Origin of the sequence: Kitasatospora sp. NPDC101235 (assembly GCF_044767505.1) — a bacterium.
Taxonomy (GTDB): Bacteria; Actinomycetota; Actinomycetes; order Streptomycetales; family Streptomycetaceae; genus Kitasatospora.
The window spans coordinates 48,247-161,865 of the sequence record NZ_JBIWNZ010000004.1 but is presented as its reverse complement, the minus strand read 5'-3'; the positions used below and the strand labels follow the sequence as shown (position 1 = coordinate 161,865).

The following is a 113,619-nucleotide window of genomic DNA, read 5'->3' as shown; positions in this document are numbered from 1 at the left end:
GTCCTCGGGCCCGCCTCCTCCGGTGCGATCGGCACCGCGCGGGGCGCGGCTGGGATGTACGCCGCGGCGATCAGCGAGGTGGACGGCCGGGCACCGCTGCTGAAGCCGGAGACCATCGCCGAGTTCGCGCGGGTCCGGTACCGCGGAACCGACCTCGTCGCCGGGAACGAGGACGTCTTCGGTCTGGGCTTCGAGGAGCTGAGCGGCCGTTACCGCGCCCTGGGCCCGAACGCCTTCGGCCACAGCGGGGCCGCCGGCTCGCTCGCCCTCGCCGACCCGGACAGCGGCATCGCCTACGCGTACACCCGCCGCCGCTTCGGCCTGCCGTCGGGCTACGGCGCGGGCCCGGAGAACCACCGGCTGATCACCGCCGCGGTCCGGGCGGTCTGAGAGCATCGTGCGGGCCGGAGCGGCACCGCTCCGGCCCGCACGACGGGCAGCGGCAGCGGAAGCACCGACGGAACGAGGAGTGAGGAGCAGTCATGGTGGATCAGATCAAGGAACCGGTGCGCCTCCCGGTCACCTTCGACCGGCCCCTGAGCCTGTTCGCCTACGTCATCGCGCACGGCCAGGTCCTCTTCCGTGGTGAGCAGGACGTCGAGGCCGGGCGGCCGACCACCCTGGAGGTGCTCTTCAAGAACGTCGGCGCGCTCTCGGTCGGCATGTGGTACCGCACGCTGACGATCCGGACCGCCTCCCCGGCGGAGGAGGAACGGGCTCTGGCCGCCGATCCCGACGGCGGGCGCGACCGGCGCGTGTTCATCCTGGAGACGGAGTCCGGCGGTGTCGGCCATGTGGTGGCCGGCGCGCTGTACTGGGCGGAGAGTTCCGCGCCCGCCGACTACAGCAGCTTCCTGATCCCCGACCACGAGCTGCCGAAGATCCGCCTCGACGGGCCGGCCCCGGCCAGGCCGGCCGTCGTCCGCACTCCGCTGTACTACTGACCCGGAGGCCGGTGGCCGTCAGCCGCCACCGGGCCTTCCGCGACGGGCTCTACCGCTCGTACGCCACCTCGGGGAAGCGCGCCGACGGCCCGTCGAGCAGGTGGTCGTCCTGGCCGCGCAGCCAGCGGTCGAAGAAGGACGCCACGTAGGTGCGGGTGGCCAGTTCTGCGCGGCCGGGGCGGATGTCACCGACGTCCTTGCGCAGCTGCTCGGCGCTGAGCACGCCCTGGCGGGCGAGTTGCGGCAGCAGCGGTTGGGCGTCGGTGTACGAGCCGTGGCGGGAGCCGGTGAGGGTGAGGTCGGCGTGCCAGCCGGTGCTGTGCTGCCACAGGGCGTTCCAGCCGGGCTGGTTGCGGTAGCTGCCGGAGTCGTCGCTTCCGGTGCCCATCAGCAGGAACGGGCGGTCCAGGCCGTCCTCGGCGACGCTGGGCAGGAAGACGCCGGTGTGGCCGTCGGGGCCGGGGAAGTGCATCTGCCCGTCCATGTTGATGCCGGCCGTGATCCGCGGGTCGTCGTGCATGGTCTGGAGCGCGGTGAAGCCGCCCGCCGACTGGCCGACCATGCCGATCCTGCCGAGGTCGAGGGCTCCGGCCACCCCGGCGGGCAGGCCGGGCTGCCCGCCCAGCTCGGTGAGCCGGTCCAGGACGAAGCGGGTGTCGGCCACCCGGGTGTCCATCGCCTTGCGCAGCACCGCGCCGATGTCCAGGCCGGGCTGCCCGAGCATGCCGGGGAGCACCGAGGGGGCCAGGTCGCCGCCGGGGAAGGCGACCTCGGAGGCCTCGTAGGTGTGGTCGACGGTGACCACCACGTAGCCGCGCGACGCGAGGTCCTCGACCAGCGCCGTCCCCCAGGTGCGCGGGTCGCCGAGGCCGGGCGAGTACAGCACGACCGGGCGCGGGCCGCCGGGCAGCGCCGGGGCGTCCTTGCGGGCGTGGGTGCGGATGGCCGACCAGTCGGTGCGGCCGGGCTCGGTGCCGTAGTTGAGCAGGCCGACGCCGTCCGGGCCGTCGAAGTGCCGCCCGGCGGCGGGCTCCATGTACGGGGCGCGGTCGTCGCCGGCGGCCGGGTGGGAGGTCGGGTACCAGAGGCTGATCATCAGCTCGCGCCGCTGCCCGGGGTGCCACGGGTCCTCCCGGCCGGCGTCGGTGAGGTGCAGCGCGGTGGTCCCGATCGGGTACGGCCCGCTGGGCTCCGGCAGCCAGGCCCGCGCCTGCCGTCCGGGGCTGCCGTCCCCCGGCGCCGCCGCAACCGCTCCGGCCGCACCGATCGTGCCCACTGCCGTCGCCGCCGCCAGCAGGACCGCCGCCACGGCCCGTCCCGGAATTCCCATGATGTCCCTCCGTGTTCCGATCGATCGAACACGCAGGACACTACGGTCGGGGACGGGCCGCGGCCGTCATACCAGGGGGCCAACCAGCCCCTGAATACCCGGGTATCACTCCCCTACGGGTCAGCGCCGGTACTGCCGCAGTTCCCTCCGGGCCAGCGAGCGCTTGTGCACCTCGTCCGGGCCGTCGGCCAGCCGCAGGGTGCGGTTGCCGGCCCAGAGCTGGGCGAGCGGGGTGTCCTGGCTGACGCCGGCCGCGCCGTGCGCCTGGACGGCCTTGTCCAGGATCCACTCGACGGTGCGCGGAGTGGCGATCTTGATCGCCTGGATCTCGGTGTGCGCACCGCGGTTGCCGACGGTGTCCATCAGCCAGGCCGTCTTCAGCACCAGCAGCCGCAACTGCTCGATGCGGACGCGGGATTCGGCGATCCAGTCCTGCACCACGCCCTGCTCGGCCAGCGGCTTCCCGAACGCCACCCGCTCGTTGGCCCGGCGGCACATCAGCTCCAGCGCCCGCTCGGCGATGCCGATGGCGCGCATGCAGTGGTGGATGCGGCCGGGGCCGAGCCGGGCCTGGGCGATGGCGAAACCGGTGCCCTCCTCGCCGATCAGGTTCTCCACCGGGACGCGGACGTCCTCGAACAGCACCTCGGCGTGGCCGCCGTGGTCGGCGTCGTCGTAGCCGAAGACCGTCATGCCGCGCTTCACGGTCACGCCCGGGGTGTCGCGCGGGACGAGCACCATGCTCTGCTGCCGGTGCGGTTCGGCGGCCGGGTCGGTCTTGCCCATCACGATGAGGATCCGACAGGCGGGGTTCATCGCCCCGGTGATGTACCACTTGCGGCCGTTGATCACGTACTCGTCGCCGTCCCGCTCGATCCGGGTGGCGATGTTGGTGGCGTCCGAGGACGCGACCTCGGGCTCGGTCATCGCGAAGGCCGAGCGGATCTCGCCGTCCAGGAGCGGGCGCAGCCAGCGCTCGCGCTGCTCGGCGCTGCCGAACTGGGCGAGCAGCTCCATGTTGCCGGTGTCGGGCGCCGCGCAGTTGAGCGCGGGCGGGGCCAACTGGATGCTGCGGCCGGTGATTTCGGCGAGCGGGGCGTACTGGAGGTTGGTCAGGCCGGCGCCGAGCTCACCCGGGAGGAAGAGGTTCCACAGGTTCTGCTTGCGGGCCTCGGCCTGGAGGTCGGCGACGACCGGGGGGATGGCCCAGGGATCGCGGTCCCGGTCGGCGAGTTGGGCGGCGAGGACGGGCTCGGCGGGGTACACGTGCTCGTCCATGAAGGCGAGCAACTGCGCGCGGACCTCGTTCGTCCGGGCGTCGTAGGCGAAGTCCATCGGTGTTCAGCTCTCCTTGAGGGTGCTCAGGCCGTGCCGGGCGAGGATCGGCGCCATCTCACCGGCGCGCTCGAAGCCGGCGCCCAGGGTGCGGCCCTGCCGGAAGCGGAAGTGGATGCCCTCGGCGACGGCGGCGAGCTTGAACGAGGCGAAGGCGACGTACCAGTCGAGGTCCTCCGCCCGGCGGCCGGTCGCGTCGGCGTATCGGGAGACGATCTCGTCGGGCTTCGGGAAGCCGGGAGCGGTCATGGCGGAGGGGATGATGCCGCCGCCGACGCCGGCGAGTTCGGTGTACATCACCAGCAGGCCGACGTCGGTGAGCGGGTCGCCGAGGGTGGACATCTCCCAGTCCAGGACGGCGGCGATGGTGTCGCCCTCGTCGACCAGGACGTTGTCGAGTCGGTAGTCGCCGTGCACCAGCGCGGGTGCCGGGGACACGGGCAGCCGCCGGCCGAGCAGGTCGCGCAGCCGGTCCAGGTCCGGCAGGTCGCGGCTGCGGGAGGCGGCGAGTTGCTTGGACCAGCGGCGCAGCTGGCGCTCCAGGTAGCCGTCCGGATGCCCGAAGTCGGCGAGGCCGACGGCGGCGGGGTCGATGCGGTGCAGGCCGGCGAGGGTGTCGACCAGACGCTGCCCGAGTGCGCGCACCCGCTGCTCGCCGAGGGCGGCCAGTGGGGCGGCGTCCCGGTGCGCGGTGCCCTGGACGTACTCCATGAGGTACCAGGGCGCGCCGAGGGTGTCGGTGTCCGTGTCGAGCAGAAGGGTGCGGGGCACGGGAACGCCGGTGTCGCGCAGCGCGGTCATCACGCGGTACTCGCGGCCCATGTCGTGCGCGGTGGCGAGGACGTGTCCGAGCGGCGGGCGCCGGAGGACCCAGTGGGAGGCGTCGTCGCTCAGCGCGTACGTGAGGTTCGAGCGGCCGCCCTCGATGAGGTCGGCCCGCAGCGGCCCCTGGAGGACGCCGGGCAGCTCGCGCTCCAGGTGGGACCGGAGGCGGGCCAGGTCCAGGCCGGGCGGGTCTACGGGGGTCTCGGCCATCGGGCGGCTCCTCGGGGAAGCGGATCATTGACTAAGCGCTTGCTTAGCATTCAACCGCAGGAGGCCCCCTGTCAATGCCGCGAACCCCCGCGCCGCACGGCTCGGGGCTTCGTTCGGGGCATGTCGCGGGCGGAGACGACGGCGGCCGGTCAGGGCTGCGGTTCAGCTGAACCGCAGCCCTGACGTATCAGGCCGAACTGCTGGCCGAGCAACCTGAGTCAGGTGCCGTCGCGAGGGGTCCTTCTGCTGACAGCCGATCGACCGGCCAAAGGCTGTCCCGCTTCGGCAGAGGGCGGCATGGTGTCGACCATGACTCAGGGATTCAGCGGTGACGTCGCCGGTTACTACGCGAAGTACCGCCGCGGATATCCGCCAGAGGCCGTCGACGCACTGCAGGCGACGTTCGGACTTCAGGCCGACGATGCGGTGCTCGATCTCGGGTGCGGCACCGGTCAGCTCGCCCTGCCCCTGGCGCGTAGGGTGCGCGCGGTCATCGGCATGGACCCCGAGCCGGACATGCTCCGGCTCGCAGGAGAAGCAGCCGCGAGGCAAGGCATCGGCAACGCGACGTGGGTGCTGGGCGCCGACAGCGACGTCCCGGCCCTCGGAGCCCTGCTGGGGCAAAGGTCATTGGCGATGACGGTCATCGGCAACGCGCTCCACTGGATGCGGCACGACGAGCTCTTCCGTGCGCTCGTGCCGATGTTCCGGCCTGGCGGTGGAATCGCTGCCGTGGCCAACGGCACTCCCCTGTGGCTGCAGGACAGCACTTGGTCACGGGCGCTCCGCGCCTGCCTGGAAGGCCATTTCGGCACCAGCCTGGAGGCGTCGTGCGGCACCCGGCCCGAGGACCGGGACCGGTACGCGCAGGCGCTCGACGCCGCCGGCTTCGAACGGGTGCAGGAAATCGTGATCGAGTACAGCGATGAACTGAGCTTCGACCAGCTCATGGGCGGCATCTGTTCCGCGATCCCCGCGGACAAGCTGCCTGAGTCGAAGAACCGGCCGGCATTCGCCGAGTACGTTCAACAGTCCCTGCCCGCCGGTCAATCCTCTTTTACGGAACACGTCAAGGTCTCCGTACTCGCGGGCCGGGTCGGGTAGCCCGCCGTCGACGGGCAGCGTGACGCAGTGGCCCAGGGGCCGGGAACCGGCCCCCGCCGGAGGTCCGGCAGGTCCTCAGCGGAAATTGATCCACCCCGCAAGGATGGCAATGACGAGCAGGACGAACAGACAGCTGCAGCATCCTCCGTCGTCGCCGTCGACCGCGTTCCGGATCCGGTCCCGTTCGTCCTGACGCCCCCGCTCATAGGCCCGACGCTCTTCCCAGTCCATGACCAGCCCTCCCCCGTGTGGCACGCGGCAGCTGGTTCGGCTCTCACCATGACGCAGGGAAGGTCAGCCCAACAGCCGCTCTCGGCAAGCGAGTTGGCAATGTTTTTCCCATCGGCCCGGCGAATGGCACGCTCGGTTGCCATACCGTTACCCTGCCGGGCACCGCCTACCCTTCCGGGATGGCTGGAATGAGAATCACCGTGTGCCTGCCCGGCGCGGAGGCGACCAGGGTGGACGAGGCCGTCGCGGAGGCGATGAAGCCGTTCGCTTCGGACGGCGTGGGCGCCTTGGAACGGGACGTGTGGGACGGCTACCGGATCACCGCCGGCGGTGGCCTGCCCGTCCTGGCCGGCTACGAGGACGATCCGCGTCTGCTCGCCGGCCGGCCTTTCGACGACGGGACGCCGGACCAGCCCGACCCCGGCCGGTGCGCGGGCGGACCGCGCGAGCTGATCGACTTCCGCGAGCGGCAGCGCGCGGAGGCCGCCGAGCACGCCGGCCTGGTCTGGGACCGCTGGCAGGAGGTGGCCGCCGGCTTCCCGGCCGCGCACGCGGAAAGCGTGTTCTTCCTGCGCCACCTCGCCGCCGGCGGAACCCGCGCGTCGTACGAGGACTCACAGGAGGCCGTCGACTTCCGGCTGCAGCCGGCCGTTCGGGCCTGGGTGGAGGATGTCGCGCCAGCCCTCGAACGGCTCGACCTCGGCGCCCACTTCACCTTCGGCTGGGACCCGGCGCTCATCGGCGAGCGCAGCCGCCGGGAGTACGTCGAGAGTTACGCGTTCAGCCTGCTGTTCCCGCGCAACGTGCTCACCCTCGGCGGGTGGTGGTGGGACGACGACGAGAACGAGGAGCCCCTGCACGGCGCCTGCCACGGTCGCGCCGCGTGCACCCACAAGCCGGACGTCCCCGGCACGCGCCACGACGTCCTGACCTATCTCACAGGCCTGCCCGGGAACACCCTGTTGGTCAACGTGCGCTGCCACGTCTGATCCGGAGCAGAGCCGAACCGTCCAGGCCTACGCCAAAGTGCGCGCCGGGGCCCTCGGAGCGGATCAGGCGTTTCTACACCCTCGCTGCGGCCGAGGCCTTCCGCCGGAGCCTCCGTTCCACGCCAGCTGCCTTGTGACACAGGGGAGTTGCTCGGCAACCCCTCCCCCTCCGCAGCCGCACCGGCCCCGCCTCGACAGAGGTCGATCAAAAGTGTTCTGATGATCACATTCATCGATCATCTTCCGAACATCGCCTGATCGAACATCAGAGAAATGGGGTCCGGTGCGGACTGCTCGCGGCTCGGCCATCCTGCTGGCAATGGGGGTCCTCGGGGCCTCCGCCCTGGCGACGGGATGTTCCGGCACGCAGAGCAGACCCACGGCCACCACCGGCACCACCCCGGCCGGCCCCGCCCCGAGCACCACCACCGAGGCCCCTGCCCCGCCACCGCCCGTTCCCACCCCCACCTGGGACGGCCAGGTCAAGGTGCTCGGCGACGGGTCCACCTCCTATACCGGCCCGCAGCCCAAGCAGCCCACGCCCGAGAAGCTCAAGCCCGGCGAGAAGCCGCCGCAGTTCGTCGTCTTCTCCTGGGACGGCGCCCTGGAGGGCGACGAGCGCATGTTCTCCCGCTTCCGCAAGCTCGGCGTGGAGAACAACGCCCAGATGACCTTCTTCCTCTCCGGCCTCTACGTCCTCCCCAAGTCCAAGAGCACGCTCTACAAGCCGCCGCAGCACAAGCCCGGCGACGCCTCCATCGACTTCGCCACCGACCCCCACATCAAGGACACCCTGGAACAGCTGCGCCTGGCCTGGCTGGACGGCAACGAGATCGGCACCCACTTCAACGGGCACTTCTGCGGCGCCAAGGGCGGCGGCGACTGGAGCACCGAGGAGTGGAAGAGCGAGCTCGACCAGTCCGTCTCCTTCGTCACCAACTGGAAGACCAACACCGGCTTCAAGGATCTCCCGCCGCTCCCCTTCGACTACACCAAGGAGCTGGTCGGCGGCCGAGCCCCCTGCCTGGAGGGCCAGAAGAACCTGCTGGCGGCCGAGAAGGCGACGGGTTTCCGCTACGACGCCAGCTCCCCGGGCGAGTTCCAGGTCTGGCCGGTGAAGAAGGAGGGCATCTGGAACTTCCCGCTGCAGATGCTCCCCTACGCCGGCAGGTCGACCCAGAGCCTCTCGATGGACTTCAACTTCCTGGCCAACCAGTCCGGGAACACCACCAACGGCGACCCCAAGAAGTACGACACCTGGGAGAAGGAGACCCGCGACAGCTACCTGGCCGGCTTCGAACGCGTCTACAACGGCAGCCGCGCCCCGCTCTTCATCGGCAACCACTTCGAGTCCTGGAACGGCGGCATCTACATGCAGGCCATCGAGGACGTGATGAAGAACGTCTGCAAGCGGGAGGGCGTCCGCTGCGTCTCCTTCCGCCAGGTCGCCGACTGGCTCGACGCCCAGGACCCGAAGGTCCTCGACCAGCTCCGCCAACTCGACCCCGCCCAGCCGGCCGACTGGTCCCGCCTGGTCAAGTGACCGGGCGGGACCGCCGTGATCGCAGCCCTCCGCGGGCCCCGGAGGCCGTCCGGATCGGGGCGTGCCACCGGGGTCCGCGAGGCCGAGCCGGATGCACGGGCACACGGCCTGACATCGCTGGTTCCCCAGGAGGACCAAGGTGCTCAAGCACCGGATCTCCGGCCACGCACCGTTGTTTCCGCTTCACTCAAGTTGCTTCACGTGACACGGCGGGCCCTGTCAGGGTCGGTTGCCGGAAAGTTCATTCCTTGTGAGGAAGGGCGGATCCCTTGTTCAACCGACGTAACGGAAGCGTGATCGCCGTGGCGGCGATCACGGCGGCACTCGGTCTCGTGCCGGTCGGCACCGCTCAGGCTGCGTCCTGTCAATGGCAGAAGACGGCTTGGGAGCTGCCGTCCACCGCGACCAGCGGCACGCTGTACGCAAGCGACGGCGGCCGGTACGGGGTCGGCATCACCGGAACGCTGTCCACCAGCTGGCCTTACGGCTACAAGGAAAAGCGCGGGACGCTGTGGGACAACGGAAAGGTCGTGCTGCAGCTCCCCGCGGACGGCCCCCACGTGTCGGACGTCAACTCGGCCGGCCTGATCGCGGGCGACGACATCGTCAACAACAAGTTCACGGCCGTGACGGTGAGCCCCACCGGGACGACGACGGCGCTGCCGTCCAACCCGGCCTGGGGTGGCGCGTCGGCCAAGGTGATCAACAATGCCGGTGACATCGCCGGGACCGCCTCGGTGGGCACGAAGAACATCCTGGTGGTGTGGCCGGCGAGCGCACCGGGAACGTACCGCGAACTGTCTCTCCCCGCGACCGGCCTCCTCTTCGTCACCGACATCGACGAGCAGGGCCGGATCGTCGGGTACACCGACGCGGGTGGCTTCGTCACGGACACCAACGGTCAGTGGCACGCGCTCGCCGCGCGCGGCTCCGGCGCCGCGGCCACTCCGTCGGCGATCCGGGACGGGCGCGTCGTCGGCGACGTGACCAACAGCACGAGCTACGCCGCGGCCGAGTGGAACGATCAGGGTTCGCTGGTCCGGACCATCAGCAATGGCGCCATCGAGGCAACGGCCATCGGCGGTAACGGAACCGTGGGCGGCAGCGCGTACGTCGGGTCGACCGCACGGCCCGTCCTGTGGCGTAACGGCGTGGTCGCGGACTCGTTGTCCGCGGTCTCGGCCAACTTCTCGATCGACGCGATCAGCACCGACGAGAAGACCCTCATCGGGAACGACACCTCCCGACCCGCGCAGTACACCTGCTCCTGACGCACCTTGTCGGGTCGAACACACAGGTGACGGCAGGTGACGCAGCCGGCCGGCGCCGGTGAGCTCCAGCAGGATCGGACGCAGCCCCGGGTTCCCACCCGGGGCTGCGTTCCGTGGTACCCCGGCCCGGGTGCTCACCTCGGCGAGGGTGTCCGCGATCGGGACGCCGATGACCAGGACGGTCGGACGGGCCGAACAACTGGCGCTGCTGGAACGGTCCGAGGCCGAGGGGGGCAGCGCCCGGGAGACCCTCGAACTGCTCTGGGAGTGGCTGACCGAGCCCCGACACCGGGGCACGCTACGGCTGTTCTTCGAGGGGTACGTCCGCGCCTTCGGCCACTGTGAGCCATGGCTGGACTTCGGCAGCGCCTCCCTGGACGAGTGGCTGCCACCGCTGGAACGCGTCCTCGACGGCACCCGGGCGAACCCCACCGTGGTGCTCGCCGTCCTGCGCGGCCTGCTGCTGGACCTCCTCGCCGCCGACCCCGGCGAGTCCGGCGAGTCCGGCGACACCCGTGACACCGGCGACAACCCCGGCAAGGACGGCTCCCACGCCGATCGGGTCCACGCCGCCTGGTGCGCCTTCCTCGACGCCACCCTCGTCTGAGACCCCGACAACGGGCCCACGATGCGGGCCTGCGGAAGGCAGTCGACCGCGACGACACCGCTTGCACCGACCGGCACGGAGAGCGCCGCCGCGGGGGCCGTGGCCCACGGCCCCCGCGGCCGGTCGGCCTACCGTGCGCCCGTGGACTTCATGTACGTGGTCCAGATCCGGGTCGGCAGGGCGGCGTCCGAGGTGTCCGGGGCCGCGCCGCCCAGGCCTTCGAGGGAGAGCAACTTCATGTCCTTCAGGTCCGCACGGAAGACGGTGACCGCCGTCGACAGCTGCCCGTTGTAGCCGACGCACCACCCTGCCGTGCGGTCCGCGGTGGTGCCGGGTTTGGCCGCCAGGCCCGGCCCCGCCTCCGCCACGGACGTGGCGGCTCCGTCGCGGACCGAGCCCTTGAGCGCCGCGTCCACCTCGCCCGCGACCGCCGGGGTCAGTGCCTGGACGGCGGTCGGCAGGCTCAGCGGGAGCTGGACGCCGTTGCGGGAGATCGCGAGCACCGAGTACGGGTCGGTGTGGTTGCCGCCCGCCGCGAAGGCGGCGTACGCGTCGGCGGTGCGCAGGGCGCTGGGGGTGGAGTTCCCGACGCCGAGGGCCGGGACGAGTTCGCCCAGGCTGTTGGGGAGCAGGCCGAGGTCGGTGGCGGTCTTCTGCACCCGGTCCAGGCCCACGTCCATGCCGAGCTGCATCAGCGGCCCGTTGACGGACTGCTCGACCGCGTTCCGCAGGGTGATCGTGCCCCAGTTCCGCTTGCCGTCGTTGGCGGTCTTGACGATCTTTCCGTCCCGTCCCCAGTACGGCCCTTCCGGGGTCATCACGTTCACCCCGTCGTCGCCGTTGTAGGTGGTGGCGGGGGTCACCGGGGTGCGGGTGCCGCCCCGCTGGCGCTGCGCTCCCTGACTGAGCCCGGCGGCGTACACCACCGGCGTGAAGGCCGAACCGATCGGCACGGTCGAGGTGTTGGCGTTGTTGAAGCCCTGCTTCAGGTAGTCGGGACCGCCGTAGAGCGCGACGACCCGGCCGTCCGGGGCCACCGAGGCGGCGCCGACCTTCAGGAGCCTGTCGGCCTCCCGGTTGTCCGGGTCGATCCCCGCGGTGCCCTCCCGCACGGCGGCGGCCAGGGCGTCGACCTTCGGCTTCTCGAAGGTGGTGCGGATCTGGTGGCCGCCGAGGTCGAACTGGGCCGGGGTGATGTCGCTGTGGCTCTCCACGTAGGTGCGGGCCATGTCCACCAGGTACCCGATCTGGCCGCTCAGCCCTGCCGACTTCGGCTGCGGCTTGGGTTCGGGGAACACCGTGTACCGGGCGCGCTCGGCGGCGGACAGCTTGCCCACCTCCACCATCCGGTCCAGGATCCAGGACCAGCGCTCCTCTGCCCGTTCCCGGTTCGCCGCGCCGACCCCCGGGTCGTACTGCCCGGCACCCTTCAACAGGGCTGCCAGGAAGGCGCCTTCGCTCGGGTCGAGCTGGGAGACGTCCTTGCCGTAGTAGGCGGCCGCGGCGCGCTGGATGCCGTAGCTGCCGCGCCCGAACCAGCTGGTGTTCAGGTAGCCCGCCAGGATGTCCTGCTTGCTCATCCGGTCGTCCAGCTTGATCGCGATGACGATCTCGCTGAGTTTGCGGGACATGTCCTGGCGCTGGTTCAGGTAGATGTTCTTGACGTACTGCTGGGTGATGGTGGAACCGCCCTGGGTGTCACCGCCCGTGACCATCTGGACGACGGCACGGCCGATGCCGGTCACGGAGATGCCCGGGTCGGTGTAGAAGGTCTCGTTCTCGGCGGCCAGCACCGCCCACTGCACCGGCTCCGGAACCTGGCCGAGCGGCACCTCCTGCCGGTTGGTCGGGCCGATCCGCGCCATCTCGGTGCCGTCCGCCCAGTAGTAGACGTTGTTCTGCTGGGTGGCGAAGGAGTTGAGGTCCTCCGGGACGGCGGTGTTCACGTAGAACCAGACCAGCCAGCCCGTCAGCGCCGCCGCACCCGTCCCGGCCACCAGCAGCAGCTGCCGCCAGGACGGGAGCCAGCGGCGGACCCCGCGCCGCCCGCCGCGCGGGTAGTCGACCCTCAGGGACGGGCGCCGCCCTCGTAACGGCCTGCCGCGCGGTGGGAACCGCCACCGTCGGCGCCCGGACTTCTCCTCCTCGGCCCCGCCGTCTTGCTGCGCACGCACCGTCCGGTCTCCGATTCGCTCGTGGGACTGATCCTCCGTACACATAGACGCCCGAGGAACATCAGTACGTACGCCTGGTCATGGTGTGATCATGGTCATACTCCGGGCGACGGACGGACCACGGACGAACGACGGACGGACGACGAACGGCTCGGCAACCGGCTCGGCGGACGGCCGGCCGAGGGCCGCCGACCGGCCCGCGGCAGCGGGACCCGGCCCGCGGCAGCCCCCGCGGCCCGTCAGAATGGCGCCATGAGGATGATCCAGACCGCGCTCGGCGCGCTGCTGCTCCTGCTGGTCGTCGGCAGCATCCTGCGCACGCTGGTCGTTCCGCGCGGGCTCTACTCGGCGCTGGTGATGCGGCTCTGGCGGGTGCTGCGCGGGCTGCTGCGGCTGTCCGCCATGCCGGCCGGCGGCTACCACGCGCAGGACCGGGCGCTCACCTGGCTGGCGCCGCTGGTGCTGCTGGGCATGCTCGGGGTGTGGCTCGGCGGGATGCTGACCGCCTACACCCTGCTGCTGCACGGCACCTCCGACCTCAGCTGGTCGGTGTCCGTGCGCGAGGCCGGGTCCAGCCTGTTCACCCTCGGCTTCGCCAGCGGCGAGCGGCTCCAGCTCTCCGCGATCGACTTCATGGCCGCCGCCAGCGGCCCGCTGGTCATCGCCCTCCAGATCTCCTACCTGCCGACCCTCTACGCCGCCTACCAGCGCCGCGAGACCGAGGTGACGCTGCTCCAGTCCCGGGCCGGCGAGCCCGCCTGGGGCCCCGAGCTGCTGGCCCGCCAGTCCCTGGTGGACACCGAGACGGCGCTCCCCCAGCTCTACCGGGACTGGGAGCGGCTGGCCGCCGACATCGGCGAGAGCCACTCCAACTACCCGGTGCTGCTCTCCTTCCGCTCCCCCCAGCCCAACCGCAGCTGGGTGGTCGGGCTGATCGCCGTGATGGACGCCGCCGCCCTGCACCTGGCGCTCTGCCCGCGCTCGGCCCCGCCCGAGGCCCGGCTGGTGATCCGGGCCGGCTTCACCGCGATGCGTGACATCGCCCGCTCGCTGCGGATCCACTTCGACCCCGACCCGGACCCGGACCTTCCGATCCGGCTGACCTACGCCGAGTACCTGGGCGCCGTCGCGATGATCACCGCGGCCGGCTTCCCGCGCGAGCGCCCGGCCGAGGACGCCTGGGCGCACTTCCACGGCTGGCGGGTCAACTACGAGGCGCTGGCGTACGAACTGGCCCGCCGCAGCGACGCCGTCCCGGCGCTGTGGACCGGCCCGCGCGACTTCCGCGCCCCGGTCATCCCGCCGGCCCGCCCCACCGACCGCCGCCCGTCCTCGACCCTGCCGCCGCTGCCGCCGGGCACGCCCTGACGGACGGCTTCCCCCGACGGCGGCGGGTGCCGCATGATCGGACGGTGCGGTTGCCCGACGGCGTCGACGGCACGTGGGCCGAGCTCGCCGCCGGGCACGAGGAGGTCGCGCTCCGTCCCTACCGGCTCCGAGCCCTCCCCGGGCCCCGCCGGGTCATCTGCTCAGACCTCCACCGGTCCGCCGCTCGCCAGCGAGCGCTCAGCGCCGACCAGGATCTCCACCACCCGCAGCCCGAAGTCCGCCCCGCAGGGATGCGGCTCGCCGGAGGCCGCCGAGGCCTGGAGGGCGTCCAGTGCCCGGTGCAGCGCCGCGACCGGGCCCTCGCCGCGCTCGGGCAGCTGCACCACGCCGTGCTCGCCGCGCAGCTCCATGCCCGTCCCGCCCGCCGCGAGCGGCGCGGTCAGGCTGAGGACGAGCGTGCTGGAGGCGCCGCCCGCGTGCCGCACCACCAGGTGCACGGTGTCCAGCGGGCCGGCCACCGCCGTCACCTGCGTCGCGTCGCCCAGCACCGGCAGCAGCACGGACAGCGCGTGCGGGCCGACGTCCCACAGCGCGCCCTTCTCCAGGCGCCACGGCGAGGCCGCGTACGGGCTGGTGCTGCCGGGCGCGAACACCGAACCGAGCCAGTCCGAGCGCCCGGTGAACCAGCCGCCGAGCTGCGCCTGCCGCTCGATCCACGGGATCTGCGTACCGCCGAAGCGCACGGTGAAGAAGACCACCGAGGCGACCTTGTGCTCGCACACCGCCTCGGCCACCGCCTTGGCGTCCGGCACGGTCAGCGCGACCGGCTTGTCCAGCAGCAGGTGGCAGCCGGCCTCGGCGGCCCGCACCGCGAGACCCGCCTGCACGGTCGGGGGCAGCGCGATGGAGACCGCGTCCACCTCGGCCAGCAGCCGGTCGAGGTCCGCGTACCCGGGCACGCCGTGCGCGGCGCCCAGTGCCTCGGCCGCCTCCGGACGACGGCCCCAGACGCCGGTGAACTCCAGCCCGGGGTGCTCGGCCAGGACGGGCGCGTGCACCCGCTCCGCCCAGGGGCCGGTTCCCAGCAGTCCGATCCGCACGATGTGTCCGTTCCTTCGTGTTCCGTGTGTTCCGTCGCCGTCGCGGTGTTCTGTCGCGGTGTTCCGGCGAGTCCCGTGGTTCAGCCCTGGACGCGGGCCAGGGTGAAGCCGTCGTAGCCCTTGCTGCCGACCGTCTGCACCGACGTCGCGGTGACCCTCGGCTCGGCCGCGATCAGCTCGTGCAGCGCCCGGGTGGCGACCACCGCCGGGTCGGTGCTGGCCGCGTCCGCGACCGCGCCGCCGCGCACCACGTTGTCGACGATGATCAATGAGCCGGGCCGGGTCAGCTGGAGCGCCCGGCGGAAGTACTCCGGGTTGCTCGGCTTGTCGGCGTCGATGAAGACCAGGTCGAAGGGCTCCACGCCCTGCTCCACCAGCTCGGCCAGCGAGTCGGCGGCCCGGCCGACCCGTACCTCGGCGACCCCGGCCAGCCCGGCGGCCGCCAGGTTGCCCCGGGCGACCTCGGCGTGCCGGGGGTCCAGCTCCAGGGTGAGCAGGGTGCCGTCCGCCGGCAGCGCCCGGGCCAGCCAGATCGCGCTGTAGCCGCCGAGCGTGCCGACCTCCAGGATCCGCTTCGCGCCCTGGGTCAGCGCCAGCAGGTGCAGCAGCTTGCCCTGGTTGGGGGCCACCGCGATCTTCGGCAGCCCGGCCGCGTCGGCGGCGGCCGTAGCGGCCTCCAGCGCCGGATCGGGCCCGACCAGTTGCTCGGAGAAGTACGCGTCCACGGCATCCCAGGTCGGCTGCAAAGACATCGGGCCCTCCAGAGTGCAAGATCGGCAGGTACCCGGCCGATGCTACTCCGAGGGCCCGAGGGCACCACGACGGTCACCGTGGACGACCGATCGAGGGACCGGTCGGTCGAGCGGTCAGTCGGCGACCGGCTCCTTGGCAGCGGCGGCGGCCTTGGCCGCCTCCTCCGCCTCGATCTTGGCGTGCGTCTTGGCGGCACGGCGCTTCATGATCCAGGCCGAGAGCAGACCGATCACCAGGGCCGCGCCCAGGCCCGCCCAGGAGAACCGGGCCAGCCAGGGCTCGATGCTCTTGCCGACCTTGTAGACCAGCATCGTCGTACCGCCGGCCCAGACGATGCCGCCCAGCACGTTGGCGATCAGGAACTTCCAGTACGGCATCTTCAGCGCGCCGGCCAGCGGACCGGCGAAGATGCGCAGCAGGGCGATGAACCGGCCGAAGAAGACCGCCCACATGCCCCACTTGTGGAACGAGCGCTCGGCGGTGGCCAGGTGCGAGGGCCCGAAGTGCTTGGGGAACTTGCGTCCCAGCTTCTCGAAGAGCGGCTTGCCCCCCTTGCGCCCGATCGAGTACCCGATCGAGTCGCCGATGATGGCGCCGGCGATCGCGCAGGCCGCGACGCCCCACGGGCTCACCACACCCTTGACCGCCATCAGGGACGCCGTGACCAGGGCGATCTCGCCGGGCAAGGGAATGCCCAGCGATTCCAGCCCGATGATCAGACCGATCACGGCATACACCGCCGTGGGCGGAATCCCCTCGATCCAGGCGTCGATGTGCAAGGCCAGTCCCTCCGTGGCAGGACGGGACCGGCCGCGCTCCCCCTGGAGCGGCGTGCCGGTCCCGGCAGTTCGTCCGATGGCGGCACCCAGGCCGCTCCCCCGGAGCGAGCCTAACGTGCCGGGTGGCCTGTCCCCCCGGCCGATCACCGGTGGTTACGACGTACGCCCCCACACCATGGTTCCAGGTTGACCAGCGTTTCTCCAAGATTCGGCAAAGCGCGGTACGACCACCGCCTCGACCGCTTCGGCCGGGGCGCCGGGTTCCCGGGCCGGCGTCCCGGAGGAGGCGCGATCGCAGGCGTGGGACTTTCGGTGGCCCCGGCCTCCGGGCCGCCGTCGAGCCCGAACCCCCGGGCCCGTGGAAAGCCTCGCGGCGGTGCCGGGGTGTGCCTCATCACACGGTCAGTCCCGCAGATCACCGAGCCAGCGCAGGGCCCGCAGACCCGGCAGGAAGCAGTACTCGCCGCCGCGGGTGACGACGAACCGCGGCAGCGGGGGCAGGCGCCGGCGCACCGGCCGCCGGGGGACGGTGAAGCCGTCGCTGCCGTCGTGGGACCCGACGACGGGGTCCTTGGCACCGGCTGAGCCGAAGAACACGCTGTCGTTCATCCACTGGGACTGGACGAACTCGAACTGCCGCCCCGGGTGGGCTCCGATGAACGCGAACATCAGGCCCCGGTCCGCCCCGTCGTCCTCCAGCACGTCCGCGGGCAGCGGAGGGCCGTAGACGGCGCCGCGTCTGATCATGCGGTGCAGGCGCACCTCGCCCGCCACCGGGGCGTCGCGGGGGTTGGCCCGGCGGATGTGACAACCGCCAGGGGTGATGAACCCCACCGGATCCTCCCGTGCGTACAGGAAGGTGTTGCGCCGGCCGGGGTCCGCGCCGAGGGCGGGGTCGTCGTGCTGCGGGCTGAGTGCCAGCGGAGCTCCGCTGCGCCAGCGGCCCATGATCTTGGCTGCCAGCAGTTCCTCGTCCTCGGGACCGGTGGCGGCCTGGCGCAGGTAGCGGCGGAACGCGGCGACGTCCTGGTGGAGTTTGCGGAAGACCGCGTAGCTACCGTTGCGTCCCAGCGCCTCCGGCTGCGGGGTCCGGGTGCCGCCGAGCTCGTCCTGGTAGCCGAGCACGAACTCGCCGGCCTTCAGCGGCGCCTCCGACCGGTTCGACCCGGCGATGCCGCTGCCTTCGACGGCCGGGTGGCTGACGCCGTCACGGTATCCGAAGTGCTCGGTCTCGGTGGGCAGCGCGTAGCAGTCCTGCCGCCAGACCTCGGTCACCCCGGCGAGCCGGTCGTAGGCGAGGCGGGCCCGGTCGAGGGCCGCCGCCAGCTGCTCGGGGTCGGGTGCGACCGCGGTGAGCACCACATGGACGTCCGGGGTTCCCAGTGGCACCTCCCAGTGCTCGGGGCTGCTCTCGCCGTCATCACCCAGTGCTCCGGCACGGGCGGCCATTCCCTGCCGGAACTCCCACGCGAACGTCTCCAGCGATGAGCGCGGCACACCGAGGGCCTCCAGCCCGTGGCGGGTGACCGCGACGCTCACCCACGTCTCCCCCAGGGGGCTGACCGAGTCGCCGGCCGAGGTCACCGTCGCGCTCGCGCGCCGCATCAGCTCCCGCCCGTGCGTTCGGTCGTCGATGCGGAACACCAGATAGGTCGCCGCGTACGGGGTCGGCCGGGGGCTGAGCACTCCACGCTGGATGTCGTCGAGCTCCAGTGCGGCTCGCGGTTCGTTCACGGGAGCCACCTCCTCGCCGCTCTCTGCAGCGGCCTGCGGCTCTACTTGGTGACGAGGTTCCGCCAGAAGTTGCGCAGGCTCTCGTCGCCGCCGAACAAGGAACTGAAGATCGTGGAGTCGGCGAGCAGGATGTCGCCGGCCCGCTCACCTTCGGGGGGCATCCACAGGAACATGTTGAACGTGAGGTTGCCGGCTTCGGTGAACGGATGCGGCCTGGAGGTGTCGATCGGCTGCCTGGCCAGGACGTGAACGACGTCCGGCTCGTCCGTCGTCACGGCGTAGTGCGGCAGGTGCTGGTGGAAGTTGAAGTTGGCCACCCCTTCCAGCCATCCCTTGGGGTCCAGGTCCCTGGACGCGGAGAACGGGGCGATCCTGTTCTGCTCCCGCACGGCGGGCCGCAGCCCGTAGCGGTTCTCCACCGGCACGCCGAGTCCGTGCATCACACCCCGGAGGTATCCGGCGAAGCGCTGTTGCCGGGGCACCAGGGGATCGCCGTGGTGGTGGTACTCGATGTCCCGCACCGTCAGATCGTCCGACGCCCCCACGTCGTGGTGGGGCCCGAGGACCAGGCAGGCGCCCTCCCGGCCGAGGAACGCCCGCAGCGCCTCGACCTCCCCGGGCTCCGCCTCCTGGCCGGTGACCATGTGGTCCAGCCCGAAGACGAACAGGGTGTCGGTGTCGGCCAGTACCCGCTCGTCGAGCGGGGTGTGGAACCCGGCCTGGTCGACGCGCTGGTACACGGGGACGGGGTGTCCGGTGGCTTCCTCGACGAACTGCTGGAACGGCACCCAGGCCCAGAAGAACAACTCCAGCGATCCCGCGATGCCCTGCTGGAACCGCAGCGGGTCGGACCACTTCGGGTCCTCGTAGGCAGGCCAGGCCACCCGCCGCACCTCGGTCATCGTGGAGAACCGGTTGTCCAGCTCGGCCGCGTTCCTTCCCGCCTCGGCCGGATAACTCCACGAGACGTAGACACTCACCCGCCGCCGGCCGGGCGTGGGGGCGCGCGGAACGTGGTTCTGGTTGTAGGTGCGGGCGGTGGTGGCCTCGCTCATCGTGCCTCCCTCGGCAGTGGGCCATCGACGCGTCAACTCGCGCGCAGGCGGGCCGCGGGCTCTCACTGCAACTGGTCGAGCATCTCCGACAGGGCGTTCTTGATCCGTAGCGCCTTCTTGATCTCGTCGGCCGTGACGTAGGGGTACTCGCCGTACTCGATGAAGCTCGGGCAGTGGTGCGCACGCACGAACCTGACGAACGCCTCGGGGTTGGTTCTCCAGTCCTCGGGAAACCCTTCGAGGTTCTCGAAAGCCGTGCTCACCCCCGCCCTGCTGAACAGGGCGATGGCGTCCTCGGTGTACTTGTCGAAATCGGTGTCGAAGATCCCCTGGTACATGAACCGCGTGTCGTCGTCGAAGAGCACCCAGCGCAGGTAGTGCAGCTTCAGCGGCGCGAGAAGATGTGGATCGCTCTCCAGCGCCTCGGCCAGGGCGTACCCGTACTCCCGCATGGCCTCGGCCCGGCCCGGCTTCACCCTCGCGACGATCGTGAAGCCGTAACACGCGGGCGTCTTCGGGAAGACCGGGCCGTACTTCCCCTGTTCGAGCTGGTCGGTGTCCTTGGGGATGACAGCCGCCTGCGGCTTGATCTCCATGTCCGTTCCTCCCGCCGCCTGCCGGCCGGGCCGAATCCCCTACATCGTCGCACGCGGCGCCGCCGACCGCCTGCGAGCACCCGGCGTCGTGATCGGTACCGGGCACTGCGGGGACCCTGCCACCCGCCGGTGACAGGGTCGGGCATGGAGCCCCTGTCACCGGCCGGCTGGATCAGGAACCGGACGCGGCTCCGGGGATGACCACGTGCTCGGCCGTCACGCCTGTCCCCGGCGGTTGAACTCCGCGGCCGTGGAGTCGCCGGGGAACCGGGTCCGGAAGTCCAGGACTCCCACCCAGGCGGGGCGCACCGCGATCCGCGCCATCCGCACGCCCGGCCGGTCGACGGCCGCGACCTGGGCCGCGCCCTGTTCGTCACCGGCGTAGCGGCGCATGGTCAGCAGGTACTCCGGGACGATTCCGTCGACATCGGTCACCCGGGCACGACCACGGATCAGCAGCGCCTGCGGCGGGGTCCCCGCGGCGTCGATCGTGATCGCCACGTCGGGCCTGGCCCGCAGCGCCGCGATCTTCCGGGCGGGGAAGAACGTGGACAGCACCACATCGTGTCCTGTCCAGTGGAACAGCATCGGGAACACCCGTGGTGTGCCGTCGGCGGCCACGTATGCCACGCGCGCCAGCTCGGTCGACGCCAGCAAGGCCTGCGCGACGGTGTTGTCCAGGAGACGGACGTCTCCCTGCGGCAGGGCTGCCGGTTCCTCGGGGGTCAGTGTGTGCACGGTCAACTCCTTGTTCTCGACCGCGCCGGTCGCGGTCGTGCACTGTGAGACCACCGGAGCGCGGAAAAGGAATCGGAGCCGTCAGAGCAGGATCGCCGGCAGGCCGAACGCGCCGAAGACCCCGGGCCCGAACGCGACGATCTCGGTGATCTTCCCGTCCTCGACGCGCAGCACGTTGAGCACCTGCGGCTCGTAGGCCGGCTCTCCCGGCAGCCGGATGTAGCCGGCCATGGCCGGCTGCCGGTTCGCCACGACCGGCACACCCCGCCACTGCCCCCGATGCAGCGGCGATCCCGGTGCCAGGGCGTCCTCGACGAACGCGACGACGTCCGCCCGGCCGGCGAAGGAGTACGGCAACGGCGGCATGGACAGCCGTACGTCCTCGCTCAACAGGTCTGCGAACGCCGCCATGTCGGCCCGCTCGTGGGCGGCCATGAACCGTCGCAGCAGCTCGCGCTCCCGATCGGCAAGTGGTGTGGCCGTGGCCCGGACGGCGCGGCGTTCCGGCAGGTGCTCCCGCAGTACCGGGCGTGCCCGCTGCAGTGCGCTCTTCACCGCGGCCACGCTCGTCTCCAGCAGCGCGGCCGTTTCCGCCGCCGACCAGCCGAGCACGTCCCGCAGGATCAGCACCGCCCGCTGGCGGGGCGGCAGATGCTGGATGGCCACCACGAACGCCAACTCGATGGTCTCCCTGGCGACGGCCACCGCCTCCGGCTCCGCCTCCCGTGCGGCCACCGGCTCCGGCACCCGGTCCGGGTACGGCTGCAGCCACGACACCTCCGCCGGCCGACCGGCCTCTCCCGGCTTCGGCTGCCGCGGGTGCCGGTCGAGGAAGTCCAGGCACACGTTCGTCGCGATCCGGTACAACCACGCCCGGAACGTGGAGCGGCCCTGGAAACTCCCGCGATAGCGCCACGCCCGCAGCAACGCCTCCTGCACCAGGTCCTCGGCCTCGTCGTAGGAGCCCAGCATCCGGTAGCAGTACACCCGCAACTCCGGCCGGTACCGCTCGGCAAGCCCGCCGAACGCCGCCCCGTCCGCTGCCCGCACAGCGGCGGACACCTCGCTGTCCACACTCACCAGTCCGTCCGACACCAAGCTCCCAAGGCCCTGACAGTCACCGGCACCACTGGACAGCGAAGCCGGCAACCACCCCCGGAGACGCACCCTTTCATGCCGCTGAGACGATCGTCGGCCGGCAACCCGCCTCCGGCGGCGGTGCGGCTCGTCGTCTCGGGGGATGCCGCCTCCCCCGTGAGACCCTGGGAAACCGTCTACGACTGCTCGGGCCGCTCGGCGAATTCCAGAACGGTGACGGAGGGACGGCGGGTGGCCAGTGGCGGGGTGCTCAGTGCGAGTGGCAGCAGGGCGCCGACGAGCCCGCGTCCGCCGGTCGGCCGGACGTCCCGCACCGCCGCCACCGCCGGACCGGCGGTGCGGAGCTTGCCCCGTTCATCCGCGTCCATCGCCCACGGCATCGGCGGCACCTGGTAGCCGTGGGCACGCATCGTCCCTTTCAGGGTGAGTCGGCTGAACCAGCGCGGCACGGCGTCCAGCACGAGCGAGCCGCCCGGGAACCGCTCCGCGCAGCCTGCGATCAGGGATCTCACCCGGGCCGGCTGAAGATACATCAACAAGCCCTGAGCGGTGATCAGTACCTCACGGTTGCGGTCCACCTCGTCGGCCCACCCCAGTTCGGTGGCGTCGGCGGCCAGGTAGCGCTGGCGCGCGCCAGGCGGCAGCAGCCGCTCGCGCAGCGCCACCGACTCAGGCAGGTCCACAGTGAGCCACTGGGCGCGCCCGTTGTCGACCCGCCAGTACTGGGTCTCCAGGCCCTCCCCCAGGCAGACCACGGTGCCGCGCGGCTCCCGGGCGAGGAAGTCGGCCACCTCGCGGTCGAAGCAGGCCGCGCGCAGGGCCTGGAGCTGGGCCTGGGTGGCGCTGGTGCCGAACCGCTCCGCGAACGGGAAGTCGATCCGGTCCACCAGCTCGACCGCCTTCGGGTCCGGCAGCACGGTGTCCGGCCGCCGCGCCTCCAGCGCCCGGTGCCACAGCGTCCACAGCGCGGTCTCCGGCACCTGTCCCAGCTCCGGTCGTTCCCCGCCACCACTCATCGCTCGCTCCTTCGGACGTGGTCCCGTCGCGTTCCCGTCGCGTTCCCGTCGTGGGCATGAACCCGCCGATTCTGACACCCCGTCCGCACCTCCCGTTCCGCCGACGCGCCGACCGGCGCGAAGGGCGGCGGGAGCAACGCGGCGCGCGCCCGGCCGGCGGACTGGTCAGCCCAGCCGGTCCGACCAGTCCGCCAGCCGGGCGAAGTCGTCCGCCGTCAGACCGGCCCTCGGATCGACGTGGTGGAGGAGCGCCGGACCGCGGTGGTGGGCTTCGACCCAGGCGCGGTCCGCGTCCGTGATCAGGTCGTCGACCCAGGCGAACGGGCGGCCCTGCGCCCAGGCGACGATCTCCGGGGTCTTCCAGAACACGCCGCCCTCCGTCGTCCCCGCACGCTACTGGCAGGGCCGCGTGACGGCCCACCGGATTTCCGCGTCGGGGCCGCGGGGGCACGCCCCGTACCGGCGGGGCGGGCCAGCCCCGCCGGTACGGGGCCTCACCCGATGCTGAAGGCGCCGTCCGGCGGGGGCGGGGAGTCGGTGGCCTCCGCGTCGGTGACCGGGGCGGTCCTGCCGACCAGCGCCGCCAGGTCCTCCCCCTCGGTGAGCCGGGCCGGGAAGATGTCGCCCGCGAGCAGCCGGGTCAGCTCGGCCACCGGCAGCGGCGCCGTCGACCCCGCCAGCAGGATGTTGCCGTACCGCCGGCCGCGCAGCACCGGCGCCTCCGCCACCAGGCAGACGTACGGGAACACCGCCCGCACCGTCGCCGCCTGCGCCTTGGCGAAGGCCAGCGGCGGGCCGTCCGCCAGGTTCGCCGCGTAGCAGCCGCCGGGGCGCAGCGCGGTCGCCGCCAGCCGCAGGAACTCCACCGAGGTGAGGTGGGCGGGGGTGCGCGAGCCGTGGAAGACGTCGGCGATCACCAGGTCCTGCGAGCCGGGTGGGGTCTCGGCGAGGGCCGCCCGGGCGTCGCCGACGGTCGCGGTGATGTCCGCGCCGGGGCCCTGCCAGGGCAGCTGCTCGGCGACCAGCTCCAACAGCGGCCCGTCGACCTCCACCACCCGCTGCCGCGAACCGGGCCGGGTCGCGGCCAGGTAGCGGGGCAGGGTGAGCGCGCCGCCGCCGAGGTGCGACACGTCCAGCGGCCGCCCGGCGGGGGCGAGGGCGTCGGCGAGGTGGCCGAGGCGCCGGGTGTACTCGAACTCCAGGTGGGTCGGGTCGGCGAGGTCGACGTACGACTGCGGGGTGCCGTCCAGGGTGAGCAGCCAGCCGCCGTCCCGGTCGAGGTCGGGCATGAGCTTGGCGAAGCCCAGGTCGGTCCGCCGCCCGACCGGCACCGGCTCGTCGGTCACGCGCTCTCCCCCGCGGGTTGCGCGGCCACGGGCCGTACGTCCGCCGGACGCACGTCGAGGTGGGCCGCCAGCCAGTGGTCCAGCTCGGCGAACGCCTCGGTGCGGGCCGCCTCACGGGACAGCACCAGGTCGTGCATGCCGCCGTTGATCCGCACGACGGTGACGTGCCGGCCCAGCTGCGGCCCCTGTGCGGCGATGTCGTCGGCGCGCAGCACGGCGTCGGCGTGGTGCAGCGCGTTGTGCCACTTGGTGGTGGAGACGGAGCGGGTCGAGGCCATCAGCAGCACCGGCACGTCGATCCCCAGCCCGTGGCGCAGCCGCCGGTGGCCCTGGTGGATCGCCGCCAGCCACCCCGCGTACAGCGGGAAGCCCTCGGCGGGCTTGAGGGTGAGGTCGAAGTCCCACTCGCCCTTGTGGTCCTTGTGCAGGCTGTGGGTGTAGTGCGGGTTGAGCGAGGACGGCAGGATGCGGGTCGGCGCCAGCCGCCCGATCGCCGTCACGGCCGGCCCGCCGACCGTACGGACCGCCTGCCCGGCCGGCATCGACAGGAACGGGCTGTTCAGGAACAGCCCGTCCACCACCCCGCGCCCGGCCCGTCGCCCCGCCCACAGCGCCCCGACCAGTCCGCCGGTCGAGTGCCCGTTGAGCAGCAGCTGCCGGTGTCCGTCCAGCTCGCGGATGATCCGGACCGCCTCGTCGATCTCCTCGTCGTACTCGGCGAGGTCGCGGACGAAGTTCGGCGACTGGTGCGGGCGCAGGGAGCGCCCGTACTTGCGCAGGTCCAGCGCGTAGAAGGAGAACCCGAGCGCGGTGTAGTGGTCGGCGAGGTTGGTCTGGAAGAAGTAGTCGTTGTACCCGTGGATGTACAGCACGGCCCGCTCCGCCCCGGGCACCAGCCGACGGACGAGCGTCGCGCACACCGCCCCTTCGGCATCGGGCCGCAGCGTCAGCTCCGCCGCCTCGTAGGGGGCACCCAGGATGTCTTCACCGAACTCCATGGGGCTGACTGTACTGGCTCAGCCCTGCTCATCCGCGGCATCGCCGACCTGCTGGGATGTGATGATCGCAATGCTTTCGGAGAGCGCGTCGTCGGCCTCGGCGAAGGCACGCTCCGCCTGCTGTCGGGCCTCCTCGGCGTCCGCGTGCCGGCCGAGGTCGGTGAACACGGCTCCGAGCGCGGTCCAGGTGCTGCCCTCGCCGGTGCGGTCACCGAGTTCCTGACAGATGGCCAGGGACCGCCGGTGTGCCGCCAGGGATTCGTCCGTCCTCCCGGTGCGCCGGAGGGCGATGCCGAGGTTGCGCAGGCTCAGGCTCTCGCTCCGGCGGTCACCGGTCTCCCGCAGCAGGCGGCCGGCCCGTTCGTGGGCCTCCACCGCTTCGCCGGCCCGGCCCGCCCGCACGAGGGTGACGCCGAGGTCGCCCAGCACCACCGCTTCGCTGTGCCGGTCGCCGGTGCCCTGCCAAGCGGCCTGCGCCTGCCGATGGGCCTCGATCGCCTCCTCGTAGCGGCACTGGTTGCTGAGGATCTGGGCGACGAGGTCCCAGGACGTCCCCTCGCCCCGCCGGTCCCCCAGTTCCCGGAACACCGTGATCGTCTGCCGGAACGTCTCGTGGGCCTCGTCCGCCCGCCCCGCCTCGAACAGCAGGGCACCGAGGTGGGTGGACAGCTGGGCCTCCCGCCGTCGGTCGCCGAGGTCGTGCACGAGGGCGAGGGCGTGCCGGACCGCCTCGATGGCCTGCTGGGGCTGGTGCAGGCTCGCCAGGATCTCGGCGAGGTTCGCGTAGGTGGCGACCTCCCCCGGCCGGTCACCGAGCTCACGGAAGATCACGCCGGCGGTGCCGAGGGCCGCCATCGCCTCCTTGAAGCGGCGGGAATGGCTGTGCGCGTAGGCGAGGTTGTGCCACGCCACCGCCTCCTCGTACCTGTTCCCGAGGGCGAGGGCGGAGGCGAGCGCCACCTCCGTCACCGCGAGGGCGTCGTCGTTCCGGGACCGCCGGACCAGGTGGGCGACCAGCGACGCGGACAGACTCACGGCCACCACGGGAAGGCCCGTCTCCGCCGCCACGCGCACGGCCGCGACCAGGGTGGCCCGCTCGTGCTCCAGCCAGGCCAGGGCTTCGGTCTGGTCACGGAACCGGCCGGGGCCCGAACTTCCGGGGAGTGCCTTGAGGTCCGCGTCGGCGGCCTCGGCCGTCACCGCGTAGTACACCAGCAGGCGCCGCAGGGCGTCCTCGCCGGCCGCCGGGTGCCGATCGGCCCGTTCCAGGGCGTAGTCGCGCACCAGGTCGTGCAGGTACCAGCGGCCGCCGCCCGCCGACTGCTCGACCAGGGCACAGCCGGCGAGCCGAGCGAGCCGGGAGCGGACCTCACGCACCTTCGAGCCGGCCAGCGCGGCAGCGGCCTCGGTCGAGATGTCGGCGCCGGGGTTGAGGGCCAGGAGCCGGAAGAGCTCCGCCTGCGGCTCGGTGAGCCGCCGGTGCGAGCGGTCGAGCACGATCCGGATGCCGTCCTCGCCGTCGTCCAGGAGGTCGAGCCGGGCGGCGCGGTCGGCGAGGTCCGCGGCGAGCTCGTCCGGACGCAGGTGCGGGTCGAGGACGAGCTGGGCGGCGGCGAGCCGCAGGGCGAGCGGGAGGTGGCTGCACAGCTCCGCCATCCGCCGAGCGGACGCCGGGCCGGCCGTGATGCGGTCGTCGTCCGCGCGGGCGGCCCGGACGGCGGTGTCGAGGAGGGCCACGGCCGCCTCGGGGCCGAGGACGCCGAGGCGGTGGAGGCGCGCGCCGAGGCTGGGGAGGGTTTCGCGGGAGGTGACCAGCAGGCGGTGGCGGGCGGACGGGGGTTGGAGGAGGCGGACCTGCTCGGCGGCGGAGGCGTTGTCGGCGACGACCAGGACGCCTCCGTCGTACTGGTCCAGTCGGGCGCGGTAGAGGGTGGCCCGGTTCGAAGGGTCCGGAGGAATGTGCTCGGCGGGGACGCCGAGGGCCCGCAGGAGGGTGTCGAGGGCCTGCCCGGCCTCCACCGGCGTCTCGTCGTAGCCGCGGAGGTCGACGAACAGGGCCGCGGAGAAGTGGGCGGCGTCGAGCAGCGCGTGGCCGACGGCGACCGCCAGCGTCGTCTTGCCGATGCCGCCGAGGCCGGTGACCGTCACCGTTGACGGGCCGTCCGAGGTCAGCAGGGTCCGGAGCTCGGCGAGGTCCTGGTCGCGGCCGGTGAAGGCGGAGGTGAGAGGCGGGAGGCCGGCGATCGTGGGAGGCCGGGCGGTGACCGTCACGTGCGCCGTGTCCGCCTGGACGACCGGGCCGTGGAAGTTCCCCCCGCGAATGCTGTTGTGCACCGCGTCAGGGTAGCCGCCCGCGCCTCCCGACCGCTTCTCGTGCGCCTGCTGTGCGCCGGTGGTTGTGTGGAACGCTTTCCGGACAGACAAGGCGAGTTGGGGAGTTTGCATGCAACACGGGCACACCGATCCGTCGCTCTACCGTTCGGCCGCCGAGGCGATCGCCGCTCCGCCGGAGAAGCTGGCGTACGTGGCCGGGTTCGACCGCTCGGGCCGGCGGCCGGACGCGTTGCTGAGCGTCGACACCGATCCGGACTCGGCGAGCTACGGGAAGGTCCTGAACTTCGCCGAACTGCCCACGCTCGGCGACGAGTTGCACCACTTCGGCTGGAACGCCTGCTCCAGCGCCCTCGCCCACGCCTGCCACCGGGACCCGGAGCGGCGCTACCTGCTGCTCCCCGGGCTGCGCTCCTCCCGGCTGCACGTGCTGGACACCCACCCCGACCCGGTCCGCCCGCACCTGGTCAAGACCATCGAGGCCGAGGAGCTCGCCGCCAAGGCGGGCTACTCGCGCCCGCACACCCTGCACTGCGGCCCCGACGGCGTCTTCCTCTCCTGCCTCGGCAGCGGCGAGGGCAACGACGGCCCGGGCGGGGTGGCGCTGCTCGACCACACCACCTTCGAGGTGCTGCGCGCCTGGGAGACCGAGCGCGGCCCGCAGCACTTCGCCTACGACGTCTGGTGGCACCTGGGCACCAACGTGGGCATCACCAGCGAGTGGGGCAGCCCGTGGATGGTGGAGGACGGCGTGGTGCCGGACCTCCTGCTCGGGCGCAAGTACGGCCACGCGCTGCACTTCTGGGAGCTGGACTCCGGCCGCCACCTCCAGCGGGTGGACCTCGGTGACCAGTACCAGATGGTGCTGGAGCTGCGCCCGGCGCACGACCCGCAGGCGGAGTGGGGGTTCGCCGGGGTGGTCACCAACGTCGAGGACCTGTCCTCCTCGGTCTGGCTCTGGTACCGGGAGGGGCCGGCGTTCACCGCGCGCAAGGTGATCGAGATCCCCGCCGAGCCGGCCAAGGCCGAGGACCTGCCGCCCGCGCTGCAGCCGTTCGGGGCGGTGCCGCCGCTGGTCACCGACATCAACCTGTCGGTGGACGACCGCTGGCTGTACGTGTCCGCCTGGGGCACCGGCGAGCTGTTCCAGTACGACGTCTCGGACCCGTTCCACCCCCGCCTGGCCGGCTCCGTGCGGCTCGGCGGGATCGCCGCCCGCACCCCGCACCCGGCCGAGCCCGGCCGTCCGCTGAGCGGGGCGCCGCAGATGGTGGAGATCAGCCGGGACGGCCGGCGGATCTACCTCACCAACTCGCTCTACGGCGCCTGGGACGACCAGTTCTATCCGGACGGCATCGAGCCCTGGATGGTCAAGCTGGACGCCGACCCGGACGCCGGCGGGCTGAGCATCGACGAGCGCTTCTTCCCGCACGGCGCCGACTTCCGGGGCCTGCGCGTCCACCAGACCCACCTGGCGGGCGGCGACGCCTCCTCCGACTCCTACTGCTTCCGCTGAGCGGACGACCGCCGAACCGACGACCGTCCTGCCGGCATCACCGGAAGAGCGCCTGGTCGAACCGCACCTGCGCCGACGGCATCCCGGCCGCCGCCAGCCGGGTGCGGACGGAGCCGACCATGCCGACCGGCCCGGTGACGCAGGCCAGGTGCTCGCGCCAGTCTGCGGCCGTCGCCACGGTGTCGGCGAGCTCGCCGACGGTGACCGGGGTGACGGTCAACCACGGCTTGTGCAGGCCGAGTTCGGACAGCGCCTGCCAGTCGTAGAGGTCGGCGCGGTCCCGGGCGCCGACGAACAGGTGGACCCGGCGGCCGGTCGGCCGGTGGGCGGCCTGCTGCTCGACGATCGCCTTCATCGGGGCGAGGCCGGTGCCTCCCGCGACCAGCAGCAGGTCGCGGGCGTCACCGTCGGGCATCAGGCTGCCGCGCGGCGGGCCGAGGCGCAGCCGGTCGCCGACGGCGGTGTGCTCGACCAGGGCGGCACTGACCCCGCCGACGCCGGTACGGCGGACGTGGAACTCCAGCTCGTTGTCGGCGCGCGGGGCGCAGCCCATCGAGTACTGCCGCCAGGTGTGCGGCAGCGCCGGGTGCTCGACGGTGCCGTACTGCCCGGCCTGGTACGGGTACGGCTCGCCGGTGCGCACCCGCAGCACGGCGAGGTCGGGGCGGCGGCGCTCGTGGCCGGTCACCACGGCGTGCCAGTACGGGGGCTCGGTGAGCGCGGAGTCGGCGCCGGCCACCATCGAGCCGACGGCGAAGCGGAGCATCCGTACCCAGGCGCCCTCCAGCTCCTCGGTCCAGTGTTCGCCGGCCCGGTGCCGGACGGCCGCGCACAGGGCTTCCTCGAAGGCCTCGTAGTGCACCGGCCGGACGCCCAGTTTCCGGTGGTCGCGGCCGAGCTGGCGGAGAGTCTGCGCCAGCTCGTCCGGGCGGTCGAGGTGGTCGATCAGGTGGTGGAAGATCCGTTCCAGGTGGAGCTGCTGGAACTCCATCGAGGTGGGGAAGAGCGATCGCAGGAACGGGCGGCGGCCGAACATCACCGCGTACAGGTGGTCGATCAGTTCCGCGAGCGGGGAGATCAGGTCGAGGTCGCGCCGGATCAGGTGCTGGTCGGCGGCGCCGTCGTAGCCGCCGTCCTCGCCGTACGCGCCGTACCCGAAGTCGCCGCCGGCCGAGGAGGACGGGGCGAGGAGCTGGCGGCGCAGGCGCATGGCGTGGTGACGGGCGATGAGACGGTCGTACTCGGCGGTGGCGGTGCCGTTGGCAAGTTGCGTGCTGCTGCTGTTGTCCATGTCCTGCCCAGTCAACTGCCGGGGCGCCGATCGCGAGAAGGGCCGATCGCCCCGGGCGGACCCGGGACCTTCGACCCCTTGCGGTGGTGCGTGCGGACCGGAATGGTTTTCGGCCACCGTGGACGGCTACGGTGCAGGATGCTCCCGCGCTACGACGCAGGGGTGCCCCGCGCCCCGGTGCTCTCCCACCACCGGGACCCGGGGCACCGCCGTCAGACTCCCGCCCGGCGCGCCTCCCGGCGTTCCAGCCGCCGCTGCCGGCCCTGGCGCAGCGGCTGGTCGGGCAACCACCCGAAGGTGAGACAGGCGCCGACCACCCCGAGCAGCATCCCGACCAGGAAGCCGCCCAGGTTGGAGGTGACCCAGCTGGCCAGCGAGGCCAGCACGGCGAGGATGGAGTAGAACAGCCGCTGCGCCGGGTTGAACAGGATCAGCAGGCCGCACAGCATCATCACCGCCGGCACCAGGTACCCGGCCAGCCCCTGCATCCCGATGTGCAGGATGACGGGCAGCGGGGCCTTCAGCGTGAACAGGATCTCGGCGCCGCCGAGCGTCACCAGCAGCCCGCCCCAGAACGGTCGCCTGCCCCGCCAGTCGCGCTTGACCGGGCGTGCGGCGGGCTCGGCCACAGGGGCCGCCACGGCCTGGGCGGGCGCGGCCGCCGTCCCCTCGGCGACCACCCCCTCGGCCCGCGCCGCGGTGGCCTCGCCGGTGCCGGCCTGCTCCGGTACGGACTCCGTCATGCTCAGCAGCCCGTGGAGCTGAAGCTCAGCCGCAGGTTGGGCAGCTTGAACCCGACGGCGGTGCTCGCGTAGTTGTGCTGGTTCAGGTGGGTCAGCTTGACGGTGTCGGCCTGCTGGCCGAACACGCCGGGGCCGCCCTTGCCGATCGGGCCGGCCTTGGTGTAGGTGCTGGCGTCGCCGCCGATCTCGATGTTGGTGAACTCCGCGTCGCCGGAGAGCATGTCGGAGTCGGTGGTGAGGTTGCTGGCGGAGACGGGGGTGCCGCCGTCACCCGCGTGGATCACCAGGTTGATGCCGCCGAGGTCGACGCTCTGGCACAGGTTGGTGATCTCGGCCTTCTTGATCGCCGACACCGCGACCAGCACCTGACCGCCGGTGGAGCCCGCGTTGGGGCTGTCGGGGATCATCGAGTCCAGCGCGCCGAACTGCGCGAAGCCCTCGCCCTCCAGCTTGTCGGCGGTGATGGTGAACGGCATGCCGGAGATGGAGAACTGGGCGGCGAGCACGCCCTGGGCGGTGAGCGCCATCAGGACGCCTCCGGCCGCGACGGCCGGTACGGCCATCAGGGCGGTGCGCTTCAGCCGTACCCGGCCTCTTCTGGACGTGCTCGGCGTCTGCGGGGTCTCGGCCGCCGTGGCGGCGTCCTCGGACATGGCCATGTGTGCTCCCTGTGGGTGGATGGGTGTGCAGGCACTGGCACGTTGTCCTGGCGCGGACAGCGTTCCCCGGCCCGACCGGTCCGTCCGCCCCTCGGCAGCGGGGCGGGTCAGGTCGGAGCGCGGTAAGTAACTGGGAAGCTACTGCCCGGTATTGGCCCGGTCAATACAGGTGACGAAGGATCTTCACCAATCCGCGACCCGCTTCGGCCAGTCCCTCACCCCCAGCCGTTCGGCCGCTTCCGCCGGGCCGAGGAACGGCGACAGGCAGAACATGCTCAACACCGGCAGGAGATCCAGCAGTTGTTCGGTACGGCCGGAGTCGATCCGCCGGTAGATCGCGCTGTAGACGCCGCCCACCACGGCGTCCACCATCTCCTTCGACTCGACCCCGCCGGGCAGTTGGGGCACGTCGGCGAAGAACGCCCGGAACCTGGTGAGCAGTTGGGCTCGCTCACGGCGGCCGGCCGGGCCGACCGCCTCGATCTCGATCACCGCCATCGTGGCGAACGCCGGTGTTCCCGCGAGCAGTTGGAGCATCACGCCGAGCGCCTTCCGGACGCCCCGGCACCAGTCGGATTCGGCCGCGAAGGCCGCCCCCATCCGCTGGATCACCACGCCGGTGCCGTACCGGTGCGCAGCCAGGAAGGCGTCCTCCTTGCCGCTGAACAGCTCGTAGAAGACCGGCCTGGTCACGCCCGCCGCGCGGCAGATGTCGCTGATCGTGGCGTGCTGGTAGCCGCGCTCGGCGACGGTCCGCACCAGCCCGTCCAGCAGCCGCTCGCGCTGGGTCGCGGCGATCACGCCGGCGGGCAGCCGACGCGGGCCGGGCTTGATCGAGCGGGCCGGATCGCGGCCGGTCCGAGCACCCGGCAGCAGGACCACGTCGGCTCCGCGGAGGTACTTCCGATCCATCACCAACTCCTGTGTCCTGTATTGACATTGACGTAACGCCGGGTTTACAACACTGACAGGTTTCCAACCGGTGGACGAGCGAACTCCCACCGGCGGGACCTCCGGGGGCTCCGACGGGCCGGGGCGAACGCCCAGGCCACGGGGTCACGGCGGGGCAGGACCGCGACGGTGGCAGCCGTCGACGTGCCCCCACGGCACCGCACGTCCCCGACCGAACGCGCGGTTCCGCGGTGTTCCACGCCGCCGCCCGTACGCAAGGCCGTACCACCGCACCGCCGTACGTTCACCTCGCGTACGTCCGCACCGCCGTACCGCACGGACGGGCCCGTGGCGCCGGGCCCGCCCGCCCCTCGGCATGAGCCGAAGCCTCCGGTACGAAGCCCCCGGTACGCCATGCACCTCCCCCGTCGTGCACACCACCACACCCGCACGCGGGGATTCCCCCACCCGTCCACCGGACGGAGAGAGGTACCCTCATGCGCATCCGCCGCACCCTCGCCACCGCCGCCCTCGCCTCGCTCGCCCTCACCGGCGCGGCCGTGGCTCCCGCCCAGGCCGCCGGATCAGCAGTCCTGACCACCGGCAGCCCGACCGGCCCGGACGTCGCCGTCGGTGACGTGCTGAGCGCCAGCCTGGTCTCCGGCACCTACGCGACCTTCTACAACAGCGCCTCCGGGACGAGCGGCATCAAGTGTGCCTCCTCCTCCTTCTCGGCGACCGTCACCTCCAACCCGGCCGCGCCGGGCAGCGCCGTCGAGCGGCTCGACACCCAGACCTTCGGCTCCTGCACCTCCAACGTCCTCGGTGTCACGGGCGTCAAGAGCATCACCGTCACCAACCTGCCGTACACCAACACGGTCAGCGACGCCCCCGGCAACCCGGTCAAGCTCACCCCCGGCGCGGCCGGCGCGATGGGCACCACGGTGGTGCTCAACACCATCCTGGGCAGCATCAGCTGCAACTACCAGAACACCACCGGGATCAACGGCACCACCTCGAACACCGGCAACACCATCGGCTTCACCAGCCAGCCGTTCGCCCTGGCCTCCGGCCCGAGCCTGTGCTTCTCGACCGGTTACTTCAGCGCCACCTACGGCCAGGTCCTCGACATCACCGCCCCCGGCCAGCCGGTCCTCTTCGTCAACTGACGCCAGGGCCCGTCCGGCCCGTCGTGACGACGGCGGCGTACGGCACCTTCACCGGGGCCGTACGCCGCCGTACCGCTGTGACGCTGCGCCGCCGTGCCGCCGTGCCGCACCAACACCACCGCCCCACCCCCGAGACAGCGAAGTGACCGGCCGGTAGGGTGGCGCCGCACGGAGACGGCGAACCGGAACGGGGCGGGTTGATGAGCGACAACGGCACGGGCTTCTTCACCTCGGTGGCGGACGCCGCCGAGCAGCTGGCCGCCACCGGCTACCTGGCCTCCACCGCCGTGGCCACCACCGTCTTCCTCGCCGACCGGCTCGGCAAGCCGCTGCTGGTCGAGGGCCCCGCCGGGGTCGGCAAGACCGAACTCGCCAAGGCGGTGGCCGAGATCGGCCGCGCCCGGCTGGTCCGGCTCCAGTGCTACGAGGGCATCGACGAGGCCCGCGCCCTCTACGAGTGGAACCACGCCAAGCAACTGCTGCGGATCACCGCCGGCCGTGACGAGGGCTGGCAGGAGGCCCGCACCGACATCTTCGGCGAGGAGTTCCTGCTCACCCGCCCGCTGCTCACCGCGATCCGCGGCGAGGAGCCGACCGTGCTGCTGATCGACGAGATGGACAAGGCCGACGTCGAGGTGGAAGCGCTGCTGCTGGAGGTGCTCAGCGACTTCCAGGTCACCGTCCCCGAGCTGGGCACCATCACCGCGAGCCGCCGCCCCTTCGTCCTGCTCACCTCGAACGCCACCCGCGAGCTCTCCGAGGCGCTGCGCCGCCGCTGCCTCTTCCTCCACCTCGACTACCCCGAGGCCGAGCTGGAGCGCCGGATCGTCCGGCTCAAGGTGCCCGGCCTGGACGAGACGCTGGCCGAGTCGCTGGTCCGGGTCGTCGGCGCGCTGCGCGCGATGGAGCTGCGCAAGGCGCCCTCCGTCGCCGAGACCATCGACTGGGCCCGCACCCTGCTCGCCCTCGGCGCCGACACCCTGGACGAGACGGTCGTCCGGGACACCCTCGGGGTGATCCTCAAGCACCAGGACGACGTCCGCAGGGCCGCCGAGAAGCTCACCCTCGCATGACGACGCCCCACCGGACGGACACCGCCGCCCGCCTCACCGGACTGGTCCGCGCCCTGCGCGGACACGGCCTGCGGACCGGCCCCGCCGAGACGGTGGACGCCGCCGCCGTGCTGGACGTCCTCGGCTTCGCCGACCGCGAGCAGATGCGGGCCGGCCTCGCCGCCGCCCTGCTGCGCTCGGAGGGCCAGCGAACGGTCTTCGACGCCGCCTTCGACCTGTTCTTCCCGCTCGGCGTCGGCACCCCGGAGGCCGTCCGGGCCGACCCGCCGCCGGTCCCCGACGACCCCGAGCCGCCGCGCTTCGGCCGCCCCGACCCGCTGCGCGAGCAGCTGCGCGACCGCCTCGCCGCCGCGCTGGCCGCCGACGACCGCGCCGCCCAGGCCCGGCTGGCCGGCGAGGTGGTGGAGGCCTTCGGCCGGTACGGCGCCGGCGGCTCGCCCGGCTCCGACGGCTGGTCCGCCCAGCAGGCGCTCGGCCGGCTCGCCCCCGACACGCTGCTCGCCCGCGTCCTGGCCGCCCTGCGCGAGCGTCAGGACACCCAGGACCTCTCCGACCGGGTGCTCGCCGACGAGATCCGCCGCCGCATCCGGGACTTCCGCGCGATGGCCGCCGGCGAGGCCCGCCGTCGGGTCGCCGAGCTGCGCGGCCCCGAGCGGATCGCCGAACGCGCCGTCGCCCCCACCGCCGACCGGGTCGACTTCCTCTACGCCGGCCGTGACCAGCTCGCCGAACTGCGCCGCACCGTCCACCCGCTGGCCCGCAAGCTGGCCACCCGGCTGGCCGCCCGGCGCCGCCGCGCCGCCCGCGGCGAGATCGACCTGCGCCGCACCCTGCGCCGCTCGCTGACCACCGGCGGGGTGCCGCTGCGCCCCGCCTACCGGCTGCGCCGCCCGGCCCGCCCCGAGCTGGTGCTGCTGTGCGACGTCTCCGGCTCGGTGGCGGGCTTCGCCGACTTCACCATGCTGCTGGTGCAGGCGATGAGCGAACAGTTCAGCAAGGTCCGGGTGTTCGCCTTCGTCAACCGCACCGCCGAGGTGACCGGCCTGCTCCGCGGCGGCGACGACCCGGCGCGCCTGGCCGCCCGGATCCTCACCGGGGCCAAGGTGACGGGCTACCACGGCAACAGCGACTACGGCTCCGCGCTCGGGGAGTTCGCGGACCGCCACCTGGACGCCGTCGGCCCGCGCACCTGCGTGCTGGTCCTCGGCGACGCCAGGAACAACCAGCGCGACCCCAACCTGGACGCGCTGCGCCGGATCGCCGGCCGGGCCCGCCGGGTGTTCTGGCTCAACCCGGAGCAGCCCTCGCTCTGGCCGACCGGCGACTCCGCCGCACTCGCCTACGCGGGCGTGGTGGAGATGCACTCCTGCCGCAACGCCCGCCGCCTCGGCGAACTGATCACCCGCCTACTGCCCGTGTAGCCGGCCGGCCGGGCCCCGGGCGGGACCCGGCCGGCGCCGAGCGCCTACTTCTCCAGGTGCGCGAGGAAGTCCAGCAGCGCCTCGGTGACCTCGGCCGGGCGCTCCTGCTGCGTCCAGTGCCCGGTGTCCGGCAGTCGGACGTGCCGGTGCAGCTTGGGCACCAGGCTCAGCAGGTGGTCCAGCACCGGGCGCGGGACCATCGCGTTGACGAGGTCCTGCTCCCCCACGACGAACAGCGCGGGCACGTCGACCGTCACCCCGGTGAAGGCGGCCAGCAGTTCGGCGTTGCGGTCGAGGTTGCGGTACCAGTTGAGCCCGCCGGTGAAGGCCCGCTCGCCGCGCGGGGCGTAGTCGGCCTCGAAGGCGTCGAGGTCCTCCTCGGTGAGCCAGTCCGGCAGGCGCTCCGGCTCCGGGATGCCGTCCAGCAGGCCCTTGCCCTCGGGGACGATCCACAGCCGGGGCTTGCCGTCCGGCGACTTCCCGCAGAGGATGCGGCGCAGGCTGGCCCGGACGTCCGCGGCCAGCTCGGCGTCGGCCCGGCCGGGCTCCTGGAAGTAGACCTGGTAGAAGCCCTCGCCGAAGGCCGCCCGGGCGGCCTCCAGCGGCGGCGGGCCGCCCACCGGCAGCGGCGGCACGCTCAGCCCGGCCACCCCGCGCACCAGGTCCGGCCGCAGCGCCGCGGTGGCCCAGGCCACCGGCGCGCCCCAGTCGTGCCCGACCACCACCGCCCGCTCCTCACCGAGCGCGCCGATCAGCGCGGTCACGTCGCCGACCAGGTGCAGCAGGGTGTAGGCGTCCACCCGCTCGGGCTGCTCGCTGCGGGCGTACCCGCGCTGGTCCGGCGCGACGACCCGGTAGCCGGCCTCGGCGAGCGGCGCGATCTGGTGGCGCCAGGAGTACCAGCTCTCCGGGAAGCCGTGCAGCAGCAGGACCAGCGGCCCCTCGCCCTGTTCCGCGTAGTGCAGCCGTACGCCGTTGACCTCGACCTCGTGGTGCCTGATCGCGTCGTTCAACTCCCGCTCCCTGATCGGTCGGTCGGGCCGCTGCGGCCCCTGACCGAACCAACGACCCGGGGCCGGCGACAGTTTCCCGGAACCGCCCCCGGAAAGCGGCCGAGGCCGCCCCGGAAGTCCGGGACGGCCTCGGCCTCGGGCGAACTGGCGTGACGTCAGTTCACGGTGTAGCTGTACGGAATCGCCGCGAGCACCGAACCGGTGGTGTTCAGGACGTTGTTGGCGGTGGCCACGCCGGTCGGGCCGGACACCAGGTACAGCACGCCCTTGACGGTGCTGCCCTTCGGGCCGGTCGGCGTCAGCGTCACCTGGAGCGAGCCGGTGGCGCCGGGGGCGACGGTCACCGGGGTGGCGGCCGCGGCCGAGGCGTTCACCGAGGCGGCGTACGGGTCACCGGTGCTGGAGGTCAGCGCCGGGTCGAAGGCCTGGGTGTGCGCGGTGGCCGTGATGGTGGAGGTGCCGGCCGGCGCGCCGCCGTTGCCGAACGGGCCGATCTGCTGGACGAAGGTGCCCCAGGTGCCGGGGACGACCGGCTGCTCGGCGGTGCCGTTGTCGGTCACGACCGAGACGGTCGAGCCGTCCTGGGCCTTCTTCAGGTCGCCGAACAGGTCCGGCGAGCCGGCGGTGGCGCTCAGCTCGATCTGCGCCGGCGTCGAGGACGCCGCCACGGCCTTGAGCCGGTCGGTGCCCGGCGGCACCAGGAAGGACGGCACCGTGGAGCTGAGGCTCAGCGGCAGGCTGACGGTCGCCGAGGCGCCCTGCGGCACCAGCGGCAGGTCCACCCGGCGGTCCAGCCGGCCGTCGGCCGCGATCCGCTGGGTCGCGACGGTGTTGTTGGTGTAGTTCACCTGGACGGTGACCGGCTTGCCGGCCGCCAGCGCGGTGCGGGCGTCGTTCGGCAGACCGGCCGCGGTGGCCTGGTTCTGGTTGAACGCGACGGTGCCGGTGAAGTCCTGGGCGAGCTCCTGGCCACTGACCGGGCCGAGCACGTTCAGGACGAACCGCCAGCGGCCGGCGGCCGGGTTGACGGTGGTGGCCGAGACGCCGTTGCCGTTGCCGGTCAGGTTGCCCTGGACGTCGAACTGCCCGTTGCCCTCGATGTCGACCGGGGTGCCGTTCGGGCTGATCAGCGCGCCCTGCATGAGCAGCTTCGAGTCCTTGCCGACGGTCAGGCCGACCCGCAGGTCCTTCTGGCCCTTCGGGACGTCGAAGGCGTACGAGAAGCTCTGCGTCGGCGAGGCGCTGCGGCCGTTGCCGCCGGTGATGGTGCCGGTGAAGGTGCCCTTGCCCTGGTTGACCGGGACGAGGCTGCGCAGCACGACCGGGACGCTGGTGGTGTTGCCGTTGGAGCTGGAGACCAGGACGGCCTCGCTGGTGTCGCCGCTGGTGGCCGGGGTGGTGAGCTGGACCTTGAGGGTCTTGGTCTGGCCAGGCTTCAGGTCGGTGGTGCTCGGGCTCACGGCGCCGGCCGGCACCGCGCGCTGGGTGGCGGTGCCCAGCTGGACCGCGCCGCTGTAACCGGCCTTGCCGGCCGGGGTGTAGAGGATCGCGGTCCACTCGCCGGCCACCGGGTGCGGAACGTCCACCAGGCCGAAGTCGGCCGGGGTGGCGCCGCCCTGCGGACGGGTGTTGGTCTCGAAGCGGCCCGACGGGTCGAGCAGCGTCATGCGGACCACCGGGCCGTTGGAGACCGGGTTGGGCGCGCCCTGCCAGGCGATCGAGGCCGCGAGGCGGTCGGCGCCGGCCGGAACGGTGAACTTGACCTGCTTCTGCACCCAGTCCGCGCCGTTGGTCGCGTACTTGAAGGTGTCCTTGGAGGACGGGTCCAGCTGGACGGTCTGCCGGTTGCTCGACTGGGGGGCGAAGCTGCGGGTCGCGGCGCTCACCGTCTGGGTGCTGTCACTGGTGTTGGTGACGGACACGTCGGCGGTGTGGGTCGAGCCGGGGGCGCCGGCGATGTCGACCTGGCCGGTGTTGACCACGACGGTCTTCGCGCCGTCGGTGCCGTCCCCGTCGTCGTAGCCGCGGGCGGCCTCGACGGCGGCGCGGACGTTCAGCAGGCCGGCGCCCTGCTCCTCGGCCGGCACGCCGAGGTCGGTGGCGGTGCCGGTGAGGAACTTCTTCACCAGCGCCGGGGACGGCGAGTCGCCGCCGTGGGTGTCCCGGTAGGCCTGGATGACCAGGGCCGCGGCGCCGGTGACGAACGGGGCCGACTGGCTGGTGCCGCCGAACGGCTGGATCGGCGAGGGCTGGCCGTTGTAGCCCGTGCAGTCGGTGTACTTGCTCGTGTCGGGCGTGCACAGCGCCCAGTCCGACTCGCCCGGCGCGACCAGGTCGACCGTCCGGCCGGCCTGGGTGAAGCCGCCCGAGGAGAGCGCGGAGATGCGGTTGTCGCTCCAGGTCCTGTTGGAGAACCGGGAGGCCGCGTAACCGGTCTGCTGGTAGTTCTGGTTGTCGGTGGAGGCGCCGACCGCGATCACGTACGGGTCGGTGGCCGGGGTGCCGATCGTGCCGCTGATCCCGGCGTCACCGGTGGAGACGGCGACGGTGACACCGGCCTTGACGGCCTGCTCGTTGAAGAGCGAGATGGTGTCGTGCGCGCCGCTGTCCGGGGTGACGTTGCCGCCGAAGGACTCGTTCAGCACGTCCACGTGGGCGACCCGCACCGCGTAGTCGATCGACTGGAGGATCGAGGAGTTGGACATCATCTCGCCGCCGGCCTTCAGCGCGACCAGGTCGGCGTCCGGGGCGAGGCCGCGGATGCGGATGTTGCATCCGGCCGGGAGCGGGTGCGAGGAGTTGACGAACTTGGAGACGTCGTAGACCTGGCGGCCCTGGGCGATGACCGCCGAGGCGTCGCCGAAGGCCTCCGCCGCGCCGGTCGGCGCGTCCCAGCCGTCGCCCGCGAAGTCCTGGTAGTCGACCACGGCGTGCGAGCCGTCGGCCCGGATGAAGTCCGGGTTGTTCGGGTCGAGGCCGTCCGCGATGTAGGCGACCTTGACGCCCTTGCCGGTGGCCAGGTCCTCCACGCCGGGCTTGCCGTTGCCGGTGACGGCCCGGGTCGAGTACAGGCCCTCGGGCTCCAGCAGCGGCTTGCTCGGGTCGGAGGGACAGACCGTGTTGGTCGCGTTCTCCTCGGCGCCCTGACCGTTGCTGCCCGAAACGGCCTGCGGAGCGGCGTCGGCCTTGGGCGCCTTGGCGTCGGCGGCACCGGCGGCCTCCTTGGCCGCCTTCGCCTTGCCGGCCGCCGCCGGGGCGACCTGGACCTGGGCGTCCGCCACCACGGCGGAGACGGCCGGGTCCGCCTGGAGCTGGGCCCGCAGGGCGGGGCTGACCGTGGCCGAGAAGGCGTTGCCGACCACGAAACTCCTGATGTCGGTGCCGCCGCCCGCCTTGACCTTGTTCAGCAGCGGCGCCTGCGCGTCGGCGGCCTTCTGCTGCCGGGCGCCCAGGTGGCCGTGGTCGGCCGGGGCGTCCGCGATCTGGTCCTTCAGGATCACGATCACCGGCACCGGAGCCCCGTCCGCGGACGCCGCCTGGGCGTTCTTCGGGTCGGGGGCCGGGGCCGCGCCGGCGATGGTCCCGAGGCTCAGGACCATGGACGCGGCGGTGACCGTGACGGCGGCTGCTAGCTGGGTTTTCCGCCAGCCGATCATATAAATCCTCTCGTCAGATGGATAGCTGACGCATTCCAACGCACCCGAGAGGATCACGACAAGGGGGTAAATCCCCATCAGAAAGTAAAGTTGACCATCAATCAGTAAAATTCACGGAGGAAATCGGGCCGAATCCGCATCTTTCAACCGATCGGCCCTTACCGGAACCGGGCGGCCCGCCGCGGGAAGGACGATGGCGGACTCCCTTCCCGCGCCACCGCCCGACGAAACGGCCGCCCGGCTCCCGTCGAGGCGGCCGCCCGGCCCGGTCAGTACCCGGCCACCCGCTCCTGGGCGTCCGCCAGGTCCTCGGCGGTGGGCGCGTCGTCCTGGGTCAGCCGGTGGCGCCAGTAGCCGGTGAAGTCGATGTTCTCCTTCGGCACCCCCTGCCGCTCGACCAGGTGCCGACGGATCGTCCGGACCGCCCCCGCCTCCCCGGCCAGCCAGACGAAGGGCTCACCCCCCGGCAGCACGGCGTCCCGGAACGCCTCGGTCAGCACGGTGCCCGGGGCCGCGCCGTCGCGGTACAGCCACTCCACCTCCAGGTCGGCACGGCTCTCCAGGTCCTGACGTTCCGCCCGGTCCGCGACCTCGATCCACGCGTACACCCGCTCCCCCGCGGGCAGCGCCTCGACCAGGGTCGCGAGCGCCGGCAGCGCGGTCTCGTCGCCGGCCAGCAGCACCCAGTCGGCGGCCGCCGCGGCCTCGGCGAACGCGACCGGCGGGGCGTACAGCACGGAGGGGCCGACCATCCCGAGCCGGTCCCCCGGCGCGGCCCGCAGCGCCCAGGCCGCGGCCGGGCCGGTGTCGCCGTGCAGCACGAAGTCGATCTCGACCAGCCGGGTGCCGGGCCGCCGTCGGCGCAGGGTGAAGCTGCGCATCACCGGGCGCTCGGCCTCGGGGATCGCCTGGTAGGCCTGGTACCAGCCCATCGGGTCGCCCTGCCGGGCGGGCAGCACCGGCTCGCGCTGCCCGGGGCGTGGGAAGCAGAGCTTGAGCTGCTGGTCGGGGGCGGTGCCGACGGTGTCGGGCAGTTCCTCGGCGGCGAAGGTGATCCGGGCGGTGCGCGGCGTGATCCGCCGGACCTCGACAACCTCGACGAAGGTGACGGGCAATGTCATCGCGAAACCCCTTCGGTTGGTAACCTTACGGCATAAAGAGTTGCCGTCGGCACGACACTTTACGCCATAAGGAGACCTCGGATGACCGTCTACGCCGGGCAGGGAGACGCCCATCGCTCGCTCGCCCTGCTCTGGGGCGCGCCCGAGGAGCCGCGCGCCGGGCGCAGCGGCCCCAAGCCGGGCCTGAGTGCGGACGCGATCGTGTCCGCCGGAATCGCGGTGGCCGACGCCGAGGGCATGGCCGCGCTGTCGATGCGCGCCGTGGGCGAACGGCTCGGCCGCACCGCGATGGCGCTCTACACCTATGTGCCCGGAAAGGCCGAACTGCTCGACCTGATGCACGACCGGGCACTCGCCGAACTCCGTACCGAACCGCCCGGTGGACTCCAGGGGGCCGACGACTGGCGGGAAGCCGTCACCGCCTGGGCCGAGGAGCTGTACGCCTGCTACCTGCGCCACCCCTGGGTGCTCCAGGTCTCGCAGGCCCGCCCGGTGCTCGGCCCCGCCGAACTCGCCGCGATGGAGGCGCTGTTGCGCGCGCTGAGGCCGGCCGGCCTCCCGCCGCGGCGGCTGCGCGGGGCGGTCGCGGCGCTCTGGCAGTTCGTGCGCGGCCTCGCCGCCACCACCGCCGACGCACGCGGCGCGGCAGCCGCGACCGGGGTCACCGACGAGGACTGGTGGGCCACCCGTTCCGCCCGACTCGCCCAGCTGGCACCGGACTTCGCGGAACGCTTCCCCCTGCTCACCGCCCTGCAGAGCACGGGCGGCGGCGCCCCGCAGGACAGCCACCGGGAGGCCTTCCGCGCCGGGCTCGCCGTACTGCTCGACGGCATCGCGGCCGGGGAGCCTTCAGGCTGCTAACACCGCCGGGCGGCGGGGAGCGCCAGCAGGACGCCGAGCACCACCAGGGTGGCGTACCCGGCGATCTCGTGGCCCGCCGGCACCAGGACCCGGACGAACCCGAACAGCCGGAAGCCGTCGATCCAGGTGGACAGCAGGCCGGAGGCGCCACCGACGATCAACACGGAACCGAGGTAGCCGAGCAGGGTCTTCATGCCCCGAGCCTAGGAATCCGCCCCCGGCCGGACATCCGACTTTCGGCGCGGACCGCCGCCACCAAAGTCGTCCGCCGCGCATCCCCGCCCGTCCCGGGGCTCCGGACGGAGCAGCAGGCCCGGCGGCCCGGCCGCGGCCCGGGTACGTTCGCCGTGTGCAGCCCGAACGAGCGCAGCAGAAGCCACCTTCCGTCACCAGGGCCGCGGCCGGCGCCACCGTCTGTGCCGCCCTGGTACTCACCGTCGTCGCCCCGTCGGCCCTCGCCCAGGACTCCGGCCACGCCGTCGGCGGGGAGCGGCTCGGCCGCCCGGCCGTCCAGGTCGCGCCGCTGGCCGGGGCGCCGGCCCTGCCGTCCGGGCTGACCGGCCGCTCCTGGCTGATCGCCGACGCGGCCACCGGCGAGGTGCTCGCCGCCCGCGACCCCCACCTGCCGCTGCCCCCGGCCAGCACCCTCAAGATGCTGTTCGCGGACACCGTGCTGCCCAAGTTCGACCGGGCGCTGGAGCACAAGGTCACCACGGCCGAGCTCGCCGACCTCGGCGTCGGCAGCAGCCTGGTCGGCGTCAAGGAGGACCTGCCGTACCGGGTCGAGGACCTCTGGCGGGGCGTCTTCCTCAGCTCCGGCAACGACGCCGTCCACGTCCTCTCCCACATGAACGGCGGCATCCAGCGGACCGTCACCGAGATGCAGGAGCGCGCCCGGGCGCTCCAGGCCGGCGACACCAAGGTGCTCTCCCCCGACGGCTACGACATGGACGGCCAGGTCTCCTCCGCCTACGACCTCACCCTCTTCGCCCGGGCCGGGCTGCGCAACGCCGACTTCCGCAGCTACTGCGCCACCCGCACCGCGCGCTTCCCCGGCGGGCTGGACAAGCTCACCGGCCGGCGCACCAGTTTCGACATCGCCAACACCGACCGGCTGCTCGGCAAGTACCCGGGCCTGATCGGCGTGAAGAACGGCTACACCACCAACGCGGGCGCCACCTTCACCGGCGCCGCCGAACGCGGCGGCCGCACCCTGCTGGTGACGGTGATGCACCCCGAGTCGCAGGGCAAGGTCTACGACGAGGCCGCCAGCCTGCTCGACTGGGGCTTCGCCGCCACCGGGAAGGTCCAGCCGGTCGGCCGGCTGGTCGACGAGGCCCCCTCCCCCACCTCGGAGGCCGAGGCCGCCGAACAGCTGCCGCCCTGGTCCCGCCCGCCGCTGCCCGCCGGTCCCGGCACCGGCTCCGGTCTCGTCCCCGCCGCCTGGACCGTCGCCGTCCTCGGCACCGCCGTCGCCGTCTGGGCCACCGCCCACGTCGTCGCCCGCCGCCGCCGCACCGCAACCGCCCCGGCGCACGGCAGGGGCGGCGCGAGCGGCATCGGCGGCCGCGGCCGGCGGCACCTCGCCCGCCGCGCCCGCGTCCTGCTCCGCACCGCCCGGACCCGCGGGCCCCGGGCGCCGCGCTGAACCACGGCCCGGACCGCGACCGGGCGCCCTCTAGACTTCCGGCCATGACCACGCCCGACCCCTCCGCCGCGGACCGGCTCGCCCGGCTCGTCCAGCTCTCCGCCGGGAGCTACCTGCTCGTCACCACGTACAAGAAGGACGGCACCGCCGTGCCGACCCCGGTGTGGGTGGTGCGCGACGGGGAGGCGCTCGGCGTCTGGACCGTCACGGACTCCTGGAAGGTCAAGCGGATCCGCAACCGCGCCGACGTGCTGGTCGGCCCCTGCGACGTCAAGGGCCGCCCGACCGGCGAGCAGTACCCCGCCACCGCCGAGATCCTCGGTCCCGAGCGCACCTCCGCCTACCGCACCCTGCTGCGCCAGAAGTACGGTCTGCTCGGTGTGCTCACCCTGCTCGGCAGCCGGCTGCGCCGCGGCGAGCGCGGCACCGTCGGCATCCGGATCACCCTGACGGACTGACCACGGACGCCGGCGCCCCGGGCCGCGCGACGAGGCCGGGCTCGGCGGCCTCCGCTCCTGGCTCACCACCGGCTCCTGGGCGGGCCCGCGGCCGGGCAGCGGGCGGGATGGCAGGCTTGGTGGCCATGGAACAGAACGAGGCCGCACCGCTCCCCCTGCTGGTGGTCGACGGCGCGAACGTGGTCGGCTCCGTCCCGGACGGCTGGTGGCGGGACCGGCGGGGCGCCGCCGAGCGGCTGCGGGACGCGCTGGTCGCCGTCGCCGGGCAGGGCGTGCCGGACCGGCCGGGACCGCTGGAGGTGGTCCTGGTGGTGGAGGGTGCGGCCCGGGGCGTCGCCGGGCTCCCGCAGGTGCGGGTGGTCGAGGCGAGCGGCAGCGGGGACGACCGGATCGTGGAGGTCGTCCGGGCGGCCCGTGCCGAACACCCGGAGCGGGCCTGCCTGGTCGTCACCGCCGACCGCGAACTGCGAGCCCGGGTCGGCGCGCTGGGTGCCGCCGTGACCGGGCCGCGCAGTGTGCGGCCCTGATCCGTGATCGGCCCCGGGGCCGGCCGGCGGCGTGGCCGCCCTCCGGCAGCGGGACCTGCGCGAAGGGCGCGTCGCCGAGGCCGCCGAACCGGGCCGACGGCAGGTCGGTCATCGTCCGGACGCCGCCCGGTCGGGGCGAGACCCGCCATCCGCTTGTTCGCGCGGGATCTTCGCGCGGGAGTTCGGACCGTACGGGAACCAACCGCGGGGCCCGTCCGACTGCTGGGGCGTGAGTGCGAAATCGCCGGGTGTCCGGCCGTTGAGTGTGCTGGCGGGGTTCGTCCTGCTGCTGGTGGTGGTGTTCGTGGTGGCCTACGGGGTGGGGCGGCAGGTCGGGCCGGTGGCGCCCGGGTTGCGGCCGAGTGACGGGGGTGGGGCGTCGCCCGGGACGGGTGGGCACGACATGGGCGGGATGCGGTGAGCGCGGCCGCGGAGCCCGTGGTCGCCACCGACCTGGCGGTCGGCGGGATGACCTGCGCCGCCTGCGTGGGCCGGGTCGAGAAGCGGCTGGCCCGGATCGACGGGGTGACGGCCGGGGTGAACCTGGCGACCGGCCGGGCCCGGGTGCTGCATCCGGCCGGGGTGCCGGTCGCGGAGCTGGTGGCGGCGGTCGAGCGGGCGGGTTACACCGCCGAACCGCTGCCCGAGGGGGCGCCGCTCGGGATGACGGCGCAGGAGCCGGACGAGCGGTGGCGGCTGCTGGTCACCGCGCTGGCGGCCGTCCCGGTGCTGGTGCTGTCGATGGTGCCGTCGGCGCAGTTCACCGCCTGGCAGTGGGTCTGCTTCGCGCTCGCCGTGCCGGTGGTGACCTGGGGGTCGGCCGGTTTCCACCGCCGGGCCTGGCAGGGGCTGCGGCACGCGGCGGCGACCATGGACACCCTGGTCAGCCTGGGTGTGGTGGCCTCCTTCGGCTGGTCGGCGTACGCGCTGCTGTTCGGCGGGGCCGGCGATCCGGACATGCGGATGCCGTTCTCGCTGACCGCCGACGGCGGCGGCGCCGCGCACGTGTACCTGGAGGCGGCGGTCGGCGTGCCGCTGTTCGTGCTGGCCGGGCGGCTGCTGGAGGGCCGGGTGCGCCGGCGCAGCGGGTCCGCGCTGCGGGCGCTGGCCGAGCTGGGCGCCAAGCAGGTGTGCCTGCGGGAGGAGGGCGGCGAGGAGCGCCTGGTCCCGATCGAACTGCTGCTGCCCGGGCAGGAGTTCGTGGTACGGCCGGGCGAGCGGGTGGCCACCGACGGGGTGGTGGTCGAGGGCGGTTCGGCGCTCGACCTGAGCCTGCTGACCGGGGAGAGCGTGCCGGTCGAGGTCGGCCCCGGGGACCGGGTGGCGGGCGCGACGGTGAACGTCGGCGGTGCGCTGGTGGTCCGGGCCACGGCGGTCGGCGCGGACACCCAACTGGCCCGGATCACCGCACTGGTGGCGCAGGCCCAGGCCGGCAAGGCGCGGGCGCAGCGGTTGGCGGACGCGGTGGCCGGGGTGTTCGTGCCCTGCGTGCTGGCGGTCGCGGCGAGCGTGCTGGGCTTCTGGCTGGGCGCGGGCGCGGCCCCGCAGGCGGCGGTGACGGCAGCGGTCGCGGTGCTGGTGGTGGCCTGTCCGTGCGCGCTCGGGCTGGCGACGCCGACGGCACTGCTGGCGGCGACCGGGCGGGGCGCGGAGCTGGGCGTGCTGGTGCGCGGCCCGGAGGTGCTGGAGAGTCTGCGCCGGGTGGACACGGTGGTGATGGACAAGACCGGGACGCTGACCACCGGCCGGATGGAACTGGCCGCCGTGACCACCGCGGGCGGTCTCACCGAGGAGGAGGCGCTGCGGGCGGCCGGCGCGGTCGAGCACCGCTCCGAGCACCCGATCGGCCGGGCCGTCGCGGCGGCGGCCCGGGAGCGCTGCGGGCCTCCGCCGGCCGTGGACGGCTTCGCGGCCACCACCGGGGTCGGGGTGTCGGGGACGGTCGAGGGCCGGGTCGTCCGGGTGGCGCGGCCGGACGACGCCGTCCTGCCGCCGGCCCTGGCGGAGGCGGTCGCGCAGGCCGGGGAGGCGGGCCGCACGGCCGTCGTGGTCGAGCTGGACGGGCGGCCGGCGGCCGTCCTGGCGGTCGGCGACACGCTTCGCTCGGGCAGCTGGCGAGCAGTCCGCCGGCTGCGCGGGCTGGGCCTGGAGACCGTGCTGCTGACCGGGGACGGCCCCGGCGCGGCCCGGGCGGTGGCCGCCGAGCTGGGCATCGAGCGGGTGCACGCCTCGGCCTCCCCCGAGCACAAGGCCGAGGTGGTGGCCGAACTGCGCGCCGCCGGACGGACGGTGGCGGTGGTCGGCGACGGCGTCAACGACGCGGTGGCGCTGGCCTCGGCGGACCTCGGGGTGGCGCTGGCCTCCGGCAGCGACGCCGCGATCGGCGCGGCCGGGCTGACGCTGGTGCGCGGTGACATCGAGGCGGTGGTGGACGCCGTACGGCTGGCGCGGCAGACCCTGGCGACCATCCGGGCCAACCTGCTCTGGGCCTTCGGCTACAACCTGGTGCTGATCCCGCTGGCGGCGGTCGGGCTGCTCAACCCGATGCTGGCGGCGGTGGCGATGTCGCTCAGCTCGCTGCTCGTGGTGGGCAACAGCCTGCGGCTGCGCACCTGGGAGCCGGGGCGGGGACAGCGGCGGGGAGGGCGTCGATGAGGCGCCCGGTCACCTGGTCGCAGCGGCTCGCAGTGGCCGGCCCGCCGGTCGGCGCGGCGGCGCTGGCCCTGGTCCTGCTCACCGGATGGACGGCGGCCGGCGGGGCCGGCCGCGCCCGCCCGGTGGAGGCCGGACCGGGCTGGGTGCTGCTGCCGACGGCGGGCGGGGCCTGCGCCACGGCGGCCTTCTTCACGGTCCGCAACCCGGGTGACATCCCGGACGAACTGACCGGCGCCAGTTGGGAGTTCGGCGGCCGGATCACCCCGAAGCGGCACCTGCACCAGGGCGCGGCGGGCCGCTGGGAGCCGGCACCGGCGCTGCCGGTGCCGGCCGGCGGCGAGCTGCGGATGACGCCGGAGGACGCGGATCTGGTGATCGCCGACCCGCCGCCGCTGCGGGCCGGCCAGTGGGTGGAGTTCACCCTCAGCTTCCGGCACAGCCCGCCGCTGCGGCTCGCCGCACAGGTGCTGCCGGCGGCCGAGCGCCCGCGCTGAACGGTCCGCGGACAGGCCCGGGGCCGTCGCTCAGGAAGGACGGTCCCCGAGGGTCTCCTCGACCGTCCGGCGCGGGGTGGCCGCCCCGGGCGGGCCGTAGCCGGTGCGCAGCACCAGCTGGACGTGGCCCGGCCCGGCGGCCGGGTCGCGCAGCGCCCAGCGGGTGTCCGGCCACTCGATCGCCTGGTGCCAGATGGTGAGCCGGACGCCGTGCAGCGTGGCCAGCAGCCAGACCCGCTCCAGCGCCTGCCCGGTGCGCAGCCAGTCCAGCGGGCCGTCGCCGGGGGTGGTGAGGGTGCACAGCTGGGGCAGCGCCTCGAAGCGCCGGGAGGGCTGCACGGGGGCCTCCGGCGGCCGGCCGGCGAACTCGCGCATCGGCACCCGGGCGTCGTGGTCCTGCGGGCCGAGCGCGGCCATCGGGATGCCGTCCTCGGCGGTGCCGTCGTCGGGCCGCAGCCAGGCGCGGGACTCGGCCGTGCGGGCCGGGTCGGCGGCGTTGCGGCTCTCGGCCTCGGCGGTGAGCGCCTGCACCCGCCGTACGTTGTCCTCCTCCAGTGCGGCCAGCGCGACGCCCTCCTCGCGGGCGGCATCGATCAGCTCGCCGATCACCGACTCGGGCACGTCGCGCTGGGTGAACGGCTCGCGGCTGGAGTGCCGGGCGGCGATGGCGGGGTAGAGGTCGCGGCCGAAGGGCGCCGACGCGGCGGCCGGGCGGGAGAGGTCGAGCACGGCGAGCAGCTCGGGCTCGGCGGCGTCCGGCAGCAGCCGGACCACCGGTTCCCGGTCCAGCCGGCCGGCCGCCACCCGCAGGTTGAACACGGCCGCGCCGACCGCGACGTGCACCGCGGCGCCGACCGGGTCGGCCAGCGGTACGGAGCGCCCGGTGTCGGCGTACACGGCGAGCCCGCGTCCGTCCGGGGTCGGCACGAAGCGCCAGGGCTGGCTGTTGTGCAGCGACGGCGCCGCGCCGCCGGCGGCGGCGAGCAGGCGCAGGTCGGCTGCGCTGAGCATCTGGGTCAGAGCCGGGTCGAACGTCATGGCGATCCACTCCTTCAACCGCGAGGCTTCGGTTTCAACCGCGGGGTTCGCGCAAACGCCCGGGGGTCCCGCTGCTTTCGAGGGTGCGCGCCCGGCGCGGGCCGGGGACAGGGCCCTTGGGCCCGTCCTCGGGCCCGTCCGGTGGATCAGGACGGGGGCAGATCCACCGGACGGGCCGCCTGTCACCCGTGCGGGACGACCGCGACCGGAGCCTCGGCGTGGTGCAGTACGGCGTGCGCGATCCGGCCGAGCCGGGGGCCGAACTCGATCGGGCGCCGGCCCCGGCCGACCACGACCAGCGCGGCGCCTGCGGAGGCCTCGACCAGGGCGCGGGCGGCGCCGAGCTGCACGTCCTCGATCACCTCGACCTCCGGGTGCTGCTCACGGGGGCCGGCCAGGGCGAGCGAGAGCAGCTTGGCCTCCAGCGCCTCCAGCTGGCCGAGCTCGGCCGCCGGGACGACGCCGCCCGCGTAGCCGAACACCGGCGGCAGGTCCCAGCCGTGCACGGCCCGCAGCCGGGCGCCGCGCAGGGCCGCCTCGCGGAAGGCGAAGTCGAGCACCTCCGCCTCCGGGGTGTGGGCGTCGACGCCGACCACCACCTCGGCCGCGCCCTCGCCCGGCGTGCCGGTCTCGCGGACCACGACCAGCGGCACCGTGCTGCGCCCGGCCACCGACATGCTGACCGAGCCGAGCAGCAGCCCGGTGAAGCCGCCGCGGCCGCGCGAGCCGAGCACCAGCAGCTCCGCCTCCGCGGCGGCGGCCAGCAGACCATCCACCGGCGCGTCCAGGACGGCGTCGTTCTCCACGGTCAGGTCCGGGTACAGGCCGCGGATGTCCTCGGCGGCCTCGGCCAGGGTGCGGCGGACGGCCTCGGGCAGGGCGTCCGGCTCCGCGTAGGAGGACACGCCGTCGGTCAGCCACGGCCAGGCGTGCACCAGGCGCAGCGAGGCGCCCCGGCGCACCGCCTCGGCGGCGGCCCAGTGGGCGGCCGCGGTGCTCTGCGGCGAGCCGTCGACCCCGGCCAGCACGGTTGACGTCATGAGTCTTCCTCCACACTGTCGACACGTTGCCGACGCTCGGCGGTTCGGTGCGGGCTGCGGTGCGCTCTGACGCCCCGTCCGCTCCTCCCCCACCCTGTCAGCCCCCCACCGCCCGGCGGCAGAGGCCCCAGGGCCCTGGACGACGGGCCGAAAGGCCCGCCCGACGGAGCCTACGGCGGACCCCGCCGTCCCCACCACCGACACCTGGGCATTACCGTGAACACGGCAATCCCGCTGGTCGGACGGCGCCCGAGCCGGGCCGGACGGCGGGGGCGGCCGCCCGCAGGGCGGATGTGGCACGTCCGGACGGTGGACGGGCCGGTCAGGGCAGCACGACGAGGAGGACAGCGGTGGGCGGAGCGGACGGCAGCGCGGCGGGTGGCGGCGCGCGGATGCCACGGCTGCGCCTGGACGAGCTGCTGGAGGAGCTCCAGTGGCGGATCGACGCGGCGCGCGGCACACAGAACCGGGTGCACAGCCTGCTGGAGGCGGTGCTGGCGGTCGGGCGTGAGCTGGACCTGTCGCAGGCGCTGCACCGGATCGTGGAGGCCGCCGCCGACCTGGTGGACGCCCGGTACGGGGCGCTCGGGGTGATCGGGCCGGACGGGCACACCCTGTCGCAGTTCCTGACGGTGGGCCTGACGGAGGAGGAGATCGCCGAGATCGGCCCGCCGCCCTCGGGCCAGGGCATCCTGGGCGAGCTGATCCGCGAGCCGCAGCCGCTGCGCTGCCCGGTGCTGTCCGACCACCCGGCCTCGGTCGGCTTCCCGCCGAACCATCCGCCGATGCACACCTTCCTGGGGGTGCCGGTGCGGGTGCACGGCGAGGTGTTCGGCAACCTCTACCTGACCGACAAGCGCGGCGGGCTGGACTTCGACGAGGACGACGAGGCGGTGATCTCCACCCTGGCGGTCGCGGCCGGCGTGGCGATCGACAACGCCCGGCTGTACGAGGAGGCGCAGCTGCGCCAGCGCTGGCTGCGGGCGAGCACCGAGATCACCCGCAGTCTGCTGTCGGGGGCGCCGCGGCTGGAGGTGGTCGAGCTGATCGCCCGCCGGGCCCGGGAGATCTCGGGCTCCGAGCTGGCGGACGTCTCGGTGGCGCTGGCCGGCCCGGAGGAGCGGGCCGAGGAGCTGACCGTCGAGGTCGCACTGGGCGGCACGCCGTCCGCGCGGCTGGGGGTGACGGTGCCGGTGGACGGCACGCTGTCCGGCGCCGCGTACGCCTCCGGCTCGCCGGCCACCAGTGACGAGCTGGCCTGTGACGCCCGCTTCCCGGCCGGCCCGGCGGGTCGCTTCGACGGGCTGGGCGCGGCGGTGGCGGTGCCGCTGGGCACCGGCGCCGGCTACGGGCGGGGCGTGCTGCTGCTGGCCCGGGCGCAGGGGCAGCCGGCCTTCGGGCCGGAGGAGACCGGCCCGCTGCTGGGCTTCGCCGACCAGGCCGCGCTCGCCCTGGAGCTGGCCGAACGGCGGCGCGACGCCGAGCAGTTGAATCTGTTGGAGGACCGTGACCGGATCGCCCGGGACCTGCACGACCTGGCGATCCAGCGGCTGTTCGCGACCGGGATGACGCTGCAGAGCGCGGGCCGGCTGATCGAGAGCCGGTCCGCGGCGGACCGGGTGGCCCGGGCGGTGGCCGACCTGGACGAGACCATCAAGATCATCCGCTCGACCATCTTCGGCCTGCGCGCCCACGGCGAGCCGGACCGCGGCCTGCGTGCCCGCGCCACCCGGGTGGTCACCGACGCCCAGGGCACGCTCGGCTTCGCGCCGCGGCTGAGCATGGAGGGCCTGCTGGACACCGACGTGCCGCAGGAGCTGGCCGAGCACGTGGTCGCGGTGCTCGCCGAGGCGCTCAGCAACGCCGCCCGGCACGCCAGGGCCTCCCGGGTCGAGGTGACGCTGCGCGCCCTGGCCGGGCGGGTGGTGCTGACCGTGACGGACGACGGCGTCGGCGTGCCCGAGGGCGGCCGGCGCAGCGGGCTGCGCAACCTGGCCGAGCGCGCCGACCGGGTCGGCGGCTCCTTCACCGTCGACCCGGCCGAGGGCGGCGGCACCCGACTGGTGTGGGAGGCCCCGGTCGGGTCCTGAGGCCTCCCGACCGGGCCCCGCGCCCTCCCGGCCGGCTCCTGAGCCCTGCCGGGCGCGGGCGGCCCCGCAACGCGGGGCCGTCAGCCCCGCAGCGCGCGCAGGAAGTCCAGGAGGTGGGCGTTGAACTCCTCCGGCCGCTCCATGTTCGGGTAGTGGCCGGTGCCCTCGACGATCACCGCGCGGCCGTTGACGACGGTGCGCACGGCCCGTTCGGCCAGGTTGATGTGGTCCACCGAGTCGATGCCGCCGTTGATCGCCAGCAGCGGGACGGTGATCCCGGTCAGCCGCTTCCAGGTGTCGGTCACCGGCACCAGGTACTGGGGCTCGTCGGGGGTGTGCTTGGCGACGGTGTTCCGGGTCATCTCCTTGAGCCGGCGCACCACCTCCGGGCCGACCTCGTCCAGGCGGCGGTGCGGCCCGGAGGCGAGGCGGGTGAACGAGTCGAGCCAGCGCTCGGCGTCGCCCTCGGCGAGTGCGGCCGCCTGCTCGGCGGCGAGTTCGCCGAGCCACGGGTCGCTGAACTCGGACTGGCTGGTGCCGTTGCCGCTGATCACCAGCGCGCCGACCAGCTCGGGGTGTTCGAGGGCCAGGTCGAGGGCGATCGTCCCGCCCATGGAGAGCCCGATCACGGTCACCGGCCCGAGGCCGAGGTGGCGCAGCAGGTCGGCCAGGTCGTCGGCGGGGCGGAACGGCCGGCTCGCGTTGTCGGAGGCGCCGTGGCCGCGGGTGTCCGGTGCGATCACCCGGTACTCGGGCAGGAGGGCGGGGAGCTGGTCCGCCCAGCTGCGGTGGTCCAGCAGGCCGCCGTGCAGCAGCACCAGCGGCTCGCCCGTACCGGCGTCGAGGTAGGCGAGGCGGCCGTGGCCGCTGTCGAAGAAGCGCAGGTCGTCATGGGAACCGGTAACGGCGGATTCAGTCATGACGACAATTTTAGGTCGAGCGACCTATATTTGTCTTCATGAGCACCGAACCCGTTCCCCACGGTCGCCCCGTTCATCCCACCTTCCCCTCGGACCGCATCGGCCACAACCCCGCCGGCCCCGTGCTGCTGGTCGGCGGCTACGGCACCGTCGGCGCCGAACTCGCCCGACTCGCCGCCCCCACCTGGCCGTTGCTGCTCACCGGCCGCTCCGAACAGCGCGGCGCCGCCCTCGCCGCCGGACTGGACGGCGCCACCGCCCGCCGCTGGGACCTCGCCGACCCCGAACCGTTCACCGCCGGTGTCCGGGCCGTGGTCGGGGTGGTCAACGACCCGGACGACCGGGTGCTGCGGGCCGCCGTCGGCGCGGGCGTCCCGTACGTGGACGTCACCCGCTGGACCGCCCGGCTCCAGCGCGCCGCCACGCTCGCCGCCCTGCTGCGCCCGACCGCCCCGGTGCTGCTCTCCTCCGCCTGGATGGGCGGGGTGACCAGCCTGGTCACCGCCGCCCTGGCGGACCGGCTGGGCGGGGCCGAGCGGATCGAGACCGCCGTCCGCTGGGACCTCGCGGACCGGGCCGGCGCCGACTCGGTGGAGTTCATGGACCGCCTCGGGCTCGACTACGAGGTGGTGCAGGACGGCCGGCGCCGCTCCGTCGCCCCGCTCAGCCGCCCGCGCACCGTGCGGATCGGCGCCGCCCCGACCCTGGTCGCCGGGATCGACACCCCCGAGCAGTTCACCCTCCCGCTCACCCTGGGCGCCACCACCGCCACCACCCGGATCGGCTTCAGCTCCCGCTCCTCCACCACCGCCCTGCTGGCCGTCCGGCGCGCCGGGTTCTTCCGCTGGGGGCGCGGCGAGCGCTGGGAGCCGGCCCGCCGCGCCCTGCTGTACTCGCCCGGCGAGGGCGGCACCGCCCTGCTGCGCACCGACGTCTCCTCCGGCGGGCGCGCCCTCACCGCCACCGTCGAGGACCGGGCCGGCCAGGCCCACCTCACCGCCGTCGGCGCCCTGCTCGCACTGCGCCGGGCGCTCGGCGCGGACGGCGCCCCGCCGCCCGCCGGGGTGGCCTTCCCGGAGCAGACCCCGCGCCCCGGGCGGATCCTGGAGGACCTGGCGGAGCTGGGCGTCACCGTCACCGTCACGGCGGCCGACGGGCGGCGCGGCACGGAGGAGGCGGCATGAGCAACATCCGGGGCCTGAGCGGCAAGGGCGCCCAGCGCCGGGAGCAACTGCTCGACACCGCCGAGGAGTTGCTGGTCACCGAGGGCGGCACCGAGCTGACCATGCGGGCGGTGGCCACGGCCGCCGGCGTCCGCCTCGGCCACCTCCAGCACTACTTCCCGACCCACGCCGAGCTGGTGGCCGCCGTCCTGGGGCGCGTCCTCGACCGCTCGGTGGAACGGCTCGGCCCGCTGCTCGACCCGGGCCGCACGGAGGACGCCCTGCTCGGCGAGCTCCTCGCCGAACAACAGGACCCCCGGCTGGTCCGGCTCTTCGCGGAACTGTGGGCACTCGCCGCCCGCGACCCCGCGGTGGCCGCCGCCGTCCGGGCCTTCTACGACCGCTACCGGGAGCTGGTCGCCGCCCTCCTCGCCGAACGCCACCCCGGCCTGACGGAGGAGCAACGGCACGCCCGCGCCCGGGTGTTCATCATGCTGGTCGAGGGCGCCTCGCTCTTCCGCTCCGGCCTGGCCGGCACCGCGGAACCGGCAGCGGACGCCGAACTCCTGCGCACCGCCCGGGCGTTGCTGGGGCCCTGAGCACGCTACGGCGCTCCCGCGCTCCGGGCTCAGGCCAGGCGGCGGCCGATGACCAGTTCCGGGCGGATGCGGATGCGGACCGTGCCGCCCGGCTGGGCCGCCCGGGCCGCCGGGCGGACCTGGGCGCGGCCGAGGACGGTGACGAACCAGCCGGAGCCGTCCCGGCCGTCCACCTCGTCGGCCTCGAAGGCGATCACCGCGCCGTCGACCGCCCGGGCCAGTTCGGAGCCGGCCGGCGCCGAGAGCAGCACACCGCCGGGGGCCAGCCGGAAGGGCACCGGGAGGACGGCCGGGAGGGCGTCGACGGTGTAGACCACCCGGCCGACGGCGGCCCGGGCCAGCAGCTCCAGCGACCGCTTCCGGTCGAGTTCGCAGAGTTCGGGAAGGTCGGGGCGGTCGTACGGGACGGGCCGGGGGCTCGGGATGTGGTCGCGGTTCATGCGAGCGATGCTCGCCCGGGCCCCGGCCGGGTCGCGAGGGCCGATGGTCCCGGCGGGGCCCGGCGAGGGCCCCGCCGGGCGGGCCGTCGGCCCCGGGCCCACGGCCCCCGGACCTACCCGCCCGGCCCGCCCGTCAGTACCGGCCGGAGCGCAGCACGGAGGGCTGCGCGGCGGCGGAGGCCTGGCGCAGCTCGGTGGCGATCAGGGCGGCCTGCACCCGCCGCTCGACGCCGAGCTTGGCGAGCAGCCGCGAGACGTGGTTCTTGACGGTCTTCTCGGCGAGGTAGAGCCGCTCGCCGATCTGCCGGTTGGTCAGGCCCTCGCCGATCAGCTCGAGGACCTCCTGCTCGCGCGCGGTCAGGCCCGGTCCGGTGGTGACCGGCTGGGCGGGCTCGGCGTCGCTGCGCAGACGGTTGAGGAGGCGGGTCGCGGCACCGGGGTCGAGCATCGAGCGCCCGGAAGCGACGGTGCGGACGGCGGCGACCAGGTCGGTCCCGCTGATCTGCTTGAGCACGTACCCGGCGGCGCCCGCCATCACGGCGTCCAGCAGCGCCTCCTCGTCGTCGAAGGAGGTCAGCATCAGGCAGGCCAGCCCGGGCATCCGCGAGCGCAGCTCACGGCAGACCGAGACGCCGTCGCCGTCGCCCAGCCGGACGTCCAGCACGGCCACGTCGGGCCGCAGCGCCGGCACCCGGACGAGCGCCTGCTCGGCCGTCGCCGCCTCCCCGACCACCTCCAGGTCGGGCTCGCCGTCCAGCAGGTCGTGCACCCCGCGGCGCACCACCTCGTGGTCGTCCAGCAGGAACACCCGGACCGGAGCCGAGGCCTCGGCCCCCTCCGTCTTGGTCGCCATCACGCGGCTCCACCTTCGTCACCCCCGCACACTCCCAGCGGGGCCCAGGGCATCGTCCCCCGGAACCCGACCGCGGTCCCAGGGCCCAACGGCCCCATTCGGACCGGGCCACAGTGCCCGGGCCGCCGGCCAGGAACGCTCTCAGCGCCCCTGGCGCCGTACGTTCCCCAGCCCCATCAGCAGGAACGCGAGCGCGACGGCCGCACCGCTGACCGCCGCGAGCATCACCCGGGGCACGACCTCGCCGCTGCCCGACAGCAGGATGGCCACCGCCCCGAGCGAGGCGACGGCCGCGCCGACCACCAGCCATCCGGCCAGGGCCAGTGCCGGCGGCCGGCCGGAGCGCGGGGCGGGCCCGGCGTCCAGGGCGGCCCAGCGGGCCGCCGTCTCCCGTACCTCCCGACGGCGGTCCCAGAAGGCCCGCAGCCGCAGGGCCGCGCCGCCGACCAGTCCGGCGAGCGCGACCTGCGCGGCGGGCCGCCAGTCCGACAGCACGAGCAGCAGCCCGCCCGTCAGCGCGAGCCCGGCCCACCACAGCACGCAGGCCGCGGCGGCCGTGCGGGTGGAGCGGGGCCGGTCCGCGCCGGCCTGGAGGTCGGCGATGGCGGGCAGGTACCAGACACAGCCGCTCGCGGTGAGGGCGGCGGTGCCGATGGCGAGAACGGTGTGGTTCACGACCCGGCCTTCCTGGTCACGAAGGGGTGAGGAGGGTGAGGAGCGGACAGGCCGTCCCCGCCCGCCCGGGGGCAGCGACACGGGCGGGGACGGCGTTCGGGGGGAGCGGGCTCAGCCGCCCGAGGAGGACGGATCGGTGGGCGCGGAGGGCCGGGAGGCGAGGGCGGAGGCCGCCCGGTCCGCCCGGCTCAGCGGCCGGTCGTACTTCGCCGGCTCCACGTCGCCCAGGTGCTTGGCGGGCTTCCCGCTGTGCTCCAGCACGTCCCGGGCCGCGATGTCCGGGTGGTGGAGGTCGAAGGCCGGGGATTCGGAGCGGATCCGCGGCAGCTTGACGAAGTTGTGCCGCGGCGGCGGGCAGGAGGTCGCCCACTCCAGCGAGCGGCCCCAGCCCCACGGGTCGTCCTCGGTGACCTTCTCGCCGTACTTGGCGGTCTTCCAGACGTTGTAGAGGAACGGCAGGATCGACAGGCCGAGCAGGAACGAGCCGATGGTGGAGACGGTGTTCAGGGTGGTGAAGCCGTCCGAGGCCAGGTAGTCGGCGTAGCGGCGCGGCATGCCCTCCACGCCCAGCCAGTGCTGGACCAGGAAGGTGGCGTTGAAGCCGACGGTCAGCGTCCAGAAGGTGATCCGGCCGAGCCGCTCGTCGAGCTTCTTCCCGGTCATCTTGGGCCACCAGAAGTGGAAGCCGGCGAACATCGCGTACACCACGGTGCCGAACAGCGTGTAGTGGAAGTGGGCGACGACGAAGTACGAGTCCGAGACGTGGAAGTCGATCGGCGGGGCCGCGAGCAGCACGCCGGTCAGGCCGCCGAACAGGAAGGTGACCAGGAAGCCGACCGTCCAGAGCATCGGGGTCTCGAAGCTCAGCGAGCCCTTCCACATGGTGCCGACCCAGTTGAAGAACTTCACACCGGTCGGGACCGCGATCAGGAAGGTCATGAAGGAGAAGAACGGCAGCAGCACCTGTCCGGTGACGTACATGTGGTGCGCCCACACCGTCACCGACAGACCCGCGATGGCCACCGTCGCGGCGATCAGGCCGGCGTAGCCGAACATCGGCTTGCGGCTGAACACCGGGATGACCTCCGAGACGATCCCGAAGAACGGCAGCGCCAGGATGTAGACCTCGGGATGCCCGAAGAACCAGAACAGGTGTTGCCAGAGCATCGCCCCGCCGTTGGCCGGGTCGAAGACGTGCGAGCCGAACTTGCGGTCGCACTCCAGCGCCAGCAGCGCGGCGGCCAGCACCGGGAAGACCAGCAGCACCAGCACCGAGGTGAGCAGCACGTTCCAGCAGAAGATGGACATCCGGAACATGGTCATTCCGGGCGCGCGCATGCAGATGATGGTGGTGATGAAGTTGACGGCGCCGAAGATGCTGCCGAAGCCGGACAGCGTCACGCCCATGATCCACATGTCGGCGCCGACGCCGGGCGAGTGGATCGCGTCGGACAGCGGCGCGTAGAGGAACCAGCCGAAGTCGGCGGCGCCCTGCGGGGTCGCGAAGCCGGCCGCGGCTATCAGCGAGCCGAACATGAACAGCCAGTAGGACAGCATGTTCAGACGCGGGAAGGCGACGTCCGGCGCGCCGATCTGGAGCGGCATGATCCAGTTGGCGAATCCGGTGAACAGCGGCATCGCGAACAGCAGCAGCATCACCGAGCCGTGCATGGTGAAGGCCTGGTTGAACTGCTCGTTGGAGAGGATCTGCGTTCCGGGCCGGGCGAGTTCGGCGCGCATGACCAGGGCGAGGATGCCGCCGATCAGGAAGAACGCGAACGAGGACACCAGGTACATGGTGCCGATCGTCTTGTGGTCGGTGGTGGTCAGCAGTCTGACCGCGGCCGAACCGGGCCTCCTCGGCCTGGCCGCCCCTGCGGGAAGGGCCGTTGGCGGTGAGGTGGGGTCGCCCTGTGCCTGGGTGGCGCTCAAGGACGCACTCCTTCGGAACATCGTACGAATGGATGGCGATCCATGATCCGAACAGGCCGCCTCCGCGACCCAGGGCCCTTCGGCCCGCCCGCCAGGGGCCGCTGGGCCCGAGTTCCCGGGTCCCGACCGGGACCTCCCGACCGCGGGACCGGGACCTCCTGACCCGCCGTCGGGTGACCGCCGGCGCGATGGCCCGCCCGCTCGGGCCGCGCTCACCACGGCGCGGAGCCCCGGTCGAGAACCGCCGGAACGCGCCCCTGCCCACCACCCCGCGCCCGCGCCCGAAGGCCCCCCGCGAGCCGTCCGTCCACCCGGCCCGGCAGGCCCCCGCCACCCCGCCCGACCTGCCGGAACACCGTCCGCACAGCCGTGCGACACCCACCGTCCGACCCACCCGCCGACACCCCGCTTGTGTGCACGACGTGACCGAACCCGGCCGATTCCGTGCCCTTCAGCGTCGATCGACCGTCAAGTAGCCTGCGCCCACCACCGCACGGCCGCCCCGTCACACTGCCGCCGCCCACGCTCCGGAGGTACGCCGATGCCCCTGGCCCAGCCCGCCACCCCCGCCCGGACCGCCACCCCCGCCCGGCTGCACTTCTCCGTGCTCGGCCCGGTCACCGGCGAGGCCGGCGGCCGCCCGCTGGCCCTCGGACCCCTGAAGCAGCGGCTGGTGCTGGCCGTCCTGCTGAGCCGCGCCAACACCGCCGTCCCGGTCGACCTGCTCACCGACGCGCTCTGGCCCGAGGAACCGCCGCGCACCGCCCGGAAGAACCTCCAGGTCTACGTCTGCACCCTGCGCACCCTGCTCGGCCGCGAGGAGGGGCCCGACCGGCTCGTCCACTCGGCCGCCGGCTACCTGCTGCGGGTCGCCGAGCCCGAGCTGGACCTGCTCCGCTTCCGCGCCCTCGCCCGGGCCGGCCGGGCCGCCGCCGACGGCGGAGCGCTCGCCCCCGCCGCCCGCCTGCTGCGCCAGGCCCTCGACCTGTGGCAGGGCCCGCCGCTCGCCGACCTGCGCTGCTCGCCCGCCGTCGAGGCGGAGGCGGACCGCCTGGAGGCCCGCTGCCTGGGCGTCCACGAGGACTGGGCGGAGACCGAGCTGGAGCTCGGCAACGCCGGCGCCGTCGCCGAGGACCTGGCCGAGCTCGCCGAGCGCCACCCGCTGCGCGAACGCCTCCAGGCCGCCCGGATGAACGCCCTCCACCTGTCCGGCCGCCAGGCCGAGGCGCTCGCCGTCTACGACACCCACCGCCAACTGCTCGCCCGCGAGTTGGGCCTGGAGCCCAGCCCCGCGCTGACCGCCCGCTACCGCGAACTGCTCGCCCGCGGCCGCTCCCGGCCCACCGCCGCCCGCCCGGAGCGCGGCGCCGCCCCGAACGGCGCCCTGCTGCCCGCCGACACCGCCGACTTCACCGGCAGAACCGACGAACTACGGGACCTCGTCGACGAGCTGGGCGAGGGCGGCGGACGCGTCGCGGTGCTCTCCGGCCCGGCCGGCAGCGGCAAGACCGCGCTCGCCGTGCACGCCGGCCACCTGCTCGCCGACCGCTTCCCGGACGGCCGGGTGCTGGTCCGGCTGCGCGCCGAGGACGGCACCACCCGCCCGCTGCCCGAGGTGCTCGCCGAACTCGCCGCCCTGACCGGCCGTCCGGGCGCCGCACCGGCCGGGCCGGGGCCCGCCGACTCCGGTCGCACCGACACGGGCCAGGCCGCCGCCCTCTGGCGCGCCTCGCTCGCCGGGCGCCGGCTGCTGCTGATCCTGGACGACGCCCCCGGCGAGGCCGCGGTCCGCGAGCTGCTGCCGGGCTTCGGCCCGAGCGCCGTGCTGGTCACGTCCCGCAGCCAGCTGGCCGGGCTCGCCTCGGTGCGCCGCATCGCCGTCCCGCCGCTCGCCCCCACCGAGGCCCTGGACCTGCTCGGCCGGATCGTCGGCACCGGCCGGACCGGCGCCGACCGCGCGGCCGCCGCCCGGATCGTGGCCGCCTGCGGGCTGCTGCCGCTGGCCGTACGGGTCGCGGGCACCCGGCTGGCCGTGCTGCGCCACCTCCCGCTCGCCGAGTACGCGGCCCGCCTGGAGGACCCGGCGGGCGCCCTGGACGAACTGGTCGCCGGGGACGTCACCGTCCGCGCCCGGCTGGACTCCGGCTGGCGCGACCTCACCGACCAGGGCCGGCTGGCCCTCGCCCGGCTCGCCGCCCTGCCGCTCGCCCTGCTCTTCACCCTCCCGGAGGCCGCCGCCGCCCTCGGCCGGCCCGAACGGCTCGCCCTGCACACGTTGGAGGCGCTCACCGACACCGGGACGGTCACCTCCCCCACCGGCGAGGTCACTGCCCACGCCGCCCTGTACGCCCTGCCCCGGCTCACCCACCTGCACGCCCGGGAGCGCGCGGCGCAGGCCCTCGGGGCGCCGGCACCGTCCTGATGAGGCCGCGGGCCTGCTCACCCCAGGGTCAGCAGGTCCAGCACGTCCGCCCGCTCCTCCCCGCGTTCCCCCTCCAGCCCGCACAGTGCCAGCAGCACCCCCGCCGCCCCCGTGTGCAGGTCCGCCGAGAAGCGCCGCAGCCACATCCCGGGCACCAGCAGCCCCTCCGGCCGGGCCACCAGGTGCCACTGGAGCTTGCGCACCTGCCCGAGCACGGCCTCCCGCGCCGGCGCCCCGCCCAGCCGGTCCAGCGCCAGCGTCAGCCCGACCCGCCCCCGGAACAGCCCCGGCTCCCGGATGAACCCGGGCGCGCAGACCTTCCGCACGTCCGTCAGGAAGGCCTCGCCGCCCGGCAGCTCCCCGTGCTCCAGGTACTCCCGCACCACCAGCGCGATCCCGCTGCTGCCCCGGTCCAGGTACGCCAGCCTGCGCCCGGCCTCCAGTACCTGCATCGACCCGTCGGGCACCCGGACGCACCGTGCCACCGCCCGCTCCAGCGCCGTCCGCCCGGCGTCCAGCAGCCACCGCTCGCCGGTCCGCCGGTACAGCCGCAGGTGCAGCAGCGCGATGCCGGCCGGCCCGTACAGCAGCCCGGCGGCTGCGGGCTCGTCCAGCCCGGGTGCCGGCTCGCCGCGCAGCACCGCGGCCAGCTCCCGTGCGTCGTCCAGTGCGTGGGCCAGCTCCCGGGGGCTGTCCAGCTCGTCCGCCAGCCGCAGCCGGGCGAGCGCGGCACCGGCCCGGCCGCCGAACAGGCCCGCCTCCCGCGCCGGGCGGGCCGTACGGGTCCGCTCAAGCAGTTCCTCCGCCGCCTCCGCCCGGCCGATCCGGGCCAGCACCAGCGCGGTGCCGAGCGGCCCGTCGTACAGCCCCCCGCTGCCCGGGCGGTCCGCCCGCCGGCGCACCGCGGCGACCAGCCAGTCCGCGTACTCCTGCGGCCAGTCGGCCCCTGCGCGGTGCAGCGCGTACAGCACGCCCGCCGCGCCGTGCGCCACGCCCGTACCGCCGTCGGCGAAGCCGGCCACGTCCCCGGGGAAGAGCCGGTCCGGCCGGTCCGGGGTGGCGCCGGCGTGGATGCCCGCGATCAGCTCCCGGCGCACCGGGCCCAGCGAGGGCCCGTCCAGCAGCTCCCGCCCGCGCCGCTCGCTCGCCGACTCCACCAGTGCCACGGCTCCGGGCCGCACCGGCCCCTCCTCCTCGCCCAGTCCGAACCACTCACGTGCCCGCCGCTCCAGCGCCGGGAGCTTTCCCGGATCGCAGTCGGCCAGTTCCAGCACCGGCATCAGCAGCATCAGCCAGGTCACCCACAGCAGGTACCGGTCGGCCTCGGCGCCGTCCAGGCCGGGCGGGACGCGCGGTCCGGCCGCGCCGGCCACCGGCACCCGCCGGTCGTCCAGCTCGGCCGCGTACTCGAAGTCCACCAGCACCACGGACCCGTCGGGCCGGAGCAGCACGTTGGCCGGGTGCAGGTCCCCGAACCGCACGCCCCGCTCGTGCAGGGCACCGAGCGCCTCCTCCAGCCCCGCCACCACCCCGCCCACCCAGCAGGCGTACTCGGCGCGCTGCTCCGCGGTGCAGTTCTGGTGCACCAGCGGGTAGCGCCGGATCGCCTCGTCGAACAGCTGGACGCCCTCGATGTGCTCCTGCACCAGGAAGGTGTGCTCCCAGACCGTGCGCACCTCGTGCAGCCGGGGCACGCACTCCAGCCCGGCCAGCCGTTCCAGCGCCCACTGCTCGCGCCGCAGCCGGGTCAGCGCGTCCGCCCCGGCACGGTCCAGCCCGGCGTGCGGGCGGGCCTCGCGCAGCACCACCCGCTCGCCGGTGCCGTGCCCCTCGGCCAGGTAGATCCCGCCGGCGTTGGAGAACCGGAGCACCTCGACGATGTGGTACGGCAGGTCCCCGCCGGCCGCCTCCCGGGCTGCCAGGTACGGGCGCAGCGCCGCAGGCGGCTCGACCCACCCGGGCAGCCGGAACACCGGCTCGCGCGAGTCCGGCACCAGCGTGCCGGAGGGGTCCCGCAGGGCCGGGACGGGCTGTCCGGCCTCGTCCTGGCACCACAGCTCGACGAAGGCCCCGTAGCGGGCGTACACCGGCGCGTTGCCGATCCGCAGGTCGGTGAGCACGTACGGTCCGGGAAAGCCGTCCAGTGCCTGCGCCAACTCTTCGGCCAGCGCGAGGAATTCGCCCTCCGTGGCCGGGTAGACGGTGACGAACTTGCCGCTGCTGCCCCGCCCCGCGGACTTGCCGTTCGCCACCCGCAGCGCCGCCGGGCTGCGCAGGAACTTGAACGCCACCCGCCGGGCGACACAGATCCGCGCGACGGCGGCCAGCGTCCGCTCGGCGCCGTCCGCCGTCGCCGACACGTGCAGCTTCCAGCCCTGTTCCGGCAGCCGGGAGCCGTCGGGCCGCAGCACCGTCCACAGCCCGCGCTGCTCACGCCGCCAGCCTTCGGGCGGCTCGCCGAGGCCCAGCGGGTAGCGGCTCTCCCGGTCCCGCAGCCGTCCCGGGGTGTCGTAGTACGTCGGGTCGGCGAGGCAGTACAGCTGGATCTCGTGGGCGCCGGCCATGGCGCACCTCCTCTTCCGGGAGCGGGCGGTGTTCAGACGGCGCGGTGTTCAGACGGCGGGGCTCAGCACCGGCCCGCGCCGGACCGGCGGCGCCCAGGTGACCACGGCCGCGCAGAGCGCGATGGCCAGGGCCAGCAGGGCGAAGGTCCGGGTGCCGCCGAGCGAGCCGAGCAGGGTGCCGCCGACCAGCGGGCCGAACGGCTGGACCAGCGTGGACAGGAAGCCGGCCGCGCTCTGCACCCGGCCGATCCGGTCGGGCGGCGCGGCGACCAGCATCCCGGAGACGAAGCCGATGCTGGCGACGGTGGACAGGCACATGCAGGCCGCGCAGAGCAGCCCGATCAGCAGCGGAACCCGGGTCAGCACCAGCACCCCGGCGGTGAGCGCGCAGGCCCAGCAGGCGAGCGCGACCAGGCTGCCGTCCCGGGCCCGGGCACCGAGTCTCGGGGCGAGCAACGCGCCGGCCAGGGCGCCGGCCGCGGTGCAGGAGACGACCGTGCCACCGCCGATGCCGGAGTGGCCGCCGTCGGAGGCGACCGCCAGGGTGGCGAACATCAGCGCGCTGAACGCGAAGTTCATCCCGAGGCCGAAGATCAGCAGCAGGGTTCGCAGGTAGGGCTGGTGCCAGATGAAGGCCAGTCCGGCGGTCAGCTCGGCCCGGCTGAACACCGGTCCGCTCGCCGTGGCGGGCAGCGAGCGGGTCCGCATCAGCGCCACGCAGACCGTGGACAGCAGCAGCCCGACGCCCTCGGCGAGGAACGGCAGCACCGGGTGCCAGGCGAACAGCGCCCCACCACCGAGCGGTCCGATCAGCCGGGCGGCGGCGCCGCGCGCCTGCATCCGGGAGGAGGCCTCGCGGGCCTGCCCGGTGGGCACCACCGCGCGCAGCAGGGCGCCGGCGGCGGGCCCGTAGACGCTGGAGATCAGTGCCCCGGCGGCGGCGACCAGCAGGACCAGCGGCAGCGGGGTGTACCCGCACAGCACGGCGACGACCAGGGCGCTGACCGCGAGCAGGCTGAACACGTCGCAGATCCGCAGCAGCCGCCGCCGCTCGATCCGGTCGGCGAGCACCCCGCCGGGCAGCGTGGTGAGCAGCAGCGCGCCGACCGAGACGGTGCCGATGGCGCCCGCCTCGACGGCCGAGCCGGTCTCCCGCAGGACCAGCAACGGCAGGGCGATCGAGGCGAGTTGGGAGCCGAGCGAGGCCAGCAGGCCGCCGACCCAGAGCAGCCGGAAGTCCCGGTTGCGGGCGAGCGGGGTGGGTTCCATGGCCGTCCTCCGTGGTCGGCGGGGGGCACCCTAGGGGGTGCGGATCGGGCCGGGGCGGTCCCGTCGCGACGGGACCGCCCCGGAAGCCTTGCGGGGGCCGGCGGCCGGGGGCGGTGGTGCGTCCGCCCCCGTGCACGGCCCGGCGTCAGGACTCCGCTCAGGCGGTGGTCTCGGCGCCCCGGACGTAGCTGATCAGGCTGAAGCAGCTGCCGTCGGAGGCCTCGCTCAGGACCTTCATCGACTGGAGGTCCAGGATGTTGGCGGCGTGCGCCTCGACCTCCGGGGTCTCCTCGCCGTTCTCGCCGACGTTCTGCTGCTCCATGTTCTCGGCCATGGTCGAACTCCCTTCCGCATGGGGGTGTTTAGGGCTCCGGCGAGCGGCTGCCCGCCGTTGCCCACCATGCTGGGGAGGGCCGGCTGCGCCCGGCTTCGGGGCCGGTTGGGGGTCGGTATGTCCGCAGGCCGGCGCGGCTGCGCCGGCCTGCGGGGCCCCTGGCCGGCCCTCCCGGGCGGCCCCCTCGTCCCGCTCCACCTGCGGCCATACCGTTCGCCGGGCGTTCTCCAACCGGGCCCGAAGCCACGGCCGCAACCCTGGCCCGGAACGCCCGTGCACACCCGTTCCGCTCCGCCGCGCACGCCCGCACAGCGAAGGACGACCGAAGGACGGCCACCATGCCCTGCCCACTCTGCGCCCAGCTCGTCGGCACCAACGACCAGTTCTGCCCCTCCTGCGGCACCCCCCGGAGCGCTGCCCTCGACCTGGCCGCCGAGGAGCGCAAGCTGGTCACGGTGGTCTTCTGCGACCTGGTCGACTCCACCGCCCTGTCCGGCGCGCTCGACCCGGAGACCCTGCGCGAGGTGATCCTGCGCTACTTCGAGCGGATGCACCGCCGGATCGAGGCGCACGGCGGCACCCTGGAGAAGTTCATCGGGGACGCCGTGATGGCCGTCTTCGGCGTCCCGGTGATCCGCGAGGACGACGCCCACCGGGCGCTGGCCGCCGCGCTCGCCATGCTGGAGGACCTGGAGGACCTCAACACCGAGCTGGACGCCACCCTCGGGGTCCGCCTGGATGTCCGGATCGGCGTCAACACCGGCCAGGTGGTGGCGGGTTCGGACGCCTCGGCGCGCCAGGCGCTGATCTCCGGCGAGACCGTGAACATCGCCGCCCGGCTGCAGACCCAGGCCGCGCCCGGCCAGGTGCTGATCGGCCCGCAGACGTTGCGCGCGGCCGGCCCGGCCGCCCAGGTGGACGAGGTCGGCCCGCTGCGTCTCAAGGGCAAGGCCGAGCCGGTCACCGCCTACCGCCTGCTCGGCCTGGACGAGGACGACCCGGAGCTGCTGCGCCGCTTCGACGTCCCGCTGGTCGGCCGGGAGCGCGAACTGGCCCAGCTGGACGCCGCGTTGGCCCGGGTAGCGGGCGGCCAGGGGGCCGAGCTGCTGCTGGTGGCCGGCGAGGCGGGCATCGGCAAGACCCGGCTGGTGCGCGAGTGGCGCGAGCGGGTCGGCCGGCGCACCGCGCGCTGCGGCACCGCCCGCTGCCGCAGCTTCGGCGAGCAGGGCGTGCTGGCGCCGCTCGCCGAGGCGGTCCGGACCCTGCTGGACGAGCCCGAGGGTGCCGCCCCCGCCGAGGCGCTGGCACGGCTGGACGAGGCGACGGCGCCGGGCCTCGACGCCCGCCGCTCGCTGGAGCTGCTGGCCGCGATCCTGCGCGGCCGCACCGTCGAACGCCCGGCCGTCCTGGTCCTGGACGACTGCCAGTGGGCCGGCCCGGTGCTGCTGGACGCCGCCGAGTGGCTGACGGCCGAACTCGGCGCCGCCCCCGTACTGCTGCTCTGCCTGGCCCGCCCCGAGCTCCCGGCGGCCCGTCCGGAGCTGCCGACGCTGCCGGTCGGCGGCCTGTCCTGGGACGAATCCGCCCTGCTGGCCGCCCAGTTGACCGAACTGAGCGCCCACCAGGACGCGGTGCCCACCCGGCTGCTGGAGCGCGCCGAGGGCAACCCGCTGCACCTGGAGGAGCTGCTGGCCGCCCTCACCGAGGCCGAGGGTCCCGCCCTGGCCGACGAACTGCCGCCCACCGGACGGGCGTTGCTCAGCGCCCAGATCGACGGGCTGGAGCGCGACGAGCGCGCCACCCTCGACCTCGCCGCCGTCCTCGGCCGCGCCTTCACCGCCGCCGAACTCGCCGAACTCGCCCACGGCGGCAGCGACCAGGACGCCTTCGCGGACCCGCAGGACGACGTCTTCACCGGCCCGATCGACGGCCTGCCGGCCGACCCGTCCGCCGGGGGCGACGACACCCCGCCGCGGCTGCACGCCGCGCTGGCCCGGCTGGCCGAGCTGCGGCTGGTCGAACCGACCGGCACCGGTTACCGGTTCAGCAGCGGTCTGGTCCAGGAGTCGGTCTACCAGTCGATGTCCAAGCGGGCCCGCGCCGAACGCCACGAACGCGCCGCCGGCCTGCCGGCCGTCCGCTCCACCGGGGACGCCGCCGTCGGCGGCCACCTGGAGCGCGCCCACCGCTACCGGCTCGAACTCGGCCTGCTGGACACCCGCACCGACGTGCTGCGCACCCGCGCGGCCGCCGCCCTCGGCGCCGCAGGGGCCGGCGCGCTGGCCCGCGCCGACCTGCCCGCCGCCACCGACCTGCTGGAGCGCGCCGTCCGGCTGCACTACCCGGGCGAGCGCGCCGCCGGCCCCGCGCTGCGCCGCCTCGGCGAGGCCCGGCTGGCGCTCGGCCGCTCCGAGGAGGCGCTGCCCGTCCTCGCCCAGGTACGGGACGCGGCCGCCGACCCGCTGGACGCCGCGCACGCCCGGCTCACCCTGGCCGCCCGCGGCCTGCCGCCCGGCCAGGACCAGCCCGCCGCGACCGCCCGCGCCGTGCTGCCGTTGTTCACCGACAGCGGGGACGACCTAGGCCGGGCCCGGGCCGGGCTGCGGCTGGCCGAGGAGCACCTGCTGGCCGGCCGGCACACCGAGGCCGAGCAGCTGCTGGACCAGGCGCTCGACCAGGTCTCGCGCACCGACGCCGAGCTGGACCGGGCCGCCGTGCTGGCCGCGCTGGCCGCCTCGCTGCTGGCCGGCTCCGAGCCCGTCCCGAACGCGACCTTCCGGCTGCGCGCCCTGCTCGCCGAGCACGGCACCGGCCGGCGGACCGTCCGGGTCGCGCTGAACGGCCCGCTGGCCGTGCTGCTGGCGCTGCGCGACCGCCCCGAGGAGGCCGAGCTGCTGCTCGCCGAGGCGAACGGCCTGGCCGGGGAGCTGTCGCTGGCCGAGGCGATGGTCGCGCTGCCCGCGCTGACCGCCCAGGCGGCGGCCGCGCTCGGGCAGAGCGGCCAGGCGCTGGACCTGCTCGCCGACGCCGCCGAGATCGCCCGCCACCAGGGCAGCGCCGCCCCGCTGCCGCGCCTCGCCCTGACCACCGCCCGGGTCCTGCTGGACACCGACCGCCCGGCCCAGGCCGCCCGCCACCTGGACGGCGCGGACGCCGTCGCCCCGCTGCCCCCGGTGCTCGCGGTCGAGCTGGACGCGCTGCGCGGCCGGCTCGCCGCCGCCCGGGGCGAGGCCGCACCGGCGCTGGACCTGACCGCCGCCGCCCTGGCCGCCGCCGAGGCCACCGAGTCGCTGCTGCTCCAGGCGCTGACCGCGCTCGACCGGGCGCACGCCCTGCTGCTGCTCGACCGCCCCGCCGAGGCCGCGGTGGCCGCCGCCACCGCCCGGGACCGGTTCGCCGCCAAGGGCCACCTGCCGGGCGTGCGGCGCGCCGAGCGGCTCGGAGGCACCCGGTGAGCGGCCGGGCCGGCCTCACCTGGAGCCTGCGCGACCGCACCCCCGCCGAGCTCCCGGTGCTCGCCGACCGCCTCGCCGACGGCAGCGACGGCACCGGCAAGGGCGTGCGGGTCTGCGTGGTCGACTCCGGGGTCGAGCCCGACCACCCACTGGTCGGGCCCCTGCAGGGCTCCTGGGCGGTGGTCAAGGACCCGGTCACCCGGGAGCTCACCGTCCGCCCCGACACCGCCGGCGACACCTGCGGGCACGGCACCGCCTGCGCGGGCATCATCCGCCGCACCGCCCCGGACTGCGAGCTCTACAGCGTCCGGGTCCTCGGCGAGCGCTTCACCGGCACCGGCGACATGCTGATCGCCGGTCTGCGCTGGGCCGTCGGGCAGGGCTTCGACGTGGTCAACCTGAGCCTCTCCACCACCCGGGCCCGCTTCCTGGAGGAGCTGCACGCGATCGCCGACGACGCCTTCTTCGCCCGCACCGCGATCGTCGCCTCCGCCCACAACACCCCGGTGGAGAGCTACCCGTGGCGGTTCTCCTCGGTCATCTCGGTGGGCAGCCACCAGGAGGACGATTCGGAGCTGCACCTGTACAACCCGGCGCCCCCGGTGGAGTTCTTCGCCCCCGGCCAGAACGTCCGGGTGCCCTGGCTCGGCGGCGCCACCATCCGCACCACCGGCAACAGCTTCGCGACCCCGTACGTGGCCGGGCTCTGTGCCCGCATCCTGTCCCGGCGGCCGCGGCTGACGACCTTCCAGCTGAAGAGCGCGCTCTACCTCACCGCGGCCAACGTCCAGGTCCCTTCCACCCCCACCCCGGAGGCGCCCGATGACCCTCAGCACTGACCCCGCCGTCGATCCACTGGCCCGCGAGCTGCTCCAGTCCGTGGTGGACGTCGCCCGGGCGATCTTCGACGCCCAGGCCGGCTCGGTGTGCCTGCTCGACGAGGAGGCCGGGGAGCTGGTCTTCCAGGCCGTCTCCGGGCGCGGCGAGGAGTCGCTGGTGGGCCGCCGGTTCCCGGCCGGCCGGGGGATCGCCGGCTGGGTGGCCGCCTCGGGCGAACCGATGGTGGTGGACGACCTGGGCGCCAACCGCACCTTCGACCGGGACTTCGCCGAGTCCACCGCGTACGTCCCGACCGCCCTGATGGCCGCGCCGCTCACCCACGGCAGCCGGGTGCTCGGCGTCCTGGAGGTGCTGGACCCGGCCCCACGGGCCCGGGCCGGCCTGCCCGAGCTGGACCTGCTGGCCATGTTCGCCCGCCAGGCCGCCGCCGCCCTGCGGGTGATCGCCGAGCGCTCCCCCGTCCCGGAGCCGGTCCCGGACCGGGCCGCCGCCCTCGGCCTGCTCGCCGACCTGGAGGAGCTGCTGCGCCGTCAGCCCTGAGCATCCAGCCTGGCGATCTGCCCGCGCTCCAGCGCGGCGTACACCGTGCCGTCCGGGGCGACGGCGATGCCGTGCGGCTCGGCGCCCTCGCCCGGGACCGGGTGGCCGTCGAGCCGCCCGTCCGGGGTGAGCACCCCGATCCGGCCGGCGCCCCACTCGGTGAACCAGAGCCGGCCGTCCGGCCTGGCCGCGATCGCGTGCGGCCTGGCCGAGCGGTCGGCCAGCGGGTACTCCGCCACCTTCCCGTCCACGGTGATCCGCCCGACCAGCCCGCCGCCGATGCCGACGTACCAGAGCGCGCCGTCCGCCCCGGCGGTGATCCCGACCGGCCCGGTGCCCTCGGTGGGCAGCCGGTGGACGGTCACCTCGCCGTCCGTACCGACCCTCGCCACCGCGTCCGCCTTGTGGAGCGTGCACCACAGCGCGCCGTCCGGGCCCGCGGTGATCAGTGACGGGAAGGCCCCGGCGATCGGCAGCGGGTACTCCGTCACCCGGCCGTCGACGGTGATCCGCCCGACCCGGTCCGCGTTCAACTCGGTGAACCAGAGCGCACCGTCCGGCCCGGCCGCGATCCCGTACGGCCCGGCGTTCTCCGTCGGCAGCCCGAACGAGCCCGCCTCCCCGTCGGCCGCGATCCGCCCGATCCGGTGGTCCCGCATCCGGCTGAACCACAGCGCCCCGTCCGGCCCCGCCGCGATCACCGCCGGCCCGCACTCCGGAGCACCGAGGTCGTGGCGTTCCACCGTCCCGTCCGGGCCCAGCCGCCCGACCTCCCCGCTGTGCACCAGCGTGAACCAGACACCCCCGTCGGGCCCCACGGCCACCCCGTACGGCCCGGCCCCCGCCTCGGCGACCTCGATCAGTTCCATGCGACCCCTCCCAGGCACTATCGCGACTCGCGTCGCTTTAGTGATCCTCGCATGCCGCCCCCATCCCGGCAACCCGATTCGGCGTCATGACACCGCGCCTCCCCGGTGTCCCCCGCCCGCGCTCCGGACCGCCCGGACTGCCGGGCCCGTCCTACTCCCCCGCCTCCGTCGCCCGCCCCGGGTCACCGCGCAGGACGGAGACGACGCCCATCCCGGCGGCACAGACCGGGACGGCGAGCAGGGCGCCGATGATCCCGGCGATCCCGGCGCCGGCCACCACGGCGACCATGATGGTGGCCGGATGCAACTCGACCGTCCGGCTCTGGATGACCGGCTGGAGGATGTTGCCCTCGATCATCTGCACCGCGAGCACCACGCCGAGGGCCCACAGGCCGGTGCCGAGGCCACCGTCGGCGAGGGCCACCAGGACGGCCGCCGAGCCGGACAGGAAGGCGCCGACGAACGGGATGTACGCACCCATGAAGACCAGTGCGCCCAGCCCGGGCGCGCCCGGCACCCCGAGGGCGAGCAGGCCGATGGTGATGAAGCCCGCGTCGATCAGGGCGATCAGGGTGGTGCCGCGCATGTACCCGGCCATCGCGTCGAAGGCCCGCTCGGCACAGGCGATCACGGTCGTGGCGCTGCGCTCGGACAGGTAGGAGCGGATGGCGTCGCCGGTACGGTGGCCGTCCCGGAGGAAGAAGAACACCAGGGCGAGCGCCAGCACCCCGCCGGTGACCAGCTGGGTGAGCAGGCCGAGCCCCGAGAGCACGCCGTTGGTGAGGGCGGAGAGCAGCGAATTGGTCTCGCCCTTGGCGTTGCTCAGCGCGTGCTGGATCTTCGCCCCGAACGGGCCGAGCCAGACGGACAACCGCCGCCCGGCCTCCGGGAGCGAGGCGGCGATCTGCGGGGCGCTGTGCACCAGGGAGTTGACCAGCAGGGAGATCACCCCGCCGACCGCGGCGACCAGCACCGTGCAGGTCAGCCCGGCGGCCAGGCCCCGTCCGACGCCCCGGCGCACCAGCCAGGGCACCACCGGGTAGAGCAGCGAGGTCCCGAGCAGCGCCAGGACGAACGGCACGGTCGCGGCCCGCAGTTCGACCAGCGCGAAGACCACCAGCGAGGCGACGGCGATCAGCAGGATCACCGCCGCCGACCAGGCCGCCGCCTGCCGCAGCCCGGGCGGCAGCATCAGGTACGGCCTGCGCCGGTCCGACTGCCGTTGCTCGCCGGGCGCGCGCTCCACGGACACGGCCACCTCCGCCGGGGGTCGTCGATGATTCCGAACCGCCCCAGCTCAACAGAGGTTCCGACGGGCCGCCCGCCGGACCGGCCGCGAGCACCCGAACGAGCTACTCGGGCGCCTCGAACCGCACCGCGCCCTCGTCACCTGCCCCCGCGAAGGCCAGCACCCGCTCCGCCTCGGCCTCCGCCGCCTGCCGGTCGGCCCGGCGCAGCGGCGCGAAGGGAACGACGGCCACCTCCCGCTCGCCGGTCAGCCGCCAGGTCCCGGCGACCAGCCCGTCCACCAGCAGCGTCCCGTGCACGATGCCGTTCTGGGTCATCACCCGGCCCCGGTGCTCCTCGGGCAGCACCCGGGTGCGGTCCGCGTGCGAGAGCAGCAGGTTGTCGAACGGGGCGACCAGCCGTACCGGCGCCGGGGTGTCCGCGTCCGGACGGGGCGCCTCGGGCAGGTCGTACAGCTGCCGGCCCTGCTCGTCCCGGAGGGCCAGCAGCCGCGGTGCGAGCCGCCGCAGCACCGGGGCGAGGCCGGCCAGGCCGCACCACTTGCGCAGGTCGGCCGCGGAGGCCGGGCCGAAGGCGGCGAGGTAGCGCAGCACCAGGTCGTCCGGGCTGGGCGACGGGTCGAGCGGGCGGCCGAGCCAGGCCTCGGCGGTGGTGTGGGCGGCAGGGCCGCCGCGCCCCCACAGCCCGCGCGGCGGGACCTGCACCAGTGGCAGCCGGCAGCGGGCGGCCTGGGCGAGGGCGGCCGGGTCGCGGTCCGGGCGGCCGGCGGCGAGCAGCGCGCCGAGCTGCTGGAAGGTGCGCGGCTCCTCCTCCACCAGGGTGCGGGCCTCGGCGGCGAGCGCGTCCAGGTCCAGCCCGGTGAGCCGTTTGCCGTACGTGGTCCGCAGTGCCTGGTCCAGCATCGGCTGGAGCAGCGGGCGCAGCGTCAGGCAGTCCTCGGCGGTGACCAGGTGGATGGTGCCGCGCTGGAGGGCGATCCGGACCACCGCCCGCTGTTCGATCAGCGCGCTCAGCTGCTCGGGCGCGAAGCCGTCGAGCCGGGCGAGCAGGCCGAGGTAGGGCGGCTGGGGTGCGGCCTGGGCCTGGAGCCCGCCGAGGTGGTGGATCAGCGCGGCGGGTGCCAGGTCGGTGCGGGCGAGGAGGTGCTGACGGGCCAGCAGCGCCCGGCCCAGCGCCCGCTGCCCGAGGACCGGTCCCGGTGCGGGCACGCTCACCGGCGGCCGTCCAGCACCGAGCGCAGGACGCCGACCCGGTTGGAGGTGATGGAGGCGACCCCGGTGTCGCGCAGTCGGCGCATGGTGCGGCGCAGGTCGGCGGTCCAGGTGGAGACGGCGAGCCCTTCGTCCGCCGCGGCGGCGGTGAACTCGGTGGTGACCAGGCCGAACGGCGGGTTGAGGTAGCGCGGGCGCAGGTCGTCCAGCAGGGCGCGCACGGGCATCCGGGGCTGCTTCCAGGTGAGCGCGATCTCGGCGTCCGGGCTCAGCTCGCGCACCGCGAGCATGGCGCCGACGGGGCCGCAGAAGGCGACCGCCCGTTCGGCGCCGAGCCCGGTGACCACCGACCAGGTGACGGCGGCCGGCCCGGGGTCGTCCAGGTCGATCAGCAGCCGGCGGCCCTCGACGGCGGCCACCGCCTTGACCGCCTCGGCCAGGGTGGGGACGGCGAGCGGGCCCCCTCGCAGCTCCTCCAGCTGTTCGGCGGTGACCCGGTCGATCGGGCGCGGGTCGCCCCAGAGCCGCTCCAGGGTGCGGTCGTGCAGCAGGACGGGCACCCGGTCGCGGGTGAGCCGGACGTCCACCTCGACGGCGTCGGCCCCGGCGGCCAGCGCGGACTCGACGGAGGGCAGGGTGTTCTCGCGGAAGCGGTACGGGTCGCCGCGGTGGGCGACGGCGAGCGGCTTGGCGACGGCGTTCATCGGATCCTTCCGGCGAGCCAGGGGGTGAGGCTGTGGACGCCGATGCCCTCGCGGTAGCTCGGCTCCCCCGGGACGGTGACGATCAGCGTGGTGGACGGTGGGAAGGTGCGCGCCTTGACGTGCACGAGGTCGGACCAGACGGCGTTCAGGAAACCGGGGACGCGGTCGCGGTCGACGTCGAAGGCGATGCCCTCGACGGTCACGGTGACCTCGTCGTGGGTGAACAGCCGGACGGTGACGGCGGGGCGGCCGTCGAACTCCAGCAGCGCCTCGTGCGGGATGGCGCCCGACTCCCCGTCGAGTTCGTCGCCTGGGCGGTCGGGGCCGACCAGCCCGGCGAAGGTCTGGTCGCGGCCGATGTCGTGCTGGGCGCGGACGGTGCGGCCGTGCCGGGCGGCCACGGCCTCGATCGCGAGCACGGCGCTCTGGGTGGTCGGCAGGTGCGGCGGTGGCATCCGGGCCTCTCGTTCGGTTCCGGGACTCGTGAGGGGAGCGTCAGCGCCGCTCGATCATCACATTGGTGGACTTGATGACCGCCGTGGCGGGTGCACCGGGGACCAGGTTCAGCTCCTCCGCCGACTCCCGGCTGATCAGCGACACCACCCGGAAGGGCCCGGCCTGGATCTCCACCTGCGCGGCCACGTCGCCGAGCACCACGCCGGTGACGATCCCCGGGAAGCGGTTGCGGGCCGAGGACGGCCGGCCCTCCGCCTCGGCGTTCTCCGGCCGGGCCAGCTCCCGGGCGAAGGCGGCGAGCTCGGCACCCGGGATGATCCGGTGCCCGTACTCGTCCCGCACGGCGGCGACCCGCCCGGCGTCCACCCAGCGCCGCATGGTGTCGGCGCTGACGCCGAGCAGCGCCGCGGCCTCGCCGATGCGGTACGGGTTGGCCGGCACCTCGGGCTGGCCCATGTGCGTCTCCTGACGGTGGTTCGAGATCCGGAGGCAGGTGCCCCCTTGCGCCATCCTGCCGTACCAACGGCCCGGGTGAGGACCCGAGGGCTGCCGCCACGGCCCGCCGCCGCTACGGCTCGCCGAAGAGGTCGCGCCGCACCGCGTCCCCGGCGGTGAGCACCGCCCCGGCGAGCACCGCGCCACCGCCCGCCGTGCCGGCCCGCACCTCGGTGCTCAACGGGGACAGCCGGGCCAGCCGCCGCTCGACCCGGCCGGCCAGCCCGGGCCCGCCGGCCCGGCCGATCTCGCCGCCGAGCACCACGCAGCCGGGGTCCAGCACCACGCAGACGCCCGCCGCGCCGATCGCGATCCGCTCGGCCAGTTCGTCCAGGAAGGCCTCGCCCGCCGCGCCGGCCGCCAGGGCGGCCCGTACGGCGGCCTCGGCAGCGGCGGCGTCCCCCGCCGGGTCGGCAGGCAGCCCGTGGGCGCGGGCCAGCGCGCAGATCGCGGCGCTGCCGACCAGGCCGTGGAATCCGCCCTCGCAGCTGTCTGCGCTGGGCAGGCCGACGGTGCCGGGGACGGGCAGGAAGCAGATCTCGCCGGTGCCGCCGGAGAAGCCCCGGCGCAGCCGCCCGTCCAGGATCACGGCGGCGCCGACGCTGTGGCCCAGCCAGAGCAGCACGAAGGTGTCGCGGTCGCGCGCGGCACCGACCCGGTACTCGGCCCGCCCGGCCAGGTTCACCTCGTTCTCCAGGATCACCTCGGTGCCGGGCAGCTGCCGCAGCGCGGCGAGGAGTTCGGCGTGCCAGCCGGGGAGCTTGCCGGTGCTCTGCAGCCTCCCGGTGGCCGGGTCGACCAGCCCGGGGGCGCCGACCGCGACGGTGTGCAGCCGCTCGACGCCGGCGCCGCGCGCGGCCTCCAGCAGGGTGGCCACGATCGCCCCGGCGGTGTCCGGCCCGCCGTCGCCCTCGACCGGGACCTCGGCGACGGCGAGGCTGCGCCCGGCCAGGTCGGCGACGACCAGGCTGACGCCGCCGGAGCGGACGTCGAAGGCGGCGAGGTGGGCCCGGGAGGCGACCAGTGCGTAGAGCCGGGCGTTGGGGCCGCGCCGCTGTTCGCCGCGCTCGCCGACGACAGCCACCAGGCCGGTGCGCTGGAGGCGTTCGAGCAGGTCGGCGACGGTCGGCCGGGACAGGCCGGTGAGGTCGCGCAGCTCGGTCGCGGTCAGGGGGCCCTGTTCGAGCAGGAGGTTGAGCGCCAGCCGGTCGTTGATCGCCCGGGCGGTGCTCGGCGTGGCCGTACGCGCGGTGGTCATGGCAGCTCATCCTTCCAGAGTGTTTCTATCAGGGTCCCTTCCTGATAATTTATCGAACCGTCCGGACGACCAGCCGGTCGGCCCGGCCGCCGGACGGCCGTCCCCGCCGCGCGGGCCGGACGCACCACATGCTGCTTGACTGCCGACAGGGCCACCCACAGGGCACGTCGCGCCCACACCGCGCGACGGGGAGGGAACACCCCATGAGCGGAACCACCGCACCACCACCGCCGGAGCCGCTGACCGCACCGCGCCGGGCCCGGGCGAGCATCGCCCTGGTCTTCTGCGTGCACGGGGCCGTCAGCGGCAGCTTCGTCACCCGCATCCCGTGGATCCAGGACCGCCTCCACCTCTCCGCCGGCCAGCTCGGCCTGGCCCTGGTCATGCCCGCCATCGGCTCCTCCCTCGCCATGCCGCTGGCCGGCCGCTTCGTGCACCGCTACGGCGGCCGGGCCGCGGTGCGCGGGCTGATCTCGCTCTGGTGCCTGGCCCTCGCCCTGCCCGCGCTCGCCCCCTCGCTGCCGGTGCTGTGCGCGGCACTGCTGGTGTACGGCGCCACGGCCGGGATGGCGGACGTCGCGATGAACGCCCAGGGCGTGGAGATCGAGGAGCGGCTCGGCCGCTCGATCATGTCCGGCCTGCACGGGATGTGGAGCGCGGGCGGCCTGCTGGCCTCCGCATTCGGCATCCTCGCCGCCCACCTGGACCTCGACGCCCGGCTCCAGCTGGCCGTCACCGCGCTTGTCCTGCTCGCGCTCGCCCAGCCCGTCTGCCGCGGCCTGCCCGACATCCGGGCGCACGAGGGCGCGGAGGAGCCGCCGCGGTTCGCATTGCCGCCGCGCAGCTCGCTGGTGATCGGGCTGGTCGGCTTCTGCGCGGTCTTCGCCGAGGGCGCCTCGATGGACTGGAGCGGCGTCTACCTGCGGGACGTCACCGGCGCCTCGGCCACCGTCGCCGCCGCCTCGTACACCGCCTTCTCGCTCACCATGGCGGTCAGCCGGCTCGCCGGGGACGCGGCGATCCGCCGCCTCGGTGCCGTCCGCACCACCCGCATCGGCGGCGCCGTCGCCACCGTCGGCGGCCTGCTGGTGGTCGCCGCCGACAGCCCGGCACTGGCCATCCCCGGATTCGCCCTCATCGGCGTCGGCATCGCGGTGATCGTCCCGCTCGCCTTCGCCGCGGCCGGCCGGATCGGCACCAACCCCAGCCAGGCCATCGCGGGCGTCGCCACCGTCACCTACACGTCCGGACTGATCGCACCCGCGGTCATCGGCGCCCTCGCCCAGGCCACCTCGCTGACCGTCTCCTTCGGACTGGTCACCGCACTCGCCTTCGCCCTGCTGCTGAGCGCCGGGGCGCTGCGGCTGACCGAACGGAATTCCGGCGGCGAAAACGTGACCGCAACGTCACCGGAAAAGCCTTCCGGAAAAGATCTCTCCACGATATGATGCTGAATTCCCGAGGGAATTCCCCGCTAAAGTCTCGAACCGCCGGGCGCGACCGCGCCCGGCGGTTTTCGCGCTCCGCGAGAGGGATTCCCCGTGTGCTACGACCCGGACGCCGCCCCGCCCGCCTTCAGCCCCGCCCTGTGGCCGCCGGCCGAGGCCTCCCCCCTCACCCTGACCTCGGCCGACGGCACCCGGTTCGGCGCCTTCCTGGCCCGCCCGGAGGTCGCCACCGGACCGGGCGTGCTCCTCCTGCCGGACAACAAGGGCCTGTCCCCGTTCTACCGGCAGACCGCCGCCCGGCTCGCCGAACAGGGCCACCCGGCCCTCGTCCTCGACTATTACGGCCGCACCGCCGGAGCCTCCCCGGAAAAACGCCCGGCAGAATTCGGCGAACTGCCGAACCTGCTTCCCCACCTCCTCGCGCTCACCCCCGAGGGCCTGGACGCCGACATCACCGCCGCACTGGAACGGCTGCGCGCCGACGGGCCCGACGAGGTGGTCGCGCTCGGCTTCTGCTTCGGCGGCCGGCAGGCCTTCCGCACCGCCGCCCCGCGCTTCGGCCTGGCCGGCGCGGTCGGCTACTACGGCTACCCCGACGCCATCAACGGCGCCCCGGGGCCCACGCAGCTGGCCGGGGAGCTGACCGCCCCGATCCTCGCCTTCTGGGGCGGCGCCGACGAGCACATCCCGGCCGACACCGTCGCGGCCTTCGACGCGGCACTCACCGCGGCCGGCTGCCCCCACGAGTTCGTCGGCTATCCGGGCGCACCGCACAACTTCTTCGAGCTCGCCGCGGTCGACCACGCCGACGCGGCCCGGGACTCGTGGCAACGCCTGCTGGGATTCCTCGCCCGACCGAGGTGAACCCCGCTCCCGGAGGCCGGCCCGATGCCCGTCGACCCCGGGGGCGCGGGGACTCGCACGAGGCTCGGGCGGGGCTCGGGCGGGGCTCGGGCGGGGCAAGGCGCAGGGGGCGGTGCCCGTGGGGCCGACGCCCACTCCCCGACCGGGCCCGGGCAGTGGGCGGGGCTCGGGCACCGGTTAGGCTCGGGCGGTGCTCGAGCCCGATGCCGTTCCCGTGCCGCCCGCCGTACCGCAGACGTCCACCGTCGCGCCACGTTCTCCGTGGTGGCGGTTCGCGCTGCTGGTGGCGGTGCTCGCGGCGGCGGCCGGGTCACTGCTGCTGTGGAGCCCGACGGAGCTGCTGTCCGGCGGGCTGGCGGACCGGATGCCCGGGTACTGGTTCGGCCCGCTGTTCGCCCTGGTCTACGCGGTGGGGACGCTCGCCTTCGTGCCCCGGCCGGCACTGAACGCGGCGGCCGGGCTGCTGCTCGGCATCCAGCAGGGCGTGCTGCTGGCGGTGCTCGGCACCACGGTGGGCGCCGCCCTGGCCTTCGTGCTCGGCCGGGGCCTCGGCCGCGAGGCGCTGCGCCCGCACCTGCGCGGGAAGGTGCTCGGGGCGCTGGACCGGCGGTTCACCGAGCAGGGCTTCCGCAGTGTGCTGGTGCTGCGACTGCTGCCCGGCATGCCGTTCCAGGCGGCCAACTACGGCGCGGCCTTCTCCGGGGTCCGCTTCCTGCCCTTCGTCCTGGCCACCGCGATCGGCGTGGTACCGACCACCGCGGTGTACGTCACGGCGGCGGCCAGCGCGGGCCGACCGGGCTCGGCGGCCTTCCTGCTGTCGGCGGGGGTGATCGCGCTGCTGGCGCTGGGCAGCGTGGTGGGCCTCTGGCGGACGGCCCGGACCCGCCGCCGGGCGACGGCCGGCTGAACCGCTCCACGGGCCCGGAGCAAAATCGTTCGCGCCGGTTCGCCGCCGGGCGCCAGGATGGCGCGCATGACCGAACCGAACCCGCGGGTGGACCCGCCGATGACGGCCGACGAGGCCGTCACCCTGACCGCCTTCCTCGACTACCACCGCAGTACGCTCGCGCTCAAGTGCGAGGGCCTGACCGACGACCAGCTGCGGCTGCGCTCCGTCCCGCCGTCGAACCTCTCGCTGCTGGGCCTGGTCCGGCACATGGCCGAGGTGGAGCAGTACTGGTTCCGGTCCGTCCTGCTCGGCCAGGAGATCACCGCCGGGCACTTCTGGACCAAGGAGAACGAGGACGGCGACTTCGACGACATCGACACCGCCGACGTCGCGGCCGACTTCGCCACCTGGCACGCCGAGGTCGAGGCCGCCCGTCGCGCCGCCGCCGGCCTGCCGCTGGACACCGTCGGCAAGAAGCTGCGCCGCGGCGAGCCGGTGACGCTGCGCTGGATCCTCACCCACATGATCGAGGAGTACGCGCGACACAACGGCCACGCGGATCTTCTGCGCGAATCGGTCGACGGCGCGACCGGCGAGTGACGCGGCGGGTGAAATCGTTTCCGCATTGTTGACAGAAGGTCAATTACGCCGTGACCGCGACCGATAAGGTCAACGCGCGCAACCGTACGGCGCTGCGCCGCGTCAGTGGGAGTGCCCGGGTTCGCCCGGGTTTCCGGCGCGGCACGACTCGTACGGGGGTTGCGAGCGGGCACGGGACCGGTGAACAGTGCGATACTCGGACAGTTCCGACGAGTGGATGACGTGTCAAGAACGGCACGCGCCCCCGGGGGACCAGGACGGGACGAGGCAGGGAGGCGCGGCATGGGAGCACTTCGCGACGAGCACCACAACGGGTGGCTGATGCCCTCGGGGAACTACCCGGCCGCGGTGTACGACGACGAGTGGGTCGAGCAGGAGACGGCACCGGCCGCCCCCGCGCCCACGAAGATCGTCTCCCTGCGGCCGACGGGCTTCGAGGCGGCCCGGACGGTCGGTGAGCACATCCGGGCGAGCATCCCGGTGGTCATGGACCTCACCGAGATGGAGGAGGCCGAGGCCAAGCGCATGGTCGACTTCGCCTCCGGGCTGATCTTCGGCACCCGGGGCGGCATCGAGCGGATCGCCCGGAGGGTCTTCCTGCTCACCCCGGCCGACGTCGAGGTCATGGTGATCGACCGCCCGATGGACGACACCGGCTTCTACAACCAGAGCTGAGCCGCCGCCGCTGCCCCGCAGTGGCCGGGAGCGCGACACCCCGAGGACCGGGGACGGTACACCCACCGTCCCCGGTTTTTTGCTGCCCGAGCACTGAGAGCCCGAGCGTCATTTGAGAGCTCGAACACCAGAATGAGACATTGATGTCTCACATGAACTAAGCTCGATCCATGGCCACCGATCGCGACGCCGTCCTCGAAGCCGCCGTCGGCGTGCTCTCCCGCCGCCCGACCGCCCACCTGGACGAGATCGCGCGCGCCGCCGGCATCAGCCGCGCCACGCTGCACCGGCTCTTCCCGGGGCGCGACGCCCTGATCCGCGAGGTCGGTCTGCTCGGGCTGCGCCGGTTCGCCGCCGCACTGGACACCGCCGAGGTCGAACGGGGCGACGCCGAGGCCGCACTGCGCCGCCTGGTGGACGCCTCCGTCCCGGACGCCATGCTCTGCGCCTTCCTGGCCGGCGAGAACCAGCTCTACGAGCACGACGACATCAACGACCTCTGGGAGGTCCAGATCGCCCGGCTGCACGCGCTCTTCCTGCGCGGCCAGCAGCAGGGCGCGTTCCGCATCGAGCTGAGCGCCGCCTGGCTGAGCGAGGCCTTCTTCGACCTGGTGGCCGGCGTCGGCTGGTCCATCCAGGACGGTCGGCTCGCCCCGCGCGACGCCGCCTTCTCGCTCGCCGAGCTGTTCCTCGGCGGCGCGCTGCGCAGACCGGACACCCACACCCCCGTTCCCCCTGCCCACAGCACCTCCGACCACAGGCCGGACACCGATAAACCATGAACACCCTGACCGCCCGCCAGCGCTGGACCGGCCTCGCCGTCCTCGTCCTGGCCGTGACCGTGGTCGCCCTCGACGCGACCGTCCTCTCCCTCGCCATCCCGTCGATCAGCGAGACGCTGCGCCCCAGCGGCACCCAGCTGCTCTGGATCGGCGACTCCTACTCCTTCGTGCTGGCCGGCCTGCTGGTCAGCATGGGCGCCCTGAGCGACCGGATCGGCCGCAAGAAGCTGCTGCTGGCCGGGTCCGCCGCCTTCGGCGCCGCCTCCCTGCTGGCCGCCTACGCGCCGAGCCCCGGCTGGCTGATCCTGGCCCGCGCACTGCTCGGCGTGGCCGGGGCGACGATCATGCCCTCCACGCTGTCGCTGATCCGCAGTCTCTTCCCGGACGACCGGGAGCGGGCCACCGCGATCGGCATCTGGGGCGCGGCCGCCACCGCCGGCGCCGCCCTCGGACCGGTGGTCGGCGGGGTGCTGCTGGAGCACTTCTGGTGGGGTTCGGTGTTCCTGCTGAACATCCCGGTGCTGATCCTGCTGCTGGTGTCCGGCGCCTGGCTGCTGCCGGAGTCCAAGGACCCGAAGCCGGGCCACTGGGACGTGCTGAGCGTGCTGCTGTCGATGGTCGGCGTGATCGGCGTGGTGTACGCGATCAAGGAGGCCGCCGCGCACGGCCCGGACCGCTGGGACGTGCCGACCGCCTTCGTGCTGGGCGCCGCGGCGCTGTTCGTCTTCGTCCGCCGTCAGCTGCGGCTGGAGACCCCGCTGCTCGACGTCCGGCTGTTCCGCGACCGGCGGTTCACGGCGGCCGTCTCGGCCTCGCTGATCTCCCTGGTCGGGCTCTCCGGCGTGATCTTCGTGGTCTCGCAGTACCTCCAGCTGGTCCGCGGCTACCAGCCGCTCCAGGCGGGTCTGGCGGAGCTGCCGGCCTTCGCAGGCTCGGTGGTCGGCGGCCTGCTGACCGCCCTGATCGCCCGGCGCTTCGGCGCCCGCAAGACGCTGACGGTCTGCCTGCTGGCGATGGGTCTGGGCGTGGGCGTGCTCGGCTGGCTGGCCCAGGACACCGCCTACCTGCTGCTGGCCGCCTCCTTCCTGCTGGTCGGAACGGCCGAGGGCGTGGTCTACACGCTCGGCGCGGGCCTGGTGCTGAGCGCCGCGCCCGCCGACAAGGCCGGCGCCGCCTCGGCGGTCTCGGAGACGGCGTACGAGCTGGGCACCGCGCTCGGCATCGCGCTGGTGGGCTCGGTGGTCGGCTCGATCTACACGAGCGGGCTCTCGGTCCCGGCCGGGACCGACCCGGCGGCCGCCGCCCGGGCGGGCGAATCCCTGGGCGCGGCCGTCGAGACGGCGCAGGGCCTGCCGCCGGAGCTCGGCCACCCCTTGCTGGCGAGCGCCCGGGAGGCCTTCGTCCACGGCATGAACAACGCCGGACTGCTGGCCGCCGTCCTGCTGGTCGGTGCGGCCGTGATGGCCTGGTGGCTGCTGCGAGGGCTGTCCGACCCGAAGGCCGAGCCGGCGGCCGCGGCAGACGGCGTGGTCGACGCGCCGGCCGCGCAACCGAAGGTCGACGCGTAAGGGTGCACGAGAACGGCCGTTCCCCCGCGGGAACGGCCGTTCCCGTCTGCGGAACGATGGTTCTCTAGGCGGTCCCGAAGGGCAGCTCCAGCTCGGCCCAGACCACCTTGCCGTCCCGGGTGAGCCGGGTGCCCCAGCGCTGGGCCAGCTCGCTGACCAGGAACATGCCGCGCCCGCCCTCGTCCTGCTCGGCGAACGGGCGCAGCTGCGGGGTCTGGCCCCCGGCGTCGGAGACCTCCACGGTGAGCACCCGGTCGCGGAACAGCCGCAGCCTGCGCGGCGCGTCCGCGTGCAGCAGGGCGTTCGTGACCAGCTCGCTGACCAGCAGCTCCGCGTAGTCGGTGAGCGCCGACAGGCCCCAGGCCTCCAGGGTGGCGCGGGTGAAGCGGCGGGCCCTGCCGGGCAGCCTGCCTCCGCCGGACAGCGGCAGGGTGGCGATCCGGTCGGCGGGCAGCGGCAGCACCCGGGCCATGATCATCGCGATGTCGTCCTCGGTGCCGTCGGTGACCAGCGCCCCGAGGACGGCGTCGCAGCTCTCCTCCAGGGTCCGGCCGGGGCCGGCCAGGGTGCGGGCGAGCAGGTCGATCCCGGCGTCCAGGTCCTGGCCGCGCCGCTCGACCAGGCCGTCGGTGTAGAGCGCGACCATGCCGCCCTCGGGAATGGAGAACGCGATCGACTCGAAGGCCACCCCGCCGACGCCCAGCGGCACCCCGGGCGGCACCTCCACCCTGGCGGCGGTGCCGTCGGGGGCGACCCGGATCGGCGGCAGGTGCCCGGCCGAGGCGACCTGGACGGTGCGCTCCAGCGGGTCGTACACCGCACAGATGCAGGTGGCGAACTGGCCCTCGCCGATTCCCGAGGCGGTCTCGTCCAGTCGGGTGAGGACCTGCTCGGGCGGCATGTCGAGGGTGGCGAGGGTTCGGGCGACGGTACGCAGCTGGCCCATCGTGGCGGCGGCCCGGATGCCGTGGCCCATCACGTCGCCGACCACCAGGGCGACCCGCCCGCAGGACAGCGGTACCACGTCGAACCAGTCGCCGCCGACCTCGCTGACCACGCTGCTGGGCAGGTAGCGGTAGGCGATCTCCAGGCCGAGGGTGCGGTGCACCTCCTGCGGCAGCAGGCTGCGCTGGAGGGTGAGCGCGGTCTCCCGCTCGCGGCGGTAGAGCCGGGCGTTGTCGAGCGCCAGCGCGGTGCGGGCGACCAGTTCCTCGGCGAGGGCGACGTCGGCGGCGGTGAACGGCTCGGGGTTGCGCATACGGATGAACTCGGAGCCGCCGAGCACCATGCCCCGGGCGGTGATCGGCACCATCAGGTACGAGTGGATGCCCGCCGCCATCCCGGGGGCCACCCGGTCCTCACTGGAGACCAGTCCGCGCAGCACGTCCTCGTCCACGTTGGCGCGCAGCAGCGGCTTCCCGCTGCGCAGGCACTGGGTGTAGCTGCGGTCGGGAGCGTACTCAGAGGTCTCGCCGACCACGTCCACGGCGTGCGCGAGGCCGGTCTCGTAGGACTCCCCGACGGCGACGGCGCGCAGCGTGACGTTCCGGTCGGAGGGGATCACGGTGGGCTCGGCGCCGCGCAGCACCGGCTCCAGCAGGTCGACGGTGGCGAAGTCGGCGAACCTCGGGACGACGGCCTCGATCAGTTCCTCGGCGGTGCGCTGGAGGTCGAGGGTGGTGCCGATCCGGGCGGTCGCCTCGGCGATGGTGGCGAGCCGTTCCTGGGCACGGGCGGCGCGGGCCTCGGCCTGGAAGCGCTCGGTGACGTCGATGATCGAGGAACAGACCCCGAAGATCCGGCCGGTGGAGTCCGCCAGCCGGAAGTAGGAGGCCGACCAGGCACGGTCCCGCCTGGGATCGCCGGGGACCCGGCCGTGCGAGCGGGCGTCCACCACGGGCTTGCCGGTCTTCAGCACCTGGCGCATGATCTGCTCGATCTCGGTGCTGTTGATGCCGGGCAGCACCGCGGATATCCGGCGGCCGAGGTGGGCGGCGACCGGCACCCCGTTCATCCGGGCGAGCGCCTCGTTGATCCGGATGTAGCGCAGCTCGGTGTCGTAGACGGCCATACCGATCGGCGAGCGGCCGAAGATGCCGTCCAGTACCGCGAGGTCGGCCTCGACGGCGTGCAGGGCGCGGGTGTCGGAGGCGGTGGCGAGCAGCAGCAGGGTGCCGGCCGGGCCGGCGATCGGGTAGGTGCGGAACTCCAGGTCGACCTTGTGGCCGTCGCGGTGGCGCACCGGGAAGACGCCGGACCATCCGCTGCTGCCCATGATCCGCTGGAAGAGGCCGAGCACCTCGGAGCGGTCGGACTCGTCGGTGAGCAGCTGGGCGGCGTAGCTGCCGACGGCCTCCTCGGCGGAATAGCCGAGCAGGGCCTCGGCGTCCTCGCTCCAGTGCAGGATCAGTCCGTCGTCCTGGAGCAGCGCCGTCGCGAGCGGGACGAGCCGATGGCCTTCGGGGCGGGCGCCCTCGGGACGTGCCTCGGCATCGCCCGGTGCCGGGTCGGCGGCGGTCGCGTCCCACTCGTGTCCGTGCATGATCAGGCAGCACCCCGGTTCGGCTCGTGCCCGGCCGGGTGGGCCTCGCGGTCCGTGCCGGCCGGGGTTCTTCTCCAGACTGCACGGACATCGGCCGCCCGGCGACCCCTTGGTCAGGGGGTTTCCGGCCGCTCCGGGTGTACGGGCGTCATGGGCGTACCGGCCGCAGCGTACTCTCCAGAACGGCCGCCCACTGCCGGATCACTCCGGAACGTCGGTGACTGTCGTCGGTGAGCAGGTTGGCGAGGCCCAGTCCGCGGGCGAGGTCCAGCGTGGCCTGCACCGATTCGCGCACCCCGGGGCGGTTCTCGTCGGCGTCCAGGAACTCCACGGCGGCCCGGTGGGCCTCCCGTCCGACATGGCCCTCCAGGGCGATGATCCGCTCGCGCAGCGCCTCCTCGGTGGCGGCGGCGGTCCACAGGTGCAGGGCGGCGCGGAACAGCGGGCCGGTGTAGAGGCGCACGATCATGTCGACCACGGCCAGGGTGCGGTCCGGCCCGGCGGTCGGCAGCTCGTCCGCGTGGGCGCGGACGGCTGCCAGCCGCTCGGCGGTGACGTGCTCGACGGCCGCGGTGAAGAGGTCCTCGCGGGTCGGGAAGTGGTGCTGGGCCGCGCCCCGGGAGACCCCGGCCCGCTCGGCAACGACGGCGACGGTGGAGCCGTGCCAGCCGAGCTCGGCCAGGCAGTCCACGGCCGCCGCGAGCAGCCGGGCCCTGGTCGCTCGGCTGCGGTCCTGCTGCGGGGTGCGGGCGGCGGGGTGGCTGGTCATGGCGGCGGGCGGTTCCTGTTCCGGTCGGGGCGCGGCGGGTCCCCGTCGGGGCGCGACGGGAAGATCCTCACAGACGGGCGCCGGTCTTCGGCCGCCGGGGTGGGCCCCGGCCGGTCAGCGGACGGCGGCGCGCCCGGCCTCGCGGGCGCGCAGTTCACGGCGGAGGATCTTGCCGGCCGCGGACTTGGGGACGGCATCCACGAACTCCACCGCGCGGACCTTCTTGTACGGGGCGACGTGTCCGGCGACGTACCCGGTGACCTCCTCCGCGGTGAGGCCGCTGCCCGGGGCACGGACCACGAAGGCCTTGGGGCACTCGGTCCCCTCGGCGTCCGGGACCCCGATCACGGCGGCGTCGGTGATCTGCGGGTGGCCGAGCAGGACGGCCTCCAGCTCCGCGGGGGCCACCTGGTAGCCCTTGTACTTGATCAGCTCCTTGACCCGGTCGACGATGTGCAGGTAGCCGCGCTCGTCCACGAAGCCGACGTCGCCGGTGTGCAGCCAGCCCTCGGCGTCGACCACCGCCGCGGTCTCGGAGGGGCGGCCGAAGTAGCCCTTCATCACCTGCGGGCCGCGGATCAGCAGCTCGCCGCGCTCGCCGGGCCCGAGGTCGTCGTCGGAGCCGTCCAGGGCGGCGATCCGCAGCTCGGTGGAGGGGACCATCCGGCCGACCGAGCCGGGCGGCGGGTCGCCCTCGCGCGGGGAGACGACGTGGGTGACCGGGGAGAGCTCGGTCATGCCGTAGCCCTGGAGCAGGTGCGGCAGGCCCAGGCGACGGGCGCAGGCGTTGGCGAGTTCGTGGTCCAGTGGGGCGGCGGCGCACAGCAGGTACTCGACGGAGGAGAGGTCGTACTGCTCCACGATCGGGTGCCGGGCCAGCGCGAGGGCGATCGGCGGGGCGACCACCAGCGCCTGCACCCGGTGTTCCTGGACCGCGTGGCAGAACTGCTCCAGGTCGAAGCGGGGCAGCACGACCACGGTGGCGCCGCAGCGCAGCGGCTGGTTGAGCAGCGCGGCCAGTCCGTAGATGTGGAAGAACGGCAGGACGGCGAGCACCCGTTCGCCCTCGGCGGGGCGGTAGAGGGCGTCGCACTGGGCGAGGTTGGTGGCGATCGAGCGGTGGGTGAGCATCACGCCCTTGGGCAGGCCGGTGGTGCCGCTGGAGTACGGCAGCACGGCGATGTCCTCGCCGGGGTCGATGGCGACCTCGGGGGCGGGACCGGTGGCGGCCAGCAGGTCGGTGATCGAGCGGTGGCCCTCGGCGCCGTCCAGGACGACGATCTCGGCCAGCGGGCGGCCCTGTTCGGCGAGCAGTTCGGCAGCCGCACGGGCGGTCGGCAGGAAAGAGGAGACGGTGACCAGCCAGCGGGCGCCGCTGTCGCGCAGCTGGCCGGCCAGATCGACGGGCGTGGCGAAGGAGGAGACCGTGGTGACGGTGGCGCCTGCCCTGGTCGCGCCGTAGTAGGCCATCGGGTAGGTGGTCGAGTTGGGGCTGAAGAGGGCGACGACGTCACCGCGGCGCACGCCTGTCTCGGCCAGCCCGGCGGCCACCCGCTCGACGGCGGCGGCGAGTTGGGCGTAGCTGATGGTCTCGCCGGTGAGGCCGTCGATCAGGGCCGGCCGGTCGCCGTGCCTCTCCGCGGCGCCGAGCACCGCTTCGTGGATCGGCAGGTCGACCACGGGGACGTCGGGGAACTCGCTTCGGAACACCAAGGTGAGCCTCCAGTAAGGAAGTTGACGCAGCAACAAAACCGGTGCGCAATTCGGTGCGGGGCGCGTTCAGGAGCATACGGACAGTCAGGGGCCTGGCTCGGCCATTGTGGGGAACCGGGGGTGGAGCATGCGTGGCGCGGTCGGTCCCGGGGAGCGCCTGACAGCACCGCGAGGACCGGCGCACGGCGGTGCTCGCCGTGGACTCCGTCCGGGTGTTCCCGAAGCGGGACTTCCCGGACGCGCCGGTCCACGGCGCCACCGACCGCGCCGGGCCGCGGCCGGTCACCTGCGGCGGCAGGCTCGACCCGCCGCACCGGATGTCAGGACGACACCACGGCGTTCACTCACCTGAGTGCGGCTCGGTCACTCAGTACGACTTGGGCAGACCGAGGGTGTGCTGGGCCACGTAGTTGAGCACCATCTCGCGGCTGACCGGGGCGACCCGGCCGACCCGGGTGGCGGCCAGCAGCGCGCCCAGCCCGTACTCCTGGGTCAGACCGTTGCCGCCGAGGGTCTGCACCGCCTGGTCGACCGTACGGGCGGCGGCCTCGCCGGCGGCGTACTTGGCCATGTTGGCGGCCTCCCCGGCGGCGAGGTCCTCGCCCGCGTCGTAGAGCAGCCCGGCCTTCTGGGTCATCAGCCGGGCCAGCTCGATCTCCACCGCGCACTGGGCGAGCGGGTGGGCCAGGCCCTGGTGGGCTCCGATCGGGGTGGACCAGACGGTGCGGGTCTTCGCGTACTCGACCGCCTTGCCGAGGGCCTGGCGGGCGAGGCCGAGCGAGAAGGCGGCGGTGAGGATGCGCTCGGGGTTGAGGCCGGCGAAGAGCTGGAGCAGGCCCGCGTTCTCGTCGCCGACCAGGGCGTCGGCGGGCAGCCGGACGTCGTCCAGGAAGACCTGAAACTGCTTCTCCGGGGCGACGATCTCCATCGGGATCGCCCGGTACTCGAATCCGGGGGTCTCGCGCGGGACGACGAACAGGCAGGGCTTCAGCTTGCCGGTGCGCGCGTCCTCGGTGCGGGCCACGAACAGCACCGCGTCGGCGTGGTCGATGCCGGAGACGAAGACCTTGCGGCCGGTCAGCACCCAGTCGTCACCGTCCCGGCGGGCGACGGTGGAGATCCGGTGCGCGTTGGACCCGGCGTCCGGTTCGGTGATGCCGAAGGCCATCTTGCGACTGCCGTCGGCCAGGCCGGGCAGCCAGCGGCGCTTCTGCTCCTCGGTGCCGTAGCGGGCGATCACGGTACCGCAGATCGCCGGGGAGACGATGAGCAGCAGCAGCGGGCAGCCGGCGGTGCCGAGTTCCTCCAGGACGATGGCGAGGTCGGTGATGCCGCCGCCCCCGCCGCCGTACTCGGCGGGCAGGTTGACGCCGAGGTAGCCGGCCTTGCCGGCCTCCGCCCACAGTTCCTCGGCGGGCTCGCCGGCCCGGGCCTTGGCGAGGTAGTAGGCGGAGCCGTAGCGGCGGCCGAGGTCGCCGACGGCCCGGCGCAGGGTCTGGCGTTCGGGGGTCTCCAGGAGCTGACTGCCGATGCTGGACATTCGGGTCCTTCCTCAGGCTTCGGTGGGCTGGACAACGGCCAGCAGGGTGCCGGTTTCGACCTGCCGGCCGGGGGTGACGCGCAGTTCGACGAGGGTTCCGTCGGCCGGGGCGGCGACGCGGTGCTCCATCTTCATCGCCTCCAGCACCAGGAGCGGCTGGCCGGCGGTGACGGGGTCCCCGACGGCGGCGACGACCCGGACGACGGTGCCGGGCATCGGGGCGAGCAGCGCCCCGGGGTCGGTGCGGACAGTGGGGTCGGGGAAGCGCGGCAGGGCGGTGAGCGCGGTGCCGCCGGCCGGGGTGTCGACGTGCACCCGGTCTCCGTACCGGGCGACGCGGTAGGTGCGCCGGAGCCCGTCCTCGGACAGCACGACCCGGTCCGGCGCCGCCTCGACGAGTTCGACCTCCGGGTGGTCCTCGGCCAGCAGGCCGCTGCGGGTGTGCCGGTAGCGGACCGCCGACTCGGTGCCGTCCTCGGCCCGGTAGCACTTGAGCTGCGGCTGGGAGGGCAGGTTGCGCCAGCCGGAGGGCAGGGCGCCGCGGCGGCCCGCGGCGTCGGCGAGGGCGGCGGCCAGCGCGGCGCGTTCGACGCCCTTGGTGTCCGGGGCGGTGAGTTCGGCCGTGTGCTCGGCCAGGAAACCGGTGTGCAGGTCCGCGGCCAGGAAGGCCGGGTGGCGCAGCGCGCGGACCAGCAGCTCCCGGTTGGTGGCCGGGCCGTGGATGCGGGCGCGGGCGAGCGCGTCGGCGAGCCGACGGGCGGCGGCGTCGCGGGTGGGCGCCCAGGCGATCACCTTGGCGAGCATCGCGTCGTAGTGCGGGGTGATCTCGCTGCCCGCCTCCACGCCGGAGTCCAGCCGGAGCCCGGTGCCGGTGAACTCCTGGTACGGCAGCGCGAGTTCGAGCCGGTGCAGGGTACCGGTGGCGGGCTGCCAGTCCTTGGCCGGGTCCTCGGCGTAGAGCCGGGCCTCGATCGCGTGGCCGCGGGGGGCCGGGGGCTCGGGCGGCAGCTGCGCGCCCTCGGCGACGGCGAGTTGCAGCGCCACCAGGTCCAGGCCGGTGACCGCCTCGGTGACCGGGTGTTCGACCTGGAGGCGGGTGTTCATCTCCAGGAAGAAGAACCGGCCGTCCTCGGCGAGCAGGAACTCGGCGGTGCCGGCGCCCGTGTAGCCGATCGCCCTGGCCGCGTCGCGGGCCGCCGCGTGCAGTTCGGCGCGGACCTCCGCCGGCAGGCCGGGGGCCGGGGCCTCCTCGATCACCTTCTGGTGCCGCCGTTGCAGCGAGCAGTCGCGGTCGCCGACCGCCCAGACGGTGCCGTGGGCGTCGGCCAGCAGCTGGACCTCGACGTGCCGCCCGGCGGGCAGGTAGCGCTCGCAGAACACCTCGTCCGATCCGAAGGCCTTGGCCGCCTCGGCGCGGGCGGCCGCCAGTTCGCCGGGGAGGTCCGCCAGGCTCCGGACGACGCGCATGCCGCGCCCGCCGCCGCCCGCCGCGGCCTTGACCAGCAGCGGCAGGTCCGTCTCGGTGGGCTCGGTGAGCGCGCCCAGCACCGGCACCCCGGCCTCGGCCATCAGGCGCTTGGCGGCGGTCTTGGAGCCCATCGCGGCGATCGCGGCCGGCGGCGGGCCGACCCAGACCAGGCCGGCGTCCAGCACCGCCTGCGCGAAGTCGGCGCTCTCGGACAGGAACCCGTACCCGGGGTGGACGGCGTCGGCCCCGGCGGCCAGCGCGGCCCGGACGATCAGGTCGGCGCGCAGGTAGGTGTCGGCGGGCGCGGCACCGGGCAGCTGGACGGCCGCGTCGGCCTCGCGCACGTGCGGGGCGCTGGCGTCCGGATCGGAGTGGACGGCGGTGGTCGCGACGCCGAGCTCCCGGCAGGTGCGGAAGACCCGGCGGGCGATCTCGCCCCGGTTGGCGACCAGCAGGTTGGTGATCGAAGTCCTGGAAGTCATCACGCGTTCCCTCACAGTCGGAAGACGCCGTAGCCACGCGCACCCTCGACCGGCGCGTTGTGGATCGCGGACAGACACAGGCCGAGCACCGTACGGGTGTCGCGCGGGTCGATGACGCCGTCGTCGTAGAGCCGGCCGGAGAGGAACACCGGCAGCGACTCGGCCTCGATCTGCTGCTCGACCATCGCGCGGATCGCCGCGTCCGCGTCCTCGTCGTACGGCTGTCCCTTCGCCGCGGCGGACTGCCGGGCGACGATCGACAGCACCCCGGCGAGCTGTTGCGGGCCCATCACCGCGGACTTGGCGCTCGGCCAGGCGAACAGGAAGCGCGGCTCGAAGGCGCGGCCGCACATGCCGTAGTGGCCGGCCCCGTACGAGGCGCCCATCAGCACCGACAGGTGCGGGACGGTGGAGTTGGCGACCGCGTTGATCATCATCGCGCCGTGCTTGATGATGCCGCCCTGCTCGTAGTCCTTGCCGACCATGTAGCCGGTGGTGTTGTGCAGGAAGAGCAGCGGGGTGTTGCGCTGGTTCGCCAGCTGGATGAACTGGGCGGCCTTCTGGGACTCCTGGCTGAACAGCACGCCCTGCGCGTTGGCCAGGATGCCGACCGGGTAGCCGTGGAGGCGGGCCCAGCCGGTGGCCAGGCTGGTGCCGTAGAGCGGCTTGAACTCGTCGAAGTCGGAGCCGTCGACGATCCGGGCGATCACCTCGCGCGGGTCGAAGGGCACCTTGAGGTCGCCGGGGACGATGCCCAGCAGCTCCTCCTCGTCGTGCTTCGGCGGCTCGGCCAGCGGGTCCGGTCCGGGGCCGGGCTTGCGGTGGTCGAGCCGGGCGACGATCCGGCGGGCGATCCGCAGGGCGTCCGCCTCGTCCGTCGCCACGTGGTCGGCCAGGCCGGAGGTGCGGGCGTGCATCTCGGCGCCGCCGAGCGACTCGTCGTCGGCCTCCTCGCCGGTGGCCATCTTCACCAGCGGCGGGCCGCCGAGGAAGACCTTGGCCCGCTCCTTGACCAGGACGGTGTGGTCGGACATGCCGGGCACGTAGGCACCGCCGGCCGTCGAGTTGCCGAACACCACGGCCACGGTGGGGATTCCGGCGGCGGAGAGCCGGGTGAGGTCGCGGAACAGGGCTCCGCCGGGGATGAAGATCTCCTTCTGGCTGGGCAGGTCGGCGCCGCCGGACTCGACCAGGTTCACCAGCGGGAGGCGGTTGCGCAGCGCGATCTCGTTGGCCCGCAGGGCCTTGCGCAGCGTCCAGGGGTTGCTGGCGCCGCCGCGCACGGTCGGGTCGTTCGCGGTGATCACGCACTCGACGCCCTCGATCACCCCGATTCCGGTGACCAGTGCGGCGCCGACCGGGTGGTCGCTGCCCCAGGCGGCCAGCGGGGACAGCTCCAGGAACGGCGAGTCCTGGTCGACCAGCAGCTCGATCCGTTCGCGGGCCGGCAGCTTGCCGCGCTTCCGGTGGCGGTCCAGGTACTTGGGGCCGCCTCCGGCCAGGGCCTTGGCGTGTTCGGCGTCCAGGTCGGCCAGCTTGGCGAGCATCGCGGCGCGGTGCTCGCCATACTCGGGCCCGGCCGGGTCGACGCGGGTGGGCAGGACGGTCACAACAGGACCTCCGGAATGTCGAGGTGGCGGGCGCGCAGCCACTCCCCGAGAGCCTTGGCCTGCGGGTCGAAGCGGTGCCGGGCGGCGACGCCCTCGCCGAGCAGGCCGGTGAGGGTGAAGTTGACCGCGCGCAGGTTCGGCAGCAGGTGCCGGGTGACGGGCAACTCTGCCGTCTCGGGGAGGAGTTCGCGCAGTCTTTCGACGGTGAGGGCGTGCGCCAGCCAGCGCCAGCCGTCCTCGGAGCGGGCCCAGACGCCGAGGTTGGCGTCCCCGCCCTTGTCCCCGCTGCGGGCGCCGGCCACCAGGCCGAGCGGGGCCCGCCGGGTGGGGCCGGCCGGCAGCGGCTCGGGCAACTCGCCCTCCACCGGGTGGTTCTGGGCGGTGACGGGCGGCGGGGGTACGGCGATCCGGCGGCCGTCCGGCAGGACGGCGGTGTGCTCGACGGCCTTCGCGTCGACGTGTGCGGCACTGAACACCCCGTACGGAGCGCCCGGTCCTGGTGGGGCGGTGAGGTGGAAGCCCGGGTACCCGGCCAGACCCAACTCGACCGCGGCCTTGCCGAGTTCGCGGCCGACCTTGGCCGGGTCCGGGTCGCGGGCGGCCAGCCGGAGCAGGGCGGAGGCGGACTCCTCGGTCGGGGCGTCCGGATGGTCGGTGCGGGCCAGTGTCCAGCGCAGTTCGGCGGGACGGACGCCGGGCGGCAGGGCGTCGGCGAACTGCCGCCGCACCAGGGCGGCCTTGGCCTCGATGTCCAGGCCGGTGAGGACGAACACCACCTCGTTGAGGTGGCCACCGAGCCGGTTGAGGCCCGCCTTCAGGGTGGGCGGCGGGGCCTCGCCGCGCACGCCGTCGATCCGGACCCGGTCCGGGCCCTCCTCGGCGAGCCGTACGGTGTCCAGCCGGGCCGTGACGTCCGGGCCGAGGTAGTGCGGTCCACCGGTCTCGTACAGGAGTTGGGCGGTGACGGTGCCGGCGGTGACGGCGCCGCCGGTGCCCGGGTGCTTGGTGATCACGCTGGAGCCGTCGGCGTGCAGTTCGGCGAGCGGGAAGCCGGGGCGGGTCACGTCGTGCTCACGGAAGAAGGCGTAGTTGCCGCCGGTCGCCTGGGCGCCGCACTCCAGGACATGGCCGGCCACCACGGCGCCGGCCAGGGCGTCCAGGTCCTCCGGGGTCCAGCCGAAGTGGGCGATCCCGGGACCGACGACCAGTGCCGCGTCCGTCACCCGGCCGGTCACCACCACGTCGGCGCCGCCGGCCAGGCAGGCCGCGATGCCGAACCCGCCGAGGTAGGCGTTGGCGGCCAGCAGGCCCTCGGGCAGGCCCAGTTCGGCCCGGCGCGGGAGCAGGTCGTCGCCCTCGACGTGGGCGACGGCCGCCTCGATGCCGAGCCGCCGGGCCAGCGCGCGCAGCTCCTCGGCGAGCCGGGCCGGGTTGAGGCCGCCCGCGTTGACCACGATCTTCACGTCGCGCTCGCGGGCCAGCCCGAGGCACTCCTCCATCTGGCGCAGGAAGGTCCGGGCGTAGCCGAGCGACGGATCCTTCAGCCGGTCCCGGGCCAGGATCAGCATGGTCAGCTCGGCCAGGTAGTCCCCGGTGAGCACGTCCAGCGGCCCGCCGGTGAGCATCTCCCGCATCGCGGCGAAGCGGTCCCCGTAGAACCCCGAGGCGTTGCCGATCCGCAGTACCGCGCTGTCGCGCACCAATGCTCCTCCCCTGCCGGTGAGTTGACCGCGCCCGGACGGGCGCCGCCGGGCAGCAGCGTGGCACTGCCCGGAGAAAAAAGCAATCACGCTTGCTTGTTTCTTCGAATCCGGTCCCCGCGCGGACCGATCGGCTCCAGAAGACGCCAGCCACCACTTCCAACTCACGCAACCACCTGCACGACCCGCACACCCTCCCGCCAACTGCGGCTTCCGGTCACATCGGCGACGGGGTGCGCCGAAATCCGGTTGACCCACGGTGAAGGATGGGGAGCGTGATTTCCCGGGAGCGAGCGGTCGAGCTGGTCGAGTCCTGTCTGGAGCGGGAGCGGCCGACCTGGGCATGGGCGAGGCTGATCCCGGCGCTGGCCGTCTACGCGGTCGAGGAGCGGTCCGTCGGGTGGCTCGTCTACTGGACCTCGGCGCCGGGTGCCCGCGACCCCGCGCTGCGCGGGAACCTCCTCGGCGGCCCCTACCTGGTCGACCGGGAGGACGGGAGCATCCACTTCGTCCCCGGCACCGATTGGAGCGATGCCTGGGAGGAGGACTACCTCCGGCAGGTCAAGGGCATCAGGACGCCCGATCCCCTCGCCGCGGACGTCCGGCGCCTCGCGCACTCCGTCGGGACCGCCGCCGCCATGCAACACCTGCGCAAGAACGCCCCGCGGATGAGCCTGCAGCAGGCCAGGACGTACGTGACGATCACCAGGGACGGGAGTGAACCGCCCGAGGAGCTGGCGAGCCTCACCCGCACGCCCGACCGATGGGGCCCGGGCCCCATCGAGACGCTGGCGGGCCCGGTCCGGTAGCAGCCCGACCGTACGCCGCGGTCGAGCCGCAGCCGGGGCGGATCGGCAGGGGATTCGGCCGCGCGGCCGCCCCGGCAGCTCCACGGCGGAATGCCGGGAAGTTGCCGGTTGCCGTGCCGCTGACCAGCAAACCGGCAGGTAAAGGGACCCCAGAAGGTATGTGGGGCACAACCATTGACCCGGAGTCAGCGACTCCGGAAAGATCCGCGACCATGACTACGCGCGTAACCCTTCTGTCACGGTGGCTGATCGCCCCGCTGCGGTGGGCGGCCCTGTTGTCGCTCCTGGTGTCGGTCGGAGTGTTCTTCGCCGGCGCCGGGGCGGCCCAGGCGGCGCCCGCCTGCGGGGTCCTCTCCACCGGCGCGGCGCCGCAGGCGACCGCAGCCGTCCGCTCCGCCTGCGGGCTGATCGGCACCCCGTACTCGTGGGGCGGCGGCCACGGCTCGCAGCCCGGCCCGACGTACGGCCTCTGCGACCCCTCCAACGGCGCCCCCAACGACTGCAACGTCCGTGGCCTGGACTGCTCCGGCATGGTCCGCTACGCGTACTACCTGGCGGTCGGCGAGGACGTCATCAACGGCACCACCCGGACCCAGTGGCCGACCTCCCGGGCGGTCGCCCGGTACTACCGGGCGGACGGAACCGCACCGCTGCTCCCCGGCGACCTGGTGTACTTCGGCAACACCGCCTCCACCATCCACCACGTCGCGATGTACCTCGGGCAGGGCTGGATCGCCGAGGCCCCCTACTCCGGCGGCTACGTCCAGGTGGCGGCGCTCTCCTCGCACGGCGACTACTACGGCGCCATCCGGCTGTACGGCGCCGGCGGCGGCTCCACGACGCCGCCGACCACCCCGCCCCCGTCGAACAGCGGCCAGTACTGGGTGGACACCAACGCCAACGCGCCGGTGTACGGCTCCCCGACGTCCACCACCAGCACGGGCACGCTGTACCAGGGCACGAACTACGTCTTCTGCAAGGCCTGGGGCCGCGAGGTCTCCAACGGCAGCGCCTACAACCACTGGTGGCTGAAGACCGACCCGGACGTGGGCCCCGGCGGGCAGTGGGTGTCCGCGTACTACCTCTCCCGGTGGGGCAACGACGTGGCCAAGGACAACAACGGCACGACCATCCCCGACTGCCCGGGCGGCGGCACCCCGCCCGCCACCGGGAAGTACTGGGTGGACACCTTCGCCAACGCGAGCGTCTACGCCTCGCCGACCTCCACCAACGCCACCGGGACGCTGTACCAGGGGACCAACTACGTCTTCTGCAAGGCCTGGGGCCGCGAGGTGTCGAACGGCAGCAGCTACAACCACTGGTGGCTGAAGACGGACGCGGACGGCGGCCCGACCGGCCAGTGGGTGTCCGCGTTCTACCTGTCGCGATGGGGCAACGACACGGCCAAGGACAACAACGGCACGACCATCCCCGACTGCTAGCAGGCAGCCCGACCGTGCTGGTCCCGACCACCGCCGAGGTGGACGCGACCAGCACGGTCGCGTTCTCCCGGAGCGGTCGCACGGACCGATCAGGATTCGAGAAGCGCCCGGCCCCGGTGCGCGCCTAGCGTTGCAGTCATGAGCGACATCACCATTCACTGGACCTTCCTCCCGCACACCGACCCCGAGGCCTCCCTGGCCTTCTACCGCGACCTGCTCGGCTTCGAGGTGCGCAACGACGTCGGCGGCGGCCCGATGCGCTGGATCACCGTCGGCCCCGTCGGCCAGCCCGACGTCTCCCTGGTGCTGGAGCCGGCCTCCGCCGACCCGGGCCGCACCGAGGAGGAGCAGCGGACCATCACCGAGATGATGGCCAAGGGCACCTACGCCCGGCTCGTCCTGGGCACCCGCGACCTCGACGGCGTCTACGACCGGCTGAAGTCCGGCGGCGCCGAGCTGGTCCAGGAGCCGACCGAGCAGCCGTACGGCGTCCGCGACTGCGCGTTCCGCGACCCGGCGGGCAACATGGTCCGCTTCAACGAGGTGGGCTGAGCCCACAGGCACCGGGGCCCGCCCCGCCCGCCCGCCGGCCGTACCCGGAACCCGTTCGATCCCGGCCGGATCGATGGTTGGATCGAAGGGTTCGAGCACACCGACGGCGGCCGTGGGGCGGGCCTGCCCGACCCCGCCCACCCCGAAGACCGCCGAGAGCCAGGGAGCGAAGAGAACGATGCCCAAGCGGACGGACACCCAGCCGCACGTCGCCGACAGCCACGACCTGATCCGCGTGCACGGCGCACGCGAGAACAACCTCAAGGACGTCAGCGTCGACATCCCCAAGCGCCGGCTGACGGTGTTCACCGGGGTCTCCGGCTCGGGCAAGAGCTCGCTGGTCTTCGACACCGTCGCCGCCGAGTCCCAGCGGCTGATCAACGAGACCTACAGCGCCTTCGTCCAGGGCTTCATGCCCACCCTGGCCCGCCCCGAGGTGGACGTCCTCGAAGGCCTGACCACCGCGATCATCGTCGACCAGCAGCGGATGGGCGCCGACCCGCGCTCCACCGTCGGCACCGCCACCGACGCCAACGCGATGCTGCGCATCCTGTTCAGCCGCCTCGGCACCCCGCACATCGGCTCCCCCAAGGCCTTCTCCTTCAACGTCCCGTCGATCAGCGGCGCCGGCGCCGTCACCGTCGAGCGCGGCGGCAAGACGGTCAAGGAGCGGCGCAGCTTCAGCATCACCGGCGGCATGTGCCCGCGCTGCGAGGGCCGCGGCACCGTCTCGGACATCGACCTCACCCAGCTGTTCGACGACAGCAAGTCGATCTCCGAGGGAGCGATCACCATCCCCGGCTGGAAGACCGACAGCTGGTGGACGGTCGGCGTCTACGCCAACTCGGGCTTCCTCGACCCGGACAAGCCGATCCGCAGGTACACCAAGAAGGAGATGCAGGACTTCCTCCACCGGGAGCCGACCAAGGTCAAGGTCAAGGGTGTCAACCTCACCTACGAGGGCCTGATCCCCAAGATCCAGAAGTCCATGCTGTCCAAGGACAAGGACGCGCTGCAGCCGCACATCCGGGCCTTCGTGGAGCGGGCTGTGACCTTCACCACCTGCCCCGACTGCGAGGGCACCCGGCTCAGCGCGGCGGCCCGCTCCTCCAGGATCGCCGGGATCAGCATCGCCGACGCCTGCGCGATGCAGATCAGCGACCTCGCCGCCTGGGTCCGTGACCTCGACGAGCCCTCGGTGGCGCCGCTGCTCGGCACGCTCCGGCAGGCCCTCGACTCCTTCGTGGAGATCGGCCTCGGCTACCTCTCGCTCGACCGCCCCTCCGGCACCCTCTCCGGCGGCGAGGCGCAGCGGGTCAAGATGATCCGCCACCTCGGCTCCTCGCTCACCGACACCACCTACGTCTTCGACGAGCCCACCACCGGCCTGCACCCGCACGACATCGACCGGATGAACCGGCTGCTGCTGCGCCTGCGGGACAAGGGCAACACCGTGCTGGTGGTGGAGCACAAGCCGCAGACCATCGCGATCGCCGACCACGTGGTCGACCTCGGCCCCGGGGCCGGTACGGCGGGCGGCGCGGTCTGCTACGAGGGCGACGTCGAGGGGCTGCGCACCAGCGGCACGGTGACCGGCCGCCACCTGTCCGACCGCACGGCGCTGCGCGAGGCCGTACGGAAGCCGACCGGCACCCTGGAGATCCGCGGCGCGAACACCCACAACCTGCGGGACGTGGACGTGGACGTCCCGCTCGGGGTGCTCACGGTGGTGACGGGGGTGGCGGGGTCCGGCAAGAGCTCGCTGATCCACGGCTCGCTGTGTCGACGGTCGGGGGCCCGCGAGGAAGGCGTGGTCTCCGTCGACCAGGGTGCGATCAAGGGCTCCCGACGCAGCAACCCGGCCACCTACACCGGGCTGCTCGACCCGATCCGCAAGGCCTTCGCCAAGGCCAACGACGTGAAGCCGGCCCTGTTCAGCGCCAACTCCGAGGGCGCCTGCCCGACCTGCAACGGCGCCGGGGTGGTCTACACGGACCTGGCGATGATGGCCGGGGTGGCCACCACCTGCGAGGACTGCGAGGGCAAGCGGTACCAGCCGGCGGTGCTGGAGTACCACCTGGGCGGGCGGGACATCGCCGAGGTGCTGGCGATGTCGGTGACCGAGGCGGAGGAGTTCTTCGGCTCCGGCGAGGCGAGGCTCCCGGCCGCGCACCGCATCCTGGAGCGGCTGGCCGACGTCGGCCTCGGCTACCTCAGCCTCGGCCAGCCGCTCACCACGCTTTCCGGCGGCGAGCGGCAGCGGCTCAAGCTGGCCACCCACATGGCGGACAAGGGCGGCGTCTACGTGCTGGACGAACCGACCACCGGCCTGCACCTGGCCGACGTCGAGCAGCTGCTCGGACTGCTGGACCGGCTGGTCGAGTCCGGCAAGTCGGTCATCGTGATCGAGCACCACCCGGCCGTGATGGCGCACGCCGACTGGATCATCGACCTCGGCCCTGGGGCCGGCCACGACGGCGGCCGGGTGGTCTTCGCGGGCACCCCGGCCGAGCTGGTCGCCGCCCGGTCCACGCTGACTGGCGAGGCGCTGGCCCAGTACCTGGGCTGAGCCGCGGGCCCTCCCGCCGGGCCGGTCAGTCCAGCGGGAGGGCCATCTCCAGGATCCGCGCCGAGGCGTCCAGCACGTACGGCGTCGCCTCCCCCGTGAAGGCGAACCCGCGCCGCAGGTAGAAGGCGGCGGCACGGGGGTTCGCCTCGTGCACTCCGAGCAGCACCCGCCCGGCGCCCCGGACCCGTGCCCAGGCGAGCACCGCGTCCAACAGGGCGTCGGCGACTCCGCGCCCGCGGCCGCGGTGCGCCGGGTCCACCCAGACGCCGATCAGGTCGAGCGCGCCGGCCTGCGCCCGGTTCGGGACGGACAGCATGGTGCCGACCCACTCCCCCGCGGCGTCCACGGCGACCAGGCCGAGCCGGTCCGGCTCGTTGACCCAGTCGCACCGGGCCCGCCACTCGCCCTCGCCGTGGCGGCTCGCGCTCTCGTGGGTCTCGCCGAAGGCCAGGGGCGTGTCGAGGAGTTGGGCCAGCCGCACCTTCCGCAGGCGCTGCCAGTCGGTACGCCCGATCCGCTCGATCCGGTACTCCATCGACATCGACTTCCCCGTCACACGACGCTGCCTCCGCCGCCGGTGATCACCGGTGGCGGAGGCAGGATAGCCGTGACCCGGAACTACGGCTTGATGCGGACCACCTGCGGGTCGTGGTCGCTGGCCTGCTGGGCGAACTCGGCGTTGATGTGCACCACGTCGTACTTGGCGTAGCCGACCTCGGGGCTGACCAGGATGTGGTCCAGCACCTGCGAGTTGCCCTGGTAGACGTACGAGTACTGCTCGGTCTCCGGCAGCTCGTTCACCAGGTCGCGCAGCACGCCGTCCTTGGTGAGCGCGGCGAGCGCGGGCGAGAACTGGTAGTCGTTGAAGTCGCCTAGGGAGACGACCTTGGCCTCCTTGTCGGCGGCCAGCAGCTTGGCGACGAAGGCCTGCTCGACGGTGGCCTGCTTGATCCGCTGCACCTCGGAGCTGCGGGTCGGCTGCTGGAACCGGCTGTCGATGCCCTGGTCGCCACCCTTGCTGTTGAAGTGGTTGGCGATCACGAAGACCTTCTTGCCCCGGAAGGAGAACTGACCGACCAGCGGCTTGCGGCTGTTGGTCCAGGCCTCGTCGGTGGGCTCGATCCGGCCGGGCGAGGCGGTCAGTGCGGCGCCCGCGCCGGTGCCGCTCACGCCGACGGCGGTGGTGGCGTCGCCGCCGGGGATGTCGGTGAAGGACACCCGCTGCGGGTTGAACAGGAAGACCTGGCGGATGTTGCCGCCGGGCTCGCCGCCGTCCTTGCCGTCCTGCGGGTCGACCGAGCGCCAGTCGTAGGCCGGGCCGCCGGCCGCCTTGATCGCGGCGATGAACTTGGCGACGGTCTGGCTCGCGTCCACCGTGCCGTCGTTCTTGGCGCCGTTGTTGTCCTGGATCTCCTCCAGGGCGACGATGTCGGGCGAGCGCAGGTTGGTGACGACGCCCTGGGCCAGCTCGGCGAACTTGGCGTCCGGGTTGCCCGGGGCCAGGTTCTCCACGTTGTAGGTGGCGAGGGTGAGTTCGCGGTCGCCCGCCTGGGCGGTGACCTCGCGCTGGAGGTGGTTGTCCTTCAGCGTGCCCATGGTGCCGGCGACCAGGGTGTAGCCGCCGAAGTTGTTGTAGTCCAGCGGGCCGGTGGTGGCGCCGGTCAGCTCGTCGCCGACGTTGGCCACCGGGAACGGCTGCTGGGAGACCGGGGCCTGCTGCTGGATCATCAGGCGGCCGACGTTGGGCTCGCGGTAGGACTCGTACAGCACGCCGCCGCGCTTGCTGCGCTGGTCCTGACGGTCGGCGGCGACCCACAACTCGTTGTACTTGTCGGTCGCCTGGATCACCCGGACGTCCTTGACCTGGACGAGCATGCCCTCCAGGGACTCGTAGAAGTCCAGGGTGTACTTCTCCGGGTCGAGCTTCACGCCGTCGATGGAGCCGTCCGCACCGGCCGGCGGGGCGTAGGTGCCGGGGATGTTGCGGGTGTCCACGACCACCGGGGCGGGCAGCGGGTTGCCGGCCGACAGGACGGTGACACCCGGGGCGGAGATCTCGGTGAGGGACTGCGAACCGCCGCCGAAGTTCGGGTAGTACTCGGTGACCTTGCCGCTCACCAGCACCGAATCGCCGGCCTTCACGGTCGGGTTGCCGCCGGTGAAGACGAAGACGCCCTCGCTGGTGGCCGGGTCGGCGTCCGGGTTCGGGTCCTGGATCCAGAAGCCCTTGGAGCTGCCGTACGCGCGCACACCGGTGACGATGCCGGGCACGCCGGTGACGGGCTTGCCGGCCTGCGGGGATATCCGGGTGCCGCCCTGGATGTCGTGGATCCGCAGCGGACCGACCTCGGTCGGGGCGGGGGTGGCGGCAGCGGCGTTCGCCACCGGCAGCGGGACGAGCACCAGCGAGGCGGCCAGCGTGGCCGGGATCAGGGCGGCGCGCAGCAGGGCTCTGCGGGGGCGGGGTGCGGGGGCGGTGGTCACCGGGGCAGTACTCCTAGCTCCGTCGTGCGGCACTGGCGTGGCACGGCGGTCCGGGCGGAGGCGCGCGTAGGACGCGCGCTACTCGCGTAGGGAGAAAGCGGAGGACGGACACCCGCCCCCCGCGGCGCCCCTCAAGATACGCGCGTAGAAAATGCCCCGACAAGACCCCGACAGTGAACTGTCGGTTCCCTGGAGATGACTTGACCGCCGGTCAGTCCGGGCTTTTCACAGCCCGCTTCCAGCGGACTGCCAGGAAGCCTCGATCCGCTCCACGACCAGCTCGCACAGCTCGTGGGTGCGCAGCGCGTCGTGGGCGTCCAGGGTGCGCCCGGCGCGGACGGCCGCCAGGAAGGCGAGCACGCACTGCTCGATGCCGCGCTGACGGGCCACCGGCACCCAGTCGCCGCGGCGGCGCACGGTCGGCTGGCCGCGGTGGTCGATCACCTCGGCGAGGTTGTGCACCTCGCGCTTGGAGTCGCCGCCGGAGACCTCCAGCACCTCCTCGGTGGAACCGGAGAGCCGGTTCATGATGCCCAACGCGGTGAACCCCTGCCCGCCGAGGGTGAGCACCACGTGCTCGACCAGCCCGTCCCGGCTGCGGGAGCGGACGTCCACGTGCTCGATCTCACCGGGGACCAGGAAGCGCAGCGTGTCCACCACGTGGATGAAGTCGTCGAACACCAGCGGGCGGGCCGCCTCGGCCAGGCCCTCCCGGTTCTTCTGCAGCACGATCAGGTCGCGCGGCCGCTCCAAGGCCTGCACGTAGCCGGGCGCGTGGCGGCGGTTGAAGCCGACCATCAGCGAGCGGCCGGTCCGGTCGGCGAGGTCGACCAGCCGGCGGGCGCCGTCCAGGGTGTAGTCGAGCGGCTTGTCGACGTAGACGTCCACCCCGGCGGTGAGCAGCTGCTCGACGATCGGGACGTGCTGGTCGGTGGCGGCGTGCACGAAGGCGGCGCGGATGCCGCTGCCGATCAGCGCGCCGAGGTCGGTGAAGCGGTGCTCGGGGGCGATCCGGTGGGCCTCGCCGATCCGGTCCAGCTTCGCCGCGTCCCGGGTCATCAGCCGCACGTCCAACCCCGGCAGCGCGGTGAGCACCGGCAGATACGCCTTCTGCGCAATGTCACCGAGCCCGATCACCCCGACCGGAAGAAGGTCGTCAGGGACAGAGGTCGAATTCATCGGATTCTCCACACATACGCCGACACATCGGCCCCACCCTATTCACCGGCTCCCGTACGCCACCAACCCGCCGCCGGCACCCCGGAGCGGCTGGGGCGGATCCTGTCGGACCAGGGCGCGGCGTTGGCGTGCGTGCGGCGCGAGGCGGGTCCCCGCACGCTCACTCGTGGGCGCTGATCTCACCGCCGGCGCTGAGCACGATGGAGATGCCGTTGGCGTCGACGCCGGCATCCTGCTGGTTCGCCTCCAGCGTGCCGTACACGGCGTTCTCGTTTCCGAGGATCTCCGCACGGTACCGAAGCTCACCGACCTTCGTGACCTTGGCCGTCCAGCCGCCCGCCAGCTTGAAGGTGCCCGGTCCCTGGTGGCCCCCGCCCATCCAGGAGTGGATCCGGCCGTCCAGCGAGAGCATGACGAACATGCCGTTGGCGTCGAGTCCGGCGTCCTGGTCCTTCGTCTCCAGGGTGGCGAGGACCTGACCCTTGTTGACGATCCTGGCGGCGTAGTGCTGGTTGCCGAGGTCCCGGATCTCGGCCGTACTGCCGTCCACCAGGGTCTCGGTGCGGACGCCCGAGGCCGCCTTGGGCGCGGTGGCCGGCGTCGTCGCGGCGCGCCCGGTGGGTGCGGCGGCCGGAGCGGTGGCGCCGCCCTTGGCGGGCGCGGCGGGCGTCGTGGCCGGTGCCGCGGTGGTGGGGGTGGCGGCCGGAGCAGTGGCGGCCGCCGCGGTGGTGGCCGGTGCGGCCGAGTCGTGCGCGCCCGACGCGGAGGAGCAGGCCGTTGCGGCGGGTACCAGCAGGGCCGCGGCCAGGACGGTTCCGGCCAGCGTACGCGTGGCGGTCACGCGGCGGATCGTCGAGAGGGGCATGCGGGTTCTCCTGAGCGCAGTACGGGTGAGGAGCACCCCGTGCCGGGTCATCCCTCCTGCGTGGACCGGAGGGCGGGGGCTGGGTGCAACTCGAAGTTAGTACGAACAGTCGACGGAATTGCGCCTTCCATGTCACCGAACGGCAACACCGGTACCACGTCGCACCGGTCACGCCCCGTCAGGCACGGGCTCCCGGGCCCCGACGCCTCTTCGACTGCTGCCGCCCAGGTGGCCGCAGCGCGCGGGCCGGCGCGCCGAGCGGTGGACGGTGACGCCGCGGCGGGCGACCCCGGCCCGCCAGCCCGCCGTCCGCCAGGGCTGCCGAGAGCGTCGGCGAACTTCGGCGAGCCGGTTCACGCGCCCGCGGCGGCCGCCTCGGCGAGGGAGTCCAGGACCGGCCGGATCAGCGGGTGCGCGTCCGCCCCGGCCCGGACGGCGGCGAACACCCGGCGGGTGGCGAGCTCGCTGTCCACCGGGCGCACCGCGACCTCGCCGAGGTCGACGCCGCGCAGCGCCGAGCGCGGCACCAGCGCCACCCCGAGGCCCGCCGAGGCGAGCGCGACCACGGCCCGGAAGTCGTCGGAGGAGTGCAGCAGCCGGGGCTGGAACCCCGCGTGCTCGCAGGCCAGCAGCACCACGTCGTGGCAGGGGTTGCCCGGGTACGGCCCGATCCACGGTTCGTCGGCCAGCGCGGCGACGGCCAGCGGGCCGGACTCGGCGGCCAGCCGGTGGCCGAGCGGCAGCACGGCCTCGAAGGGCTCGGCGTACAGCGGCACCCGGGTCAGCCGGGCGTCGTCGGCGCGCGGGGCGCCCCGGTACTCGACGGCCACCGCGAGATCGGCCCGGCCGTCCAGCACCATCGGCAGGCTGGCGTCGCCCTCGGCGTCCAGCACCTTGAGCCGCACTCCGGGCGCGCGCCCGGCGAGCAGGCCGACGGCCGGGGCGAGCACCGAGGCGATGGCGGTCGCGAAGGAGGCGACCGTCACCTCCCCGGAGACGCCCGCGCTGTACGCGGCGAGGTCGGCCTCGGCGCGCTCCAGCTGGGCGAGCACCACGTCGGCGTGGCCGAGCAGGATCTCCCCGGCGGCGGTCAGCCGCACCCCCCGGCCCTCCCGGGCGAGCAGGTGGTGGCCGGTCTCCTGCTCCAGGGCGGCCAGTTGCTGGGAGACCGCGGAGGGGGTCAGGTAGAGGGCGGCCGCCGCGGCGGTCACGGTGCGGTGGTCCGCCACGGCCCGCAGGGTCCGCAGCCGTCGTGCGTCGATCACGGACCAATTCTGCCAGCGCGGCACGGCGCGGCGGACCGGCCGGAGCGCGCCCACCGCAGCCGACCAGTGGAAACCCGGCCGACGGAGCGAGGCGGCGGCACCACCCGCGCAAGCCGGCCGGCGGGACCGAAGGCCCCGGCCGGAGCGGGTTTCCGGTCAGGCGTACCACCGGTGGCGTATTTCCGGACGAGATCGCTCCCGCCCGTTGACCACCCGCCCGGCCCGGCGCTTGGCTCGTGACCGAACCGGGCCGCGGGGGTCGTGGGCCCGGCACCGTCATCTGGGGAGGATGATCGATGACCACCGCACGCACCCGCCGATGGCTGGCCCGTACCGCCGCCGTCCTGGCCGCCACGACCGTGGCCGGCGCCGCGATGCCCGCCGCCGAGGCCCGCCCGCCCAAGGGCGACACCGCCCGGGTCAGCGAGGGCCCCAAGGGTGAGGGGCTCGACCGCGAGTCCTTCGCGCTCGGGCTGAGCGGCGACGGCCGCTACGCCCTGTTCTCGTCCTCCGCGTCCAATCTGCTGCCCGGCGGCCACGGCAGCTCGGGTGACGTCTACGTCCGGGACCTGCGCAACGGGCACCTCGAACGGATCGGCGTCGCCGCCGACGGCGCCGCGCTGGACGACGGCACCGGCGACGCGGCGATCAGCGGCGACGGCCGGTACGTGGTGTTCACCACCCGCGCCACCAACGTGCTGCCCGGACAGCCGAAGCACCAGAACGACCTCTTCGTCCAGGACCGCTGGACCGGCCGCACCGAGCTGGTCACGGCCGGCGACGGCGTCTCCGGCGCGGGCGACGACCAGAGCCTGCGCACCGCCCACGACCCGGCCGTCAGCTGGGACGGGCGGTACGTGGTCTACTCCTCCGACCGCACCGACCTCGCCCCCGGCGTACGCGGCGGCAAGTTCAACATCTTCGTCACCGACCGCTGGACCCACACCACCCGGGTGGTCTCCACCGGCGCGGACGGCTCCCCCGCCGACAACAGCTCCTACCGCCCGACGATCAGCGCGGACGGCACCGTCATCGGCTTCAGCTCCCGCGCCGGCAACCTGCTCCCGGCCGACCAGGCCCCGGCCGCCGTCGCCGACAGCACCGAGACCGCCTCCGCGTCGGCCGGCGCCCGCCGCTATCCGTACTTCGTGTGGGACGCCCGCACGGGCAGGCTCACCGGCGCCAGTCGCGACGAGGCCGGGGAGCTCCGGGGCAGCGGCTCCGACGGGCGGATCAGCCCCTCCGGCCGCTACGCGGTCTACGCCCTCTTCCAGGAGGGCGGCCGGCCGGGCTCGCACGGCGTCCACGAGGACGTCTTCGTCCACGAGCTCGCCACCGGCAAGGTCACCAAGGTCAGCACCCCGCTGCCCGGCACCACCAACCTCGATTCCTCCTTCGACGCCGAGATGACCCTCGACGACCGCTGGGTCTTCTTCGCCTCCACCGCCTCCGTCCTGGTACCCGACGACACCAACGAGCAGACCGACGTCTTCCGCCACGACCTGTGGACCGGCCGGACCGACCGGGTCTCCCTCACCGCGGACGGCGGGCAGAGCACCGCCTCGTCCTACTTCCCGCACGTCGACGCGTTCGGCGGCACGCTGCTGTTCAGCGCCGACGACGGCAATCTGGTACCGGGCGACACCAACGGCAACGCGGACGTCTTCCGACGCCGCCTCTGAGGTCTGACTCCCCTCCGAAATCCGCCCGTTGGCGTGTTTTCGGCCGAGATCACCCGCAGCCGTTGACCACCGGCCCTCCCGACGATTGGCTCGGCTCGAGCCCGCCGCCGGGAGGGAGTCCGGCCGGGTGATCCCAGGGGAGGATGACCATGACCACCGCACGCACCCGCCGCCGACTGGCCCGTACCGCCGCCGTCCTGGTGGCCACCGCCGTGGCCGGCGCCGCGATGCCCGCCGCCGAGGCCCGCCCGCCCAAGGGCGACACCGCCCGGGTCAGCGAGGGCCCCAAGGGCGAGGCCCTGGACAAGGCCTCCCTCGCGCTCGGGCTGAGCGGCGACGGCCGGCTGGCCCTGTTCTCCTCGGCGGCGACCAACCTGCTGCCGGGCGGCGCCGGGGCCGTGGGCGACGTCTACGTCCGGGACCTGCGCAACGGCCACACCGAGCGGGTCAGCGTCGCCGCCGACGGCTCCGCGCTGGACGGCGGCAGCAACGACGCGGCGATCAGCGGCAACGGCCGGTACGTGGTGTTCAGCAGCTACGCCACCAACGCGGTGCCCGGGCAGCCGAAGCACGCGAGCGACGTCTTCGTCCGCGACCGCTGGACCGGGCACACCGAGCTGGTCAGCGCGGGCGACGGCAGCTCCGGCGCGGGCGACGACCAGAGCATCCGCAACGCCTTCAACGCCGCCGTCAGCTGGGACGGCCGCTACGTGGTCTACTCCTCCGACCGCACCGACCTCGCCCCCGGCGTGCGCCGCGGCAAGTTCAACATCTACGTCACCGACCGCTGGACCCACACCACCCGGGTGATCAGCACCGGCGCGGACGGCACCCCCGCCGACAACAGCTCCTACCGCCCGACGATCAGCGCGGACGGCACCGTCATCGGCTTCAACTCGCGGGCCGGCAACCTGCTCCCGGCCGACCAGACCCCGCCCGCCGCCGCTGCGCAAGCCGCCACCGACGGCGCGGACCGGGCCGAGGCCGCGCGGACCCCGCAGGCCGCCGGCACCGCGATGGCCGCCATCCGCGCGTACCCGTACTACGTCTGGGACGCCCGTACCGGAAAGATCACCGGCGCCGGCTACGACGAGACCGGCGAGCTCACCGGCACCGGCAACGACGCGCGGATCAGCCCCTCCGGCCACTACGCGCTCTACACGGTCTACGAGGAGGGCGGCCGGCCCGGCTCGCACGGCCGCCACCTGGACGTCTTCGTCCGCGAGCTGGCCACCGGCAAGACCACCAAGGTCAGCAAGCCGCTGTCCGGCGCCACGAACATCGACTCCTCCTACGACCCGGTGATGCCGCTGAACGACCGCTGGGTGTACTTCACCTCCGATGTCGCCGACCTGGTGCCGGGCGACACCAACGGGCAGGCCGACATCTTCCGCCACGACCTGCGCAGCGGGCACACCGAGCGGGTCACCCTCACCGAGGACGGCTCGCAGAGCACCACCTCCGCCTTCTTCCCGCAGGTCGACGCCGCCGGCACCACGCTGCTGTTCAGCGCCGAGGACGGCAACCTGGTGCCGGGCGTCGCCAACACCGTCACGGACGTCTTCCGGCGCCGCCTGTGACGGCCTGACTCCCGCGCGGGATACGCCTGTTGACGTATTTCCCGACGGGATCACCCGTGGCCGTTGACCAGCGGCCCTCCCGACGGTTGGCTCTGCGGAAGCCCGCCGCCGGGAGGGAGCGCGGCCGGGCGATCCCAGGGGAGGACGATCCATGACCACCGCACGCACCCGCCGATGGCTGGCCCGCACCGCCGCCGTCCTGGCGGCCACCGCCGTGGCCGGCGCCGCGATGCCCGCCGCCGAGGCCAAGCCGCCCAAGGGCGACACCGCCCGCGTCAGCGAGGGCCCCAAGGGCGAGCAGCTCAACGGGCCCTCGACCGCGCTCGGGCTGAGCGAGGACGGCCGCTCCGCGCTCTTCACCTCCGGTGCGACCAACCTGCTGCCCGTGGCCGGCACCCCGAACTCCGACGAGATCTACGTGCGGAACCTGCGCAACGGGCACATCGAGCGCATCAGCGTCGCCGACGACGGCTCCCAGCTGAACGCGGCCACCACCGAGGCCTCGATCAGCGGCGACAGCCGCTACGTGGCCTTCAGCACCACCGCCACCAACGTGGTGCCCGGCCAGGTGCAGCACGTCAGCGACGTCTTCGTCCGCGACCGCTGGACCGGACACACCGAACTGGTCACCGCCGCCGCCCTGCCGAGCACCGAGGACCAGAGCCGCTTCGACGCCATCAGCCCCAGCATCAGCCGGGACGGCCGCTACGTCGCCTACGTCTCCAACCGCACCGACCTCGCCCCGGGCGTCGTGCGGCGCGGCAAGAACAACGTCTACGTCACCGACCGTTGGACCCACACCAGCCGGCTGGTCACCGTCGGCGCGGACGGCGAGGGCGCGAACAACAACTCCTTCGAGCCGACGATCAGCGCGGACGGCTCCACCGTCGGCTTCACCTCCCGGGCCGGCAACCTGCTCCCGGAACCGCCGGACCCGGCCACCGATCCGTCCGCAGGCACCGACCCGGCCACCGACCCGGCCACCGATGCCGAGTCCGCCCCCGACGGCGGGGCGCCCGGGCTGAGCGGGCCCCGCTACTACCGCTACTACGTCTGGAAGGCCGCCACCGGCATCGTCGGCGGCAGCCTGGACGACACCGGGGAGCTGGTCGGCTCCCGGGACGGCCGGATCAGCCCGGACGGCCGCTACGCGGTCTACAGCCTCCCGATCTTCATCGGCGGCTTCCCCGGCCCGGCCCACGGCATCCGGATGGACGTGTACGTCCACGAGCTGGCCACCGGCAAGGTCACCAAGGTCAACACCGACCTGCCGGGCACCACCACCAAGTGGTCCTCCTCAGGCGGCGTCATGACCTTCGACGACCGCTGGGTCTACTTCGGCTCCAGCGCCGAGAACCTCGTCCCCGGCGACACCAACGACAACACCGACGTGTTCCGCCGCGACCTGAGGACCGGGCTGATCGAACGGGTCAGCCTCACCCGGGACGGCGAGCAGACCACCGGCACCGCCTCCTACAGCCCGTTCGTGGACGCCACCGGCGACACGGTGATCTTCAACGCCATCGGCGGCAACCTGGTGCCGGGGAACACCGGCGACCGGCTGGACGTCTTCCTGCGCCGCCTTTGATGGCCTGATTCCCTTACCGGATACGTCCGTTGACGTATTTTCCGCCGAGATCACCCGAGGGCGTTGACCCTTCGGCCCTCCCGACGCTTGGCTCTCCGAAAGCCCGTCGTCGGGAGGGAGCCCGGCCGGGCGATCACTGGGGGAGGAAGAACCTCATGACACGTACCACCCGGACGACCCGCAACCGGTGGCTGTCGGGCGGAGGCAGCGTCCTGGCCGCGGCCGCCGTGCTCGCCGTCGCCGCCGCCCCGGCCCAGGCCGACCCGCTGCTGCGCGGCACCACCCAGGTGAGTGTCGGGCTGAACGGCGCCGCGCCCGACAGCGGGTCCACGAGCCGGGGCGTCAGCGCGGACGGCCGCTACGCCCTGTTCACCTCCTGGGCCACGAACCTGGTGCCCGAGCCGACGCAGGGCGGGCGCGACGCCTACGTGAAGGACCTGCGAACCGGCCGCACCGAGCGGGTCAACCTGTCCGACTCGGGCGAGGCGCTGAACGGCTGGACGGAACAGGCCGCGATCAGCGGCAACGGCCGCTTCGTCGCCTTCGAGAGCAACGCCGAGAACGTGGTGCCCGGCATGCAGGTCAAGGGGCGCACCGAGGTGTACGTCCGGGACCGGGTGACCGGCCGCACCGATCTGGTCAGCGGCGGGCTCACCGTCACCGACACCGACCGGTACCACTACTCGTACGCGCCCTCGATCAGCGCCAACGGCCGGTACGTGGCCTACGTGTCCTCCCGGACCGACCTGGACCCGACCGTCGTCGACCCCGAGCCCGCCGCCGGGTCGGGGCCCTCGCTCGCCAGGCCGTACACCTGGAAGATCAACGTGTACCTCACCGACCGCTGGACCCACACCACCCGGCTGGTCTCCCGCGACGTGAACGGCAAGCCGGGCGAGAGCACGTCCATCCGCCCGACGATCAGCGCGGACGGCCGCACCATCGGCTTCGGTTCCCTCTCCGGTCTGCTGCCCCCGGAGGAGACCCCGGACCCGGCCGCCGCCTCCGCCGGGGCCGCCGACGTGGAGCTGCCCCCGGGCGCCGAATCCCCCGTGCCCGCCGGGGCGTCGGCGACCCTGGCACGCCCGACGACCGCCCGCTACTACACCTACGACGTGGCCTCCGGGAGGCTCTCGCCCGCGAGCTTCGACCTCGACGGCAAGTTCACCAACGCGAGCTTCGAGGCCACGATCAGCCCCGACGGGCGGCGCGCGATCTACGCCCTGCCCGAGCCCGGCGGCTCGACCAGCGGCCACCGGTACCACCTGGTGCTGCACGTGCGGGACCTGCGGACGGGCGTCGTGACGAAGGTCAGCGGCGGCCTGCCCGGCACCAGCTCGGTCGGCTCCTCCGACCAGGGTTCGATCACCGCCGACAACCGCTGGCTCTACTTCGCGTCAGCCGCGGACAACCTGGTGCCCGGCCCGCAGCACCCGGGCTGGGACGTCTACCGCCAGGACCTGCGCACCGGCCGCACCGAGCGGGTCGCCACCGCGCCGGACGGTTCGGCCGGCAACGGCTCGTCGACGAACCCGTTCGTGTCGGCCTCCGGCACCACCGTGGAGTTCGACTCGACCAGCGGCAACCTGGTCGCCGGCACCGACGGCCCGGCGGCGAGCGAGAACTCCCAGGTCTTCGCCAAGCCCACCGGGCTCCACCGGAGCGACGACGACGACCAGGGCGAGGACGGCTGACCGCCACCCGGGAACCACGACGGGGGCGGGACGCCGGCCGGGCCGGCGTGCCGCCCCCGAAGCGGGAGGGTGGGGCAGGTGGTTGGTGTGCCGTGGGGGGGGGGGGGGGGGGGGGGCCCCCCCCCCCCCCCGGGGGGGGGGCCCCGGGCCCCGACGGTGCCGGGCGGGCCCGCGCCCGGGCCCGACCGGGGGGGGGCCCCCCCCAAACACGCC

The 113,619-nt window shown here is 73.9% G+C and carries 95 protein-coding genes and 1 pseudogene (1 of these 96 only partly in view); 41 read left to right on the top strand and 55 right to left on the bottom strand.

From position 1 onward, the window contains the following. Together ACIRRH_RS09470 and ACIRRH_RS09465 are read left to right on the top strand one after the other, a co-directional pair. On the top strand, nt 1–390 hold the end of the coding sequence (locus ACIRRH_RS09470; protein ID WP_403064097.1) for a serine hydrolase domain-containing protein. The gene continues 765 nt to the left of window position 1, outside the view; 390 of the gene's 1,155 nt are visible here — the last part of the coding sequence; the start codon falls outside the window, past its left edge; the stop codon is at nt 388–390. Nucleotides 391–482: 92 nt separating this feature from the next. Continuing rightward, on the top strand, nt 483–944 hold the full coding sequence (locus ACIRRH_RS09465; protein ID WP_403064094.1) for a hypothetical protein: 462 nt from the start codon (nt 483–485) through the stop codon (nt 942–944). A 49-nt stretch (nt 945–993) separates the two neighbouring features. On the opposite strand, the gene ACIRRH_RS09460 is transcribed toward ACIRRH_RS09465, so the two are convergent. The 3 genes from ACIRRH_RS09460 to ACIRRH_RS09450 form a co-directional block, all read right to left on the bottom strand. Continuing rightward, complete coding sequence (locus ACIRRH_RS09460; RefSeq protein ID WP_403064091.1) at nt 994–2,274, bottom strand: alpha/beta hydrolase family protein; 1,281 nt, start codon at nt 2,272–2,274, stop codon at nt 994–996. 120 nt (nt 2,275–2,394) lie between these two features. Then, nucleotides 2,395–3,609, bottom strand: a complete 1,215-nt coding sequence (locus ACIRRH_RS09455) for an acyl-CoA dehydrogenase family protein (protein ID WP_403064088.1) — start codon at nt 3,607–3,609, stop codon at nt 2,395–2,397. Nucleotides 3,610–3,615: 6 nt separating this feature from the next. After that, the gene (locus ACIRRH_RS09450) at nt 3,616–4,644 is read right to left on the bottom strand and encodes a phosphotransferase family protein (RefSeq protein ID WP_403064086.1); all 1,029 of its coding nucleotides are present in this window, start codon (nt 4,642–4,644) and stop codon (nt 3,616–3,618) included. Between the two features lie 309 nt (nt 4,645–4,953). Between ACIRRH_RS09450 and ACIRRH_RS09445 the strand changes: the two genes are divergently transcribed. Continuing rightward, entirely contained in the window at nt 4,954–5,748 is a 795-nt protein-coding gene (locus ACIRRH_RS09445) for a class I SAM-dependent methyltransferase (RefSeq protein ID WP_403064083.1), read from the top strand. A gap of 75 nt (nt 5,749–5,823) precedes the next feature. On the opposite strand, the gene ACIRRH_RS09440 is transcribed toward ACIRRH_RS09445, so the two are convergent. Further along, the gene (locus tag ACIRRH_RS09440; protein ID WP_403064080.1) at nt 5,824–5,979 is read right to left on the bottom strand and encodes a hypothetical protein; all 156 of its coding nucleotides are present in this window, start codon (nt 5,977–5,979) and stop codon (nt 5,824–5,826) included. 179 nt (nt 5,980–6,158) lie between these two features. Between ACIRRH_RS09440 and ACIRRH_RS09435 the strand changes: the two genes are divergently transcribed. From ACIRRH_RS09435 to ACIRRH_RS09420, 4 genes are all read left to right on the top strand, one after another. Next, nucleotides 6,159–6,968, top strand: a complete 810-nt coding sequence (locus tag ACIRRH_RS09435; RefSeq protein ID WP_403064077.1) for a hypothetical protein — start codon at nt 6,159–6,161, stop codon at nt 6,966–6,968. A gap of 319 nt (nt 6,969–7,287) precedes the next feature. Further along, complete coding sequence (locus ACIRRH_RS09430) at nt 7,288–8,511, top strand: hypothetical protein (protein WP_403064075.1); 1,224 nt, start codon at nt 7,288–7,290, stop codon at nt 8,509–8,511. A gap of 269 nt (nt 8,512–8,780) precedes the next feature. Continuing rightward, nucleotides 8,781–9,782, top strand: a complete 1,002-nt coding sequence (locus ACIRRH_RS09425) for a hypothetical protein (RefSeq protein ID WP_403064072.1) — start codon at nt 8,781–8,783, stop codon at nt 9,780–9,782. A gap of 169 nt (nt 9,783–9,951) precedes the next feature. After that, the gene (locus ACIRRH_RS09420) at nt 9,952–10,389 is read left to right on the top strand and encodes a hypothetical protein (RefSeq protein WP_403064069.1); all 438 of its coding nucleotides are present in this window, start codon (nt 9,952–9,954) and stop codon (nt 10,387–10,389) included. A gap of 128 nt (nt 10,390–10,517) precedes the next feature. Here ACIRRH_RS09420 and ACIRRH_RS09415 read toward each other — a convergent pair whose 3' ends face one another. Then, nucleotides 10,518–12,563, bottom strand: coding sequence for a transglycosylase domain-containing protein (locus tag ACIRRH_RS09415; protein ID WP_403064066.1), 2,046 nt, complete (start codon nt 12,561–12,563; stop codon nt 10,518–10,520). A 252-nt stretch (nt 12,564–12,815) separates the two neighbouring features. Here ACIRRH_RS09415 and ACIRRH_RS09410 point away from each other — a divergent pair, with 252 nt between their 5' ends. After that, the gene (locus ACIRRH_RS09410; RefSeq protein WP_403064063.1) at nt 12,816–13,931 is read left to right on the top strand and encodes a hypothetical protein; all 1,116 of its coding nucleotides are present in this window, start codon (nt 12,816–12,818) and stop codon (nt 13,929–13,931) included. A 161-nt stretch (nt 13,932–14,092) separates the two neighbouring features. Here the strand turns inward: ACIRRH_RS09410 and ACIRRH_RS09405 are convergent, their stop codons facing one another. The 13 genes and pseudogenes from ACIRRH_RS09405 to ACIRRH_RS09345 form a co-directional block, all read right to left on the bottom strand. Then, nucleotides 14,093–14,992 carry a Gfo/Idh/MocA family protein gene (locus ACIRRH_RS09405; protein WP_403064060.1) on the bottom strand — a complete coding sequence of 300 codons (900 nt, stop codon included), beginning with the start codon at nt 14,990–14,992 and terminating at the stop codon, nt 14,093–14,095. Between the two features lie 80 nt (nt 14,993–15,072). Then, entirely contained in the window at nt 15,073–15,744 is a 672-nt protein-coding gene (locus tag ACIRRH_RS09400) for an O-methyltransferase (protein WP_403064057.1), read from the bottom strand. A gap of 114 nt (nt 15,745–15,858) precedes the next feature. Further along, nucleotides 15,859–16,524: a DedA family protein gene (locus ACIRRH_RS09395; protein WP_403064054.1), complete on the bottom strand. Its 666-nt coding sequence runs from the start codon at nt 16,522–16,524 to the stop codon at nt 15,859–15,861. 402 nt (nt 16,525–16,926) lie between these two features. Beyond that, nucleotides 16,927–18,258: a Dyp-type peroxidase gene (locus tag ACIRRH_RS09390; RefSeq protein WP_403064051.1), complete on the bottom strand. Its 1,332-nt coding sequence runs from the start codon at nt 18,256–18,258 to the stop codon at nt 16,927–16,929. 41 nt (nt 18,259–18,299) lie between these two features. Then, nucleotides 18,300–19,313, bottom strand: a complete 1,014-nt coding sequence (locus tag ACIRRH_RS09385) for a hypothetical protein (protein WP_403064048.1) — start codon at nt 19,311–19,313, stop codon at nt 18,300–18,302. A 62-nt stretch (nt 19,314–19,375) separates the two neighbouring features. After that, a complete protein-coding gene (locus ACIRRH_RS09380) occupies nt 19,376–19,909 on the bottom strand; it encodes a hypothetical protein (protein ID WP_403064045.1) in 534 nt (177 codons plus the stop codon). A 216-nt stretch (nt 19,910–20,125) separates the two neighbouring features. Next, nucleotides 20,126–20,647 carry a pyridoxamine 5'-phosphate oxidase family protein gene (locus tag ACIRRH_RS09375; RefSeq protein WP_403064042.1) on the bottom strand — a complete coding sequence of 174 codons (522 nt, stop codon included), beginning with the start codon at nt 20,645–20,647 and terminating at the stop codon, nt 20,126–20,128. A gap of 81 nt (nt 20,648–20,728) precedes the next feature. Beyond that, the gene (locus tag ACIRRH_RS09370; protein ID WP_403064039.1) at nt 20,729–21,727 is read right to left on the bottom strand and encodes an RNA polymerase subunit sigma-70; all 999 of its coding nucleotides are present in this window, start codon (nt 21,725–21,727) and stop codon (nt 20,729–20,731) included. Between the two features lie 194 nt (nt 21,728–21,921). Continuing rightward, entirely contained in the window at nt 21,922–22,761 is an 840-nt protein-coding gene (locus ACIRRH_RS09365) for a class I SAM-dependent methyltransferase (RefSeq protein WP_403064036.1), read from the bottom strand. 165 nt (nt 22,762–22,926) lie between these two features. Further along, a pseudogene (locus ACIRRH_RS09360) lies at nt 22,927–23,133 on the bottom strand (hypothetical protein); the annotation flags it as partial. A 122-nt stretch (nt 23,134–23,255) separates the two neighbouring features. Continuing rightward, nucleotides 23,256–24,050: a spermidine synthase gene (locus ACIRRH_RS09355; protein WP_403064722.1), complete on the bottom strand. Its 795-nt coding sequence runs from the start codon at nt 24,048–24,050 to the stop codon at nt 23,256–23,258. A gap of 53 nt (nt 24,051–24,103) precedes the next feature. Further along, nucleotides 24,104–25,105: an alpha/beta hydrolase gene (locus tag ACIRRH_RS09350; protein WP_403064033.1), complete on the bottom strand. Its 1,002-nt coding sequence runs from the start codon at nt 25,103–25,105 to the stop codon at nt 24,104–24,106. Nucleotides 25,106–25,123: 18 nt separating this feature from the next. After that, nucleotides 25,124–27,439 carry a tetratricopeptide repeat protein gene (locus ACIRRH_RS09345; RefSeq protein ID WP_403064030.1) on the bottom strand — a complete coding sequence of 772 codons (2,316 nt, stop codon included), beginning with the start codon at nt 27,437–27,439 and terminating at the stop codon, nt 25,124–25,126. A 109-nt stretch (nt 27,440–27,548) separates the two neighbouring features. On the opposite strand from ACIRRH_RS09345, the gene ACIRRH_RS09340 reads away from it, so the two are divergent. Continuing rightward, on the top strand, nt 27,549–28,952 hold the full coding sequence (locus ACIRRH_RS09340) for a selenium-binding protein SBP56-related protein (protein ID WP_403064027.1): 1,404 nt from the start codon (nt 27,549–27,551) through the stop codon (nt 28,950–28,952). Nucleotides 28,953–28,989: 37 nt separating this feature from the next. On the opposite strand, the gene ACIRRH_RS09335 is transcribed toward ACIRRH_RS09340, so the two are convergent. From ACIRRH_RS09335 to ACIRRH_RS09320, 4 genes are all read right to left on the bottom strand, one after another. Beyond that, nucleotides 28,990–30,243: a globin domain-containing protein gene (locus ACIRRH_RS09335; protein WP_403064024.1), complete on the bottom strand. Its 1,254-nt coding sequence runs from the start codon at nt 30,241–30,243 to the stop codon at nt 28,990–28,992. Nucleotides 30,244–30,455: 212 nt separating this feature from the next. After that, a complete protein-coding gene (locus ACIRRH_RS09330) occupies nt 30,456–30,986 on the bottom strand; it encodes a DUF6114 domain-containing protein (RefSeq protein ID WP_403064021.1) in 531 nt (176 codons plus the stop codon). Between the two features lie 2 nt (nt 30,987–30,988). Continuing rightward, the gene (locus ACIRRH_RS09325) at nt 30,989–31,645 is read right to left on the bottom strand and encodes a DUF6230 family protein (RefSeq protein ID WP_403064018.1); all 657 of its coding nucleotides are present in this window, start codon (nt 31,643–31,645) and stop codon (nt 30,989–30,991) included. A 183-nt stretch (nt 31,646–31,828) separates the two neighbouring features. Next, the gene (locus ACIRRH_RS09320; RefSeq protein ID WP_403064015.1) at nt 31,829–32,557 is read right to left on the bottom strand and encodes a TetR/AcrR family transcriptional regulator; all 729 of its coding nucleotides are present in this window, start codon (nt 32,555–32,557) and stop codon (nt 31,829–31,831) included. 476 nt (nt 32,558–33,033) lie between these two features. On the opposite strand from ACIRRH_RS09320, the gene ACIRRH_RS09315 reads away from it, so the two are divergent. The 3 genes from ACIRRH_RS09315 (at nt 33,034) to ACIRRH_RS09305 (ending at nt 36,199) form a co-directional block, all read left to right on the top strand. Then, nucleotides 33,034–33,705, top strand: a complete 672-nt coding sequence (locus ACIRRH_RS09315) for a Tat pathway signal sequence domain protein (RefSeq protein ID WP_403064012.1) — start codon at nt 33,034–33,036, stop codon at nt 33,703–33,705. 200 nt (nt 33,706–33,905) lie between these two features. Beyond that, nucleotides 33,906–34,778 (top strand): MoxR family ATPase, encoded by an 873-nt coding sequence (locus tag ACIRRH_RS09310; RefSeq protein ID WP_224284605.1) that lies wholly within the window; start codon nt 33,906–33,908, stop codon nt 34,776–34,778. After that, complete coding sequence (locus ACIRRH_RS09305; protein ID WP_403064009.1) at nt 34,775–36,199, top strand: VWA domain-containing protein; 1,425 nt, start codon at nt 34,775–34,777, stop codon at nt 36,197–36,199. Before ACIRRH_RS09310 ends, ACIRRH_RS09305 begins: the two co-directional genes overlap by 4 nt. A 44-nt stretch (nt 36,200–36,243) precedes the next feature. Here the strand turns inward: ACIRRH_RS09305 and ACIRRH_RS09300 are convergent, their stop codons facing one another. The 3 genes from ACIRRH_RS09300 to ACIRRH_RS09290 all read right to left on the bottom strand — a co-directional run bounded on the left by ACIRRH_RS09300 (nt 36,244) and on the right by ACIRRH_RS09290 (nt 41,989). Further along, the gene (locus ACIRRH_RS09300; protein WP_403064006.1) at nt 36,244–37,212 is read right to left on the bottom strand and encodes an alpha/beta fold hydrolase; all 969 of its coding nucleotides are present in this window, start codon (nt 37,210–37,212) and stop codon (nt 36,244–36,246) included. 155 nt (nt 37,213–37,367) lie between these two features. Beyond that, nucleotides 37,368–40,868 (bottom strand): S8 family serine peptidase, encoded by a 3,501-nt coding sequence (locus ACIRRH_RS09295; RefSeq protein ID WP_403064003.1) that lies wholly within the window; start codon nt 40,866–40,868, stop codon nt 37,368–37,370. Between the two features lie 269 nt (nt 40,869–41,137). Continuing rightward, on the bottom strand, nt 41,138–41,989 hold the full coding sequence (locus ACIRRH_RS09290) for a siderophore-interacting protein (RefSeq protein ID WP_403064000.1): 852 nt from the start codon (nt 41,987–41,989) through the stop codon (nt 41,138–41,140). 81 nt (nt 41,990–42,070) lie between these two features. Here ACIRRH_RS09290 and ACIRRH_RS09285 point away from each other — a divergent pair, with 81 nt between their 5' ends. After that, a complete protein-coding gene (locus ACIRRH_RS09285; RefSeq protein WP_403063997.1) occupies nt 42,071–42,850 on the top strand; it encodes a TetR/AcrR family transcriptional regulator in 780 nt (259 codons plus the stop codon). Here ACIRRH_RS09285 and ACIRRH_RS09280 read toward each other — a convergent pair. Continuing rightward, on the bottom strand, nt 42,847–43,044 hold the full coding sequence (locus tag ACIRRH_RS09280; RefSeq protein ID WP_403063994.1) for a hypothetical protein: 198 nt from the start codon (nt 43,042–43,044) through the stop codon (nt 42,847–42,849). The two genes, ACIRRH_RS09285 and ACIRRH_RS09280, sit on opposite strands and share 4 nt — an antisense overlap. Nucleotides 43,045–43,199: 155 nt before the next feature. Between ACIRRH_RS09280 and ACIRRH_RS09275 the strand changes: the two genes are divergently transcribed. The 6 genes from ACIRRH_RS09275 (at nt 43,200) to ACIRRH_RS09250 (ending at nt 48,632) form a co-directional block, all read left to right on the top strand. After that, complete coding sequence (locus ACIRRH_RS09275) at nt 43,200–44,498, top strand: D-alanyl-D-alanine carboxypeptidase family protein (RefSeq protein WP_403063991.1); 1,299 nt, start codon at nt 43,200–43,202, stop codon at nt 44,496–44,498. Between the two features lie 44 nt (nt 44,499–44,542). Beyond that, nucleotides 44,543–44,956, top strand: a complete 414-nt coding sequence (locus ACIRRH_RS09270) for a PPOX class F420-dependent oxidoreductase (protein WP_403063988.1) — start codon at nt 44,543–44,545, stop codon at nt 44,954–44,956. A 125-nt stretch (nt 44,957–45,081) separates the two neighbouring features. After that, the gene (locus tag ACIRRH_RS09265) at nt 45,082–45,483 is read left to right on the top strand and encodes an NTP pyrophosphohydrolase (protein ID WP_403063985.1); all 402 of its coding nucleotides are present in this window, start codon (nt 45,082–45,084) and stop codon (nt 45,481–45,483) included. Between the two features lie 259 nt (nt 45,484–45,742). Beyond that, a complete protein-coding gene (locus ACIRRH_RS09260) occupies nt 45,743–45,904 on the top strand; it encodes a hypothetical protein (protein WP_224285458.1) in 162 nt (53 codons plus the stop codon). After that, nucleotides 45,901–48,138, top strand: coding sequence for a heavy metal translocating P-type ATPase (locus ACIRRH_RS09255; protein ID WP_403063982.1), 2,238 nt, complete (start codon nt 45,901–45,903; stop codon nt 48,136–48,138). The genes ACIRRH_RS09260 and ACIRRH_RS09255 overlap by 4 nt, the downstream gene beginning before the upstream one ends. Next, complete coding sequence (locus ACIRRH_RS09250) at nt 48,135–48,632, top strand: copper chaperone PCu(A)C (RefSeq protein ID WP_403063979.1); 498 nt, start codon at nt 48,135–48,137, stop codon at nt 48,630–48,632. The genes ACIRRH_RS09255 and ACIRRH_RS09250 overlap by 4 nt, the downstream gene beginning before the upstream one ends. Before the next feature lie 30 nt (nt 48,633–48,662). Here the strand turns inward: ACIRRH_RS09250 and ACIRRH_RS09245 are convergent, their stop codons facing one another. Both ACIRRH_RS09245 and ACIRRH_RS09240 read right to left on the bottom strand, forming a co-directional pair. Continuing rightward, on the bottom strand, nt 48,663–49,670 hold the full coding sequence (locus ACIRRH_RS09245) for an Acg family FMN-binding oxidoreductase (protein ID WP_403063976.1): 1,008 nt from the start codon (nt 49,668–49,670) through the stop codon (nt 48,663–48,665). Nucleotides 49,671–49,852: 182 nt separating this feature from the next. After that, complete coding sequence (locus ACIRRH_RS09240; RefSeq protein WP_403063973.1) at nt 49,853–50,710, bottom strand: universal stress protein; 858 nt, start codon at nt 50,708–50,710, stop codon at nt 49,853–49,855. A 392-nt stretch (nt 50,711–51,102) separates the two neighbouring features. On the opposite strand from ACIRRH_RS09240, the gene ACIRRH_RS09235 reads away from it, so the two are divergent. Next, on the top strand, nt 51,103–52,800 hold the full coding sequence (locus ACIRRH_RS09235; protein ID WP_403064719.1) for a GAF domain-containing protein: 1,698 nt from the start codon (nt 51,103–51,105) through the stop codon (nt 52,798–52,800). A gap of 80 nt (nt 52,801–52,880) precedes the next feature. Here ACIRRH_RS09235 and ACIRRH_RS09230 read toward each other — a convergent pair whose 3' ends face one another. Continuing rightward, nucleotides 52,881–53,720, bottom strand: a complete 840-nt coding sequence (locus tag ACIRRH_RS09230) for an alpha/beta fold hydrolase (RefSeq protein ID WP_403063970.1) — start codon at nt 53,718–53,720, stop codon at nt 52,881–52,883. 38 nt (nt 53,721–53,758) lie between these two features. On the opposite strand from ACIRRH_RS09230, the gene ACIRRH_RS09225 reads away from it, so the two are divergent. Together ACIRRH_RS09225 and ACIRRH_RS09220 are read left to right on the top strand one after the other, a co-directional pair. After that, the gene (locus ACIRRH_RS09225; RefSeq protein ID WP_403063967.1) at nt 53,759–54,904 is read left to right on the top strand and encodes a saccharopine dehydrogenase; all 1,146 of its coding nucleotides are present in this window, start codon (nt 53,759–53,761) and stop codon (nt 54,902–54,904) included. Next, on the top strand, nt 54,901–55,482 hold the full coding sequence (locus ACIRRH_RS09220) for a TetR/AcrR family transcriptional regulator (RefSeq protein WP_403063964.1): 582 nt from the start codon (nt 54,901–54,903) through the stop codon (nt 55,480–55,482). The genes ACIRRH_RS09225 and ACIRRH_RS09220 overlap by 4 nt, the downstream gene beginning before the upstream one ends. 29 nt (nt 55,483–55,511) lie before the next feature. Here the strand turns inward: ACIRRH_RS09220 and ACIRRH_RS09215 are convergent, their stop codons facing one another. The 4 genes from ACIRRH_RS09215 to ctaD all read right to left on the bottom strand — a co-directional run bounded on the left by ACIRRH_RS09215 (nt 55,512) and on the right by ctaD (nt 59,382). Then, a complete protein-coding gene (locus ACIRRH_RS09215) occupies nt 55,512–55,922 on the bottom strand; it encodes a pyridoxamine 5'-phosphate oxidase family protein (RefSeq protein WP_403063961.1) in 411 nt (136 codons plus the stop codon). A gap of 133 nt (nt 55,923–56,055) precedes the next feature. Beyond that, a complete protein-coding gene (locus tag ACIRRH_RS09210; RefSeq protein WP_403063958.1) occupies nt 56,056–56,775 on the bottom strand; it encodes a response regulator in 720 nt (239 codons plus the stop codon). A 141-nt stretch (nt 56,776–56,916) separates the two neighbouring features. Continuing rightward, entirely contained in the window at nt 56,917–57,450 is a 534-nt protein-coding gene (locus ACIRRH_RS09205) for a hypothetical protein (RefSeq protein ID WP_403063955.1), read from the bottom strand. 111 nt (nt 57,451–57,561) lie between these two features. Then, a complete protein-coding gene (gene ctaD, locus ACIRRH_RS09200; RefSeq protein WP_403063952.1) occupies nt 57,562–59,382 on the bottom strand; it encodes a cytochrome c oxidase subunit I in 1,821 nt (606 codons plus the stop codon). Between the two features lie 541 nt (nt 59,383–59,923). On the opposite strand from ctaD, the gene ACIRRH_RS09195 reads away from it, so the two are divergent. Continuing rightward, on the top strand, nt 59,924–61,804 hold the full coding sequence (locus ACIRRH_RS09195) for a BTAD domain-containing putative transcriptional regulator (protein WP_403063950.1): 1,881 nt from the start codon (nt 59,924–59,926) through the stop codon (nt 61,802–61,804). Nucleotides 61,805–61,821: 17 nt separating this feature from the next. Here the strand turns inward: ACIRRH_RS09195 and lanKC are convergent, their stop codons facing one another. From lanKC to ACIRRH_RS09180, 3 genes are all read right to left on the bottom strand, one after another. After that, on the bottom strand, nt 61,822–64,368 hold the full coding sequence (gene lanKC / locus ACIRRH_RS09190) for a class III lanthionine synthetase LanKC (RefSeq protein ID WP_403063947.1): 2,547 nt from the start codon (nt 64,366–64,368) through the stop codon (nt 61,822–61,824). 48 nt (nt 64,369–64,416) lie between these two features. Beyond that, entirely contained in the window at nt 64,417–65,637 is a 1,221-nt protein-coding gene (locus tag ACIRRH_RS09185; RefSeq protein ID WP_403063944.1) for an MFS transporter, read from the bottom strand. A gap of 157 nt (nt 65,638–65,794) precedes the next feature. Further along, complete coding sequence (locus tag ACIRRH_RS09180) at nt 65,795–65,971, bottom strand: hypothetical protein (RefSeq protein WP_403063941.1); 177 nt, start codon at nt 65,969–65,971, stop codon at nt 65,795–65,797. Nucleotides 65,972–66,309: 338 nt separating this feature from the next. On the opposite strand from ACIRRH_RS09180, the gene ACIRRH_RS09175 reads away from it, so the two are divergent. Genes ACIRRH_RS09175 through ACIRRH_RS09165 form a run of 3 tightly spaced genes read left to right on the top strand, consistent with a single transcriptional unit; the run spans nt 66,310 to nt 70,806 of the window. Continuing rightward, on the top strand, nt 66,310–69,426 hold the full coding sequence (locus ACIRRH_RS09175) for an adenylate/guanylate cyclase domain-containing protein (RefSeq protein ID WP_403063938.1): 3,117 nt from the start codon (nt 66,310–66,312) through the stop codon (nt 69,424–69,426). After that, nucleotides 69,423–70,265, top strand: a complete 843-nt coding sequence (locus tag ACIRRH_RS09170; RefSeq protein ID WP_403063935.1) for a S8 family peptidase — start codon at nt 69,423–69,425, stop codon at nt 70,263–70,265. The genes ACIRRH_RS09175 and ACIRRH_RS09170 overlap by 4 nt, the downstream gene beginning before the upstream one ends. After that, nucleotides 70,249–70,806 carry a GAF domain-containing protein gene (locus ACIRRH_RS09165; RefSeq protein ID WP_403063932.1) on the top strand — a complete coding sequence of 186 codons (558 nt, stop codon included), beginning with the start codon at nt 70,249–70,251 and terminating at the stop codon, nt 70,804–70,806. Before ACIRRH_RS09170 ends, ACIRRH_RS09165 begins: the two co-directional genes overlap by 17 nt. Here ACIRRH_RS09165 and ACIRRH_RS09160 read toward each other — a convergent pair. The 7 genes from ACIRRH_RS09160 to ACIRRH_RS09130 form a co-directional block, all read right to left on the bottom strand. After that, nucleotides 70,797–71,675: a virginiamycin B lyase gene (locus ACIRRH_RS09160; RefSeq protein ID WP_403063929.1), complete on the bottom strand. Its 879-nt coding sequence runs from the start codon at nt 71,673–71,675 to the stop codon at nt 70,797–70,799. The two genes, ACIRRH_RS09165 and ACIRRH_RS09160, sit on opposite strands and share 10 nt — an antisense overlap. Nucleotides 71,676–71,826: 151 nt before the next feature. Continuing rightward, nucleotides 71,827–72,927 carry an AI-2E family transporter gene (locus ACIRRH_RS09155; protein WP_403063926.1) on the bottom strand — a complete coding sequence of 367 codons (1,101 nt, stop codon included), beginning with the start codon at nt 72,925–72,927 and terminating at the stop codon, nt 71,827–71,829. Nucleotides 72,928–73,027: 100 nt separating this feature from the next. Continuing rightward, entirely contained in the window at nt 73,028–74,137 is a 1,110-nt protein-coding gene (locus ACIRRH_RS09150) for a winged helix DNA-binding domain-containing protein (RefSeq protein ID WP_403063923.1), read from the bottom strand. Then, entirely contained in the window at nt 74,134–74,838 is a 705-nt protein-coding gene (locus ACIRRH_RS09145; protein ID WP_403063920.1) for a glycerophosphodiester phosphodiesterase, read from the bottom strand. The genes ACIRRH_RS09150 and ACIRRH_RS09145 overlap by 4 nt, the downstream gene beginning before the upstream one ends. Beyond that, nucleotides 74,835–75,293, bottom strand: a complete 459-nt coding sequence (locus ACIRRH_RS09140) for a hypothetical protein (RefSeq protein WP_403063917.1) — start codon at nt 75,291–75,293, stop codon at nt 74,835–74,837. Before ACIRRH_RS09140 ends, ACIRRH_RS09145 begins: the two co-directional genes overlap by 4 nt. A 40-nt stretch (nt 75,294–75,333) precedes the next feature. Then, on the bottom strand, nt 75,334–75,750 hold the full coding sequence (locus ACIRRH_RS09135; protein ID WP_403063914.1) for a molybdopterin-binding protein: 417 nt from the start codon (nt 75,748–75,750) through the stop codon (nt 75,334–75,336). Between the two features lie 112 nt (nt 75,751–75,862). Further along, on the bottom strand, nt 75,863–77,047 hold the full coding sequence (locus ACIRRH_RS09130) for an ROK family transcriptional regulator (RefSeq protein ID WP_403063911.1): 1,185 nt from the start codon (nt 77,045–77,047) through the stop codon (nt 75,863–75,865). Nucleotides 77,048–77,250: 203 nt separating this feature from the next. Between ACIRRH_RS09130 and ACIRRH_RS09125 the strand changes: the two genes are divergently transcribed. The 7 genes from ACIRRH_RS09125 to ACIRRH_RS09095 all read left to right on the top strand — a co-directional run bounded on the left by ACIRRH_RS09125 (nt 77,251) and on the right by ACIRRH_RS09095 (nt 83,873). After that, entirely contained in the window at nt 77,251–78,495 is a 1,245-nt protein-coding gene (locus tag ACIRRH_RS09125; RefSeq protein ID WP_403063908.1) for an MFS transporter, read from the top strand. Between the two features lie 93 nt (nt 78,496–78,588). Then, on the top strand, nt 78,589–79,359 hold the full coding sequence (locus ACIRRH_RS09120) for a dienelactone hydrolase family protein (protein WP_403063905.1): 771 nt from the start codon (nt 78,589–78,591) through the stop codon (nt 79,357–79,359). 190 nt (nt 79,360–79,549) lie between these two features. Then, nucleotides 79,550–80,266, top strand: a complete 717-nt coding sequence (locus tag ACIRRH_RS09115) for a TVP38/TMEM64 family protein (RefSeq protein ID WP_403063902.1) — start codon at nt 79,550–79,552, stop codon at nt 80,264–80,266. A gap of 66 nt (nt 80,267–80,332) precedes the next feature. Then, nucleotides 80,333–80,848 (top strand): DinB family protein, encoded by a 516-nt coding sequence (locus tag ACIRRH_RS09110; protein WP_403063899.1) that lies wholly within the window; start codon nt 80,333–80,335, stop codon nt 80,846–80,848. 282 nt (nt 80,849–81,130) lie between these two features. Beyond that, nucleotides 81,131–81,523, top strand: coding sequence for a cell division protein SepF (locus ACIRRH_RS09105; RefSeq protein WP_224275864.1), 393 nt, complete (start codon nt 81,131–81,133; stop codon nt 81,521–81,523). 170 nt (nt 81,524–81,693) lie between these two features. Then, on the top strand, nt 81,694–82,305 hold the full coding sequence (locus tag ACIRRH_RS09100) for a TetR/AcrR family transcriptional regulator (protein ID WP_403063896.1): 612 nt from the start codon (nt 81,694–81,696) through the stop codon (nt 82,303–82,305). Then, on the top strand, nt 82,302–83,873 hold the full coding sequence (locus tag ACIRRH_RS09095; RefSeq protein ID WP_403063893.1) for an MFS transporter: 1,572 nt from the start codon (nt 82,302–82,304) through the stop codon (nt 83,871–83,873). The genes ACIRRH_RS09100 and ACIRRH_RS09095 overlap by 4 nt, the downstream gene beginning before the upstream one ends. Before the next feature lie 64 nt (nt 83,874–83,937). On the opposite strand, the gene ACIRRH_RS09090 is transcribed toward ACIRRH_RS09095, so the two are convergent. The 7 genes from ACIRRH_RS09090 to ACIRRH_RS09060 all read right to left on the bottom strand — a co-directional run bounded on the left by ACIRRH_RS09090 (nt 83,938) and on the right by ACIRRH_RS09060 (nt 95,697). Continuing rightward, a complete protein-coding gene (locus ACIRRH_RS09090; protein ID WP_403063890.1) occupies nt 83,938–86,415 on the bottom strand; it encodes a SpoIIE family protein phosphatase in 2,478 nt (825 codons plus the stop codon). 148 nt (nt 86,416–86,563) lie between these two features. Then, nucleotides 86,564–87,184 carry a TetR/AcrR family transcriptional regulator gene (locus tag ACIRRH_RS09085; RefSeq protein WP_403063887.1) on the bottom strand — a complete coding sequence of 207 codons (621 nt, stop codon included), beginning with the start codon at nt 87,182–87,184 and terminating at the stop codon, nt 86,564–86,566. A 114-nt stretch (nt 87,185–87,298) separates the two neighbouring features. Beyond that, entirely contained in the window at nt 87,299–88,897 is a 1,599-nt protein-coding gene (locus ACIRRH_RS09080; RefSeq protein WP_403063884.1) for a 4-coumarate--CoA ligase family protein, read from the bottom strand. Between the two features lie 367 nt (nt 88,898–89,264). Next, a complete protein-coding gene (locus ACIRRH_RS09075) occupies nt 89,265–90,437 on the bottom strand; it encodes an acyl-CoA dehydrogenase family protein (protein WP_403063881.1) in 1,173 nt (390 codons plus the stop codon). Between the two features lie 12 nt (nt 90,438–90,449). Next, nucleotides 90,450–92,387, bottom strand: a complete 1,938-nt coding sequence (locus ACIRRH_RS09070; RefSeq protein ID WP_403063878.1) for an acetyl/propionyl/methylcrotonyl-CoA carboxylase subunit alpha — start codon at nt 92,385–92,387, stop codon at nt 90,450–90,452. A gap of 11 nt (nt 92,388–92,398) precedes the next feature. Then, a complete protein-coding gene (locus ACIRRH_RS09065) occupies nt 92,399–93,997 on the bottom strand; it encodes an acyl-CoA carboxylase subunit beta (RefSeq protein WP_403063875.1) in 1,599 nt (532 codons plus the stop codon). Continuing rightward, a complete protein-coding gene (locus ACIRRH_RS09060) occupies nt 93,994–95,697 on the bottom strand; it encodes an acyclic terpene utilization AtuA family protein (protein WP_403063872.1) in 1,704 nt (567 codons plus the stop codon). Before ACIRRH_RS09060 ends, ACIRRH_RS09065 begins: the two co-directional genes overlap by 4 nt. A gap of 266 nt (nt 95,698–95,963) precedes the next feature. On the opposite strand from ACIRRH_RS09060, the gene ACIRRH_RS09055 reads away from it, so the two are divergent. The 4 genes from ACIRRH_RS09055 (at nt 95,964) to ACIRRH_RS09040 (ending at nt 101,069) form a co-directional block, all read left to right on the top strand. Further along, nucleotides 95,964–96,506: a YrhB domain-containing protein gene (locus tag ACIRRH_RS09055; RefSeq protein WP_403063869.1), complete on the top strand. Its 543-nt coding sequence runs from the start codon at nt 95,964–95,966 to the stop codon at nt 96,504–96,506. A gap of 212 nt (nt 96,507–96,718) precedes the next feature. Next, nucleotides 96,719–97,948, top strand: a complete 1,230-nt coding sequence (locus ACIRRH_RS09050; RefSeq protein ID WP_403063866.1) for a C40 family peptidase — start codon at nt 96,719–96,721, stop codon at nt 97,946–97,948. Nucleotides 97,949–98,086: 138 nt separating this feature from the next. Then, on the top strand, nt 98,087–98,500 hold the full coding sequence (locus ACIRRH_RS09045; RefSeq protein WP_224275888.1) for a VOC family protein: 414 nt from the start codon (nt 98,087–98,089) through the stop codon (nt 98,498–98,500). Between the two features lie 178 nt (nt 98,501–98,678). After that, the gene (locus ACIRRH_RS09040) at nt 98,679–101,069 is read left to right on the top strand and encodes an ATP-binding cassette domain-containing protein (protein WP_403063863.1); all 2,391 of its coding nucleotides are present in this window, start codon (nt 98,679–98,681) and stop codon (nt 101,067–101,069) included. Nucleotides 101,070–101,094: 25 nt separating this feature from the next. On the opposite strand, the gene ACIRRH_RS09035 is transcribed toward ACIRRH_RS09040, so the two are convergent. From ACIRRH_RS09035 to ACIRRH_RS09015, 5 genes are all read right to left on the bottom strand, one after another. Next, entirely contained in the window at nt 101,095–101,625 is a 531-nt protein-coding gene (locus ACIRRH_RS09035; RefSeq protein WP_403063860.1) for a GNAT family N-acetyltransferase, read from the bottom strand. A 62-nt stretch (nt 101,626–101,687) separates the two neighbouring features. Further along, the gene (locus ACIRRH_RS09030; protein ID WP_403063857.1) at nt 101,688–103,553 is read right to left on the bottom strand and encodes an endonuclease/exonuclease/phosphatase family protein; all 1,866 of its coding nucleotides are present in this window, start codon (nt 103,551–103,553) and stop codon (nt 101,688–101,690) included. A 225-nt stretch (nt 103,554–103,778) separates the two neighbouring features. Further along, a complete protein-coding gene (locus tag ACIRRH_RS09025; protein WP_403063854.1) occupies nt 103,779–104,732 on the bottom strand; it encodes a Gfo/Idh/MocA family protein in 954 nt (317 codons plus the stop codon). Nucleotides 104,733–104,892: 160 nt separating this feature from the next. After that, nucleotides 104,893–105,597: a hypothetical protein gene (locus tag ACIRRH_RS09020; protein ID WP_403063852.1), complete on the bottom strand. Its 705-nt coding sequence runs from the start codon at nt 105,595–105,597 to the stop codon at nt 104,893–104,895. A gap of 353 nt (nt 105,598–105,950) precedes the next feature. Continuing rightward, nucleotides 105,951–106,862 carry a LysR family transcriptional regulator gene (locus tag ACIRRH_RS09015; protein ID WP_403063849.1) on the bottom strand — a complete coding sequence of 304 codons (912 nt, stop codon included), beginning with the start codon at nt 106,860–106,862 and terminating at the stop codon, nt 105,951–105,953. Nucleotides 106,863–107,158: 296 nt separating this feature from the next. On the opposite strand from ACIRRH_RS09015, the gene ACIRRH_RS09010 reads away from it, so the two are divergent. The 4 genes from ACIRRH_RS09010 to ACIRRH_RS08995 all read left to right on the top strand — a co-directional run bounded on the left by ACIRRH_RS09010 (nt 107,159) and on the right by ACIRRH_RS08995 (nt 113,406). After that, nucleotides 107,159–108,544, top strand: coding sequence for a hypothetical protein (locus tag ACIRRH_RS09010; protein ID WP_403063846.1), 1,386 nt, complete (start codon nt 107,159–107,161; stop codon nt 108,542–108,544). Nucleotides 108,545–108,693: 149 nt separating this feature from the next. Next, entirely contained in the window at nt 108,694–110,124 is a 1,431-nt protein-coding gene (locus ACIRRH_RS09005) for a hypothetical protein (protein ID WP_403063843.1), read from the top strand. A 151-nt stretch (nt 110,125–110,275) separates the two neighbouring features. Beyond that, a complete protein-coding gene (locus ACIRRH_RS09000) occupies nt 110,276–111,712 on the top strand; it encodes a hypothetical protein (protein ID WP_403063840.1) in 1,437 nt (478 codons plus the stop codon). 155 nt (nt 111,713–111,867) lie between these two features. Next, nucleotides 111,868–113,406: a hypothetical protein gene (locus ACIRRH_RS08995; protein WP_403063837.1), complete on the top strand. Its 1,539-nt coding sequence runs from the start codon at nt 111,868–111,870 to the stop codon at nt 113,404–113,406. The last annotated feature ends 213 nt before the right edge of the window (nt 113,407–113,619 follow it).

What these genes read in the sequence shown, in the direction of transcription:
- ACIRRH_RS09195 (WP_403063950.1), top strand. Translation starts at nt 59,924, where the DNA reads ATGCCCCTGGCCCAGCCCGCCACCCCCGCCCGGACCGCCACCCCCGCC.
- ACIRRH_RS09040 (WP_403063863.1), top strand. Translation starts at nt 98,679, where the DNA reads ATGCCCAAGCGGACGGACACCCAGCCGCACGTCGCCGACAGCCACGAC.
- ACIRRH_RS09440 (WP_403064080.1), bottom strand. Translation starts at nt 5,979, where the DNA reads ATGGACTGGGAAGAGCGTCGGGCCTATGAGCGGGGGCGTCAGGACGAA.
- ACIRRH_RS09435 (WP_403064077.1), top strand. Translation starts at nt 6,159, where the DNA reads ATGGCTGGAATGAGAATCACCGTGTGCCTGCCCGGCGCGGAGGCGACC.
- ACIRRH_RS09085 (WP_403063887.1), bottom strand. Translation starts at nt 87,184, where the DNA reads ATGACCAGCCACCCCGCCGCCCGCACCCCGCAGCAGGACCGCAGCCGA.
- ACIRRH_RS09430 (WP_403064075.1), top strand. Translation starts at nt 7,288, where the DNA reads ATGGGGGTCCTCGGGGCCTCCGCCCTGGCGACGGGATGTTCCGGCACG.
- ACIRRH_RS09380 (WP_403064045.1), bottom strand. Translation starts at nt 19,909, where the DNA reads ATGGAGATCAAGCCGCAGGCGGCTGTCATCCCCAAGGACACCGACCAG.
- ACIRRH_RS09315 (WP_403064012.1), top strand. Translation starts at nt 33,034, where the DNA reads ATGCGCATCCGCCGCACCCTCGCCACCGCCGCCCTCGCCTCGCTCGCC.
- ACIRRH_RS09340 (WP_403064027.1), top strand. Translation starts at nt 27,549, where the DNA reads ATGCAACACGGGCACACCGATCCGTCGCTCTACCGTTCGGCCGCCGAG.
- ACIRRH_RS09090 (WP_403063890.1), bottom strand. Translation starts at nt 86,415, where the DNA reads ATGCACGGACACGAGTGGGACGCGACCGCCGCCGACCCGGCACCGGGC.
- ACIRRH_RS09215 (WP_403063961.1), bottom strand. Translation starts at nt 55,922, where the DNA reads ATGAACCGCGACCACATCCCGAGCCCCCGGCCCGTCCCGTACGACCGC.
- ACIRRH_RS09210 (WP_403063958.1), bottom strand. Translation starts at nt 56,775, where the DNA reads ATGGCGACCAAGACGGAGGGGGCCGAGGCCTCGGCTCCGGTCCGGGTG.
- ACIRRH_RS09180 (WP_403063941.1), bottom strand. Translation starts at nt 65,971, where the DNA reads ATGGCCGAGAACATGGAGCAGCAGAACGTCGGCGAGAACGGCGAGGAG.
- ACIRRH_RS09050 (WP_403063866.1), top strand. Translation starts at nt 96,719, where the DNA reads ATGACTACGCGCGTAACCCTTCTGTCACGGTGGCTGATCGCCCCGCTG.
- ACIRRH_RS09160 (WP_403063929.1), bottom strand. Translation starts at nt 71,675, where the DNA reads ATGGAACTGATCGAGGTCGCCGAGGCGGGGGCCGGGCCGTACGGGGTG.
- ACIRRH_RS09330 (WP_403064021.1), bottom strand. Translation starts at nt 30,986, where the DNA reads ATGACGGAGTCCGTACCGGAGCAGGCCGGCACCGGCGAGGCCACCGCG.
- ACIRRH_RS09385 (WP_403064048.1), bottom strand. Translation starts at nt 19,313, where the DNA reads ATGAGCGAGGCCACCACCGCCCGCACCTACAACCAGAACCACGTTCCG.
- ACIRRH_RS09230 (WP_403063970.1), bottom strand. Translation starts at nt 53,720, where the DNA reads ATGACTGAATCCGCCGTTACCGGTTCCCATGACGACCTGCGCTTCTTC.
- ACIRRH_RS09465 (WP_403064094.1), top strand. Translation starts at nt 483, where the DNA reads ATGGTGGATCAGATCAAGGAACCGGTGCGCCTCCCGGTCACCTTCGAC.
- ACIRRH_RS09225 (WP_403063967.1), top strand. Translation starts at nt 53,759, where the DNA reads ATGAGCACCGAACCCGTTCCCCACGGTCGCCCCGTTCATCCCACCTTC.
- ACIRRH_RS09010 (WP_403063846.1), top strand. Translation starts at nt 107,159, where the DNA reads ATGACCACCGCACGCACCCGCCGATGGCTGGCCCGTACCGCCGCCGTC.
- ACIRRH_RS09185 (WP_403063944.1), bottom strand. Translation starts at nt 65,637, where the DNA reads ATGGAACCCACCCCGCTCGCCCGCAACCGGGACTTCCGGCTGCTCTGG.
- ACIRRH_RS09175 (WP_403063938.1), top strand. Translation starts at nt 66,310, where the DNA reads ATGCCCTGCCCACTCTGCGCCCAGCTCGTCGGCACCAACGACCAGTTC.
- ACIRRH_RS09000 (WP_403063840.1), top strand. Translation starts at nt 110,276, where the DNA reads ATGACCACCGCACGCACCCGCCGATGGCTGGCCCGCACCGCCGCCGTC.
- ACIRRH_RS09350 (WP_403064033.1), bottom strand. Translation starts at nt 25,105, where the DNA reads ATGGAGTTCGGTGAAGACATCCTGGGTGCCCCCTACGAGGCGGCGGAG.
- ACIRRH_RS09045 (WP_224275888.1), top strand. Translation starts at nt 98,087, where the DNA reads ATGAGCGACATCACCATTCACTGGACCTTCCTCCCGCACACCGACCCC.
- ACIRRH_RS09220 (WP_403063964.1), top strand. Translation starts at nt 54,901, where the DNA reads ATGAGCAACATCCGGGGCCTGAGCGGCAAGGGCGCCCAGCGCCGGGAG.
- ACIRRH_RS09265 (WP_403063985.1), top strand. Translation starts at nt 45,082, where the DNA reads ATGGAACAGAACGAGGCCGCACCGCTCCCCCTGCTGGTGGTCGACGGC.
- ACIRRH_RS09420 (WP_403064069.1), top strand. Translation starts at nt 9,952, where the DNA reads ATGACCAGGACGGTCGGACGGGCCGAACAACTGGCGCTGCTGGAACGG.
- ACIRRH_RS09325 (WP_403064018.1), bottom strand. Translation starts at nt 31,645, where the DNA reads ATGGCCATGTCCGAGGACGCCGCCACGGCGGCCGAGACCCCGCAGACG.
- ACIRRH_RS09095 (WP_403063893.1), top strand. Translation starts at nt 82,302, where the DNA reads ATGAACACCCTGACCGCCCGCCAGCGCTGGACCGGCCTCGCCGTCCTC.
- ACIRRH_RS09400 (WP_403064057.1), bottom strand. Translation starts at nt 15,744, where the DNA reads ATGTCTTTGCAGCCGACCTGGGATGCCGTGGACGCGTACTTCTCCGAG.
- ACIRRH_RS09365 (WP_403064036.1), bottom strand. Translation starts at nt 22,761, where the DNA reads ATGAGTGGTGGCGGGGAACGACCGGAGCTGGGACAGGTGCCGGAGACC.
- ACIRRH_RS09280 (WP_403063994.1), bottom strand. Translation starts at nt 43,044, where the DNA reads ATGAAGACCCTGCTCGGCTACCTCGGTTCCGTGTTGATCGTCGGTGGC.
- ACIRRH_RS09310 (WP_224284605.1), top strand. Translation starts at nt 33,906, where the DNA reads ATGAGCGACAACGGCACGGGCTTCTTCACCTCGGTGGCGGACGCCGCC.
- lanKC (WP_403063947.1), bottom strand. Translation starts at nt 64,368, where the DNA reads ATGGCCGGCGCCCACGAGATCCAGCTGTACTGCCTCGCCGACCCGACG.
- ACIRRH_RS09100 (WP_403063896.1), top strand. Translation starts at nt 81,694, where the DNA reads ATGGCCACCGATCGCGACGCCGTCCTCGAAGCCGCCGTCGGCGTGCTC.
- ACIRRH_RS09235 (WP_403064719.1), top strand. Translation starts at nt 51,103, where the DNA reads ATGCCACGGCTGCGCCTGGACGAGCTGCTGGAGGAGCTCCAGTGGCGG.
- ACIRRH_RS09125 (WP_403063908.1), top strand. Translation starts at nt 77,251, where the DNA reads ATGAGCGGAACCACCGCACCACCACCGCCGGAGCCGCTGACCGCACCG.
- ACIRRH_RS09105 (WP_224275864.1), top strand. Translation starts at nt 81,131, where the DNA reads ATGGGAGCACTTCGCGACGAGCACCACAACGGGTGGCTGATGCCCTCG.
- ACIRRH_RS09305 (WP_403064009.1), top strand. Translation starts at nt 34,775, where the DNA reads ATGACGACGCCCCACCGGACGGACACCGCCGCCCGCCTCACCGGACTG.
- ACIRRH_RS09285 (WP_403063997.1), top strand. Translation starts at nt 42,071, where the DNA reads ATGACCGTCTACGCCGGGCAGGGAGACGCCCATCGCTCGCTCGCCCTG.
- ACIRRH_RS09460 (WP_403064091.1), bottom strand. Translation starts at nt 2,274, where the DNA reads ATGGGAATTCCGGGACGGGCCGTGGCGGCGGTCCTGCTGGCGGCGGCG.
- ACIRRH_RS09270 (WP_403063988.1), top strand. Translation starts at nt 44,543, where the DNA reads ATGACCACGCCCGACCCCTCCGCCGCGGACCGGCTCGCCCGGCTCGTC.
- ACIRRH_RS09070 (WP_403063878.1), bottom strand. Translation starts at nt 92,387, where the DNA reads ATGACTTCCAGGACTTCGATCACCAACCTGCTGGTCGCCAACCGGGGC.
- ACIRRH_RS09005 (WP_403063843.1), top strand. Translation starts at nt 108,694, where the DNA reads ATGACCACCGCACGCACCCGCCGCCGACTGGCCCGTACCGCCGCCGTC.
- ACIRRH_RS09320 (WP_403064015.1), bottom strand. Translation starts at nt 32,557, where the DNA reads ATGGATCGGAAGTACCTCCGCGGAGCCGACGTGGTCCTGCTGCCGGGT.
- ACIRRH_RS09110 (WP_403063899.1), top strand. Translation starts at nt 80,333, where the DNA reads ATGACCGAACCGAACCCGCGGGTGGACCCGCCGATGACGGCCGACGAG.
- ACIRRH_RS09450 (WP_403064086.1), bottom strand. Translation starts at nt 4,644, where the DNA reads ATGGCCGAGACCCCCGTAGACCCGCCCGGCCTGGACCTGGCCCGCCTC.
- ACIRRH_RS09020 (WP_403063852.1), bottom strand. Translation starts at nt 105,597, where the DNA reads ATGCCCCTCTCGACGATCCGCCGCGTGACCGCCACGCGTACGCTGGCC.
- ACIRRH_RS09075 (WP_403063881.1), bottom strand. Translation starts at nt 90,437, where the DNA reads ATGTCCAGCATCGGCAGTCAGCTCCTGGAGACCCCCGAACGCCAGACC.
- ACIRRH_RS09335 (WP_403064024.1), bottom strand. Translation starts at nt 30,243, where the DNA reads ATGGACAACAGCAGCAGCACGCAACTTGCCAACGGCACCGCCACCGCC.
- ACIRRH_RS09445 (WP_403064083.1), top strand. Translation starts at nt 4,954, where the DNA reads ATGACTCAGGGATTCAGCGGTGACGTCGCCGGTTACTACGCGAAGTAC.
- ACIRRH_RS09135 (WP_403063914.1), bottom strand. Translation starts at nt 75,750, where the DNA reads ATGGGCCAGCCCGAGGTGCCGGCCAACCCGTACCGCATCGGCGAGGCC.
- ACIRRH_RS09055 (WP_403063869.1), top strand. Translation starts at nt 95,964, where the DNA reads ATGGGGAGCGTGATTTCCCGGGAGCGAGCGGTCGAGCTGGTCGAGTCC.
- ACIRRH_RS09410 (WP_403064063.1), top strand. Translation starts at nt 12,816, where the DNA reads ATGAGGATGATCCAGACCGCGCTCGGCGCGCTGCTGCTCCTGCTGGTC.
- ACIRRH_RS09355 (WP_403064722.1), bottom strand. Translation starts at nt 24,050, where the DNA reads ATGCCCGACCTCGACCGGGACGGCGGCTGGCTGCTCACCCTGGACGGC.
- ACIRRH_RS09145 (WP_403063920.1), bottom strand. Translation starts at nt 74,838, where the DNA reads ATGAACGCCGTCGCCAAGCCGCTCGCCGTCGCCCACCGCGGCGACCCG.
- ACIRRH_RS09130 (WP_403063911.1), bottom strand. Translation starts at nt 77,047, where the DNA reads ATGACCACCGCGCGTACGGCCACGCCGAGCACCGCCCGGGCGATCAAC.
- ACIRRH_RS09025 (WP_403063854.1), bottom strand. Translation starts at nt 104,732, where the DNA reads ATGAATTCGACCTCTGTCCCTGACGACCTTCTTCCGGTCGGGGTGATC.
- ACIRRH_RS09250 (WP_403063979.1), top strand. Translation starts at nt 48,135, where the DNA reads ATGAGGCGCCCGGTCACCTGGTCGCAGCGGCTCGCAGTGGCCGGCCCG.
- ACIRRH_RS09140 (WP_403063917.1), bottom strand. Translation starts at nt 75,293, where the DNA reads ATGCCACCGCCGCACCTGCCGACCACCCAGAGCGCCGTGCTCGCGATC.
- ACIRRH_RS09245 (WP_403063976.1), bottom strand. Translation starts at nt 49,670, where the DNA reads ATGACGTTCGACCCGGCTCTGACCCAGATGCTCAGCGCAGCCGACCTG.
- ACIRRH_RS09290 (WP_403064000.1), bottom strand. Translation starts at nt 41,989, where the DNA reads ATGACATTGCCCGTCACCTTCGTCGAGGTTGTCGAGGTCCGGCGGATC.
- ACIRRH_RS09240 (WP_403063973.1), bottom strand. Translation starts at nt 50,710, where the DNA reads ATGACGTCAACCGTGCTGGCCGGGGTCGACGGCTCGCCGCAGAGCACC.
- ACIRRH_RS08995 (WP_403063837.1), top strand. Translation starts at nt 111,868, where the DNA reads ATGACACGTACCACCCGGACGACCCGCAACCGGTGGCTGTCGGGCGGA.
- ACIRRH_RS09455 (WP_403064088.1), bottom strand. Translation starts at nt 3,609, where the DNA reads ATGGACTTCGCCTACGACGCCCGGACGAACGAGGTCCGCGCGCAGTTG.
- ACIRRH_RS09165 (WP_403063932.1), top strand. Translation starts at nt 70,249, where the DNA reads ATGACCCTCAGCACTGACCCCGCCGTCGATCCACTGGCCCGCGAGCTG.
- ACIRRH_RS09295 (WP_403064003.1), bottom strand. Translation starts at nt 40,868, where the DNA reads ATGATCGGCTGGCGGAAAACCCAGCTAGCAGCCGCCGTCACGGTCACC.